We start from the raw sequence: 115343 nt of genomic DNA, 5'->3' as shown, positions 1-115343 counted from the left end.
AGGTCGCTGCCAGCCCAGCATCGACCCCGACCTCGACGCGCAACCACCCGTGCTGCTGCGCCGCCGCGTCGACCCGCTCGCGCAGCGCTCCGCCGGTCCCGCCGCGCCCCGGCCCGGCCATCACGAGCAGCCCGGTGCTCCGCCCACGCAAGCTGTGCACCAGCCACTCGGCGAGCACCGGCCCCGGCAGCTGATCCGCGCCGCGCATGCGCCTCGTCTACCACGCCGCCTGTTACAGTGCGCCCGTGCGAACCGCGGAGCTGGCCCCGAAGATCGCCACGCGAGCCGCGGAGCTGGCCCCGAAGATCGCCACGCTCGTGCGAACCGCGGAGCTGGCCCCGAAGATCGCCACGCTCGTCCGCCTGGCCGCCGCCGGCTTACCGGTCCCCGAGGGCGTCGCACTCGCCAGCCCCGACGAACCGGACTCCGCCACCTGGACCCGCATCGAATCCTTATTACAGACCGGCCCGGTCATCGTCCGCGCCGCCCTGCTCGACGAGGACGGCCCCGAGCACGCCGGCGCAGGCCTCGGCAGCTCGATCGCCGACTGCCACGACCGCGACGCCGTGCGCGACGCCCTCCGCCACATCGCCGACGCCCTCCGCGACCCCTGGCTCACCGCCTACTTCCCCGCCCCGCCCCGCGCCCAGGTCCTGGTCCAGCGCGAGGTCGTCGGTCCCTGGCTCGCCGTCGTCGCCCAGACCCAGCTCCGCCACCTCGAGCTCCACCGCCGCGACAGCTCCACCACCAGCGACCACGAACCCCTCGCCGCCGGACTCACCCCAACCCTCGCCGGCCCGCTCGCGCTGTTCCCCGCCGCGCTGCGCACCGCCATCGACGCCCTCTGCGACCAGGTCACCGCCGCCCTCCCACACGCCCCGCACGGCCTCGACCTCGAGCTCGTCGCCGACCACGACGAGCGCGTCTGGCTCGTCCAGGCCCGCCCCCTCACCCGGCCGCTGCACCCCGGCTGGCCCGCCTTCGCCGCCGCCGCACGCCACGACCTCCACAGCCTCGACGACCCGCCGCTCACCGCCTCCACACCGCCTGCCCCTACCTCCACACCCGACCGCGACCCGCCCGACCTCGGGAAGCACCGCGACGACCCGCCAAGCACCCCTACCTCCACACCCGACCGTGACCCGGCCAGCATCGGGGAGCACCGCAACGACCCGCCAAGCACCGACGAGGACGCGAACCAGCCGCTCCCCTTGCCCGGCCTGTGGCGCCTCGACGGCGAGCACAACCCCGCCGCACTCTCGCCGGCCCACGCGGGCCTCGTCCGCCGCCTCGCGCGTGAGCGGCCCGCCCTGGTGCGAGCCCGCGTCATCGCCGGCTGGTTGTACGAACCCGACCAGCTCACCCGCGCAGACCGTGTATCCGACCCCGCCGCCCTGCGCCGCGCCCTCCACGAGCTCCGCACCCGCCACATCCCGGAGGCCCGCGCCGCCCTCACCGCCCTCGAGCACCAGCTCCGATCCGCCGACCGCCCCGCCCTCGCCACCCTCGTCGACCACGCCTGCGAGCTCCTGCGCGACGTCCTCGAGCGCCACGCCGCCCTGCCCGCCCGCCCGAGCTCCCTCGTCGCGCGCACCGACCACCCGCTCTGCCTCGACGCCCGCGTCGCCCACCTCGACGTCCTCCCCGCCACCTGGGACATCGCCAGCCCGACCTTGCTCGACCTGTCCCATGGGACAGCCCTCGCCGAACTCCGCGACCTGCCCACCAGCCCCACCGACGAGCTCGCCCTCGCAACCCTCATCGGCGAGCTCGACGACCACCTCTTCGCGCTCGGCCTGGCCCCGCTGCGCCGCTGCTACCTCCGCGCCGCCGCTGCCCTCGACATCGCCGACGACGACATCTTCCTGCTCCCACCCGACACGCTCCAGGCCGTTCTGCGCGGCGCATCGCCCGAGCTCGCGCCGCGCCGCGCCGAGCACCGCGCCCGCGCCCGCCTGTTCCCCCCGCTGCAGCTCTTCGCCGGCCTGCCCGTGCCAGGCCGCAGCGACGACCTCCTCCACGGCGTGGCGATCGGCCCGGTCGTCGAGGGCCCGCTGACCCAGCGCCGCGACCTCGCCGCGCTGCTCGCCGAGCCCCCTCCACCCGGCGCCGTGTTGGCGATCCCCGCCCTCACCGCCCAGGCCGCGGTCGTCCTGCGCGCCCTCGGCGTCCGCGCCGTCTGCTGCGAGCACGGCGGCGCGATGAGCCACGCCGCGCTCATGGCCCGCGAGCTCGGCCTGTCCGCCCTGATCGGCTGCCGCGGCTGCACCACCGTCCCGACCGGCACCTGGGTCCGCCTCGACACCCGCACCGGCCGGCTCCGCGTCCGTCCGAGCTGACTCCACCTGCCCCAAAGACCAGCTCCATCAACCTGTCCCACGAGGCAGACCCACCTGCCCCAAAGACCAGCTCCATCAACCTGTCCCGAAGGCCACCCCTACTAACCTGTCCCACGAGACAGGCCACTTGCCCCGAAGGCCAGCCGCTCCAGGCCCCCTCAGAGGCCGCTCAGATGCTGTCCTCGGACAGATTCTCATCGCGCGCCCGCGCGGCGCGGGGCCTTGGCGCCGGGGCCGGCGCGGCGGCTCGATCCGCCGGGCTCACACGACGGGCCGGCGCATCAGCGGCGGCCTGGGCGATCTCGGCCGCGGCGATCGCCGCGTTGACGCGCGCCCTCAGCTCCTTGCCGACCTTGAAGAACGGCAGGCGCTTGGGCGCGACATGCACTGCGTCGCCGGTCCGCGGGTTGCGACCCTCGTAGCTCTTGTACTGCCGGACCGTGAAGCTCCCGAAGCCGCGGATCTCGATGCCATCACCGCGTCGCAGCGCGTCGACCATCGCGTCGAAGATGGTGGTGACCACCAGCTCCGCCCGGCCCTTGGTCAACTTCGCCGAATCGGCCACACGTTCGATGAGTTCGGATTTGGTCACGAGAGGCTCCGGGGGCCCTCGGATGGTAGGCCAAAAAATCCAGGGATATCAAGCACTCCCCGGCGGGTCATCGCCAGGCCTGCGATCCCAGGGCCCCGGACGGCCAAACAGCGCCCGGTTCAGCGCCACCAGCGTCAGCCCGGCGCGGGCCGCCAGCCAGCGATACGCCTGCCGCGGCCGCACCTGCGGCCCCGCGACCTCGACCAGCAGACCCGCCGTCGGCCAGCGCACAGCCGCCTCCCCGGCGAGCTGACCCACAAAACCCTCGACCCCACCGACCCCACCGGCCCCTCGCCATCGCAGCTGATCCGCCAACAAGAGATGCAGGTCGGCCCACAGCGGCAGCGCCGGCAGCTCCACCAGCCAGACCCCCCGCGCCCGCTCGGGCTCACAAGCCCCGGCCTCGGCCCCGACCCGCCGCTCGCCGCAGCGTTCGGGCCCGGCGAGCTGCGCCTCCCGCAACGAGCCAGGCCAGCGCCGGGCCGCCTCCCGCAGCGCCGCGTCCTGTACAGCCCCCTCCGGCAAGGCGACCAGCGCCGCGACCGCGGCGTACTTCTCGGCCATGGCCGCGCAGGCGCTTCGGGCCAGCGGCCACCGCGTGTAGGCGGTCTGCCAGGCATCGAGGGTCACGATGAAGGTGAGTGTAACCCTCGCCAGCGGCGCAGAGATCGGTATGCTGGTCCGACTCGGGTCGACCCGAGGCCACGCAGAAAGGTTGACGAACACGGTGGAACGCCCGCCAAATCGCGGCATGACCGGAGCAGTCCAGGTCTTCGACGAGCTCATCGCCCCCGCGGCGAGCCCAGAGGCCGCGCACGTCGACTACCTCAGCGCCGAGGAGCAGATCCTCCTGGCCCAGGCCCGCGCCGGCAACGCCCGCGCCCTGCGTCACTTCTACGACACCCACCAGGCCCAGGTCCGCGGCCACCTCTACCGCCTGCTCGGCCCCGACTCGGAGATCGACGACCTCGTCCAAACGATCTTCGCCCGCGCCTTCGCGGCCCTCGCCACCTTCAAGGGCGGCTCGACCCTCAGCACCTGGCTTTATCGCATCACCACCAACACCACCCACAACCTGCTGCGCCACCGCTTCCGCCGCAACCGCGTCAAGGCGGCCTTCCAGTGGTGGGTCGGCGGCCGCGGCCCGCAGTCCAGCCACGCCGACGTGCGCGACGAGGCCACCCGCCTGCTGCAACACCTCGCCCCCGACCTCCGCGAGGTCTTCGTCTTCTATCACTACGAGGGCCTCACCCTGCAGGAGATCAGCCAGATCCTCGACAAGCCGCTCTCCACCATCGGCGACCGCCTCACCCGCGCACGCAAGCGCCTGCTCGAGCTCGTCGCCGCCACCTGACCCCCTGACTCGATGCTCCACCACGACGACATGCCCGGCGAGATGCCCCCGCGCTACGGCTGCCTCGAGTGCCACGAGGACGCCGAGCTCGCCGTCGCCGACCGCCTGCACCCCGTCGCCGCCGATCGCTACCGGGCCCACCTGCGCAGCTGCAACGACTGTCGCCGCATGAACCAGCTGCTCGAGGCGGTCTACCGCGGCCCCGACCCCGCCGCCTCCGGCGTGGCCCCGCTGCGCCTCACCTCCCGCGACCGCGAGTTCGCCGAGATCCTCCGCCGCGTCCCCGCCGAGCGGCCGCTGCCCTGGTACCACCGCGCCCTCCACACCGCCGGCGTCGTCACCCTCGCCACCACCGCCGCCGCACTCGCCGTCGCCCTCGTCGTCCGCCCCGGCGACCCCGTCCTCGAGGACGCACCACTCGGCGGCATCTCGGCCGCACTCACCCGCGTCAACGACCAGGACACCGCCGCCACCAGCGACGACGAGCCCGCCAGCGTCGCCCCGCACCAGGCCCAGGTCGACTACGGCCGCGTCATCGCCGGCCGCGGCTACCTCTCGGCCCGCGGCGACGGCCCACCTGTCCTCACGGACACGTTCACCGTCGGCACCCGCTTCTCGGTCGAGCCCACCCGCCCCGCGGAGCAAGGCCAGTCGCTGCAGGTCGGCCTGCTCGGGCGCATCCTCGCCAACTTCGAGCCGGGCACCGAGATCGAGTGGACGCAGGCCAGCCCCAGCGCCCTCGACCTCACCCTCGAGCGCGGCCACATCGCCGTCCGCTACGAGCGTCAGGCCGGCGACCCCGTGCTCAACATCCACACCCCCTCGGCGCTGGTCCGCGTCGTCGGCACCGTGTTCACCGTCGAGGTCGACGCCGAGGGCAGCACCAACGTCGCCGTGCTCCGCGGCAAGGTCGAGGTCCTGAACCCCGAGGACCAGGCCTTCGTCGCCGACGTGCAGGCCGGCTACCGCTTCGAGCTCGCGCGGGCGACCTACGCCGACGTCGGCCGCAACGACGTCCGCGTCGCCATGCCGCTGTCCGACGAGATGCCGAGCTCCGGCGAGGTCGTCAGCGGCATGGCCCACTCGGCCGCCGACGGAACGATCCCCACCAGCTGGGTCGTCCCCGGCCTGCCCGCCGCCGCCCCGCTGCGTCGCCTCGAGAACATCCTCGCCCACCCCGCGCCGCCCGAGCCCCAGCGAGCGGGCGAACGGACCCTCCAGGCCGATCGCAAGGGCCCACGCCGCTACACTGGCCTGCTCGCCGCCCGCTCTTCGGCCCACGCCGACGACGGCGAGGCCCTGATCGACAAGCTCGTCCGCGACACCCACGAGGCCCGACGCGAGGCCGGCCGCGCCGCGCTCGAGCGCTGCAAGAACCTCTACCAGTCGGCCCAGACCCGCTACCTCTCGGCCCGCTGCCTGACCCGCTTCATGGCCGAACACGGCGACGACGACGACCTCGTCGAGGGCCACCTGCTGGTCGGCATCCTGCGCATGGACTTCGCCAACGACTACACGGCGGCCACGCTGGCCTTCGAGCGCTTCCTCGAGCGAGCCCCCACCCACCCTGAGGCCGAGCTGGCGCGCTACCGACTGTGGCTGGCCGGCATCGAGGACGGTGACATCCACGCCGCGATCGACCGCGGCCGCGAGTACCTGCGCCGCTACCCCAACGGCAAGTACGCCGGCAAGATCCTCCAGCGCTTCCCCAAGCTGGTCTCCGAGCTCTGACGGGCCTTTTCGCCCGCCGCCCGTCCGCCAGGTCGTCTGGGTCGTCGTCGGGCCGGAGAACCACCACCAGAGCGGCACGAAGCCGCCGCGGTTTTTGTATAGTCAGCCTCCCGCGTCCGCATGGGCTTCTTCCGCGCCATCATCGACTTCTTCCGACGCTTGCTGGGGCTCTCGCGAGAGCCCGTGCTGTCTCTCGGGACAGGTGCCCACCCGGCGCTGGCCGCCCAGGCCGGCGACGACGATGATGACGACGACGAGGTCGCCAGCGACGGCAACAACGACGCGACCCGCGACGGCCAGCTCAACATCGAGGACGAGTGGGCCGACCTCCAGGTGCTCATCGCCCGCTGCGAGGCCGAGACCATCGACCTCGCCGGCCTCGACATCCGCGACCCCGCGACCTTCTGGGCCCGCCAGGTGCGCATCGAGGACGGCCAGCGCGACGGCAAGGGCCGCCTGCACGCGGTCGTCGCCGCCGGCTTCCGCAGCCTCGAGCACTGGGACGAGGTGAGCCGCTACTACCAGGCCAAGTGGTCGCTGCTCGCCCGCCGCGACAGCGGCGAGCTGGAGATCCGTCCACGCGAAGAATTTACAGGCGCAGCCCTGCGCGCACGCAACTCCGCCCGACCCCGCTAGAACATCGTCCCCGAGACGCCCAGCTGATCGTCGCGAGCGAAGCTGTCCCAAGGGCCATATCGCACCGCGAACCACCTCGCGGGCCTCCGCGAGGGCAGGCGCCTTCGCGCGTGGGCCCGTGCTACCTACGTGGACCGCAGCACCTCGCTGCGACGGCGCCACCAGCCAGAAACGAGCTCCCAATGCCAAAGCGTATCTTCATCGGCGGCCTCTCGGTCACCACCACCAACGCCACCCTCAACACCAACTTCTCACCCTACGGCACCCTCGTGTCGATGGCCGTGAACCTCGACGCCGCGGGCGGCTCGCTCGGCAACGCCAACGGCGAGTACACCACCGACCAGGCCGGCACAGACGCCATCGCCGCGAAGAACGGCACCGTGATCGACGGCTCCACCATCTCCGTCAGCGAAGCCCGCTGATCCACGCCGCTCCGCGAGCGTCCCGGCCCGCCCGCGCGGGCCGCTCGCAATTGGCCCTGCGGGCAGCTTCGACCGTCTGTCCCAAGGGACATGTGATCGACCACGCGGGTCCACCGCCGCGGGCCACCTTGATATACTCCGACCCCCCTGGTGGGAAGGTCGTGGAGCATGGCACTGGTCCCCGTAAAAGTAGACCTATCGACGAAGACCTGTGTGGTCACTGGAGCGAGCAGCGGCGTCGGCAAGGAGGTCGCGCGCAACCTCGCGGCGATGGGCGCGACCGTCATCGTCACCTCGCCGGGCCTCGACCGCGCCGACGCGGCGCGGGCCGAGATCGTCGCCTCGACGCAGAGCCGGCGGGTGCTGGCGATGAAGCTCGACTACAGCAACCGCCTGTCCCTCCGCGAGTTCGCCGAGACCTTCGCCGAGCGCCATGAGCACCTGCACGTGCTGGTCCACAGCGCCGCCACCTGGTCGCCGACCCGCGAGCAGACCGAGGACGCGATCGAGCGGACCTGGATGGTCAACGTGCTCGGCCCACACATCCTGAACCGCCTGCTCACCGACCGCCTCAAGGCCAGCACCCCCTCGCGCATCATCCACCTCGCGTGCAACCACGCCGGCGACCTCGACATCGAGGACACCGACTTCGACCAGCGGCGCTACGACGGCTGGGCCGCGTTTCGCCAGAGCCAGCAGGCGGTGCGCATGCTCAGCGCCTCGCTCGCGCCGCGCATGTCGATCCACGGCGTCCAGGTCCACCTGTGCGTCCCGGGCAGCACCGTGCGCACCGGCCTGCACCGCAACGCCCGTGGCCTCAAGCGCCTGCGCCTCGCCCTCGCCGCCCGCCTGTTCGGCGTCAGCCCGGCGGCCGCCGCCGACGGCCCCACCTGGCTCGCCGCGAGCCCGGACGTCATCCCTGGCGGCAAGCTGTGGCTCGGTCGCAAGGAGAGCCAGCGCCGCTTCCGCGACGCCGCCAAGATGCAGCTGCTGTGGGACAGCGTCGAGCGCCAGGCCAACGGCCTGATGTCCAAGCCGGGCATCGGCCAGTCGGGCCTGTTCCGCCTGCCGACCTGAGCGCTATCCTCGCGCGGGTGATCGTCGACCTCGACCCCGCGAAGCCCGAGCTGCTCGAGCAGGCCGCCGCCCTGCTCGTCGATCGCATGCCCGAGGGCTGGCCCACCCGCGAGCTCGCCCGCGAGCACGTGCGCGAGATGCTCGACCCGGCCCGCATCGCCCGCGGCTTCGTCCGCGGGCGCCAGCTGCTCGGCTGGGTCGGCGGCCAAGAGCACTACACCAACCACGTCTGGGAGCTCCACCCACTGGTCGTCCGCGCCGACCACGAGCGCCGCGGCGTCGGCCGGGCCCTCGTCCTCGACCTCGAGCAACGCGTCCGCGACCTCGGCATCCACACCATGTTCGTCGGCTCGGACGACGAGACCGGCCTCACCAGCCTCGCCGGCGTCGACCTCTACCCCGACGTCGTCGCCCACCTCGCCCGCCTCCGCGACCTCGCCGGCCACCCCTTCGGCTTCTACCAGCGCCTCGGTTACAGCGTCATCGGCGTGATGCCCGACGCCAACGGCTTCGGCAAGCCCGACATCTACCTCGCCAAGCGCCTCACGCCCCCCTGACAGCTCACCGCTTGCCGCGTCCGCGCGGCCGCTGCTTCGCTGGCGCGCGGAAGCCCGGCGCACCGCCGACCTGCTGCTGCATCTGCCGCAGCTCGGCGCTCCGCGGGTCGTGGCGCAGGCCCTCGTCGACGACCCGCGCCGCCTCGATGCGCCGTCCGAGGCGCAGCAGCGTGTACGCGACGTAGAGCCGCGAGCGCGTGGTCGCCGGGTCGGCCTCGCCGAGCAGCGCGCGCTGGGCCGTCAACGCCCGCTGCTGCCACACCAGCGACTGCTCCGCGTCGCCGAGGTTGCGCGAGATCGTGGCCAGGTTGGTCAGCGACTCGAGCACCGCCCGCGCCTCGCCGAGCGCCTCGCGGATCGCCAGCGCCGCCTGCTCCTGCTCCGCCGCCGCCGCGTGCTCGCCCGCCGCCGCCAGCAGCGAGCCGAGCGTGCTGCGGGCGACCGCGGTGTCGAGCTGCCTGTCCCCGAGGACAGCCTCGCGGATCCGCAGCAGCTCGCGCCCGCAGGCGATCGCCTGGACGTGCTCCCCGCGGGCCCGATGGACCGCCGCCAGGTTGCCCCACGCCAGCGCCGTGCGCAGATCGTCGGGCCCGCACGCGGCGCGCAGCCCCGCCAGCGCCCGCTCGCCCAGCGTCAGCGCCGCGTCGTGCTCGCCGCGCGCGCGTCGGGTCGCGCTCAGGTTGCCGGCCGCCGTAGCGGTCTCGGCGTGGCTGTCCCCGAGGACATGTTCGTAGATCTCCAGCGCCCGCTGGTCAGCAGCCAGCGCCGCGTCGAGCTCCCCCCGCCGCCGCCGCGCCGCGCCGATCAACCCCAGCGCGGCCGCCACCTCCGCGTGCTGCTCGCCGTGGCTCGCAACCCGCAGCTCGTGGCAGCGCTCGGCGCAGCTCAGGGCGCGCCCCAGGTCCCCGCCGCTCCGCGCCGCCACGCTCGCGGCGGCCAGCGTCGCCGCCTCCTGCAACGAATCCTCGTCGTCCCCGGCGTTGCGCGCCGCCTCCTGCGATGAAGCCTCGTCGTCCCCGGACACGAGCGCCGTGATAACACGGCGCTCACTTCATCGTCTTGTACGCCTTCGCCTTGCTGAACTTCTTGAACATCTTGTCCTCCTCGACGCTGGTGCGAGCGCGGTCTACGCCCTTCGACGCGTCCTTGAGGTCCTCGATCTGCTGGGCCAGCTTCGGGCTCGGGGTCGCCTTCTGCTGCATCTCGAGCGCCTGCAGGCCGGCGCTCAGGACCCGCTGCGCGCCATCGTAGTCGCTGCTCTCGACCGCCTTCGCGGCCAGCTGCAGCTGCTCGGCGCTCTCGACCTCGGCGACGCGGACCGTTACTTCGGTGCGCTCCGAGCGGCGAATCTCGTCGTCGTCGCGGCTGCTGCGGAGCGCCAGCGCCAGCTCGGTCTGGCCGCGCTTCCCGTTCTGCCCGAGGTCGGTGAAGGTCATGCCGAGCACTCCGAGCGCGACCTCCTCACCGGCCACAGCCTCGACGTGCAGGCGCACCACGACCTCGCGCAGCTGGGTCGCGCCGATCGATCCGATCGCCACCTCGGTCGCGCCCTGCTGCAGCTGCGCCGGATAACCGAACACCCGCACAACCTGGACCCCCGGCGCCGGGCGCAGCGCCAGCTGGATGCCCGTCGCCGCCGTCGACACCAGCCCGGCCAGCTCATCGGCGAGCACCCGCGGCACCTCGTCGGCGCCCTTGATGAAGTGATAGCGACCGCCGCCCTGGTCGGCGATCTTGGTCATCAGGTCCTCGTTGTAGTCGAGCCCGACGCCGAGGGTCGACACGCTCACGCCGCGCTTGAAGCCGTCCGACGCGCGAGCGCCGAGCACATCCGGGTTCTGCTCGCCGACGTTGGCCTGCCCGTCCGAGAACAGCAGCAAGTGGCCGATCTCCCGCTCGGGCCGCTTCGCCCCCTCGAGCAGCTCGAGCCCGCGGATCAGCCCCGGTCCGAGCGCCGTCCCGCCGTCGGGCTGGATCGGAAGGATCGCCTGCCGGACGACGTCGGCCCCCGCCGCGTCGACGGCGAGACGTTGCACGTGCACGTCGACCCCGTCGCTGTACGAGATCAACGTGATGCGGTCGCTCGGGCGCAGCTCCTTGAGCAGGTCGAGCGCCGCCTGCTTGACCGCGAGGATCTTGTCGCCGCTCATGCTCCCCGACCGGTCGAGCACCACCGCCAGGTCGAGCGGCGGGCGCTCGCTCGCCTGCTTGCCCTCGCCGCGCAGACGCACCAGCAAGTTCAGATCCTGCGCGCCCCTGCGGAGGTCGATGCGCTCGAACTGCGGCACCACCTCGAGCGCCACGGCCCCCGTCGATCGACTAAGCGGACGCTCCGGCGCCGGCGCTGCGGCGACCGCCTCGGCCGGCTTCTCGCCGTTACCGGCCGGGCCCGGGCCCCGCGGAGTACAGGCCGCCAGCGGCAGCGAGAGGGCCAACAACGAGGCCAACAACGAGGCCAACAACGGGGTGGGCAGAGACGGCGTCGACGACATCGCCGGCGGTCAACGCACCGCCACGTCCGTCGATCTCACACGCGCTGGGGTTCGCGGCCCTCGGCCAGCGCCCGCAGGAAGGACCACGAGAAGATGCCGCTGTCGTGCCCATCCGAGAAGCGCAGGCCGAGCGCGTAGGCGCCGACCTCCTCCGCGTGGCCAAGCGTGATCGCGTCGCCATGGTCGTGGAAACGGAGCCCGGGCGCGTGGCCCTGGCAGGTCGCGCACGGGCACCAGCCGCGCAGCAGCGGCACGGGCAGGCGCACCCGCAGGCCGTCGGCCCAGGCGATCTCGAGCGCGTTGTCGCGGACGTGGTGCGCGAGGTCGACGGGGACGGTCATCAGTTCGGCACGCAGTAGGGGCCCTGGCCGACATCCATGCACAGGCCGATGCACAGCCCCTTCACGCGGATCTGCTTGTCGCCGTCGTCGGTGCAGAGGGTGATGTTCACGTTGCCGTCGCAGCCGACATCCGCCGGCACGCAGTCCATCGCCGGCTCATCGCGGCAAGCGCAGCTGAAGCCGTCCACGCCCTCGTTGGTGCAGCCGATCGGCACGGCGTCGGTCAGCATCATCGTCGGGCAGTAGTCCGAGAGCGGCTTGCACAGGTTGATCAGGTCGGCCGGCTGCCAGGTGCCGCCCATGCAGTACAGCGCGTTGCCCAGCTTGCCGGGCCCCGCGTTCTCGCAGAACAGGCTGTCGTTCTGGTCGTCGCAGGGGTCGCCGAGCATGCTCGGCTCGCCGGTGCTCGAGCCGCCGCCGCTGCTGTCGCTGCCCGTGCTCGTGCTCGTGTCCCCGCCCGTGCTCGTGCTGCTGCTGCCGCCGCTCGTGCTCGCGTCGCCCGTCTGCCCGCCGCTGCTGCTCCCGCCGCTGCTCGTGCTCGCGTCGCTGTCGCCCGTGCTCGTGCCGGTGCTACCACCGACCGGCGTGCAGCTGTCAGCCCCGAGCTCGAGCACCTCGCCGGCCGCCGGCAGCGGACGGCGCGGCAGCTCGACCTGCGCCGCGACCGACTGCGGGAAGGTCCACGTCAGGGTGAACGCGGCCTCGACCATCCCGTCCGGCTTGTGCAGCCCGACCGTGGCGTAGCCGTCGGCGAGCACGCCAGGATCCGGGATGTCGAAGCTGCGGGTGAGCGGCGGCATCGCGGCCCCGCTCGCGTCGTAGCCGACGACCTCGAGGTCCACGCGCAGCGGCGGCCCCTCACCGAGCTCGCAGGGGTAGAGGCGCAGCTCGACCTCCGTCGGCTGAGCGCACGCGCCAACCCCCAGGAAGGCGACGACGCCGAAGAGAATCGCGGCACGCGCGACGGAGCGGAGTGCACTCACCGCGCGCGATGCTACCAGAAAAGCTCGTACTCGGCCGTATCCGCGCGTGCGCAACGAAACCTGAACATCAGGCCAGGCCCATGGTGGGCCCACGGCGGGCCCACGAACAGGCTCCAGGTCGCTACGAACCACTGGCGGCGAGCGAGCGCAGGCGAGGCGCGAGCCCAGCGAGCGAACGCTCGACGCGGGCCACCAGCTCGCGCTCGGTGCACAGCGAGCAGCGCTGGCGCCGGAACGCGAGCGAGCGGCCCTCATGCAGCACAGCCACCGTCGAGCTGTAGCCGATCGCCGCGCCCGGCAGCGGACGCACCGTCACCGCCACGACCGGGTCGTGCGGTCCGCCGTCCTCGGCGATGAGGGCGGCCCGCAGCATCGCCGCGGCGGAGCTGCGGACCCGCAGGGCGATCGCCGGCCCGGCACCGGCTTCGCGCAGGGTCGAGGTCTCGACCACCACGCTCGCCCGCACGACCGGCGCGGGCTCGCTGGACAACAACTGCGTGGCGGCGGCAAGCATGGCGAGAACGGCGTGGAGCATCGCTGACCTCCGAACCATCGAGATCGCAGGGATCTCCAGCGCAGGCAAAATTCTCGCCAATCACCGCGTCCTGACGTCCAGCTGCGCGCGGAAGAAGGCGTCGGCCGCCGCGAAGCTGCGCTCGAGCGCCACCACCTCCGCCTCGCCAGGCGCCGCCGCTCCGGGCGTGCGACAGGCCTCCTCGATCGCCCGCAGTCGCTGCGCCAGATCTTGCGCCCCGAGGTTCCCGGCCGATCCACACAGCCGGTGCGCGAGCACCCCGACCCCGCGCAGGTCCGCCGCCGCGAGGCGCCCGCGGATCTCCGCGAAGGTCGTCGCCGCCTGCTGACGCAGCAGCGCCAGCAGCTCGCGCAGCTCGTCGGCGTCGAGCTCCGCCCGCAGCTCGTGCCACAGCGCCAGCGACACCGGCGGCGCCGCGGCCCCTGCCGGCTCCACCCGCGCCGCCTCCACGGCCCCACCGATCCACCGCGCGAGCACCTCGGCCAGCAGCGCCAGCGGCATCGGCTTGGCGAGGTAGTCGTCCATCCCCGCCGCGAGGCAGCGCTCGCGGTCGCCTTTCATCGCGAACGCCGTCATCGCCACGATCGGCACGCGACAGCCCGGCGCCTCCTCCCCGCGGATCGCCCGCGTCGCCGCGAAGCCGTCCATCTCGGGCATCTGACAGTCCATCAGCACGATGTCGAAGCGACCCGTCCGCCACCGCTCGACCGCCTCCCGCCCGTGCTGCGCGACCTCCACCTCCTGCCCGAGCTTGGCCAGCATCGCCGCCGCCACGCGCTGATTGACGAGGTTGTCCTCCGCCACCAGCACCCGCGCACGCGGCAGCCTCGGCAGCTGCGCCGTGGTCGTCGGCGCTGACGCCATCGGCCCCGAGGGCGCGCGCAGCGGGGCGCTCGCGTGGGCCAGCCGGGCCGTGAACCAGAAGGTCGAGCCCTTGCCCGGCGCGCTCGCGAGGCCGAGCTCGCCGCCCATCATCGTCACCAGACGGCGGCAGATCGCCAGGCCGAGCCCGGTGCCGCCGAAGCGCCGGGTCGTCGAGCTGTCGGACTGCGTGAACGACTCGAACACGCTCGCGTGCGCCTCCGGGGCGATGCCCACCCCGGTGTCCTCGACCTCGCAGCGCAGCGTGATCGCCTCGCCCACACCCCCGACCAGCCCGAGCCGCAGCGCCACCTTGCCGCGCTCGGTGAACTTCACCGCGTTGCCGAGCAGGTTGACCAGGACCTGGCGCAGCCGCACCGGGTCACCGCGCAGGCCCGCAGGCACCGCCGCGTCGACCTTGGACGTGAACGCGAGGCCCTTCTCCTGCGCCCGCAGGGCCACCACCGCCGTCGCCTCGCGGACCAGCACCCGCGGGTCGAAGTCGATCGCCTCGAGCGTCAGCTTGCCGGCGTCGATCTTCGAGAAGTCGAGGATGTCGTTGATGATGTCGAGCAGGGCCACGCCCGAGCCGTGGATCGTCTGCAGCTGCTCGCGTTGACCCGGCGACAGCGAGGTGTCGAGCAGCAGCGCCGCCATCCCCAGCACCCCGTGCAGCGGCGTGCGGATCTCGTGGCTCATGTTGGCGAGGAACTCCGACTTGGCGCGGCTGGCCGCGTCCGCCGCCGCGCGGGCCGCCTCGAGCGTCGCCTCCACCTGCTTGCGATCCGTGATGTCCTCGGCGATGCCGAGCAGGTTGCGGACCACCCCGTCCTCGTCGGGCATCGGCACCTTCTTCACCACGAAGGTGCGACGCCCGCGGTGCGAGGTCGGCAGCGTGATCTCGTTGACCGTCACCCCCCGGTGCGCCAGCGCGGCGCGGTCGGTCTCCGCCAGCTCCTCCGAGCGCCGGCCGCCGCGGAAGAAGTCATGGTCGTTGCGCCCCAACATCTCCTCGCGCCGCAGCCCCAGCATCTCCTCGCCCGCGCGGTTGACCCGCACGAAGCGCAACGTCTCCGCGTCCTTCAGATAGACCATGCTCGGGATGTTCTCGAGCACCGACTCGAGGTACCGCTCGCTCTTCGCCAGCGCCTCGAGCGAACGCTTGTAGGCCACCACGTCCGCCAGCCGCCGCTCCCGCTCCGCGCTGATGTCGTACAGCGCCAGCGTCCAGCCCGACGCCGACACCCGCGCCTCGTACGCGAGCCACACCGTCGCTCCGTCCGGCCGCTCCACCGCCAGCACCGCCAGCGACTCGCCCGGCCCGCGCCCTCGTAGCTGCACGCCCGGCAGCACCAGCTCCACCGACTGCCCGAGCAGCTCCGCCTCGGCCCGCCCGCACAGCGCCGCCGCCCCGGGGTTGACCAGCAGCACCACGCCCGCCGCGCCGACGACCAGCACACCCGCGGCCATCGCCGCGAGCGCCTCCTCCTGCAAGGCCGCGGTCGCCTCGGAGTCACCCATCCGTATGCCGCACGATACACCGCGACACGCGGCCCTCGAGCGGACCACCCGCGACCTCGCACGCGCACGCGCGCACCTGAGCGCCGCACAGGCGTATGCTCGCGCGCTCACGAGCCTCTCAATGTCCGCCCGCGAACTCATCACCCTCGGCACCGCCAGCCAGGTCCCGACCCGCTACCGCAACCACAACGGCTATCTGCTGCGCTGGGACGACGAGGGCTTCCTGTTCGACCCCGGCGAGGGCACCCAGCGCCAGATGATCTACGCCGGTGTCACGACCGCCGCGATCACGCGGATCTGCATCACCCACTTCCACGGCGACCACTGCCTCGGTCTCGCCGGCATCTCGCAGCGGATCTCCCTCGACCGCGTGCCCCACACGGTCCACGTCTACTACCCGGGCTCCGGACAGGTCTACTACGAGCGGCTGCGCCAGGCCTCGATCTTCCACGACGTCGCGCTGGTCGAGCCGCACCCGATCTCCAGCCCCGGTGAGATCCACGCCGACGCGAAGCTCACGCTCTCCACCCTCCCGCTCGAGCACGGCGTCGAAGCGTGGGGCTACCGCCTGCAGGAGCGCGACAGCCGGACCATGCTGCCCGACCGCCTCGCCGCCGCCGGCGTCCGCGGCCCCGCGGTCCGCCGCCTCATGCAAGACGGACAGATCGTCGTCGACGGCCGCACCGTCCGGCTCGACGAAGTCAGCCTACACCGCCGCGGCCAGAGCGTCGCCTTCGTCATGGACACGCGCGTCTGCGACAACGCCGTCGCGCTCGCCCGCGACGTCGACCTCCTGATCTGCGAGTCGACCTACCTCGACTGCGACGCCGACAAGGCCCACGACCACGGCCACCTCACCGCCGCCGAGGCCGCCCGCATCGCCGCCGCCGCCGGCGCCCGCAAGCTGGTCCTGACCCACTTCTCGCAGCGCTACACCTCGGTCCTGCCCTTCGTCGCCGAGGCCCAGCAGTACTTCGAGAACGTCGTCGCCGCCAACGACGGCGACACCATCGCCGTCCCCCCGCGCGCCTAGAGCTGTCCCAAAAGACAGCGAGCCTCAGCGCTGCGCAGCATCTGTCCTAACAGACAGCGAGCCTCAGCGCTGCCCGGCATCTGTCCCAAAAGACAGCGAGCCTCAGCTCTTCTCGGGCGCCGGCTTGGCGTCCACCGCCTTGGCATCCCCGGCCTTGGCGTCCCCGGCCTTGGCGTCTCCGGCCTTGGTCGCGTCGACGGGGATCGCCTTGCCATCGCCCTCCGTCTTGCTGCCGCCGCACTTGCCCTCGCCGCACTTGCCCTCGCCGCAGGCCATCTCCTTCTTGGCCTCGGCCTTGGCGTCGGGCGCCGCCGGCGTCACCTCCTTCACATCCGCCTTGGTCTCGGTCTTCGTCTCGGTCTTGACCTCCGTCTTGACCTCCGTCTTCTTGGTCTCGCCGCCGCACGCTTGCGTGGCGCCGAGCAGCGCGAGGGTGGTGGTGATCGTCTTCAGGTCCATGCAGCGGCCTCCAGGGGGCGCGAGCATATCAAGCGGCGCCGGGCCAGGCCACGGCCGCAACGGCTTCCTCAGGCCTCCGCGTCGGTCAGCCCCGGCGGCGCGTCGGAGGCCAGCGCCTCGCCCGGCAGCAGCGCCCAGGCGGGCAAACTGGCGCGCACGGCCACCGCAGCGCCGCTGTGCGGCTGCGTGAACGCGAGCGCCTCGGCCAGCAGGCACAGCGTCGACGAGGAGACGCGGGCGGTGGTCGACGGCTCGTCCTCGCCGACGATCGCCAGCCCCAGCGCCCGCGCGTGCAGGCGGATCGCGTCGGCGCTCGAGCCATCGACCACCGCCAGCGTCTCCTCGCCGAGCTCGCCCAGCTTGTGGAACTCGCTGCGCGCCGCGAGCTTCTCACGGTCACCCGCGCGAGCCAGACGCCAGCTGCCCGCCGCGCCTCCGGTGAGCAGGTGACAGAGCGGCACCTCGCAGACCACCCGCTCGCCGGAAAAGCTGCCGCGCAGACGCACGCGATAGCGACGGCGCATCGGCAGCCCCGCGAACAGCTGATAGAAGCTCTCGGTGGCCTGCCCTCGGATGGTAAACAGGGCCAGCCCCGCCGCCGCCACCGGCAGGTTGTGGACCAGGCCGACGTAGGGTCGCAGCACGCCCTCGGCCTCGAGCCGCTGCACGAGCGCCTGGGCCAGCGTCCCGCGGTTCGCCGCGCGGGTCGCCGCCGCCGGCACCCCGTGCGGCTTCTCGACGATCACGCACTGCTCGTCGCGGTGGAGCAGGCTCAGCGCGCCGGGATCGATCGCCGCGATCTCGGCCGCCCGCGGGTACACCGTGACGCGCTCGCCCTCGGTGACCCGCACCGTCGGCACGCACATACGCACGATGCCGACGTATGCCCCGCCCGCACGAACGATCTCCGCCGCGACCGTCGGTGACACCTTGAGCCGCTTGCCGAGCAGCTGACGCAGCATCATCCCGTCCTCGACCGAGACGACGCGGAAGCGGACCGGGCCGCTCGCGTGCGGAGCAGTGGCCTGCGAGCTCATGAGCGGCCGCGCCGGATCTCCGCTGCGAGCGCGCGCAGGGCCGCCGAGTCGAGCGCATACACGGCGCCGCAGTACTCGCAGCGCACCTCCGTCTGCGGCTGCTCGTCGGCGAGGGCCTCGATGTCCGCGGCGCCGAGCGTGGAGACGATCTGGCGCGCGCGCTCCGGCCCGCAGCCGCAGCGGAAGTACAGCGGCGACGCGCCCATGTCGTCGAAGGCCTCGCCGCCGAGCGAGAAGCCGATGATCTCGCGGCAGCTGCGGTCGTGACGCAGCAGGTCCGCCAGGTTGCCGGCCGCGAGCACGCCGCGCAGCTGCTCGAGCTCCGCGGTGTCGCCATCCGGAAAGGTCTGGCACAGCAAGCCGGCCGCGCGCAGCACCTTGCCCTCGCGATCGAGGATCACCTCGCAGGCCAGCACGCTCGGCAGCTGCTCGCTCGCGTTGAGATAGTGCTCGAGGTCGACATCCACCTCGCCCGACGCCACCTCCACGCTCCCCTGGTAGCGCTGGTCGAGGCCCAGGTCGCGCGTCACCGTCACCGTCCCGTGCTGACCCACCGCCGGCGCCACCGCGACCCGACCCGCGCCCACCCCCGCCAACGACCCCGCCAGCGCGGCCGCTGGCCCTGATGCTGACCCTGATGCTGACCCTGATGCTGACCCTGATGCTGACCCTCCAGCAGGCCCTGATGCCGACCCTGTGCGCGCCACCAGTTGTGCGTGCTCGTCGCTGCTCAGGTGCCGCTGCAAGCAGCCGCGCACCGACCCGTCGCCACGCGCGTCGACCAGCAGCCCGCGCAGCGGCCCCGAGCTGCGCAGCTCCACGCGCACCCGCTCCGACGCGTGCTTTGTCAGCGTCGTCAGCAGGCAGCCCGCGGTGAGGGCCCGGCCGAGCGCGACGACCTCGACCCCGCGCAGGCCGTGGCGCTCGCTCGCCTCGGCGACCAGCCGCGTGGTGACTGCGGCGACGACCCGCAGCGAGAAGTCGGTCTTGATGGCGCGCCGGAGCTCGTCCACCGGTGGAGGATACCAGCCGTCGACGCGCGTGTCTTCATGGCTCATGGGACATGTCGAACGTCGATCATGGCACGTCGACCAGGCGCAGCTTGAGCGCCGCCGGCTGCCCCTCGCGGATCAGCTTCACGTTGACCTCGTCGCCGACCTTAAAGCGGTCGAAGGCGTTGTAGAGGTCGTCGAAGTCCTTGACCACGAAGTCCTCGATCCCGACGATGATGTCGCCGAGCAACACCTCCCCGCGGCGGTCCTGCTGGAGGCCGCGGATGCCGCCCTGCTGCGCCGGCGAGCCCGGGAACACCCGCGTCACCACCACGCCCGAGATGCCCGCCCGCGCCGCGTAGTGATCGGGGAGCGGCTCGACGCCGATGCCCGGGTGCTGCACGCGCCCGGTCTGGATCACCTGCGGCACCACGCGGCGGACCGCGCTCGCCGGCACCGCGAAGCCGATGCCGGCCGAGCTCCCGGTCTTGCTGAAGATCATCGTGTTCATGCCGATCAGGTAGCCGCCCGAGTCGAGCAGCGGCCCGCCCGAGTTGCCCGGGTTGATCGACGCGTCGGTCTGGATCATGTCGCGGATCGTGACCCCGCCGTAGCCCTGCACCTCGCGCCCGAGCGCCGAGATCACCCCGGTCGTGAGCGTGTGGTCGAGGCCGAAGGGGTTGCCGATCGCTACCGCCGTCTGCCCGACCTCCAGCTTCACGTCGGGCGGCAGCAGCGGCAGCGGCGTCAGCGGCTCGTCGCAGCCGATCAGCTTCAGCACCGCGACGTCCTTGTTGGGGTCGCCGCCCAGCAGCTCCGCGTCGTAGGTCTTCTGGCTGTGCAACGTCACCGCGAAGCGACCCTGCCCGCGACCGCTGTCGACCACGTGATAGTTGGTCACCACGTGCCCCTGCGCGTCCCAGAGGAAGCCCGTGCCCGTGCCCGCGGGGATCTCGAGCGCGCGCATCGACAGGTCGCGCACCAGCTGCTTCTTGGTCACGAACACCGTCGCTGGCGCCGCCGCCCGAAACACGTCGATCACGTTCTGTTCGGCCTCCAGCCGCGCCCCAGGCGTCGGCGCCCGCACCGGCGACGTCGGCGTCGCCGCGGCTGTCACCGGGCTCGCCGGCACCACCGGCACCGCCTGCGCCGTAGGACCAGGCTGCGCCACCTGGGCGATCTCCGGCGGCCCCGGCAACGGGGCGGCGGTCGAACACTCGGTCGCGCCCGGGAGCACCAGCACGCAGCCCACGAGGGCCAGCACGACCGACGGCTTGATACGGCGAAGGTGTCTCATGTGGCCACCTTTGTGCGTCGTCCCCTCGGCCCTCGCAAGCAGCGAGCGCGAGCACCTCGCGCGAACCTGCTTTTATGTACAGCGTGCGCCGCCGCGCCCGCACCAGGCCGGGAATCGGCCCCGGCATGATATATCTTGCCGACCATGAACGGTGGTCCAGCCGCGCCAACTCTCGGTCCGTGTCCTCACTGCCGGGAGATGCACGCCGAAGACGTGCTCGTGTGCCCCAAGGAGACCAAGGTCCTCCCGCTCGAGGGCCGCATCCTCGACGGCAAGTTCCGCTTCACCAAGCTGCTCGGCGCGGGCGGCATGGGTGCAGTGTGGCGGGCCCAGAACGTCCGCGTCCGCAAGGCCGTCGCGATCAAGCTGATGCACCCCGAGTTCGCCGGCAACCCCGGCATCCTCGACCGCTTCAAGAACGAGGCGACCGCCGCCGGCCAGATCGGCAGCCAGCACATCTGCGACATCTACGACTTCGGCGCCAGCGCCCTCGGGCCCTACATCGTCCTCGAGATGCTCAACGGCCGCTCGTTCGGCGAGCTGATCCAGCAGTACGGCCGCGTCGACCCTGGCCTCGCCGCCATCGTCATGCGTCAGGCCCTCATCGGCCTCGAGGCCGCGCACCAGGTCGGCATCATCCACCGCGACCTCAAGCCCGAGAACATCTTCCTGCACGAGCCCTCGCCCGGCCACCTGCTGGTCAAGCTGATGGACTTCGGCATCTCCAAGTTCTCCCAGGGCGGCAACGACGGCAAGACCGGCGTCGGCGTGCTCATGGGCACCCCCGAGTACATGTCGCCCGAGCAGGCCGAGGGGGCCGCCAGCGCCGACCAGCGCACCGACATCTGGGCCATGGGCGCGATCCTCTACAAGGCGCTCACCGGCATCGAGGCCTTCGGCGGCCCCACCATGGCGGCCACCCTCGTCGCCCTCTCCACCAAGGAGCCCAAGCCGATCGACAGCATCGTCCCCGGCATCCCGCCCGAGCTCATCGCCGTGGTCCGCCGCTGCCTCGTCAAGGACCCTGCCGGCCGCTATCAATCGGCGCGCGAGCTGGCCGACGCCCTCACCCCCTTCGAGCAATTCGCCGGCGCCCTCCCGTCCGCGCCCCAGCCCACGATCGGCGGCGGCGCCCTCTCGACCACCAGCCCGCAGGGCCAGGTGGGCAACCAGCAGCCCGCAGGCGGCACCCACATCTCCGCTCCGCCCGCGCCGCAGGCCACGATGATCACCGGCCACGGCCCGCCCGGCCCCACCACCACGCCAGTCGCCAACCCGGCCACCTTCGTCGGCGGCAACCTCGGCGCCGCCGGTGGAGCCGATGACAGCTGGTCGATCGGCCAACACAACGACACCCGTCCGCCCACCCTCACCGCCCCGCCCTCGGGCGGCAGCAAGCTCCCGATCATCATCATCGTCGTCCTGCTGCTCGCCGCGGCCGGCGGCGCCGCCTACTTCATGACCGCGAAGGGCCCGCGCGACCACGACATCGCCACCAACGACGGCAAGTCCGTCGCGACCGTGGGCGCCACCGCCGGCACGCCCACCGACACCAAGATCGATCCCAGCGCCACCGCCGGCACCACCCCGCCGATCGGCACCACGGCTGGCACCACCGCCGGCACCACCCCGCCGCCCGACACCACCGCTGGCGCCACCGCTGGCACCACTCCCCCGCCCGACACCACCGCCGGCGCCACTGCTGGCACCACCGCTCCGCCCGACCCCACCGCTGGCGACACCGCCGGCGCCACCACACACACCAACGACACCGCCGGCGACGACGACGGCGACGAGAAGCACACCAAGCTCCCCCCGCCCAAGCCCGACCTCGCCGTCATCGCCCAACAGGGCGCGCTGTTCACCACCAAGGCCCCCGCCAACGTCGTCGCCTCGGTCGACGACGCCAAGGCCCACTGCGCCACCCTGAAGAAGTCCAAGTTCGGCAAGCTCGGCGCCTGGAAGCTCGCCAGCTCCGGCGAGATCCTCAAGTTCAAGGACAACAAGGACGTGCAGAAGCTCGCCTACTGGGTCAGCGACCCCGGCAGCGCCGGTCGAGTCAAGCGCGTCAACCTCATCAACGGCAGCATCAGCGAGGCCGACGCCAAGAGCTTCTCGCGCACCCGCCCCTTCTGCGTCGCCAAGCGCTGACAAGCCCCGCGGTCGGCCCGCAGTCGGCCCGCAGTCGGCCCGCAGTCGGCCCGCAGTCGGCCCGCGGTCGCATGGCCACGCGGTCGCCCCCTCTGCGTCGCCGACCAGCACCAGCGCGCGCACCGACCATGTTAGCGTGGGCGCATGAACCACCCCATGCGTGACCTCTCCTTGCGTGCGTGCTCCCTCGCCGCCGCCGCCCTGCTCGCCGCCTGCGGTGACAGCGGCAAGAACGACACCGAGGCCTCGAGCGGCGCCTCCACCGGCGGCTCTGGCAGCGCCACCGAGCCCGGCCCGACCACCACCGACCCGGCCACCACCGACCCGGCCACCACCGACACCCCGACGAGCAACGGCCCGACCTCGGGCCCCACCTCGGACCCGACCACCGATGCCACCACCGTCGACCCGACGGCCACCACCACGGATCCGACCACAGACACCACCACCGGCGCCCCGGTCTGCCCGTACACCCCCGTGGACGGCATGCCGAGCATCGCCCTCGAGCTGATCGCCAACGGCTTCGACCGCCCGGTGCTGACCCTCCCGCACCCCAAGCAGCCGGACCGCCTCTTCATCGTCGAGCAGGGCGGCCACATCAAGATCCTCGAGCCCGGCGAGACCACCGCGCCGCCCGACGCCGACGACTTCCTCTACGTCAAGGTCAAGGGCGAGAACAACACCGATATCGGCTCCGAACAGGGCCTGCTCGGCTTCGCCTTCCACCCCGACTTCCCCGACGACCCCCGCGTCTACATCAACTATCAGTCGCAGCCCGGCGACGGCCGCACCCTCGTCGACGAGTACAAGCTCGACGCCAACAACCCCGACAAGGTCGACCCGAACTCTCGCCGCCTCGTGTACTCCGTCGGTCAACCCGCCGGCAATCACAACGGCGGCATGATCTTGTTCGACTCCACCGGCATGCTCATGATCGGCATGGGCGACGGCGGCGGCTCCAACGGCCAGTTCGGCACCAGCCGCGACCCCAAGTCCCCGCTCGCCAAGATCCTCCGCATCGACGTCGAGCCCGACGGCAAGGCCGACAGCAACACCGCCTGCGGCAGCTGCCCGATGGTCGACGGCTTCGACTTCACGGTCCCGCCCGACAACCCCCACGTCGGCGACAACGCCTACGCCCCCGAGGTCTGGGCCTCCGGCGTGCGCAACCCGTGGCGCTTCAGCATCGACCCCGCCACCGACACCATGTACATCGCCGACGTCGGCCAGGGCACCTACGAGGAGGTCTCGATCGGCAAGGCCGGCGCCGACTTCGGCTGGAACATCATGGAGGGCAACAACTGCTTCAAGGGCGCCCCCTGCGACACCTCGGCCCCGGTCAACGGCGTCAACAAGGACGGCATGACCGCCCCGATCACCGAGTACTCGCACAACGACAACGGCCGCTGCTCGATCACCGGCGCCTTCGTCTACCACTCGTGCGAGGTCCCGGCCTGGGACGGCGTCTACTTCTACTCCGACTACTGCTCGGCCGAGGTCTTCGCCCTCAAGTGGGACGGCAACGCCGTCGCCGAGATGGGCGTCGTCGTCGACACCGGCGGCGAGCCGATCATCGGCTCCGGCTACACCGGCTACGGCGATGTCATCATCAACACCGTCGTCGTCGACGGCATGAACACCCTCCAGGACGGCAAGATCTACCGCGTCGTCCCCGGGGCGTGACGACCAACGCCGCCGCACGACACCCACGAGCTGCGCAGCCAGCGTGACGACCAACGCCGCCCGCATCCTCGACACCCTAGCGTGAAGACCAACGCCGCCCGCATCCTCGACAACCTCGGGGTCACCTACGAGCTGCGCAGCTACGAGGTCGACCCCGACGACCTCGCCGCCGTCAGCGTCGCCGCCAAGCTCGGCCTCCCCCCCGAGCAAGTGTTCAAGACCCTCGTCGCCCGCGGCGATCGCCACGGCATCTGCCTCGCCATCGTCCCCGGCGACCTCCAGCTCGACCTCAAGGCCCTCGCCCGCGCCACCGGCGACCGCCGCTGCGAGCTCGTCGCCCTGCGCGAGGTCCTCCCGCTCACCGGCTACATCCGCGGCGGCGTCACGGCCCTCGCCTGCAAGAAGGACTACCCGGTGCTCCTCGACGAGAGCGCCCAGCTCTTCGACCACATCTCCGTCTCGGCCGGCGCCCGCGGCCTGCAGATCGTCCTCCACCCCGACGACTACGCCCGGGCCACCCGCGCCCGCCTGGTCCCCCTCACCCTCGCACCCTGACGCCGACCGAGCAGCCACGCGCCTGCGCCCCGCGCCGCGACCGACGACCGAGCAACAACAGCGGCCCCCACAGCAGCCCCGCAGCCCCGCTCCCACCGCGACAACCACAACCACCCTCGCCCGCCTCCCCGCCCGTGCTCTCCCCGCTGGACGTCGACGCGGCCCCGCCCGTGCTCCCGCCCCCACCCGTCGTCGGCACCTCCCCCGTCGTCGTCACCCCGCTCGTCCCGGGCCCGCTCTCATCGCCCGTCGACCCGCTCGCCGCCGGCACCAGCCCCGTCAGCGGCACCGTCTGCGACCAGCTCGCCAGCTCGAGCGGCACCACCGACCCGAGCCCCTCGTACAGCTCGAACGCCGTCATCCCGGCCATGTTGCTCTGGTTCTCATCGACCAGGAACTGCAGATACTCCGGCGTGTTGATCACGTAGAGCAGGCGCACCGACAGCGTCATCATGTCGTCGCCCACATCGTCCGGCGTCGCGTCGACCACCTCCGCCGCCGCGAAGTCGTAGCTCACGTCGTCATAATTCGCCCAGGTCTTGTCCGGCAAGATCGCATAGCGCTCACCGACTGGATCTGTCTCGAGATCCTGCTTCAACCCCTTCGGGGGGATCCGCGTGTCGACCAGCCACGCGTCGTTGCGCAGCAGATGAAACCGCGTCTGACTCGCCAGCTCGACCGCGTCGCCGATGTACGTCCGCTGCTGCGCGTCGCCCTCGAGCCCCATCCCGTCGAGCCACCGCCCCGAGCTGTACACCACCGCGTCGGCGTACACCCCCGTCACCTCGAGCCACATCACCCGGCCCTCCGAGTAGCCGCTCGGCAGCTTGTGCCCGGTGTTGTTCGTCACCCTCACGGCCCATCCAGAGATCCCCTGCGCCAGGTCGACCGCCGCCGGCCCCGTCACCTCGAGCGTCGCCGCGGCCGCCAGCGTGCGGTCGATGTTCTCGGCCGCGAGATCGAAGAACACATCGTCCAGATCGCCCGCCCCCGCGTCGCCGTACACCCCCTTCAAGATCTCCACCATCCGCCGGTTCGCCCCCGCCAGATCGTGCCGCCGCCCCCCCGTCGCGTGCACCAGCCCCTGCGTCTTGAACTCGGCGCAGCCCGCGACGTTCTCCATCGCCGGCATGTGACAGTCCTGACAGCTCTTGAAGTCCGGCCCCACCACTGCGTACGCGCTGTTCTTCCACTCGCTGTAGGTGCGCTGTTCGTTGAACAGCACCCCCAGCGGCTGGCCCTCCGCGTCGACCCGCATCTGCCCGGTCGTCACGTCGTGGCAGGTCCCGCAGGCCCGCGACTCGCCGAGGTAGCTGTCCTGCAAGTAGCCATGCTTCGGCGGCTCGCCCTCGTACTCCCACGGCCCGCGCTTGGGCACGTCCCCGTCGAGCCCGAGCACGTCGTCGACCTGATACAGCGCGTTGCCAGCCGGCGTCCCGTCGTCCTTGAGCAGGCGATGACACAGCTCGCAGTCGACCCCCGTCAGGTCGTCCGCCACCAGCTCGTCGATCGCTATCACGTCCTGCCGACCCGAGAGGAAGGCCCGCGGCACGTGGCAGCGCACACAGTCGGCGGTCCCCGCCGGGTCGTCCTGGTGGGCGATCGCCACGCCCGCCCAGAACACCGGGTCGCGCGCCGCGTTGCCCATCATCGACGCCTGCCACGCCGCCGGCGTGATGTACGGCTGCCCCGCCAGCTCCGGTGGATTGGTGAACGCGTGACACTTCACGCACTCCCCCGCGCCCTGCATCTTGTTGGTCAAGCTGCCCGGCTCGGTCGGCGCCGCCACGACGGGCCTCGCGACTCCCGCCGCCCCTGCCAGCAGGACCAGACCCACGCACCATCCCCCGCTCCCCGTCGATCGCGTCCGAGGCATCATGTGCGCTATCGTAGCCCCGATGCGCGCCGCCAAGGCCACCCCGCAACTCCGCCGCACCGCGATGCACCGCACGCCTCTCCACGTCTCGCCACCGCTGCACCTCATCGGCCCCTCCCTGCCCGCGCCACCGCGCGTCCGCGCCTTCATCTTCCTCGCCCTCGCATCCGCCTGCGCCACCCCGCCCGAGAGCAACGCCCCGCCCTCACAGCCCGCCACGCCGGCCCCCGTGGCCACCCGCACCGCCAACAACGACGCCCGCGGCGCGGGCATGCAGCCTGACTACAACGGCGAGGCCGAGGCCCTCCGCCAGCAGATCACGCCCCGCCTCCCCGAGCCCCTCCCCGGCGATCGCCGGGCCGCCTGCGCGGCCATGCTCGACGCCGTCGTCGCCTTCTACAGCGACATCGAGCCCGACCCCGCCGCCCGCGCCCAGCTCCTCGCCGACCTCCAGACCACCCGCGCCGCCGACCTCGGCCACTGCGAGCAGACCACCAGCGTCCGCGCCGCGACCTGCGTGCAGCTCCGCCTCGCCGACCACGACGCCGAGTTCCCCTGGCTCCTCGACCAGTGCACCCGCGCCTTCCCCGAAGCGCCTGTCTCCAAGGACATGTCCCGGCCCTTCGGCGTCGTCAACTGACCTGTCCCTCAGGACATGTCCCAGGCGCCTCACCCATGCCGCGTGAGGCTCTCCTCGAGCACCCGCTCCGCCAGCCGCTCCGCCAGCCCGCGCACCATCTCGCCGCGCACCAGCCCTGCCAGCCACGCCGCGGGGATCGCCCGCGTCCCGGCCATCGCCCCGCAGATCGCCCCCGTCACCGCCGCCGTCGTGTCCGTGTCATCGCCGAGGTTCACCGCCAGCAGCACCGCCTCGCGGTAGCTGCCCGCGCGGGCCGCCGCCCACAGGCTCGCCTCGAGGCAGTGCAGCACATAGCCGCTGCCCTGGATCTCCTCACGCGACGCCGCCAGCACCGAGCCATCGAGCACGCGGCCCAGCGCCGTCGCCTCCGCCGCCGGCACGAAGGGCCGCAGGTCCGCCGCCGCCGCCCGCATCGCCCCCGGTAGATCTTGCCCACCCAGCAGCCCGCGCAGCAGCAGCGAGAAGTACGCGCAGCACAGCGTCGAGCGCGGGTGGGCGTGGGTCAGCGCGCTCACCTCGACGCTGCGCGCGACGATCGTCGCCACGTCGAGTCGATGCACCGCGCACGCCAGCGGCGCGATCCGCATCAGCGAGCCGTTGCCGTTGTCTCGCTCGCTGCGACCGCCCCACGCCTCCATCGGCTCGCCCCGCGCATAGCGGGCGATCGCCGCCCGCGTCGCGATCCCCACGTCGAACACCTCCCCGTGCGGCGTCATCGCCCCGGTCGTCAACCACGCGTGGAAGCGCCGCATCATGTCGCCCGGGTCGTAGCCGCCGAGCAGGCTCTCCGCGGTCGACAGCGCCAGCGAGCTGTCGTCCGACCACGTCCCCGCCGGCTGGTTGTAGGTCCCGAAGCCCGTCATGTCGGTCACCGGCGCCGCGTCGAGCTGCGCCCGCGACTTGAACTCCACCGGCACCCCGACCGCGTCCCCGACCACCAGCCCGAGCACGCACCCGACGATCTGCTCGCGCAGCCCCAGCGGCTCCCGCCGCGCCCCCTCGCCCGTCTCCGCGGTGATCACCGCACTGGTCCCGCCGAGCAGCGCCGCGTAGCTAGCGAACACATCCTCGCCGAAGCACACCAGCTCGACACACTCGACGCACGACCCCTCGGCCACGTGCGCCCGGATCTCCGCCAGCGCCGTCGCGCACGCCCGATCGATCGGGTACCCGTACACCCCGCACGAGATCGCCGGGAACGCGATCGACCGCAGCCCCTGCTGCGCCGCCAGCCGCAGGCTGTTGCGGTAGCAGCTCGCCAGCAGCCCCGGCTCGCCTTGCCCGCCGCCTCGCCACACCGGCCCGACCGTGTGGATCACGTGCCGCGCCCGCAGGCCGTGTCCCCCCGTGATCTTCGCCTGTCCCGTCGGACAGCCTCGCAGCGGCCGACACTCCGCCAGCAGCCCCGGCCCCGCCGCGCGATGGATCGCCCCGTCGACCCCGCCGCCGCCCAGCAGGCTGCTGTTCGCCGCGTTGACGATCGCGTCGACGTCGCGGATCGTGATGTCGCCACGGAGGAGCACGATGCGGGCTGCCATCCTTTGATCCTGCCACGCTCGCGGCCCCAGCTTGCAAATTTTTCGACCCCGGGTCAGCGTTTTCGCCATGCTTCAGCAGCTCGCGCCTGCTCTGTGGATCGCCGACCACCGGCTCAAGATCATGGGCGCCGAGTTCGGCGCCCGCATGACCGTGATCCGCCTCGGCCGCGGCGGCCTCTTCGTCCACTCGCCGGTCACCCTCACGCCCGAACTCCACGCGGAGATCCCCAAGCTCGAGGCGGTCGCCTGATGCCCCGCAGCTCGGTCCATTCGCTCAGCCCACTCGCGGCCGGGCTGCAGCAGCGCCCCCGGGCCCGGCGCCGCGCCGACGCGAGCACCCGCGCGCCACCTGTCCTTTCGGTCAGCGAGCCCGAGCCTGACCCAAAGGCCAGGCGGATCGCCCGCAAGAGCAAGCGCCAGGACAACCGCCGCCAGGTCCTGCTCGCCTGCGCCCGCGAGGTCCTGCTCGCCCACGGCCCGGTCGCCTTCACCATGGAGCGCCTCGCCGTCGCCGCCGCCACCAGCAAGGCCGCCCTCTACTACTACTTTCGTTCGCGCGAGGAGCTGGTCGCCGCCCTCGCGCTCCCGATCCTCGCCCGCGAGGTCGAGGTCCTGAGCCGCGTGGTCGTCCGCGCCGACACCGGCCTCGCCGGCCTCGCCGCCCTCCTGCGCGCCCGCGTCGAGCACCACCTCGCCGACCGCGACGGCTTTCGCATCCTCTACCTCTGGGCCCCCGTGATCGGCGACCCGCGCCTGCTCGCCGAGGTCCACCTCCTCAGCGCCGTCGTCCACACCAGCCTCGCCGCGCGCCTGCAACGCGACCACAAGGCCGGCCTCCTGCGACCCGACGCCGACCCGCGCCGCCTCCCCGACCTCGCCTGGTCGCTCGCCCAGGGCCTGCTCATCCGCATCATCAGCGACCCCGGCCTGGCCTGGCGCGAGCTCCTCACAGATGCCTGCACCGCCCTCATCCGCGGAGCCCAGGACCCCTCCGCGATCCGACATTCGTGAAAAATCTACCCATCTCAAAACGAAACTTCCTACCGTTCCGTTTGTCATTCACCAGACAAACCGGAGGAAGTTCATGTTCGAGCACTACTTGCAGCACCAGGCCCCGGACAGCAAGCGTCGCGTCCGCATCGCCCTCGCCGTCAACGTCGCCGGCTTCGCCACTGCGGGGCTCGTCGGCTTCATGTGGCTGATGGACAAGATGATGATCGCCCAGGTCGCCCCGCCGACCACCAACTACGTCATGGTCCAGATGGCGATCGAGTCGTTCCCGCCGCCACCCGCACCACCCGCGGCGCCCGCGGTGAAGCCCGAGGAGGAGGTCAAGCCGGAGCCCGACGAGGATCCCCTGATCCCGCCCGAGACCTTCGCCGAGGAGCTGCCCACACCCAAGGCCCGGCCCAGTCGGATCGTCGGCAACGGCCTGCCGAACAGCACGGGAACGATCCCCTTCGGCGGTCCTCCGGGCGTCCCGGGCATCAAGGGCGGCATCCCCGGCCTCCCGCCGCCCGGCACCGGCATCGCCCAGCGCAGCGACAAGCCGCCAGCGGAGACCCGCACCCCGGTCCCGATCGCGACCGTGCGCGCCCAGGCGATCTACGCCCCACACCCCGACCAGAACAAGCTCGCGGCCACCAGGGCCGCCACCTTCGACCACCGCCCCGGCGCGAACGAGACCGCCTTCTGTGTCGACCCCCAGGGCCGCACGGTCGACGTGCGCACCGTCAAGAAATTCCCCAACGACCCCAAGATCGACGAGATCTGCCGCGACACGATCAAGACCTGGCGCTTCAAGCCCTTCCTCGTCGCCGGCAAGCCGACCCGCACCTGCAGCGTGCAGGTCTTCAACATCAGCTTCAAGTGACCCTCACTGCACGCTGACGATCGCCGCCCCCGGGAACTCGACCGTCACCGCGCAGCCCTCACTGCACGCTGACGATCGCCGCCCCCGGGAACTCGACCGTCACCGCGTACACGTCGCCCGGGTTGCCCGCGAGGTAGATCGTGTGGTCGTCGAAGCCCTCGCCGACGCCAAACTGCGCGTTGGCCACGTTGCTCGCGAACACCGCCAGCACGCTCGCCTCCGCCGTCGCCTCGCCGAGCTCGTCGAGCAGCACGCGATACAGCGTGCTGTTGCCCTGATCGACGACATACAGGTAGCCGCAGGCGTCGAGCGTGAGCCCGTCCGGGCTCGCGCCCGCGATCTCCGTCACCAGCTCCGGCGCCGCCGGCTCGCCCTGACCATCGATCGCCACCCGGCGGATCTGCCCGCTCTGGTAGTTCGTGTAGAAGAGCAGCGAGCGCTGCGGGTCGAACACCACCCCGTTCGCGCTGCTGGCGTCCTGACCCATCGCGATCACCTTCGGCTGCGGGTCGGCCCCGACGCGCAGCACCCGGTCGCCGCCGAACTCGGTGATCCACACGTCGCCCGCGAGGTCCGGGAAGATCCCATTCGGCCCCTGCACCATCGTCAAGAAGTCGCTGACCTGCCCGCGCGGATCGACCGCGATCACCTTGCCCGCCTGCGGCAACGCGACCAGCAGGCGACCGTCGCTCATGAAGCGCGTCCCGTACGCCGGCGGCACCGCCATCGCCAGCACCGTCTCACTCATGTCGGCCCGCACGACCACCACGTTGCCGTCCTTCTTGAGCGCCAGCCCCCCGTGCCCGTCGAACGCCAGGTCCTCGCTGCCCTCATAGCCGACGAACAGCTTCTGCGGCGCCACCTGCCCGTCCACCACGGCCTCGCAGTCGAGCGCATCACCGGTCGTGCCCGGCTCTCCGCTGCTGCCCGTCTCGCCGCCGGTCGCGAGCCCGCCCGTGCTGCCGCCGCTGCTGGCCTCGGCTCCCGTGGTCGGCACATCGCCGCTGCTCGTCCCGCCCCCGGTCGGCACATCGCCGCTGCTCGCCCCGCTCGAGCTGCTCGAGCCGCTCGTCGTCGCATCGCCACCATTGTCGCCGCAGCCGATCGCCAGCGCGGCGCACAGGGTCATGAAGGTCAAGCGCATCGCCGCAAGCTACGTCAGGCGCCGCGCCAACACAACGTCGCGAGCGCCGCGGACGTCGACAGTCAACACCCCGACTCACTGCGCCTGCACGACCCCGCGGATCAGCACCAGCGTCGGGCTCGCCAGCGTCAACGGATCGACCAGCGGATCGGCCGCGAGCAGCAGCACGCTCGCGTCCTTGCCCACCGCCACTGCTCCCAGCGGAGCGCCCAGGCCCGGCCAGCGACTCGCCGGCGCGCTGGTCCCCGCCGTCACGATCTCCTGCGGCGTCAGCCCGGCCGCCTGCAGCAGCATCAGCTCGCCGCCGTCGATCCCCGGCGTCGTCGTGTTGCCGAAGTCCGTCCCGTACAGCACCGTCACCCCCGCGGCCCGCAGCGCCGTCAGGTTGGCCAGCGTCGTCGGCGACCCGCCGAACGCCCGCAGCGTCGAGATCACCGTGCGCCCCGACCACGCCTGCACCGTCTTCGCCGACAGCGCCTCGGTCGGCGTGTGGGCCAGCACGTCCACGCCCGCGGCTGCCGCACGACGGGCCTGGTCGTCCGACAGCGCGTGGCTCACCACCGTCAACCCGAGCTCATGCGCCTGCGCGGCCGCGGCCGCGAGCGCCGCGTCATCGAGCTGCGGCCCGTCAGTGATCGGCAGCTTGATCACCCCGGCCCCGAGCGCGTGCAGCTGCTTCACCGCCGCCACCGCCGCGGCCGCGTCGGCGCACTCGCGGCCGTAGCCGCCTGCGCCCCAGCTCTGGGTCGGGTAGCCCTGGACCGCCGTGATCATCGGCCCGGCCGCCACCAGCCGCAGCGGCGCCAGCGAGGTCGTGAAGATCTCCGTCGGCGCCGCCAGGTCGACCACCGCAGCGACGCCGCCGGCCGCCATCTCGCTCGCCTCCGGCAGGTAGAGCAGGTGCACGTGACTGTCGATGAATGCCGCCGAGATCCACTTGCCCGTCGCGTCGATCACCTTCTCGCCCGCGATCGGCGTCAGCTCGCCGATCGCCGTGATCGTCCCGTCCTCCACCCGCACGTCCGCCGCGCCCAGTCCCACCACCGTCCCGCCGTCGAGCAACAAACCCCCCGCCGCCGCGCCGCCGCTCGAGCTCCCACCACTCGACTCCACCGCCTCGCCGCTGGTCGTCGGCGGCCCGCTGCTCACCATCTCCGTGCTCGCCTCGCTGACCCCGCCCGCGGGCTGCGAGGTGGCACACCCCGTCAACACCAACGCCAACAACCAGCGACCCTGCATGCGCCAGACTACGCCGTCATCGCGGCCGCAGATCACCGCCGCGGCTCGTCGCGGGTCATCCACCACGCGAGGGCGATGAGCGGCACCTGCAGAGGCAGCCGCGCCCACCAGATCCACGGCGCGATCGGCTCGGGCGTGAACTGCACCTGGTTCACCGCCATGTGGATGTTCGCCGGGAACACCGCCACCAGCAGCGCCACCAGCCCCCACGCCGCCACCCGGCGCAGGCGCGGGATCAGCAGCCCGACCCCGCCCGCGAGCTCGCAGACCCCGCTCACGTACACCAGCTCGCGGTGCCACGGCAGATACGGCGGCATCGCCAGCACAAAGAAGTTCGTGATCACGAAGTGCAGCACCCCCATGGCGATCATGAACAGGGCCAACAGCCCCCAGGCGACCCGCTTCCCCGGGGCTCGCGGGGCCCAGCCCGGGCTCCCTGCGCTCATCAATAACCTGTCCGAAAGGTCAGGTGACACGCGCCCATCTTACGCCGTCTTTCGCGCCGGGCGAAACTCGCCGGCAAATTCCGCGGGAAGCACACCTACGGGCCCGTGCGCAAGCTTTTGCACGCTTTCGTCTGTGATCCCCAGCACCACGAAGAGTCGCCGTTTCTTGGACTTTTGGCGCACGCTATCAGCACAAGAGCACCGACATGCTGACCGTACCCGAACGCATCGCCCGTCGAGTATTGAACGCCCAGGGTCTTCGCAGCCGCTTCCTGTCCACCCGCGTCGGACGCATGCACGTGCTCGACAGCGCGGGCACGGGGAGCCTGCCACCGATCGTCGTGCTGCACGGACTCAGCGCCAACGCGATCTGCTACGCCGGCCTGATCCGCCGCTTCGCCCCGCACTGTCGGCGAGTGATCGCCCCGGACATGCCGGCCCACGGCTTCAGCGAGGTCCCGGTCGGCGGCCTCAGCGATCAATCGATGGTCACTGCGCTCGGCGAAGTGCTCGACCGGGTCCTCAGCGAGACCAACGAGCCCGCGATCCTCGTCGGCAACTCGATGGGCGGCCTGGCCGCGGTCCGCTACGCCTGCGCCCGCCCCGAGCGGGTCGCCGGCCTCGCCCTCGTCTCGCCCGGTGGCGCCCCGATGCCCCCGGCCCAGTTCGCCCAGTTCCTCCGCACCTTCGAGATCTCCACCCACCGCGAGGCCCTCCGCTTCGTCGACGCCGTGTTCGCCAACGGCGCCGGCATCCTCCGCCACGCCCTCGCCCACGGCATCCGCCAGCGCTTCACCCACCCCCAGCTGCGCCAGCTCCTCACCAGCATCACCCCGGAGCACATGCTCAGCCCCGCCGAGCTGAGCGGCCTGCGCATGCCCACCCTCCTGATCTGGGGCCGTGAGGAACGTGTGCTCCCCCGCAGCCACCTCGAGTTCTTCCGCCGCCACCTCCCGGCCCGCTCCGAGATCGAAGAATGGCCGAATTTCGGCCACATCGGCTTCCTTGAGCAGCCCGAGGCCCTCGCGAACCGGGTCCTGGGCTTCGCCCGGGCCGCCACCGTCGGCGCGAAAAATCTTTCGCGGCGGTCGACGGGGTGTGGTGATTATGCAACACTCCGGGCATCCGCCTAGCCAAACCATATCCCCGGGGTGTGGAAGCCCCGATCCGCAAGCCGGTCGCCGTGGCGACGCCGGTCGCGTCCATCGTCCCCGGGCCTGAGGCCCGCGAGCACGGTGCCACGCTCCGCGCCGTCCCCAACCCGACGCCGGCCCTTCCCACCTTCAGCCCGGCCCTCACGCCAGCGCGGGCTCCTGTGCCGGCTTCCGCGCCGGCTCCCGCGCCCGCCGCAGCGCCCGAGTGGGCCCGCGTGCGCCCCTCGGCGCTGGCCGCCGCCGTGTCCGCCTTCGACAAGCTGGCCCGCTATCACCGCCTCGATGTGCGCGGCCTCGAGCACATCCCGGTCGACGGCCCGGCGCTCCTGGTCGGCAACCACAACGGCGGCCTGAACCCGGTCGACGGCCTTTTCCTCGTCCACTACTACCGCAGCTGCGGCTACGAGCGGCCGATCTACATCCTGGCGCACGACATCCTGTTCCGCGTCAAGAAGATGGCCGACGTGCTCGAGTCGGTCGGCATCATCCGCGCCCGCAAGGGCCAGGCGCGCGAGCTCCTGGCCTCGGGGCACAAGGTGCTCGTGTTCCCGGGCGGCGACATCGAGTCGATGCGCCCGTTCCACCAGCGCAAGAAGATCGTGCTCGCCGAGCGTCAGGGCTTCATCCACCTGGCCCTTCGGACAGGCGCGCCGATCGTCCCGATCGTCAGCGCCGGCTCGCACGAGACGATGATGGTGCTCTCGCAAGGCACACGCATCGCCCGCCTGATGAACCTGCCGCGCTTCGCCCGCATCAGCTCGCTGCCGCTGCAGCTGGCGGCCCCCTGGGGCCTGATGTGGGGCCCCACCTGCGCCCTGCCGTATCTCCCGCTCCCGGCCAAGATCACCGTGCAGATCGGCCAAGCGATCGCCATCCCCCAGTGCGACGAGCCGGAGATCGGCGAGCGCTCCCCCGCGATCTACAACCAGGTCCAGGGCACCATGCAGGCGATCCTCGACCAGCTGTACAGCGAGCGCCTGTTCCCGATCCTCGGCTGACCGAACCCCGGCGCGAGCTACCTGTCCCTTCGGACACCCGCGCTCGCTGACGACGCGCCCCATCACCTGTCCCTTCGAACACCCGTCGCTGCGCTGCGCCTCGGTTTGCGCGCGCGCGATCTTGCGATAGCCTGCCGTCAACACCATGGCAGGCCAGAATCAGCTCGACCTCTTCGGCGCCCCGCCGCCCGCCGCCCCGCGCCCCACGCGTGGCAGCGTGGCCGTGCCAGTCGCGCCCGCCGAGCACCCGCCCGAGCTCGCCGCGCTCGCCCAGGTGATGCCGCCGCAGCTGCGCCTCGGCACCTCCTCGTGGGCCTATCCCGGCTGGGCCGACCTCGTCTACGACCGGCCGCACCCGCTGCCGCGGCTGTCACGGGAGGGCCTCCCCGCCTACGCCGCGCACCCGCTGCTGCGCGCCGTCGGCATCGACCGCAGCTACTACGCCCCGCTCAAGGAGGAGGAGTTCGCCACCTACGCCGCCCAGGTCCCGGCCGACTTCCGCTTCCTCATCAAGGCCCACGACGCCTGCACGATCGCCGTGTACCCGCGGCACGCCCGCTACGGCGCGATGCGAGGCCAGCCGAACCCTCGCTTCCTCGATCCGGTCTACGCGAGCGAGCAGGTCGTCGGCCCCACCCTCGCCGGCCTCGGCGAGCGCGCCGGTCCCTTGCTGTTCCAATTCTCGCCGACCGATGTCGACCACTTCGGCGGCCCGCGCTGGTTCGCCGAGCGCCTGCAACGCTTCCTCTCCGGCCTGCCCCGCGGCCCGCTCTACGCGGTGGAGCTCCGCAACCGCGAGCTGCTCACCGGCGCCTACGCCGACGCCCTCGCCAGCTGCGGCGCCTCGCACTGCATCAACGTCTACCCCGGCATGCCCGCGCCGACCCTGCAGTTCGAGCGCACCCGCCAGGAGCACGCCCCCGCGATCGTGTGCCGCTGGATGCTGCACCCGCTGATGAAGTGGGACCAGGCCGAACTGGCCTACGCCCCCTTCGACCACATCGTCGACGCCGACGAGGACCGCCGCCGCGAGCTCGCGCGCATCATCCTGCGCGCCGAGACGCTCGGCCTCCCGCACCACTGCATCGTCAACAACAACGCCGAGGGCTGCGCCCCGCGGACCATCGCCGAGCTCGCGCGCCACGTCGCCGTCGCCCGCGCACACGCGACGACCACACCATGAGCTCGCGCCCGGCACGCATCACGAGCCCCACGAGCCAGTGAGCCGGCGCAGCGCGAGGTCGCGGGCTTGCGCGCTGCGGGCCAGGCGGGCAGAGTACGAGCTCGAGGGTGCGATGAGCGAGGGACCTGTGACCAAGGGCCGGCGGTTCTTCAGGCTCGCCACCATGACCGCCCAGGTCGCGGGCAGCTACGCGACCACGCGGCTCAAGTCGATCTTCCAGTCGGAGGAGGCCGCCGAGGTCGACCGCAAGGCCGCCCACGAGCGCAACGGCAGCCGCATCGCCCGCACGCTCGGCGAGCTCAAGGGCGCCGTGATGAAGGTCGGCCAGATGGCCTCGATCGCCAGCGACATCCTGCCGCGCGAGCTGGCCGAGGCCCTGCGCGGCCTCCAGCGCGAGGCCCCGCCGGTCGACTACGAGGTCATCGCCGGGCAGATCGAGCGCGAGCTCGGGGCCCCGCCCGAGGCCCTGTTCCGCAGCTTCGACCGCACCCCCTTCGCCTCCGCGTCGATCGGCCAGGTCCACCGCGCCGTCAGCGATGACGGCCGCGAGGTCGTCGTCAAGGTCCAGTACCCCGGGGTCGACACCGCCGTCAGCTCCGACCTCTCGCAGCTCAAGCTGGTGCTCAAGGCCAGCGGCCTCATCAAGGTGCGCAAGCAGGCGCTCGACGAGGTCTTCCGCGAGGTCAAGGCCCGCCTCCACGAGGAGCTCGACTACTGCAACGAGGCCGACAACGTCCGCCGCTTCCGCGAGTTCCACCGCCAGCACCCCTTCGTGTGCATCCCCGAGGTCGTCGGCGAGCGCTCAGCACAGCGGGTGCTCACCCTCACCTACGAGCCGGGGGACCACATCTCCGAGCTCGACGCCCGCGGCTACTCGCAGGCCACGCGCGACCTCCTGGGCCAGCACCTGTTTCAGATGCTCGTCAGCCAGCTGTTCGAGTTTCGCAACCTCCACGCCGACCCGAACCCCGGCAACCTCGCCTTCCGCCCCGACGGCACGATCGTCCTCTACGACTTCGGCTGCGTGAAGCAGATCCCCGACGCCATCATCGACGCCTACGGCGCGACGATCCGCTGCGGCCTCGAGGAGGACTACGTCGGCGTCGAGGCCGGCCTGCGGGCGCTCGGCGTGCTGAACCCCGACGGCCCGCGCGTCGAGCCCTTGTACTACAAGGCCTGGCGCGACATCTTCGCCCTCCCCTTCCTCGGCGACCAGACCTTCGACTTCGCCGCCTCCACGATCCACGACGACGTGATCAAGCAGGTGCCCGGCGCCCTCAAGCGCATGGAGTCGTTCCAGCCGCCCTCCGAGCTCGTCTTCATCGATCGGGCGATCGCCGGCCACTACGGCAACCTGCGCAAGGTCGGCGCCCGCGGCCGCTTCCTCGCCATGCTCCGCCCCTATCTTTACGCCCAGCCGGCCTGACGCCGCCCGCGAGCGCCAGCTCAGCGCCCGCGCACCAGCGCCGCCAGGCTGTGGCCGTCGAGGTCGTCCGGTCGCATCACGCCGAGCAGCTCCGCCACAGTCGGCGCCACGTCCACGGTGCCCACCGGTTGCTCGTGCATCCCCGGCCGCACCCCCGCGCCGAAGAACAGCACCGGCACGTGCGTGTCGTACGCATAGGGCGAGCCGTGGCTGGTCCCGTGGGCCTCCGCGTCGACCAGCTGCCACTGCTTGAAGCGCAGCTGCACGTCGGGGCTGCGCGGCGCGAAGTAGCTGCGCTGATAACGACCGAGGAAGGGCCGCTGCTCATCGTTCGCGGGGCCGGCGAGCTCATCCGCAGTGAAGGCGTCGGCCACGAAGTCGAGCTTGCGCAGCGCCGCGGCCACCTCGGCGCGCAGCGAGACCACGTCGACCTTGCCCGCCTCCGCCGCGGCGCGGTCGAGCCACACGCCGTCCTCACCGAGGTACTTGAGCGTCCGCGTCGGCAGCCCGAGGCGAGCCAGCGCCCCGGTGACCGCCGCCCGCGCCTGACTCTGATAGTCCGCCGTGACGATCCGCCGCGCCGAGTGATGCCCACGCAGCTGCGCCTCCTCGGGCAGCGGCAGCGCCCCGTGGTCGGCCGTGAGCGCCACCACGTAGCTGTCCTTTCCGACATGTTCGTCGAGGTACGCGAGCAGCTCGCCGAGGTAGCCGTCGAGGCGCAGGTAGTAGTCCTCGACCTCGTGGCTGAAGGGGCCGTAGGCGTGGCCCACATAGTCGGCGCTCGAGCAGCTGATCATCAACAGGTCGGGCACATCGTCGACACCGAGCCGCTCGGCCTCGATCAGCGCCTGCGCGAACTTCAGGGTCATCTCGTCGCCGAAGGGCGTCTTGAGCAGCCCCTTGGCGAAGGCCGCCCGCGCCGCCGGCGTGCCGTCGTCGAACATGTGCGGGAACTCGGTGTGCACCCCGTCGGCCTCCGCCTCCACCCGGTCGGGCCCCGAGCGCAGGTAGGCCGACGAGTCGCGCACCCGCGTCCAGCCGTCGACGAAGCGCAGCAGCGCCGCCCCGCTGGCGTTGAAGGCCCCCACCCAGGCCGGCAGCGGCGCCCCGTCGGCGTACCAGCTCGACGACACGTAGCCGGCCATCTCGGGGCTGTACCAGTAGGCGCGGTCCGGCAGCTTGCCGCCCATCAGCACCGCCGCCCGATCCTTGAGCGCCACCGAGAACACCCGCGCCGCCGGCTCATGCGCCTTCAGCCAGTCACCGAGCGCGCGCCGCTGCAGCAGCCGCGGCGAGCGACCGGGCACTGTGCCGGTGACGTCGGCCGCGGTCAGCACCGGCTGGACCTTGTCGTCCTCGACCGAGATCACCGCGGCACCGGTCGCGCGGTCGTACCACTCGTTGGCGACGATGCCGTGGCGCGACGGGTGCGTGCCGGTGGCCGCCGACGCGTGCCCCGGCGCCGTGTACGTCAGCGCGTGCTGCACGTGCCCCTGCGTGAACCAGGCCCCTTCGCGGCGAAATCGGGCCAGGCCGCCGCGGTACAGGTCGCCGTAGCGCATCAAATAATCCGCACGCATCTGGTCGACCACCACCACGACCGCCAAGCGCGGCCGGTGGACCGCGGTCGGCGGCGCCGGCACGCTGCCCGTATCACACCCGCCGAGCCCCACCGCGAGCGCGACCGCGAGAGCCAACAGACAGCAGGTGTTGCGAGGACGCGACGGCACGGGCCGCTTGTTGTACGACTCGCGCCCCCGCAAGACCAGCGCTGTGAGCCAGGGCGCGCCCCCTGACCCCTGGCTCGCGTTGACAGCCCTGCGAGCCCCCCCGCACACTCCGGGCGAGGAACTGTCGATGCGTATCACCTGCCTGAATCCCCTCGCCCTCGCCCTGGTCCTCGCCGCCGGCTGCAACAACGCCCCCGCACCCGCCGCCGCTGCCAAACCCGTCGAGGCCAAGGTCGTCGCCGCGGAGCCAGCCAAGCCCGCCGAGGTCAAGGTCGCCGCTGCCGAGCCCGCCAAGTCCGCCGAGGACGAGGAAGAGGGCTGCATCTACAAGGACGCCGCCAAGGAGAAGCACGAAGAGGCCGGCTGCCCGCACGGCGGCGGCGGCGAGGCGGCCCCCGGCAGCACCACCCCCGGCCACTTCGGCGCCGTGTTCGCCCTCAAGGACAACAAGCCGCTCTCGCAGGTGCTGGCCAGCGCCAAGGCCGGCCTCACGGACCCCGTGCAGGTCACCGGCGAGGTCGAGTCCGTGTGCCAGAAGAAGGGCTGCTGGCTGGTCGTGAAGGACGGCGAGGCCCAGGCCCGCGTGCTCATGAAGGACCACGCCTTCACCATCCCGATGGACACCAAGGGCAAGCCCGTCGTCGTCGAGGGCACGATCGAGGCCCGCACCTTCAACGAGGCCCAGGTCAAGCACCTCGAGAAGGACGCCGGCAAGGACCCCGCCGCGGTCTCCGGCGAGCGCACCGAGTACGTGCTCACCGCCACCGCCATCGAGCTCAAGAACAGCTAGCCGCCGTCCTGGCAGCTCAGCTTGCCCATCCCGTCGTCGACACAGGCGGCGGGGCAGAACTCGTCCATGTACGGGGCGGCGCAGTCGCAGCTCGCCACCCCGCCGCACTCGAGCGGCACCGGCACGCACTGCGTGCCGCTGGCCTGGTGCTCGACACAGGTCCAGCCGTCCCCGCAGCCGTCCAGCGGACAGCCCCGGCCGATGCAGTAGCGCGACTCGACGCAGGGCCCCCAGCACTCGTCCTTCACCGACACCGTCGTGCCCTTCGGACAGTCCGGCAGCAGCGTGTCGCAGGTCACCGCCCCCTCGCACTCGACCTCCGCGAACACGCAGCGCCCCATCCGGCAGGCCACACCGATCCCATCGCGCAGCTGTGCGTCGCAGGTCGACTGCAAGCACATGCCCTCGCACGGCGCCACCTCGGCGTCCGCCGGCTTCGCGCTGCACTCGCAGCAGTTGTTGACCAGCACGCAGTCGGCCGCGACCTCGCACTCGGCCACCAGCGCCGGCCCCCCGGTGGTCCCGGTGGTCGGCGCCTCGCCAGTCGACCCCGTCGACCCGCCGCCGGTGCTCGTACCCTCGCTGCCATCGGACCCCGGCCCGCACGCGACGAGCACAACCAACACACTACCCAGCGCAGTGGCAAAACGACGAAGACCCGGACGCATCATGCGCCCGAGTCTACGCCACCCGCCCCCCCCACGCGCTAGCCCGAAGGCGTGCCCCCTGGCCAGGTCGCGGCCAGAGCCCGTGCCGACCCTAGCCCGAGGGCGTGCCCACGTTGCTGAGGGCGAAGCCAGTCATGTCGCTGTAGGTGTAGGCGCCGACCAGCCCCTCGAAGGTCTGCAGGGTGCCGTCCTTCGGGTCGACCCGGTACGCCTGCGAGCCCATCGATACGCCCCACACGTAGCCATAGAAGTCGATGCTGATCCCGTGCACGTACTGCGGCACCGGGAAGTTCTGCTTGACCGCCATGGTCACCGTGTCGAGCGCGACGATGTCGCCGCCGCCACCGCTCATGTAGAGCGTGCCGGCCCCGTCCTCCATGCAGCCGCCGCTGCCGCCCGCGGGCACGACCTGCCACTGCTCGGTCATCGGGTCGAAGCGCGCCGCGTTGCTCGAGCAGGTCCACACATAGCCCTTCGAGTCGACCGTCATGCCGTAGCCCGAGGTCGCCATCGGCCACTGCTTCGACTGCTTGGTCTGCAGGTCGATGAACACCAGCCAACCCTGGCTCAGCTGCGAGCCCCAGAAGTTGCCGTTCTTGTCGACCGCCGCGCCGTAGATCCCGTAGAAGTCGGGGTTGATCCCGTTGATCGGGATCGTCGCCTCGATCGCCCCAGTGTCGCCGTTGACCAGCAGCACGTCGACCGAGCCGTCCTCCGGGACGTTGTTGCCCGAGGTCCACACCTTCTGGTTGGTGTAGGTGCAGGTCCCCTGATTGAAGGTGCCCTGCGTCCACGCGGCCGGGCGCTGGCTGGCATACGCCATCGGCGTGTGCCAGGCGCGACACTCCTCCTGGTCCCACGGCAGGAAGTTGGCGTCGACCGCGGTCTGGATCCCCGGGATGCCGTTGCTCTCGACGCAGTCCTCGATGCGCGCGTGGAACTTGGTGAAGCCGCCCTCACGGCTGGCGGTGACCACGTCGCCGGACAGGTTCACCGAGGTGCGCGACGGGTTACCCGCGCCGTCCGGGCGCACCATGTAGCGCCCGAGCTCGACCAACGTCTGCGTGTCGATCTTGCTGATCGTGTTCTGCGCGCTGTTGGCGATCCAGATGTACGAGAAGTCCGGATCGTCGCCGCCCATGCCGCCGCCGCAGGTCGGCACGCCGAAGTCCGGCTGCTTGCCCACGTCCGTCTTCGGCGTGCTGTCGTTCGAGTCCGACACCGGCGAGGTCGCGGTAATGTCGTCCGTCCCCTGACTGTCGCTGTTGCTGTTGCTGCCGACGGTCACGCCGCTCGTGGCGCTGCCCTCCGTCGGCGCCGGCTCGGTCGGCGACGAGTCGCTCACGGTGACAAGGCTCGCCGCCGTTGGACTGGTGCTGGTGCTCTCGGCGCCGCTATCGCGACCCCCGCTGTCACCGCAACCAACCACCACCGACGCGAAAATCAAGGTCTTAAGCTCGTTGCGCATCGCTCTCGCCTCCGACCTGGGGACGCCCCAGTTCCACTCGGACCCTACCCCCAAAACACCCGGTCGTACACCCGTATACAGTGTTATCACGCGAGTAATTTCTGAACTCGCCGCTTGTGGTCCGCAGGCCCCTCACCGACCGGGCTATCTGCACCCTCCCCACAATCACGGCAGCGACCGAAGTACGTAGAAAGACGCCGCCTCGCCTCGCCGTCAGGGGCGCGCCCAGCGGACATCGATCCACGCCCGCATGCGAGCCACCGCCTCCCGCCTCCCGTTGGCCGCCTCGCCGCCGTAGCAGCGCGCATCAGCGACCAACCCGACCGCGGCGATCCCCGCCGCCTGGGCCAGGAACAACGACCGCGGCAGGTGAAATCGTTGCGTGCAGATCACCGCCCGCCGCACCCCCAGCTGCGCCGCCCGCACCATCGTCGCCCACGTGCGCAGACCCGCCGGGTCGACCACCAGCGCCGGCCTCACAACCCCGCGCCGCTCGAGCCACGCGGCCATCGCCGCCGCCTCCTCCGGCCCGCCCGACACCAGCACCCGCGTCACCGCGCCGGCCCGCAGCAGCGCCAGCCCGGCGACCAGGCGGTCGGCCAACATATCCGAGGGCGTCCCGTCGGGAAACACATACGCCCCCGGCACGATCGCCGCGTCACACGACATGACCTCCGCGACATGTTCGAAGAGACAGCCATCACTCGCCGCCGCGATCGCCCGGTCAGCCCGGCCCGCGAGGCCCGTCGCCGCGCCGATCGCCGCCAGCAGCCGCAGCGGCGCCGCCCGCAGCTCGCGCCGCAACCGCCGCGCCGCGCCCACGCTCCGCCGCTCGTCGCCCACGTCGTTCACCTGCGCCGATCGTCGCTCATGTCGTTTACCTGCGCCGCTCGTCGCTCACATCGTTCACCTGCGCCGACGTCGACGCCCGACGCCGACACAGGCGAGCAGCGCCAGGGCCCACGGCGCACCTGGCCCGCCTGGCCTGCCTGCCACGCTACAGTTGAAGGCCGCGTCGTTGGAGGTGTAGACCTCGGCGTCGGCCGCCTGCAGCCACACCTCGGCCGCGTGCCCGGCCGCCTGCGCGTGCACCCGCTTCTGCTTCGACGGGTCCGGGTCGTGCTCGTAGAACAGCAGGTCGCCGATCTGCTCGAAGGCCCGGCCCGGGAACTCCCACTCGAAGCCGACGCCGTAGATCGGCCGGCGCCACTCGTCGTGGGCCTGCGCGACCACCAGCCACTCGCCCTCGGCCTCGCCCTCGGCCTCGGCGGTGACCCCGCGCTTGCGCTGGATGAGGTCGATCGCCGCCACCTGCGTCGGGAACACCACGTCGACGTCGACCGTGTCGAGCAGCCGCTCGCCGAGCCACAGCTCGATCGTGTCGCGGCCCGGGTCGCCGACCGTGATCTGCAGGACGTCGCGGCTGTCCATCAGCGGCGACTCGAGCATCTCGGCCACGATCGTCGGCTGCATCACCAGCTTGAGCGGCGTCGAGCCCTGCAGCACCAGGTCGTCGTCGATGTACTGCACGAGGAACGACGCCGTCCCGCCCGCGAGGATCTGCGGCCGCGGCGTCTCGCCGGCGAAGTCCGCGTCCTCCAGCGCCGTGATCGCCGTGGCGAACAGCTTGACCCGCGTCGGCATGCGCACCTCCGCCGCCGCGCTGCCCTTGACCTCGCCCTTGGCGTCGAGCAGCAGCAGGTCCGCGCTCCCGACCCCCGCCGCGATCACGTCGATCGCCAGGGTGTGCGAGTCGAGCCAGCGCGGCTCGCCGTCCCGCAGCTTGATCACCGCCGGGTCGCTGACCCGCACCGTCCAGCCGACCATGCTCTCGTCGCGCCCGCGGTCCTCCACGAACACCGTGAACTCGGTCCCGATCACGTACGGCGTCGACAGCTCGTCGCCGAACTCGGCCCGCGGCATCAGCTCGCGCGCCCGGCTGCTCACCGAGTCCGTGAACGCGTACTCGCTGGTACACCCACCCAACAGCACCGCGGCGAACAACGACAGCGTGGCGATCCGCATACTCTCCACGCTACGCCTCGCTCGCCCCCCGCTCAAGACTCACTGCCACTGGCCACCGATCAAGATCCATAAAAAGATCACGGTCGGACGCGCCGCGGTCCGGCCGCCGCGCGACCGCGCGACGACGTGGGCCCGGTCACTCCGCCTCGGGGTCCCGAAGCCCCTCCGCGGCCGCATGGCGCCGAATTGCGGTAGGGTGCCGCCGCCATGGACTCGCCCAGCACGCCCCTCACGCTCGCCCCGCCGCCGCAAGAGCGCACCACGATCCGCTGCACGGACCCCGCCACCGGGGAGCTGCTCGGCGAGGTCCCGGTCATGGACGGCGCCGAGGTCCAGGCCCGGCTCGAGCGGGCCCGCGCGGCCCAGCTCGCCTGGCGCGAGACCAGCTTCGCCCAGCGTCGCCGCGTGGTCCGGCGGATCCTCGACCACGTGCTCGAGCACAGCGACGAGCTGTGCCGCATGATCGCCCGCGACGCCGGCAAGACCCTCGAGAACGCCGCCGTCGAGCTGTGGCCGGTCTGCGAGGCCATGCGCTGGAACCTGGCCCACGCCGAGAAGGCCCTCCGGCCGCAGAAGGTCAGCTCCGGCCTGCTGGTCCACAAGTCGGCCCGCGTCGAGTACCACCCGCTCGGCGTCATCGGCGTCATCTGCCCGTGGAACTTCCCGCTGCAGAACGTCCTCGCCCCGGCGATCCCCGCGATCATGGCCGGCAACGCCGCGCTGGTGAAGGTCAGCGAGTGGACCTCGTGGTCAGCCGCCCGCATCCAGCAGATCTTCGACGAGGCCCTGCGCGCCGAGGGCCACAGCGTCGACCTCGTCCAGCTCATCACCGGCTACGGCCCGACCGGCGCCGCCCTCGTCACCAGCGGCGTCGACAAGATCGTGTTCACCGGATCGATCGGCAACGGCAAGCGCGTCCTCCAGGCCAGCGTCGACAACCTCACCCCCGTCATCCTCGAGCTCGGCGGCAAGGACCCGATGATCGTCTGCGACGACGCCGACCTCGAGCAGGCCGTACACAACGCCCTCGTCGGCACCCTCACCTCCGCCGGCCAGCTGTGCATGGCCGCCGAGCGCATCTACGTGTTCGCCGCCGTCCACGACGAGTTCGTGGCCATGGCCGCCCGCATCGTCGGTCAGCTGCGCCAGGGCGCCCCCCTCGGCGACCAGCGCGTCGACGTCGGCGCGATGACCATGCCCGGCCAGGTCGACATCGTCGAGCGCCTGGTCGACGACGCCGTCGCCCGCGGCGCCCGGGCGATCGTCGGCGGCAAGCGCAGCCCGACGGGCCAGTTCTTCCAGCCCACGATCCTGGTCGACGTCGACCACTCGATGGCGATCATGCGCGAGGAGACCTTCGGCCCGGTCATGGCGATCATGCGGGTCCGCGACGAGCACGAGGCCATCGCCCTCGCCAACGACTGCGCCTACGGCCTCAGCTCCTCGGTCTTCACCCGCGACCACGCCCGCGGCGAGCGCATCGCCCGGCAGATCGTCGCCGGCTCCACCGTCATCAACGACTTCGCCATGCACTACATGGCCCAGGACCTCCCCTTCGGCGGCGTCCGCGGCTCCGGCTTCGGCCGCCTCAACGGCCCCGAGGGCCTGCGCGGCATGTGCAACGTCAAGGCCGTCGTCAGCGACCGCCTCCCCTTCCACAACGCCCTCAAGATGTACCCCGTGCAGCCCGCCGCCTACGACACCGCCCGCGGCGTGTTCAAGCTGCTCTACAGCGGCAGCCTCGTCGGCCGCGCCCGCGGCCTCGTCGACATCGGCCGCGCCCTGCTCCGCCGCCGCCGCTGAGCCCGGTGCACGGTCGGCCGCGCCCGCGGCTCAACCAGTGCACAGCTTGTCCTGGCAGCCCGTCCCTCGCAGTCGCAGAAGCGCGTCCCGCACGTGTCGTCGTTCGCGCACTCGAGCGAGTCCGGGCACTTCTTGCCGAACGAGCAGTCGAGCACGCACACCTTCACCTGATTCGGCCCCTTGGGCACGCACAGCGGCTTGGCCGTCCCGCCCATCGGCCCGCTCACGCAGTCCGCGTCGACGTCGCACTCGCGTGTGCAGTAGCTCCACGTCACGAAGAACGATCCATTCGGGTCAACGCCGCCGGGCCCGTCAACCACCAGACACGCCGGGTCCTCGGCCGGGCACATGCTGTTGTCGCCGCCCTTGCACTCATCGAACGAGATCGGCACCACCGGCTCGCCCGTGCTCGCATCGCCCGTGCTCGACGCGTCCCCCGTGCTCCCGGTCTCCTCGACCGTGCCCGTGCTCGCGCCGCTGCTCGACCCCTCGCCCGTGCTCCCGGTCGCCGAATCGCTGGCCCCGCTGGTCGTCGGCGCGACCGTCGCCTCACCCGTGCTCCCGCTCGTCGTCACCTCCACGGTGCCCCCGCTGCTCGCCCCACTCGTGCTGGCGTCGCTGGTGCTCGCATCGCTGGTGCCGGGGTCGCCCGGCTTACACGCGGAGCTCACCGCGAAGGACATGAACAGAGTGCCGAGCGTGCCGAGGGTTCTTGAGTGCATGGGCCGCGCCCCAAGCAACCCGCGTGCCACGCCCCGAAGGCCGCCCCAGGCCTCTCCCTGACCAACCACCCTGACACTCACGCCACGGCCCGCTGACACCCGCGCCCGATCGCCACCCACACCGCCAGCTTCTTGCATATAAGAACGCATGCCCGCCGGGCCCGCCGCACCTCACACTCTCGGCGACCAAGGCCCCACCGCGCCGACCACGACCCCGGACCGCGAGCACCGCAGCCGCGCCTGGCTCGCCCTCCTCCTCCTCGCAGCCGGCCACGCCGCCCTCCGCCTGGCGATGAATCACGAGTTCGAGGGCGCCCCCTGGGACGAGCTCCTCGACTTCAGCGCCGCCAAACCCTTCGGCCTGCGCGTGCTCGTCCCCCTGCTCGCCTGGCCCCTGCACGCCCTCCTGCGCGTCCCGACCCTGTGGGTCTTCGGCCTCTTCGAGCTGCTCGCCACCGCCGCCCTCGTCCTCGCCACCGCCGCCGCCCTGCGCCCCTTCGTCCCCCCGCGCTGGCCCGCCGCCCTCGGCGTGCTGCTGGTGCTGCTCCTCCCGGTCGCCTTCCTCCTGCAGCACCGCTGGCCGATCTTCTACCCCTACGACACCCCCGCGATGGCCTTCACCGCCGGCGGCGTGGCCCTGCTGCTCCATCGCCGCTGGCGCGCCGCCGCCTGCCTCGGCTTCCTCGCCGCCCTCAACCGCGAGAGCGCGATCCTCCTGCCCGCCTGCGCCCTCGCCCTCCACCTGTCCCTCCGGACATCCCAACCTGTCCCCGCGGACCTGTCCCTCCAGCCATCCCAACCTGTCCCTCCAGACCTGTCCCTCCAGCCATCCCAACCTGTCCCTCCAGACCTGTCCCTCCAGCCACCCCAACCCCTCCAGCTCCAGCCATCCCCGCTGCGCCAGCTGCTCCCGCCCGTGCTCGCGCTCCTCGCCGCCGTGCTCGCCGCCCGCGGCCTCGTCAGCCTGGCCCTGCGCGACAACCCCGGCGCGCCCATGCAGCTGCTCGTCGACGGCACCCCGCGCCTGCTCGCCAACCTCGCCTGGCTCGAGGAGCCCGCCCACTGGCTGCGCCTGCCCGCCTACCTCGGCTACCTCCCGCTCGCCTGGCCGCTGCTGCGCGCGTGGATGCCCGCCCCCCTGCGCCGCCTCGGCTGGGTCGCCGCGGCCTACCTCGGCGCCCTCATGTTCGTCGCCAACATCGACGAGCCCCGCGTCTACGGCGAGGCGATCGTCCTGCTGTTCCTTCCGACCGCCGTCGCCCTCGCCCGCTGGCTGCGCGGCGACCCGCCCGCGGTGTAGACTCGCCCGCGATGGTCGCCGGTCCCCTCAGCGACGCGCAGAAGCACCAGCTCTTCGCCGAGTTCCAGCGACGCCTGCGCAGCTGCGTCCCGTGGTCGCCAGCCATGCCCTACGCGACTGAGCTCAACATCATCGGCGACAGCTACCACACCCTCAACGTCTTCCCCGAGCTCGCCCCCTCCGACGCCCCCGTCGCCGAGCTGAACCCGGCCGAGCGCGCCGACTCCCCCGGCAAACAGTTCCGCTACTGCATCCGCCTCCACCGCGCCGGCCGCCAGCTCATGACCTGGTACGGCGACAAGACCGGCAGCGTGATCTTCGACAGCGACGTCCTGATCCCCGCGATCTACCAATGCCGTGACGGCGAGCCCGGCGTGTGGAACGAGCACCCGTGGATGTCGATCACCCCCGCGGAGATCCTCACCCTGCGCGAGGGCTCGCGCCTGGCGAAGGGCCGCGTCGTGATCGCCGGCCTCGGCCTCGGCCACCAGCTCATCGAGGTCAGCAAGCGCCTCGGCGTCAAGGAGATCGTGCTCGTCGAGCTCAGCCAGGAGCTGGTCGACTTCTACCTCCCGCGCGTCCGCCCCCACATCAAGAAGCGCCTCACCGTGCTCGTCGGCGACGCCTACCAGATCGTCCCCACCCTCAGCGCCGACGTCGCCCTCATCGACATCTTCCCCAACTACGGCGGCAACGAGGCCGCCACCCAGGAGCTCGCCCGCCGCAGCCCGAAGATCAAGAAGATGTGGGGCTGGGGCACCGCGGCCCTCTACCTCTGACGCCTCACCACGACCTCACCACGGCAAAATCTCAAAGCAGCTGCACATCTCCCAGGCCCCGAAGCACAGGTCGCCCGGCGCCTGGTCGAGCTGGGCCACGAAGGCGTCGAGCGCCGCCTGCGTCAGCTTGTCGTTCTCCACCACAGTCAGGCTGTTCACCTGATGCAGCAGCGGCGCCCCGGCGAGCGCCACCAGCCCGTCGTTGTTGGCGATCCCGAAGTCGGAGACCTTGGTCAGCGCATCGAGCCCCTTGAGGTCCACGAGCCCGTCCATCCCGTCGACCTCTGGCCCGACCTTGAGGCAGTCCCCGAGCACGAACAACCCCGCCACGTCCTCAAGCTTGTGCAGCCCGTGCAACGTGGTGAGCAAGGGCAGCCCGCTCAGCGTCAGCGAGCCCGCGTGCTTGTACTGCGCCAGCGGCTCCAGCTCCGTGACCAGCGGCAACCCGCTCAGCGTCAGGTGCCCGTGCGTCAGCATCTCCAGCCCCGCGAGGCTCGTCAGCGCCGGTGAGTCGAGGATCTGCACCGCGACATCCACCGCCCCGTCCGCCTGCGCCAGCAACCCCTCGGCCCCGACAAGACTGGCCAGCGCCGCGTTGCCCGCGATCGTCAGCGAGAAGTAGTCACTCGCGATCGTCCACCCAGCCAGCTCGCCCAGGTCGACCAGCTCTGGATTGTCGAACAGCGCGATCGCCTCCACCCCCGTCAGCGCCGGCAAGCCCGGCAGCGCAGCGACACCGGTCGCACGCACCACGATCTGGCGCAGGTCCACCAGCCCCGCCAGCGCCGACAGGTCCGTCAACGCCGGCATCGCGTTCAGCTGCAAACTCGTGCTCACCCCGCGCAGACACGCCAGCGGCGCCAGATCTGCGAGCACCTGATTGTCGCTGATCGTCAGCCCGCCGGCGATGGTGTGCAGGTCGGCCAGCCCCGCCAGCCCCGCCGCGTCGACGTCGCCAGCGATGAACACGTCCCCCACCACCAGGGTCACGCACTTCAACCAGCCCGTGTCGTCGCCCGGCCCGATGTTGATGTTGCCGACAAACATCGAGGTCCGGTCGCACGCGCTCGCGCACCCCTCCAGCGGCGCCCCCGTGCTCGCGCCGGACTCACCGCTACCGGTGCTCATCGCGTCCGTGCCGGTCCCCGGCAGCTGCGCCCCGCTGCTCCCCTCACCCGTCGATCCGCCGCTCGCGTCGCTCGTCGGCACCTCGCTCGTCGGCGCCTCGCTCGTCGGCGCCGCACTCGTCGGCGCCTCGCCAGTCGCAGCCACCCCGGTGTCCGTGGCGCTCGCCTCGCCGGTGCTCGTCTCACTCAGCGCGACCCGATCGCTGCACCCGACCACCAGCACGAGCCCGATCTTCCACGTCCGCATCCCGCGAGCATCCACCCACCCCGACCTCCACGCCAGACACCTGTCCCAAGAGACAGTCCATCGACATGTCCCCAAGGACATGGCCGATCCGCCACGCACGGCGCTGCCCCCCGGCTTTACAATCCCCCTAAACCGCGCTAACCGGGTCCTCTCGCGGCCCATGTTCTATTTCGCGCTGCTCTGGCTACGCCTGCTCACGCTGCCTCCTGAGCCCGCTTCCCGGGCCGGCGCCGCCATGGTCGGACGCCCCGACCTCGCCGACGAGCTCGTCTCCATCTGTCGCCGCGAGTCCCCCGGCAGCGGCTGCGACGAGCTCGTCGGCCTCCACCCGCCCACCAGGAACCCGGTCCAGGCGATGTACCGCAAGGCCGTCGCCAGGGGCTGGCTCGCCACCTGCCCGCTCAACACGGCCCGCGACTACCACGACCGCGAGCGCTTCGGCGTCCGCGGCGTGCACGGCCTCTCGGCCGCCTACTCGCTGTGGCACCTCGGCCCCTGCCTCGCCCCCGAGCTGCTCGACCTGCCCTTCCTGTCCGCCGTGGTCGCCGCCCGGCGCGCGACCTACCAGTGCGAGGCGCCCCACCTGCGCGCGTGCACCCGCCAGGCCCGCCACCGCCTGTGGGTCGGCGCCGCCAAGTACGACCGCCAACGCGCCCACGGCCAGCGCTGACCCGCGACCTCGCCTGTTACCCTGGCCCGATGTCGCCGCCGCGCCCGACGATCTGCCTGGTCCTCGCGATGTTCGTCGCCACCTGCGGCCCCGGCGATCCGCCCGCCGACGACACCAGCCCCGGCACAACAAGCACCACCGTCGCCACCACCGTCACGACCACCAGCGAAACCACCACCACCACCGAGCTCCCGACCTCGAGCTCCACCTCATCGACGTCCACCTCGGCCAGCGATTCCTGCGTCACCTTCGACCCCAACAGCTGCGGCGAGTCCATCGTCACCATCGACATCTCCCCCGCCCTCTTCGTCTTCGCGCTCGAGAAATCAGTCTCGATGGTCAGCGACCCGAAGGGCCTGTGGGACCACGACGCCGACGACCTCGACGACGACGGCCAGAGCGACCTCGACCCGCAGCAACCCGCAACCCCGAAGACGACCCGCTGGGCCAGCCTGCACCACGCCGTCGACGCCACCCTCACCAGCTTCGACGCCTCGCTCATCACCGGCCTGTCCCTGTTCCCGAGCGACGCAGCGACCCTGGACTACACGCCCGCCGCCTGCCCCGTCGATGACCCGCTCACCGTCCCCCTCGCCGCGAAGAATTCGATCTCGATCCTCGCCGCGCTGCCGCCCGCCGACGCCACCGACCTCAAGGGCGCGTCGCCCGGCGCCGCCGCGATCGCCGTCGCCACCGCCGAGCTCGCTGCCGCCGACCCCGCCTTCACCCGCCACATCGTCTACGTCAGCGACGGCGCCGCCAACTGTCGCGCCGGCAGCGACCCGCCCGACCTGTTCGAAAAGTTCGACGACTCCCTCCTCGATCAGATCGCCGCCGCCACCGCCCAGGAGATCACGACCCACGTCGTCGGCATCGCGATCCCCGACCTCGTGAGCCCGGCCGTCAAGGACGGCGAGCCCGACAGCGTCAACAACCACGACCTCCTGAACCAGCTCGCCACCCTCGGCGGCGCCCCGCTGCCCGGCCCCGACCAGTTCCACGCCGCCACCCGCGAGTCCGACCTGCTCGCCGCCCTCGACGCGATCGCCCGCGCCTCGCTGTCCTGCGTCGTGACCCTCGACCCACCGCCACAATTCCCCGACACCACCGAGATCAACGTCAACGACATCCATTACGGCCGGGCCAAGGTCACCGACTGCGCCAGCGAGGACGGCTGGCACTTCCTCGACGACGGCGTCACCGCCGAGCTCTGCGGCCTCGCCTGCCGCGACTTCCAGCAGGCCGGCACCCTCGACGCCAACTACCGCTGCCACGACACCCCCTGCTGACCCCTCGCAGCCTTCCACCCGATCGCTTGGCGCGCCCGCCTCGCCCGGGCATCCTCGCCGCCATGCTCCGCCGCTCGCTCCTCGCCGCCGCCCTCGCCTCCTGCGCCCCGGCGACCTCGACCACCCCGCCGCAAGAGCCCGCCGCGCTGTGCCCGGTCGCGCCGCTCCCCGCCACCGTACCTGCCCCTTCGAACATGTCCCTCGCGCCAGCCTCCGCCATTGCAGCGCCGCTGCTGCTGCGCAACGCCCGGGTCATCGACGGCAGCGGCGCCGCCCCGCGCCCCGGCCTCGACATCCTCCTCAGCGACGGCCGCATCGCCCAGATCGGCCGCGACAACGAGCGCCTCACCGCGCCCGCCGGCGCCCGCACCCTCGATCTCGCCGGCCGCACCCTCCTGCCCGGCCTCATCGACGCCCACACCCACCTCGGCGCCGAGCCGCAGCAGAGCCACGCCGAGGGCGTCGCCCTCGCGGTCAGCAGCAGCGACGCCGACGCCGCCCTGCGCGGGGCCGCCAACGCCCGCGCCACCCTGCTCGCCGGCTTCACCACCGTGCGCAACGTCGGCGGCACCCTGGCCGAACGCAGCCTGCGCGACGCGATCGCCCACGGCGTCGTCCCCGGCCCGCGCATCCTGGTCGCCAACTACTCGATCGGCATGACCGGCGGCCACTGCGACGACACCAACGGCCTGCGCCCCGATGTCTTCGGCGGCCCGCCCGACTTCCGCGTCGGCATCGCCGACGGCCCCGACGAGCTCCGCAAGGCCGTCCGCCACCAGATCAAGCTCGGCGCCGATGTCATCAAGATCTGCGCCACCGGCGGCGTGCTCTCGCAGGGCGACGGCGTCGGCGCGCCGCAGCTCAGCCGCGCCGAGATGCAGGCCGTCGTCGACGAGGCCACCCGCGCCGGCCGCAAGGTCGCCGCCCACGCCCACGGCACCCTCGGCATCCACGAGGCCGTCCTCGCCGGCGTCCACAGCATCGAACACGGCAGCGTCCTCGACGACGCCACCATCGCCCTCATGAAGCGCCGCGGCACCTACCTCGTGCCGACCGTCGCCGTCGGCCAGTACGTCGAGGCCGCCGCCACCGCCGGCAAGCTCTCCCCCGACTCCGCCGCCAAGGCGCGAGAGATCGCCCCACGCATGCGCGAGAGCGTCGTCAAGGCCCACAAAGCCGGCGTCAAGCTGGCCTACGGCACCGACGCCGGCGTGTTCGAACACGGCAGCAACGCCCGCGAATTCGTCAGCCTCACCGCCCTCGGCATCCCCGCAATGGACGTCATCGTCGCCGCCACCCGCAACGCCGCCGACCTCCTCGGCCTCCGCGACCTCGGCCAGATCAAGGTCGGCTTCATCGCCGACCTCGTCGTCGTCGACGGCGACCCCCTCCTCGACGCCCACGCCCTCGAGCGCCCGCTCCTCGTCATCCAGTCCGGCACGATCGTCCGCGACGACCTCACCCCGTGACCCGGCACGATCGACCTGCCCCGCACACGACCCGCGACAACCTCACCCCGTGACCCCGCGCCCACCATTCGCGTGTGCCATCATCCCGCCGTGCAGATCCCCCGCGACCTGAGCCTGCGCCTCGACGCGGTCGACGGCCCGCTCGCGGACCCCACCCCGCTGCGCCACGCCGCCGTCCTCGCGGCCCTGCTCCCCGGCGAGCACACGCGCATCCTCCTGATCGAGCGCGCCAGCCACCTGCGCAGCCACGCCGGCCAGCTCGCCTTCCCCGGCGGCAAGCCCGAGCCCGACGACCGCGACCTCCTCGACACCGCCCTGCGCGAGGCCGAGGAGGAGGTCGGCCTGCCGCGCGACCAGGTCCAGATCCTCGGCCGCCTCGCCCCCGTCCCGGTCCCCAGCGGCTACCTCATCATCCCCTTCGTCGGCCTCGTCGCCGGCGACTTCACCCCGCGCAGCAACGACGCCGAGGTCAAGGCCGTGATCACCCCCACCCTGCAACAGCTCGCCGACCCCCAGCTCTATCGCTTCGTCGGCACCCGCGAGTGGCAAGGCCAGCTCTACTCCTTGCACGAGTTCAACATCCACGACCCACCTCTGTGGGGCGCGACAGCCCGCATGGTCCACGACCTCCTGCGCCGCATGGAGCTGATCCCCCACAACCCCGACGCCGCCCTGTGAGCGATGCCCGAGCCCACGCCCACGCCGATCCTCACCCCCGCGCTGCTCGCCGAGCTCGCCATCCACGCCGAGTCCGTCGGCCTCTTGCGCCTCGGCGCCGTCGACCTCCACCACCCCGGCTTCGCCCCCGCGCACGCCGCCCTCGACCGCTTCCTCGCCGCCGGCAAGGCCGGTGAGATGGACTTCCTGGTCCGCACCGGCGAGGTCCGCAAGCACCCCGAGCAGATGCTCCCCGGCGCGCGCACGCTGCTGGTCGCCGCCGTGCCCTACACCGGCGAACCCGGCCCCGTCGCCCGCTACGCCCGAACCCGCGACTACCACACCGTCATCCACCAGCGCCTCATCGCCCTCGAGCGCCAGCTCCACGCGCTGCTCCCCGGCGTCGCCACCCTGATCTGCGTCGACACCAAGCCCGTGCTCGAGCGCAGCGCCGCCGCCCTCGCCGGCCTCGGCTTCCTCGGCAAGCACGGCTGCCTGATCGTCCCCGGCCTCGGCAGCTACGTCCTGCTCGGTGAGATCCTCTGCACCGCCGAATACCAGACCACCACGCCCGGCCACCGCACCGCCGAATACCAGACCACCACCGCCACCACGCCTGGCCTCCCGTGGGACGCCTGCGGCGCCTGCACCCGCTGCCTCGACGCCTGTCCGACCGCCGCCTTCGACGGCCCCGGCGACCTCGACCCGCGACGCTGCATCAGCTACCTGACGATCGAACACCGCGGCCCTGTCCCGGACCACCTCGCCGATCGCCTCGGCGAACGCGTCGCCGGCTGCGACGTGTGCCAGGAGGTCTGCCCCTACAACGCCAGCAGCACCCGCGACCGCCGCGTCCCCGCGATCGCCTGGATCGACCCCGCCCCGCGCCCGCTCGCCGACGTCGACGAGCTCGCCGCGATCAGCCCCTCCCAGTATCGCGCGCAAGTGCGCCACCTCGCCGTGCGACGGATCCCCCGCAAGCAGATGCGGCGAAACGCCCTGCTCGCGCTCGGCAACCGCAGCGCCGAGGTCAGCCCGCGGGAGCTCCACGCCGTCGCCCTCGGCCTCCTCGACCCCGACCCGCAGATCGCCGCCGCGGCCCGCCGCGCTGGCGAGCGCCGCCACATCAGCGAACCCGCCGAGGCCCTCGCCCGCGAGCTCCAGGCCCGCCTGGTCGCAGCGGCTCCAGATGAAGACGCCGCCCGGGACAGTGCGATCACGCTGCGCCGCGAGGACACCGACTAACCCGCGATCTCCCGGCCGCCCTCCTCGGATATCATGCGAGACGATGCACGCTCGCGTACCGATCGCCGCGCTCGCAGTCGTTACAACAGTCGCGGTGGCCGCGTGTCGACCGAACCCGGGCTTCATGCTGACCAGCGGGGGCGACGACAGCGACGCCAGCGACGCCAGCGAAACGATCAGCGACACCGGCGACACCGAAGCCAGCACCGGCGAACCGCTGTGCGAGCCCGTCAACCAGCCCGGTGACATCTGCGCCCCGGAGTTCCCGCTGCTCCCGATCACGAAGGCTGTCGTCAATTTCTCGGACCGCCCGATCCTCGGCGCCGACAAGGACGTGTGCGGCGCCTTCAGCTCCTTCGTCGTCAAGCGCGTCGACGACCAGCTGCAGCGCTGCGACGACGGCTGCGATCTCCCCTGCGACGCCACCACCGCGATGAACATCGCCGGCCTCGCCATGCTCACGGACTTCGCCGAGCTGCTCCCCGTCCCTGAAGCGTGCGCCATCCTGTGGCACACCAGCCGCGACAACCCCGATCCCAAGCCCGACCCCGACGACCCCAAGTTCGACGAGTGGACCCCCTGCGTCACCAGCGGCTTCCTGCTGATGGACGAGGCCGATCGCAAGCTCCGCGTCGCCGTCGCCTTCGACAGCGAGACCCCGGACCCCTTCGCCAGCCAGGCCAAGCCGCCGCTGGCGATGAAGAAGGACACCGACACCGTCCACGAGCTCTGCACGGCCCCGATCGGCGCCTGCCTCAACGGCTTCACACCCCAGGCCCTGTCGTTCACCCTCGACCGCTGCACGGTCGACACCTTCGAGAGCGTGACGACCACCGCGCTCCGCAGCCGCGGCTCCGACTACACCCTCGAGCTGCACAACGCCTACCGCTGCATCGACGGCTTCGAGTCCTACCGCTGGTGGATCCGCCGCGAGTTCTGACCGCTCAGGCCGGCGCGTCGAGCCAGCGCAGCGTCGCCTCGCGCGCCGTCGCCAGCGCCCGCGGCCCCCACTCGAGGCGAAACGGCGACACCCGCGGCAACGCGTCGATCTGCATCACCTTGCGACCTGACCTTTCGGACATGTTCGAAACGACCTGCGCGCGCCCGGTCAGCCGCCGCCACGGCGAGCGCGACACCAGGCGGTGATGCAGCACCCGCTCATCGTCCGCCAGCGCCGTCTGACCGTCGCGGTCCGCGACCCCGCCGTCGACCAGCAATCGACCCTCGTGGCGGACCGGCCGGAACATCAGCGGCACCGTGCACGAGGCCTGGATCGCCGACGCCAGCCGACCCCGCTCGAGCACCCGCGCGCGCCGACCCGCCAGCTCGTACACCACCGTGGCGAACGGCGTCGGGCACTGCTCCAGCATGCTCACCCCCCGCGCGTCGAGCAGCTCGTGCAGCCGCGCCGCGAACTTGTCCCCGCGCAGGAGCCCCCCGAGCGGCCAGCCCGGGTCCCAGAAGTCCGGCCGCCGCAGCGCCACCAGCGTCGCCTCGATCTCCTCCGCCCCGAGCCCGCTCGCCCACAACCCACCCGCCAGCGCCCCCGCGCTCACCCCCACGACCCGCCGCGGCCGCGCAGCACCCGACTCCTCCAGCGCCCGCAGCACCCCCGTGTGCGCGAAGAAGCCGAAGAAGCCCGCCCCCAGCGCCAGAGTGTACGGCGCCGCCGCGAGCCAGTCGTGATGCGTGGTCGACATGCGCCGCGCAGTCTACACGCCCACCTCGCAGCACGAGCACGGCCCACCGTGAGCCCGCGCCGCAGCCCGAGCACGGCCCACCGCGAGCCCGCGCCACGCGTCACGGCGCGTGCGCGTACACCAGCGCGAGCAGGCGATAGTCCGCCACCCACTCGTCGACCAGCCCGGCGTCCCGCGCCTTGCCCCCGCGCGCCGCCGAGTACAGCGCCGCGATCGCCAGCGCCGCCGCGATCGCAGGGTCCTCCGGTCCAGGCGTCTCGGCGAGCGCCCGCTGCACGAAGCCGTTGCGCTTGCCGAGCTCGACCTCCCAGCCCGCGTCGGCCACCCGCGCCAGCGTCGCGACCTGCCACGACAAGATCGCCGAGCCGAAGCCCAGCGGTCGCGCCAGCGCCTGCCGCAGCAGCGACTCGAGCCGACGCGGCCCCGGCGGCGGCAGGCGTTGCAGCGGGTGACGCTGCAGCGACGCGGCCAGCCGCGCACCGACCCGCACCTCATCCGCACCTGTCCTCGGGGACAGCAGGTCGGAGATCGCCGCCGCCGCCCCGGCCGCCGCCGCCGCCTCGCAGTGGGCGATGAACTCCCCGAGCCCGCGCTCCTGCGGACCACCCGGCCGCTGCAGTCGCCGCTGCTCGAGCGCCTGCGCCACCACCACGCGACCCATGCCCCGCAGCTCCCCGCCCAGGTGGTCACCCGAGCTCCGCGCCCCCTGCCGCGTCAACACCAGCCGCCCGCCCACGCACTCGAGCGGCGCCGGCATCTGCACGTCGCCCTGATGCAGGCCCCCGCTCCATAGCGCCACCTTGCTCGCCACCAGCCCCTCGACCCGCAGCACCCCCACCGCGACCGCCGTAGCCACCGGCACCACCAACAGCGCGCTCCCGGGCCCCGCCCGCCGCTGCGGCCGCACCTGCGTCGGCCCGTCGCTCGTCACAGCCCCCGCGCCGCTGACCCCGCCCGCCGCCGCGAAGCCCTCCGCGTGCAGCAGCCACGCCTCGCCCGGCGTCACCAGCAGCGCCGGCCCGGCCAGCCCCCGCGTCACCGCCCCGCTCGGCAGCAAGCCCGGCCGCGGCGCCTCACCGAGGGCCTGCATCAAGCTGACCTTTCGGACAGGTGTAAGCGCCCGCGGATCGAAGCGGCGCAGCAGCGGCAGCTCGGCCAAGGTCCCGCCCCCGTCCTCACCGCGCCCCAGCGCCCGCGCGCACAGCAGGTGGCCGAGCAGCGCCGCCCGACGCGTCTCATCATCGGGACGCTCGGACAGCCGAGTCACCTCATCGGCCGCGAGCAGCAGCCCGGCCCGCGCCGACCCCGGCCGCGCGTGCATCTCGGGCAGCGTCGGCATGTCCCAGAGGACATCCTTGCCGATCACCCGCTCGAGCAGCGCCCGACCCTCCGGCGCCAGCGACCACGGCCCCGGCCCCGGCTCGCGCGAGTCCCATCCCGGCCACTTCTGCTGCAGGTTCGCGACCACGATCCCGCCGGCGTCGCGGCAGCGCAGCAGCGCGTCTTGCAAGGTCACCGACCGCGTCTCGTCGCGCCCGACCGCCAGCCCCAGCAGCGGCGACTCCTCCCACGCCAGCCGCGGCCCGTCATCATCCTCGCGGTAGCGCAGCCCGAGCCCCGCGCCGCGCAGCGCCTCCGCCTGCGCGCGCACCAGCGGCACCTCCCATGGCGTCGCGTGGGCCATCCCCTGCGCCAGCAGCGTCGGCATCGCCCGCTCGCCCGCCTCGCGACAGCGCCCGGCCAGCGCCTGCAACAGCGCCGCCTCGCCGCGCAGCCCGTCGATGTCCGCCCCGAGCAGATCGCAGACCAGCGTGACCCCCGGCAGCACCCGCCCCGACTCGCGCACGTGCGCGACCCGCCGCCCGTACGCCAGCAGCACCGTCGCCCCCTGCGTCGCCGTCGGGTAGCGGTGCACGAAGGCCCGCAGCTGCAGCTCCACGCGCACCCCGGCCTGCGTCGTCGCCGTCGCCGCGGCCGCGAGATCGACCGCCACCTCCGGCAGCGAGCCCTGCACCAGGCTCGTCAGATCGACCCGCTCGACCTGCGGCGTGTCCCCCAGCGCCCGCACCGGCACCGGCCGCAGCTCGGGCACGCTGGCCCGCAGCAGCGCCAGCTCCGACGGCCACAGCACGTGCGCCCGGGCCTGCATCGCCGGCGGCACCAGCCGCTCCTGATGTCGCCACACATACAAAAAATCGCGACCCGCCCGCGCCTGCTGGCTCACCACATCGCGACCCAGCGCCCGCCCCGACGCCACCCGCACCTGTTCGACCTGCGTCGGCCACTGCACCCCCGCCGGACCCCGGTGCGCCCGCGCGTCGAGCAGCCACGCGACCAGCAGCTCGAACGCCGCGTCCTGCACGACCCCCGCCTCGTCCGCAGTCAGCCGCAGCGACGGACACTCGATCCACCCCGCCAGCTCCCCCGCCTCCAACCCCACAACCGCCAACGCCGGCCCCAGCGACAGCGTCCGCACGCCCGCGCGCACCAGCCAAGGCCCCCCCATCGCCGGCACCGACGCCCACACCGCGTGCTCACCGAGCGCCACCCGCGGCCCCACCAGCGCGTCCGCCAGCTCCACCGCGCCGGTCTGCCCTGCCGGCAAGAACAACGCCTCGCGCCACAGCGCCTCGATCTGCGCCGCCGCCCCGGTCTGCCCCGCCACCCAGGCCGCCAGCCGCCGCCCCGCGCCCGGCCTCGCCTCGCGCAGCACGACCTCGAAGGCCTGCCGCGGGCACCGCTCGCCGTCCGGCTGCTCACCGTACGGATCTTGCCCCGCGATCTCGCTGTCACGTCGGACGTACACCCGAGCATCCGCCGAGGTGCGCACGGCGATCGATCGCGGCCCGCTCGCGAGCCCGGCGTTGATCGCCGCGCCCACCTCGGCCCGCCAGCGCTTGCCCGTCTCGCCCAGCCACGACTCAGCCCGCTCCTCCTCACCCGCGACCGCCGCGTGGACGATCGCCCGCAGCTCCGCCCCCGTCATGTCGCAGCCACCGACCCCGAAGCGCAGCGTCACCACCCGCGCGTCGCCCTCCTCCCGCGCCAAGGCCACCGCCCGCCCGCTCGTCGACAGCAGCCGCGCCGCCCGCAGCAAGCCCAGCGTCCACGCCCACGGCGCCCGCGGCACGTCCCGCAGCCGCAGCAGCGCCTCCGTCCGCGCCACCGTGAACCCGTGCCGCGCCGCCTGCCCGTCCGCCGTCCCCCGCCGCACCCGCAGCAGCGCCGCCGCCACCGCCCCGCTCAGCACCGCATCACCTGTCCCTCGGAGCATGTCCCCACGACCACGCCCACCTGTCCCTCGGGACACCCCCGCCCACGACCCGCCGCACCGCGCCCGGCCCCGATCACCTGTCTCTCAGGACACCTCCGCACGCCGACCACCGCACCATAACACGCCGCACCGCGCCCGGGCGCTTGCCAGCCGCGCGCGGGCGCTTGCCAGCATCGCCGCCACGGGCGAAGCTCCCGGCCATGGCGGCCTCGCGCGCCATGAGCGGGCCGCAAAAGCTCACATCCACCGTCATGATCGAAACCCCGCACCTCGTTACTCGGCCTCACATGCGCCTCTCGCCCGCGTTCCTCGCCCTCGCCACGGCCCTCGGCGCCTGCAACCCGGGCGACGACGACGGCTTCGCCGACCAAATCACCAACGGCCGCGACGACAGCGACTCCGGCGACGCCAGCACCACCGACGCTCCGCTCCCCGGCAGCACCACCGACGACACCCCGACCACCGGCGCCCCCGACGACAGCACCACGGACGTCCCCGACTTCACGACCACCAGCGACACCTCCACCGGCCTCACCGACCCAGGCACCAGCGACAGCACCACGGACGCCACCACCACGGACACCACCGGCGCCCCCGTCGACGACTGCCCGCGCGTCCGCGTCACCGTCGCCCCCGGCGACGTGCTCAACGTCCGCCCCACCCCTTCCACCGCGGAAGCTCCGCTCGGCACCCTCTCCCCCGGGGCGATCGTCGACGTCCTCGAGCTCGTGCAGGGCGAGGTGCTCGAGGGCAACGGCGGCTGGTACCACATCCACAGCCCCGGCCTCGACGGCTACGTCTGGAGCGGCCTCGTCGAGTGCACCCTCGACGAGCCCAGCATGGACGGCTTCTTCCTCCCGCTCGAGTGCGGCAAAATGGCCAAGATCTCCCAGGGCAACTTCGGCGACTTCAGCCATCAGGGCCAGTCCGCCTACGCCTTCGACTTCTCCGTCCCGCTCGGCACCCCGCTGGTCGCCATCGCCGACGGCACCGTCGCGCACATGTACAACGGCACCAAGCCCGGCGACCCCTGCTACAACGGCGGCGGCATGGAGTGTAACAACGCCGCCAACTACGTGTCCGTCCTCCACAACGACGGCACCCGTTCGATCTACGCCCACCTCAGCGAGACCCTCGTCAGCGTCGGCGAGAAGGTCCCGCGCGGCGTCGCCGTCGGCCACTCCGGCTCCACCGGCTGGTCCACCGGCCCCCACGCCCACGTCGCCCGCACCGAGAACTGCAACAGCTCGTGGTGCCAGTCGATCGCCGTCAGCTTCACCGACGTCCCCGGCGACGGGGTCCCCGACACCGACGACGTCGTCACCTCGATGAACTGCCCCTGAGCCCGACCCGCGCCTGTCCCTCAGGAGGGCTCCACGAATCTGTCCCTTTGGACAGCTCCACGAAATTCCCCTCCGGACAGCCCTACGAACCTGTCCCCACGGACAGGTCCTTCAGCCCCTCCGCGATCGCCCCCGCCTCGCTCCCTGCCCGCCCGAGCCCCGCCGCCACCGCGCAGGCCAGCGTCAGCGCGGCCGTCCGCGGCGCCGACACAAACGCCTTGAGCGCCGCCCGCTGCAGCATCCCGTCCTCGACCCACAACGTCCCCGCCTTCCACGCCGACTCCGGCCACGGCCCCGCCGCGTAGACCACCAGCGCCCCCTCCTTGTCGCTCGCGACCTCGACCCCCACGAGCCCCGGCCGCGCCGCCGTCGAGCCCGGGGCCGCCGCCGCGAGGCGCAGCTGCACCACCACCCCCGCCGCCAGCAGCCCACGCTCCACCGCCGCCCGCAGCCCCTCGCTCGCCGCATCACCGCGCTCACGAAACAGCGCCCGTTGCAGCGGCAGCACCCGCCCCGCATCGATCGCCAGCAACGCCATCAGCCACCCGAGGTCGCTGGCCTCCGCCGCCAGCACCGGGTAGCCCGCGCGCCCCGCCGCCGCCAACAACCCCGTGTCGACCTCATCGGGATCGAAGGTCAACACCGACCGCCCGCGCAGCCGCGTCATCAGCTCGGCCGGTGACAGCCCCGCCTCACTCGCCGCGTCGCGCAGCAGCGGCCGCTCGCGCAGCCCGGCGCCCAGCGCCTCGAGCTCGCGGCCCAGGTGCGCATGCAGGTGTGCGTAGTGCTCGTGTCGCGCCCGCGTCCACGGCCCGGCCTCCGCCGCCGCCGCCTCGATCGCCGCCACCAGGCGCGCGCGCAGGCCCGTCACCGCCGCGGCCGCCCGCGCCAGCACGCCGCGCTGGCCCGCGTCATCCACCACCTTGTCGCGCGCGATCGTCGTCCGCAGCAGCGGCGAGTCGATCCACACCTGCAGGTGCTCCGCCGTGCGCCCGAGCCCCGGCAGCAGCGGCCCCAGCAGCTCCGCCGCGCCGCCCTCCGCCAGCACCAGCCCGCGCCGCAGCAGCGTCGCCGACGGCGGCACCGCGAAGGCCACGTGCACCGTGGTGTCGCCCTGCACCTCGGAGATCGTCAGCGGCGTGTCAGCCGGCGCCGGGCTGTCCTGGATCAGCTCCACCGGCTCGCCGCTCGCGATGTCCTCGAAGCTCAGCTCGAGCCGACAGTAACGACACCAGCGCCACAGGCTGTCGCGCACCGCCTCGGCGATCGCCGGCCGCTCGCTCGCTCGCCCGCGCCGCAGCAGCGTCACCGTGGTCCCCTCGACCGGCTCGCCCAGCCGCAGCTTCTCGAAGCGCCGGTCCGGATAGAACACCAGCTCCCACGCCTCGCCCGCCCGCCCCGTGTGCACCACCACCGCCTCCGGCTCCCACGCGAACACGCTGACGAAGCCCACCCCGTAGCCGCCCGCCATCGTCCGGTCGTCCGCCTTCGTCGACGCGAACAGCCGCGTCAACCCGCCGTCGATCACCGCCTCGTCCATCCCCCCGCCCGCGTCGCTCACCCGCAGCTCGTACACCACCTCGTCCGCCTCGCCGCCGACCTCGGTGTGCGTCTCCAGCACCACCTCCGCCCGGTCGCTCCCCGCGTCCAGCGCGTTCTGGACCAGCTCGCGCAGGAAGTCGTAGGGCCCCGCGAACTGCGCGACCAGCCGCTCGAGCAGCGCGTCGACCTCACTCACGTCAGCTGGCCCTCGGGACAGGTCGCTTCGAACATGTCCGAAAGCTCAGGGAGCCGCTACCCCTGCCGGCGGAGTGGACGGCGCGCCGTCCACCCCGGCCACGGCCAGCTCCGCCAGCGCGGTCGCCAGCTCGCCGTCCTCGGCCGCCAGCGCTTGCAGCTCGCCGGCCAGATCGAAGCCGAGCAGCTTGGCCTTCGGGCGGCCGAGGCCCCAGCGCTTGCGCGACTGGTAGCGCACCGTCCCCTGCGGGTCGCCGTGCAGCTGCACACAGTAGTGGAAGCCCGCGGAGGGCTCGCAGGTCTCGACGCGAATTTTGTGCACCCTGCCGTCCTGCACGGTCGTCAGCTTGGCCCGCTCGTCGCCGTCCGGGGCCCAGTGGAAGGTGTCGTAGCTGCCCCGCAGCAGCGAGCCCTTGAACAGGAAGCCGTACTGTGTCGACTCGGACGCGCGCAGGATGAGGAAGGCGCTGACCTCGTCCTTCGCCGTCTTCGGCACCGCCGTCAGCCACAGGCGATCGTGGATCGGCACCGATGCTCCCGAATCGCCGCAGGCCCCCGCCAGGAGCGTGAGCAGACCGATGAGCGCAGGACTGGAAATGCGGACGAGATGGTTCACGGTGGGGTATCGTCGCTCGCGGATCGCAGCCGCGCAAGCGCGCCCTGCTCAAGCACAGCCTCGATCACGCCAGTTCACGCCCAGATCAAGCCCGGATCAAGCCATGCCACGCAGCACCCCACGCTCCCAGGTTTCGCGCGCCCGCCTCCTCGCCCTCACCGTCGCCGCCACGCTCCCGCTCGCCTGCAGCGGCGGCGACGCCCCCCCCGCCGACGCCAACAAGTCGGCCGCCGCCACGCCGGACGCCGCCAAGCCCGCGAAGAAGAAGCCGAGCAGGCCGGCCCCGTCCGCCGCGCAGGTGCTCGACGCCGCCAAGAAGTACTTCTCCCCGCTGCCCGCCCGCGCCGAGTCGGCCGCCAACCCCACCACCCCGGAGAAGATCGCCCTCGGCCGTCAGCTCTACTACGACACCCGCCTGTCGAAGGGCCACGACGTCTCGTGCAACAGCTGCCACCTGCTCGACAAATTCGGCGTCGACAACGAGCTCACCTCCAAGGGGCACAAGGGCCAGCGAGGCGAGCGAAACAGCCCGACCGTCTACAACGCCGCCACCCACTTCGCCCAGTTCTGGGACGGCCGCGCCGCCACCGTCGAGGACCAGGCGCAGATGCCGATCACCAACCCGGTCGAGATGGCGATGCCCGACCCCGGCTTCGTCGTCCGCAGCATCAAGTCGATCCCCGGCTACGTCGACGCCTTCAAGGCCGCGTTCCCCGGCGACGCCGACCCGGTCACGATGGAGAACCTCGGCCGCGCGATCGGCTCCTTCGAGCGCGGCCTCATGACCCCCGGCCCCTTCGACGAGTTCCTCGCCGGCAAGATGACCGCCCTGAACGGGGACGCCCTCCGCGGCCTCGAGCTCTTCATCGAGTTCAACTGCATCAGCTGCCACACCGGCCCGGCGATCGGCGGCACCATGTACCAGAAGCTCGGCTCCGTGAAGTCCTACGAGACCAAGGACGAGGGCCGCTTCAAGATCACCAAGAACCCCGAGGACAAGTTCGTCTTCAAGGTCCCCTCCCTGCGCAACATCACCAAGACGGCCCCGTACCTGCACGACGGCTCCGCGGCCACCCTCGACGACGTGCTCAACATCATGGCCACCTACCAGCTCGCCAAGGGCAGCCTCGACGACGACGAGCGCAAGTACCTCACCGCCTTCCTCACCAGCCTCGAGGGCACGATCGACCCGGCCTACATCGCCAAGCCCGATCTCCCGCCGAGCGGCCCCGAGACCCCCGCGCCCGACCCCTCCTGAGCCCGGCGCCTCCAACCCCAGTAGCCCACGTGCACTACGGGCTGCTGGCCGATCTTCGCCTCGAGCGCGAGCAGCTCGCGTTGCCGGGTGGCGCTGCGCTTACCGCCGCGTTTCTCGGCGCGCCGCAACGCGATCCATTGCTTGCGCGCCGCGAGCCGCCGCTCATGCGCCGCCAGCAGCCGCGCCGCCGCGATCTTGATCGTCGCCATGTCGGGCCGCGAGCCGAGCGGCACCTCGCGCTCGAGCGCCGCGCGCAGCTCGCGAAACGACACGCCCCAGCCGCGCGCGCAGCCCTCGATCATCCGCAGCAGCGCGATCCACCCGTGTGACGCCGACCCGCCCCGGGCGATCCCCCGCGCCAGGTTGTGCACGCAGCCCACCCTCAGCCCGCCTTCCGCGGCGCGACTGGCTTGCCCGCCTTCCGCGGCTCGCCTGCCTTGCCCGCCTTGTCCGACTTCCCGGCCTTGCCCGGCTTGCGCTGCGCCTCGGCCAGCAGCACATCGAGCCCCGGCGCTGGCAGGAACAGCCACACCGTCGTGGCCAGCGCGTTGCGGATCTCGAAGCCCTGGGTCGCCGAGTAGAAGAAGCTCACCTGGAAGCTCCCGCTGCTCAGCAGCCCCCAGCGCCCGAGCGGCAGGTTGCCGCGAAACTCCGACTTGCGCTCCTTCGCCAGCGCCGCGACGAAGTCGGCCCGCGTCTGCTCGACGTCGCCGGCCCCGCGCTGCGCCTGCACGTGCCGCCACGCCTCCGCCTGCACGCGCAGCGTCGCCGTCATCCCGTCGCGCGCCACGATCGCGAACGCATCGTTCAGCTCCGTCCGCTGCCCGCCCTCCACGCTCAGCACCAGCGCCGCCAGGTTCAGCAGCGCCGTCTTCGCCTTGTCATCCTGCGCCAGCGCCTCGCTCAGGTGTTCGATCGCCTTCTGCGGGTCACCGAGCTCCGCCCGCAGCACCCCCAGGTTGTTGAGCGCCGCGGCCCGCAGCTCGGTCGGCCCCTCGCGCGCCAGCTTGGCGTACAGCTCCGCAGCCTGCTCCCCCGCGGCCTTGTCGCTCTGCCCGTTGAAGCGCAGCGCCAGCGCGGCCGCCTGCAACGCCGTCAGCGCGTGGTCACCCGCGACCGGCCGCAGGTCGGCGATCGCCGTGACCATCGCCGGCATCTCCTCCGCCTTCTCCCACGCCAGCGCGAGGTCCAGCCACGCGCTCGCGCGCGCGAGCTGCAGCGCCGCGTCCTTCGCCAGCGCCGGTGACAGCGGCGCGCGCACGGCCGCCAGCGCCGTCTCGGCGTCGGTCGCGAAGTTGGCCGCCAGCAGCACCAGACGCCGCACGTCGGGCGAGTCGGGGAATTTCACCCCCATGGGTCCCACCTGCGCCGGCAGGGTCCGGAGCGTCTGCAGGGCCTCGGTCCCGTCGCCGCTGACCAGCGCCGGCATCGCCGTCTGCACCTCGCGAACGATCAGCTCCACCACCGCCGCGCGGGCCGGGTCGAACGCGCGGAGGCCCTCCGCGTAGCCACGCAGGTCGGTCAGCATCAGCGTCGCCATCGCCTGCACGTCCTGCTTGCCCTCGGCGATCTGCGGCAGCGCCTCATAGAAGAAGTTCACGCCGACCGTGCCGAGCGCCACCTCGTAGAACTCGCGGTCCTTGTTCGCCAGCGGCTTGCCGAGCGCCACCTGCTGGGCCGCCGCCTTGAAGTCGCCCCCGCGCTGGACCGCCAGCTTGGCCAGCCCGCCGTACGGCCGCGCGTCCTCCGGGTACTTCGCCTTCAGCCCCGCGAACAGCGCCTCCGCGTCGGCGTTGCGATCGAGGTCGATCATCAAGTGCCCGCGCTCGAGCCCCGTCGTCAGCGACGGCTGCGACTCGCCCGCGAGGGCCACCGCGCGGCGCGCCTGCTTCGCGGTCTTCTCGGTCCAGGTCAGCTTCTTCTCGTGCTCCGCCTTCGCCTTCTCGTCGCCGGTGAAGTCGCGTCCGCGGGCCAGCGCCGCGTCGCCGCAGGCCAGCTCGAGGGCGCGGTAGCAGGTGCGCGCCAGCTCCAGCTGCTCGCTCGCCGTGACCTTCGCCCCCAGCCGCGCCACCGCCATCTGCCGCCACGCCACCGCCTGCGCGTACTGGTCGCGGCGCAGCGCGTCGTCGGCCAGGCGCCCCAGGACCCGCGGCACCTCCGGGTGATCGCCGTGCTTGCGCAGCAGCTCGGCGGCGGTGCGGCGGTGCAGCGGGCCTGCCCGTTCGAACATGTCCTTGAGGGCAGCCATCAGCGCGACCAGGTCGATCTCGCCGGGCTTCGAGGCCCCGCTCTGGGCCAGCTTCGCCGCCGTCTGCAGCACCTGCTGGAAGATCCCCTGCTGCATCGTGAAGATCGGCAGGTCGAGGATCGAGTACACCTGCGACAGCGCCAGCAGCAGCTCCGCGTCGCTGTCACCGGCGGCCACCGCCCGCTCGGCCAGGACCAGCCCGCGCCCGAGCGCGAGCAACCGCAGCGGCAACTGGTCGCCGCTGGTCCCGAGCTTGTCCCAGTTCATCAGCGCCTCGCGGATCTCCCGGGTCGCGACCTCGCGGTCCGTCGTGGCGCCGAGCGCCGCCTCGAGCATCCCGCGCAGCGGCCCCGGCAGCGCCGTCAGCAGCGGCTTCTGCGGCCCCGGGTCGACCGCGTCGGCGACCGCCAGCAGCTGCGGGTCGGGCTTCGCTGGTGGCTTCGTCGGCGCCGTCTCGGGCCCGGGCGCTCGCGTCGTCGTCGTCCGCGTGCAACTCGCCGCGACCATCGCCCACAGCAGCCACGCCAGCGGTCGTCCAACCATGCTGGCATCTTATCCCAGGAGCGCGGCCCGACGGAACGCGGCCGACTCGCTCCGGCTCAGCCGCGGATCCGGCTGATGAACTGCGCCGCCCCGCGGCGGATCTCCACCCCTTGCGCGCGCGTGAAGACCTGCTGCGGCCCCTCGCGACACGAGCACATCAGGTTCTGCCGCCCGAGGTCGTGCTCGAGCCCGAACAGGTGCCCGATCTCGTGGACCAGCGTCGTCGCCGGGGCGTCGTTGCCGAGCACCACGTACTCGCGGTTGCGCAGCTTGCGGCTCAGGCCGCGGTAGCGCCAGTGCAGCCCACGCACCCCGCGATCGGCCCGCAGCAGGCTGCCGAGCTCGACCGTGTCGACCAGGAACACGTGCACGGTCCCGTCGCTCGGGGCGAAGCCCGCGAGCGCCCGACGATGACGGCGGTGCTTGATCTCCGCGAAGCCCTCCGGCATCAGCGCGACGCGGGCCACGAACACCTCGATCCCGAACTGCCGCAGCGCCTCGTTGGCCCGCCGCATCGCTCGCTCGAGTCGACGGGGGTCGAGCGCAGGTCGGTCGCCCATGGTCGCCACGTGCAGCGTCACGGCGATCCGCATCCGCACCGCCGCGCGCCGGCCCGGCGCCTGCGGGTCATTGCGCAGGTCCGGCACCACCCGCTCGCCCGAGGCCTGCGCCTGGGTCCCCGTCAGCCACAGCGAGCCCGCGATCAGGCCCATGAGAAAGCCATGCGCCAGCCAGCGGCGCGCCCGCGTCACGAAGCCCCTGTCGCCGCCACGAACCACCATGCGCCCCACTTCACAGTGTGACCAAGGACCTCGCTCGAGGAAAGCCTGCGCGTCACGCACCGCCTCGCAGCGCCACATCGCGCCAGGCTTCGACCCCATCCAGCGGCGAACGACCGTGCGCGCCGCCAGGTCTGCGCGAGCAAGCTCGGCCACGCCGGCCCACCCGTCGCCCGCACCGGACACATGCACCCGCCATGCACCGTCACTTCGCCGTCGGAGACCCGCCCGCCCTTGCTATCCTGTCCGTCGCTTATGTACCTGTTCGGCACCAACGCGACCGCGCCCACCTTCATCCCCGACGAGGAGACCCGCCGCTGGCTCGCGACGTCCCTCCAGGCCGTCATCTCGCAGCTCGGCGCGCCCGCCCTGCGCCCGCAGTGGTTCACCGACACCCCCGCGAAAGGCGTCCGGGCCCCCCGCGACCTCGACAGCCTGTTCGAGTTCATCTGCGCCGCCCAGGAGCAGGTCGGCCAGAGCGACCTCGAGTTCACCCTCGTCGACCTCCAGCCCGGACAGCCCCCGGTGCCGCACGGCTTCACCCCGCTGGGCGACGCCACCGGTCACCTCCTCCACAGCTTCGCGCGCGCCCAGGAGCTGGTCCTGGTCGTCGCCCCGCAGCTGTTTCGCGTGCCCTCCCTGTTGCTCGGCCACGTCGCCCGCGAGCTCGGTCGCCTCGGCTTGTGGCAACAGCCCAGCACCCCGGCGGTCGCCGAGCTGGACAGCGAGGCCGCCGCCGAGCTCGCCGGCATCGCTCTCGGCATGGGCACCTGGGTGGCCAACGGCGCCTACATGTTCAACAACGCCTGCTGCGGCGGAGGTTGTGGCATCGACCTCGGCAGCGTGCGCGCCGCCCTGTCGATGCCCGAGGCCATCTACGCGCTCGGCCTCGACGCCCAGCGCAAGGGCCTCGGCCGCCGCCAGGCTGGCAAGATCCTCGAGAGCACCCAGGCCGCCGCGCTCAAGGCCAGCTGGGACGCCTGCGCCCCGCACCTGGCCGCCCTCCCGGCCGCCCGCAGCGGCGGCGCCCTGCGAGCCTGAAGCCTCCCCCGCAGAACTGGCCCACTGACGTCGACCCACTGGTATCGACCCTGGCGTTGACCGACTTCAAGGCACCGGCACGCGCAGCAGCATGTAGTGGGCGTTCTCGTAGACCGTCTCGATGCGCGTGCGAAGGTCGCCCGGCAGCGTCGTGCGGGCCCGCTTCCCGTGGCCCACGGTCGTGATCAGCCACAGCGTGCGCCCCTGCCCGCGCTGGGTGTCGACGAAGTCCTCGAGCTCCTGGCGGTCGACCTCCTTCTGCACCCACACGTTGGCCTTGGAGAAGAAGCTCTCTCCGCGGTAGTAAAACCACCAGCTGAGCAGCGGGTCCTGCGGTCCGCGGCCGTCGAAGTACACCCGCATCGCCGTCCGCTGCGACCAGTGCTCCGACGCCGCCGGCAGGTACACGTTGAGGGTCCACCCGAGCAGCAACAGCGCCGACAGCAGCATGCTCGCCGCCGCCGCCCGCCCGCGCCGCGCCGCCCACAGCAGCAGCCCGAGCGCGAAGGGCAGCGCCAGCACGGCCATCCGATCGGTCGGCGGCGCCCCGCTGCGCCACATCTGATCATAAAGGTAGGTCGTCAGGTGGGCGATCCACGCCGGCTCCACGATCACGTCGCGCAGCACCAGCCCCAACACCCCGACCCCGACCCCCGCGGCCACCCACGAGGTCTTACGCGCCCCCGCCGGCTCGCCAAGCCACAGCCCGATCAGCACCGCCAGCGGCGGCAGCACCGGCAGCAGGTAATGGTAGTACTTGGTCACGCTGTAGCTCAGCAGCGCCAGGGTCACCGCCGCCCACAGCAGCGCCAGCCGACGCAGCGCCGCCGCCCGCACCTGGCTCGAAGCACCTGGCGCATCGGGCATGTCCTCCGCGCCAGGTGAGCCGCGCCCACCCAGCGCCGCCGGCCCACGCAACTGCCGGGCTGCCCCCCACAGCGCCGCCGGCAGCGCCCCCGACCACGGGAACGCCGCCAGCCCGAGCGTGCGCACGTAGAAGGTGAAGCTCCCGACCGCCTGCTCCTGCTCGCCGGAGCCGAAGCGGGCCAGGTTGTTGATGATGATGAGCTCGTTCACCCAGCGCTCGCCGCGGTACAGCGCCATCGCGTGGTGCCACGGGAACGAGGCCAGCGCGAACAGCAGCGCCCCGGTGCCGAGGCCCGAGCGGCGCAGCAGGTCGAGGCGCCCGCGGACCAGCATGTCGGCGAGCACCAGCAGCCCGACGATCCCCGGGCCGATCATCCCCTTCCCGATCAGCGACACGCCCGCGGCCACGTAGAGCACGCCCATCCACACCTGCGAGCGCCGGGCCCAGCGCAGGCTCAGCAGCAGCACCGCCACGGCCGCCGCCCAGTAGATGAAGAAGTGCAGGTGGATCTGGCGCAGCGTGTCGACGCTCGGGACCCCCGGCTTCTTGGTGAACTTGGCCACCCGCGCCACCGTGTCCGCGCTGATCACGTGCATGTGCAGCACCGTCAGCGGGACGATCGCCGCCGCGATCGTCCCGACCAGGAACACCGCGTAGGCGCGGTCCCACGGCAGCGTCCAGCGGCGCACCCGGCCGCTCCAGCCGCCCCCCTCGGCCGGCGCCGGACGGCGCAACAGCTCGCCGATCGCCCGCCGCCGCAGCGGTCGGTCCGGCTGCGACCACGCCAGCGCCCACGCCCCCATGGCGACCACCACCGGCGCCACGAAGAACATGTCCGTCAGCGCCTGCCGGCCGACCAGCGCCCACTGCGGCATCGTCGACAGCACCACCGCCGTGAAGATCCCCGCCCGCGCCGCCGGGCTCGGGCCGCGGCTGGCCGCCGTCGACTCGTCACGCAGCAGTCGCCACACCACGTACCCGAGGAACGCCGCGCACAGCAGCCCCGCGAGCAGGCTCGGCAGCCGCAGCGCCAGCTCCGGCAGCGGCGAGCGCACCAGCTCGTCGGCGGCCGGCCGCGTGCCCACCCCGAAGATCGCCATGCTCAGCGCCATCAGCCAAAACGGCAGCGCCGGCTTCGACCAAAACGTGTTCTCCGCGTTGCCGTCAGGCCCGTAGCCCGGCCGCCACCACAGGTCGAGCGGGTCGTCGCGGACCAGGATCTGCCGCGCCACCTCGCCGTAGTGGGTCTCCCACGGGTCCCACGGCCCGCACAGCGCGATCGTCGTGGTGTTGAGCGCGACGATCAGCAGCGTGGCGAGGGCGATCCACAGCCAGGTCGGGAGCGTCGGCAGGCGCACGGCCCCCGAGGTGTACCAAAGCCCCGCGCCCGCCGTGTAGCCTTCTCGTCCGCACCCTCGCTGGCGCCCCAAGCCCTGCTCCCGGCAGCCTTCTCGTCCGCCCTCGCTGGCGCCCCAAGCCCTGCTCCCGGCAGCCGTCTTGTCCGCCCTCGCTGGCGCAGCCAAGCCCTGCTCCCGGCAGCCTTCTCGTCCGCACCCTCGCTGGCGCACCCGGCCCCGCGCGCTCGGTGTAGCCTGCTCACGATGTCCGAGGAGCTCTCGCTCGAGCACGTCCGCGACGCCGCCCGCCTCCTGGCCGGCCGCATCTGGACCACCCCCGTGATCCGCTGCCCCGCGCTCGACGCCCGCGCCGGACGCCAGCTGTTCCTCAAGGCCGAGAACCTGCAGAAGATCGGCGCCTTCAAGGCCCGCGGGGCCATCCACGCCCTCCTTCGCCTGCCCGCCGAACGTCGCGCCCGCGGCGTCGTCACCTACAGCTCCGGCAACCACGCCCAGGCCGTCGCCCTGGCCGCCCGCGAGTTCGCCGTGCCCGCGTGGATCGCCATGCCGGTCGACGCCCCCGCGATCAAGGTCGCCGGCGTGCGCAGCCTCGGCGCGGAGATCGTGTTCGCCGGCACCACCTCCGACGACCGCCACCGCGCCGCCCTCGCCCTGGCCCTGCAACACGGCGCCACGATGATCGAGCCCTTCGACGACCCGCACATCATCGCCGGCCAGGGCACCGCCACCCTCGAGCTCTGCGAACAAGTCGTACGCGACACCGGCGAGCCGCTCGACGCGATCGTCGTCCCCGTCGGCGGCGGCGGCCTGATCGCCGGCGCCGGCCTGGTCGCCGCGGCCCTCGGCATCCCCCTCTTCTCCGCCGAGCCCGCCACCTGCAACGCGATGGCCCGGTCGATCGCCGCCGGCGAGCGCGTCGCCGTCCCGCCCGGCCCGACCCTCGCCGACGGCCTCAAGCCCACCCGCGTCGGCGTCCTCAACTTCGCCGTCGCCCGCCGCACCCTCGCCGCCTGCTTCGAGGTCGACGACGACGAGCTCGGCCGCGCCCTCGTCGACCTCCTCGTCTCCGCCAAGATCCTCGTCGAACCCTCCGGCGCCGCCGCCCTCGCCGTCGCCCTCCGCGGCCCCGCCGACACCACAACCGGCCCCCGCGGCGGCTTCCCCGGCCGCCGCGTCGGCGTCCTCCTCTCCGGCGGCAACGTCAGCCCCGCCCTCGTCGCCGAGCTGCTCACCCGCCACGCCTGAGCGCCCCATGCCGAATCACCTGTCCCCAAAGACAGCCTCGCAGCACGACGCGCGAACGCATCACATGTCCCCAAAGACAGCCTCGCATCACGGCTCGGCGCAGCCACGCTACCTGTCCTTTCAGACAGCCGCCCTCGCCGCCCTGCTCGCCTGCGGCCCGACCCCGACCACCCCCTCCCCGACCCCGACCACCCCCTCACAGACCACCGCACCGACCACCGCGCCGCGGCCGGACGACGACGACGCCCGCCGCCTCGCCGAGCTGCCGCACCGGGTCGTGTTCGCCGACCGCATCACCTACAGCTACGTCCTGCTGCTGCCCGGCGAGCCAAGGCCCGCCCCGACCCGCCCCGAGCTCGACGCGGCCGTGCGCGCGGCCTTCGCCAGCAACCTGGACGACGAGGAGGTCTCGCTGCTGCTCGGCCTCATCGCCCGCCCGGAGCGCGAGTTCGGCGTCCCCGCGGCGCCCGCCGACCCCGAGCAAGACGCCCCCGACCTGCTCGGCCTCGCGATCGAGGCCCACCCGCGGACCCCAACCACCGGCCCGAGCCTGATCGAGGACAAGGTCCTCGCCGACCCCGACCTCACCCGCGACCTGACCCCGGACGAGCGCGCCTCGCTGACCACCCGCCGCGGCCTGCTCGTCCTGCGCGCCCAGTACCGCAACCAGCACGGCGTCCGCGGCCTGCGTCTGCTGCAGACCCTGGTGCGCGTGGTCGCCGCCCAGCAAGGCGCGCTGATCCACGACCCCGACACCCTCGAGACGATCGGCCCGGCCGGCTTCGCCGCGCGGCGTCTGCAGACCAGCCTCGGCAACGTCGCCGACCAGATCCCCGTCGTGCCCTTCCCGGACCCGCGCTACCCGGGCCGCTTCCGCCTGGCCAGCCGAGGCATGCGGCGCTTCGGCAGCGTCGACCTCGAGCTCGGCGGGCTCCCGGGAGATCTCTCGATCCTCCAGCAGGCGACCTACTTCATGCACGGCCTCGCCTTCGAGATGATCGAGCTCGGCGAGTTCGACAGCGCCGGCTTCGCGGTCGAGCTCCCGCCGATCGTCACCGTCCACTTCAGCGACTGCACCGCCGCCTACAGCGGACGACCGGGGAGCCTCCCGCGCTGCGCCGGCTGCCCCGAGAGCGCCGAGATCCACCTGGTCGAGCGCGCTGCCGAGCCGCAGGACGCCATCTCGCACGTCGTCGCCCGCATCGTCGCCCCGCGCTCGCGCAGCGACCGACCCGAGTACGACCACCTGGTCTGGGCCCAGGAGGCCCTCGATCGCGTACTCGGTCGGCCACCCTCCATGTGAAAGCACTTGAAAGCACTTGAAAGCACTCGAACGCGTGGGGCGCCACGGACAGCGGCTCGTCGTCCCCGACGATCTGCGCCGGCCCGTGGCGTCCGCGGCGACGCCTCGATATACTGGCCTCTACTTCTTATCTTTGGTCCTCTGGACCTGTCCGCTTCTCTTGGCTTTCTGAGGCACTTCCCATGGCATCTCGGCGCAGCCCCCTCGGCGCCCCCACCTCGCTCTCGGCCCTGGTCGCCCTGCTCTGCGGCCCCCTGCTCGCGTGCTCGAGCGCCGGCGACCCCGGCGAGCTCGAGTCCAGCTCGGGCGCCACTCTCGGCGGCGCCGACGACAGCACCGGCGCGCTCAGCAGCGACAGCAACTCCGGCGACAGCAGCCCGGCCACCGGCGCTGGCAACGAAGACACCGGCGCCGGCACCAGCGGCGGCGACAGCGGCGACCCGACGAGCCCACCGTCAGACCTCCCCCCCGTCGAACCTGTCCCCGAGGACATCCTCGACACCGACAAGCAGAGCCCCGAGAGCTGCGACCTCGTCACCCCCGTGAGCGTCACGCTGCGCACGGTCGACGCCAGCGCGACCGTCTCGCCGACCCAGGCGCGGGACGCCGCGCTGAGCGACTGGGTGTCGCTGACCGGCATCCGCATTCGCCCGTGGGAGTTCTTCAACTACTACACCTTCGGCTACCCCGCCGCCGAGCCCGGCCTGGTCGTGATCACGCCGCAGCTGCGCGCGACGCCCGGGGTCGGCAGCGACCCGGAGTTCATCCTCCAGATCGGCGTCAGCACCCACAACCTGCCCGCCGAGCAGCGCCCGCCGGTGCGCCTCACCCTCGCCCTCGACAACTCCAACTCGATGGCCGGCAAGGCGCAGGACCTGCTCCGCGCCACCGGCAAGGCGATCGCCGGCAACCTCCGCCAGGGCGATGTCCTCTCCATCGTCACCTGGAACGCCAAGAACTCGACGATCCTCGAGCTCCACGACGTCTCCGGCCCCGATGACCCCGTCATCATCGACAAGCTCGACCAGCTCACCGTCGGCGGCAGCGCGGAGCTCTACAGCGGCCTCATGACCGCCTACAAGCTCGCCGACGCCGCCTACGATCCCGGCGCCTGGAACCGCGTGCTCCTCGTCAGCGACGGCGGCGCCACGGCCAACGAGACCGACCTCGCCGTCATCCGCGACCACGCGCAAAAGCCTGGCATCTACCTCAGCGGCGTCGGCGTCGGCGATGCCGGCATCTACCGCAGCGACATGATGGACGCCGTCGCCCACGCCGGCCGCGGCGCCTCGCTCTTCGTCGGCAGCGAGGCCGAGGCCAGCAAGCGCTTCGACGAGCAGTTCGTGCGCACCCTCGGCGCCGCGGTCCGCGAGCTCCACGTCCACGTCGACCTCCCCGGCGGCTTCGATGTCATCCGCGACCCCAGCCAGGACGGCCTCAACAACCCCGACATCGGCACCGACGGCGTCCGCCTCGGCCCGAGCAGCAGCCTGGTCCTGCACCGTCGCCTGCGCAGCTGCGACCCCGCGGCCGGCAAGGAGGGCAAGCTCCTGGTCGAGGTCAGCTACGTCGACGAGGCCACCGGCGAGCTCCGCTCGGCCAAGGCCGCGGCGGCGCTGCCGGAGCTGCTCGCCGAGGCGCCGGTCTCGCAGTCGAGCCTGTTCAAGGGCATCGCGGTGCAGAGCTACGCCGCGGCGCTCGAGCAGTGGCAGGCCCGCCCCACCGACCTCGCGGCGATCCTCGACGACACCGCGGCGCAGCTGAAGTCCGCCCTCGAGCTGCTGCCCAACGACAGCGAGCTGGCCGAGATGGCCCAGATCGTCGAGATCCTCAGCAACGACTAGCGAGTCGGCGCCCGCCTCACGCAGTCTCGCTAGAACCAGGTCGTCATGCCGGCGAGCACGGTGGCCTGGCGATTCGCGTTGGGGACGAAGCTGCGCGGGTCGGTCTTGTCGGCCAACGGGACGAGGCCCTTGTAGAACAGCGGGAAGCTGGCGCTGTCGTAGCGGCCCTCGAGGCGCAGCGAGATGTTGGTGTGCGGGTGAAAGTCGAGGGTGAGGGTGCCGGAGCCGAGCGCGGTGGTGGTGTTCGGGTCGGCGAGCACGTCGGTGTGGAACAGGTTCTCGGTCTTCGAGCGGGTGTACACATAATCACCGCGGCCGGTGATGCTAAACCACCACAGCGGGTCGACGCGCATGAAGCCGGCGAGGCCGAGCCAGCCGTCGGTGGCGCCGGGGCGGCGCTCGAAGCCGGAGAAGGTCCAGGCGCGGATGAACAGCGGCTTGCGGACGTGCCATTGGGCGTAGAGATCGAAGGTGTGACGCGGCGTGCGGCCGCGCTCGTCGTCGGTGTCGCGCTCGTTGCCCATCATGTAATTGAAAAAGACGTAGGTCTCCTCGTCCTCCTCGTCGGTCCACTCGAGCGAGAGCATCATCGCCTTCTGCTTGTTGTTGTCCTTGACGATGCGATCCCAGCCGTTATAGACGCCGATGCGGGCCATGACGCCGCGGCCGAGGTCGAGGTTGGCCCGCGCCCCGGTGATCTGGTACGGCATCAGCGCGAACAGGTTGCTGGTCGACCAGTTCCAGTTCTTCGACGCGAGGTTCCACTCCGGACCGAACGGCACGTTGAAGATGCCGCCCTCGATCGAGAGCCGCTTCCACGGGGTCTGCCAGGCCATCGTGGCCTCCTGCAGCAGCCGCCACAGCAGGTCCTCCTCGACCGAGCGCTCGCTGTACCAGAACAGCTCGGCCAGCACCCCGAGCTGCAGCTGAAAGTGCCCGCTCACCGGACCAATGAGATACTCCGGCGCGAACCACAGACCCTGTAAACCGAGCTGATTGTGGCGATGGTCGTACCAGCGCCAATTGGTGATGTCGTTGCTCGGCTTGTTGGTGTTATAGGCGTAGTAGAATTCCATCGCGCCGTGGAAGCCGAGCGCGAGCGGGACGTCGCCGACCTTGCCCGCCGCCTCCTCGCCAGCGGCCGTCGGCGCGGCAGCAGCGGGGCCGACCGGGACATCGGGGGTCGGCGCAGCGGCGTGCGTGCCAGGCGGGTTCGCCTCGGAGGATGTCGCGGGCGCCGTCGCTGGCGCCGTCGCCGGCGCGGCCGCTGCAGGGCTGACGGGCGTCGTGGGCGCGGGCGCTGCCGGGTGGGTGCCAGGCGGCGTGCCCACGGGAGTCGCCGCGGGCGTGACAGGCGTCGTTGCCGGCGTGTTCGCGGGAGTGACTGCGGGAGTCACAACCGGGGCTGCCGTCGTGGCCGGCGTCGCTGCCGTCGCTGCAATGGCCGGCGTCGTCGTGGTGGCTGGCGCCGGTGTCCCCGGCGTGGTCGTCGCTGGCGCTGCGCCGAGCGGCGGAGCAGCGAGGGGCCAGGCGAGGGCCGACGCGGGCGTGAGCCCGATGAGCCCGATGAGCCCGACCATGCCGACACCGACTCCGACCCCAGCGCTTCGCAGATACCTCAGGAGACGCATGGTGTTTGGAACATGCTCGGGCATCGTGTCGCCGACATAACACGCGAAGCTCCACGCAATCAACACGAGACCGCGACGGAGCGACGCGGGCGTGACGAACAACTGCCTCGCTACCTCGACACTGCCTCACCACTGCCTCACCACTGCCTCACCACTGGCGAGCGAACCACTGGCGAGCGAGGGGATGGCAAGCCGAACGCGAACACGAAGCAAGGCAAACACGATCTCGCTTGCGTCGACGCTCGCCCGGATGGTAGGGGATAAAGCACCTTGGATCATGCCCGGCCTCTCCCGCCTGTCCCGGCGCGTCCCCTGGCCTCCTTCGTCAGATTCGTCGTTCGGGCGGGTCTGAACCTGTGTTTGGCCGTGGTCGTGCTGCTCTCTGCGTGGGCCTGCGCCGGCTCGCCGGCGGCCGATGACTCGCTCCGGCGAATCAAGGAGGCCGGCGTACTGCGCTGGGGCGCGGATGTTCAGGGCGGCGCTCCCTACATTTATGAGGACCCCGATCACCCCGAGAAGCTCCGCGGCTTCGAGGTGGACCTCGCCGAGGCGCTGGCGAGCGAGCTCGGGGTCAAGGCCGAGTTCGTACAAAACGACTGGAGCGCGCTGGTCCCCTCGCTCGAGCGCGGCACCTTCGATATCGCCATGAACGGCCTCGAGGTGACCCCGGCCCGCACCGGCGTGGTGCTGTTCACCCGGCCATATTACGTGTTCGCCTCGCGGCTGATGGCCCGCCGCGACGACCCCAGCGTGGTCGCCGACCTCGACTCGCTGAAGGGCAAGCGGGTCGGCACCCTGACCAACAGCTATACCGCCGACCAGCTGCTCGCCAAGGGCATCGAGCCGGTCTACTACGAGGGCACCGACGAGCCCTACCAGGACCTGGTCGCGGGGCGCATCGACGCGGTGTTCCACGACGACATCATCGCCGGCATCTACGGCGAGCCGCGGCCGCAGCTGCGGGTGGTCGGCGACTTCGCCGACGGCTTCTATTCGATCGCCACCCCGAAGACCGACCACAGCCTGCGCGACGCGGTCGACGCGGCGCTGGAGAAGATCATCCAGTCGGGCAAGCTGGAGGAGATCCTGCGCAAGGAGAACATCTGGAACGACCGCCAGATCGGCCTCATCGCCTGGAGCGACGCCGACCAGCGGCGCCTGCTCGGCGAACCCGTGGTCAGCACCCTGCGCTGGTCCCACATGATCGCGTTCGTCCAGGCGGCCGGGGTCACCCTGGTCCTCAGCATCCTGGCGATGGCGATCGCGATCCCGCTGGGCCTCGGCCTCGCGGTGTGCCGGCTCTACGGCAACGCGGTGGTCTCGCGGGTGGCCGAGGCCTACGTCGAGCTCTACCGCGGCACCCCGGTGCTGCTGCAGCTCTACGTGCTTTATTACGGGCTCGCCGACGTGATCAAGCTCGACGCGTTCACGGCGGCGATCATCGGGCTCGGGATGAACTACGCGGCCTACGAGGCCGAGGTGTACCGCGCGGGCATCCAGGCGGTGCCGAAGGGCCAGATGGAGGCGGCCCTGTCGCTCGGGATGTCGACCCCGCTGGCGCTGCGCCGGGTCGTGCTGCCGCAGGGCTTCCGTCTGGCCCTGCCCTCGGTGACCAACGACTTCATCGCCCTGCTCAAGGACAGCTCGCTGGTCAGCGTGATCACGGTGGTCGAGCTGACCAAGCGCATGACGATCACCGCGGTCGACGTGCGCTCGTGGGCGATCCCCGGGCTGATGTGCGCGCTGCTCTACTTCGTGATGAGCTACCCGCTGTCGCTGTTCGCGCGGCGGCTGGAAGCGAGGCTGGCGAGGTCATGATCGAGGTCCACGCACTCTGCAAGGCCTACGGCCCGCGCAAGATCTTGAACGACATCTCGCTGAGCTTCGCGGCGGGTCAGGTGGTCAGCCTGATCGGGCCCTCGGGCGGCGGCAAGAGCACGCTGCTGCGCTGCCTCAACGGCCTCGAGAGCTTCGACGGCGGCTCGATCGAGATCGGCGGCCAGAAGCTGGTGCCCGGCGGGGCCAAGGTCAACGCGCGCGCCCTCGCGGCGGTGCGGCAGAAGGTCGGGATGGTGTTCCAGCAGTGGAACCTGTTCGCCCACCGCACCGCCCTCGGCAACATCATCGAGGCACCGATCCACGTGAAGGGGCTGTCGGTCGCCGAGGCCAGCGAGCGGGCGCACAGGCTGCTCAAGCAGGTCGGCCTCGGCCACCGCGCCGACGCCTACCCGCACGAGATGTCGGGCGGCGAACAGCAGCGGGTGGCGATCGCCCGGGCGCTGGCGATGGAGCCGGCGGCGCTGCTGCTCGACGAGCCGACCAGCGCGCTCGACCCGGAGCGCGTGGGCGAGGTGCTCGACGTGTTGACCGCGCTGGCCAGGGGCGGCTTGACCATGCTGGTGGTGACGCACGAGATGCGCTTCGCCCGGGAGGTCAGCGACCGCGTGCTGGTGCTGCACGGCGGCACGGTGATCGAGGACGGGCCGCCGGCCGAGGTGCTCGAGCGACCCCAGAACGAGCGCACGCGGGCCTTCCTCGGGCTCGACCGCGGCCCCCGCTGAGCCGGGCTGCCTCGTATCGGCCGCCTCGCGGGACGGCATCGGCCACCTCGCGGAATGGCCGCTGCACGGCGCGGCGCCGGCCGCCTCAGAGGCGGTGGCGCGCGAGCCAGGTGGTGACCTGCTTGGCCGGCAGCGTCGCGCCGCGCGACGCGTGATAGGCGAGCGACTCGCGGGCGAGCCTCGCGGCCTCGCCACGGTCGCCGCCGCTGTCGACCAACGCCATCGCGCGGGCGAAGTGGGCGACCGTCAGCGTCGCCGCTTCAAGCGGGGTCTTTTCGGCGATGCGATCGATGCGATCGAGCTCGACGAGGACGCCGGGCTCACGGCGCAGGGCGGCGACGCCGGCGAGGACGACGCGCGCGGGGAGGGCCTGATGCGCGTCAGCGCCGAAGGTGCTGTCGGCGATGGCGATGGCTCGGCGCGCGAGCAGCTCGGCCCGCTCGAGCGCGCCGCGCAGCAGCTCGACGTGGGCGAGGTTGCTGAGCGACGCCACGAGGTCCGAGTGGTCCGGGCCGCTGCGTCGCTCGACGATGGCGATGGCGCGGGTGAGCATCTCGGCGGCCTCGTCCAGCCGACCTCGCTCGTCGGCGAGCGACGCGAGGTTGGCGAAGGCGCTGGCGACATCGGGGTGGTCAGGGCCGAGGACCCGGAGACGAACCTCGTAGACGGTGCGCAGGAGGACCTCGCCGCGCTCGAGGTCACCGCGCGCGACGGCGATGGCGCCGGCGTTGCTGTAGGCCTTGAGCGTCATCGGGTGGTCGAGCGAGAGGAGGCGCTCGGACAGCGCGATGGCCCGCTCCGCGATGTCGGCGGCCCGCCCGAGCTCGCCGCGCTGGTAGTAGGTGCTGGCGAGGTTGACGTCGGCGTTGGCCACGTTCGGGTTGTCCGGGCCGAGCGCGCGGGTCCAGATGTCGCGCGCGCGCGTGAGGGCGGCGATGGCGTCGCCGTAGCGGCCGGCGTTCTTGTCGATGACGGCGATGTTGTTGAGCGAGGCGGCGACGTCGACGTGGTCGCGGCCGAGGCTGGCCTCGCGCAAGGCGAGGGCCTCGCGCGCGATGGCGAGGGCCTCGGCGTTGCGGTCGAGGCCGAGGAGAGCGTTGCCGAGGTTGGCCAGCGAGGCGGCGACGTCGATGTGATCGGGGCCGAGGGCGGCGCGGCGCAGCTCGAGCGCCCGGCGATAGTGGTGTTCGGCCTCGACGTGGTCCTCGGCCTGGTACGCGAGGTTGCCGAGCTCGTTCTCGAGGCGGGCCTCGGCGATCGGCGGGGCACCGATGCGCGCCAGCGCGGCCCCGGCACGCTCGGCCCAGCGTTGGCCCTCGGCGAGCTTGCCCTGCTTGCCGGCGAGGCGCACCAGCTCGGTCCAGGCCGCGGCGGCGACCTCGTCGTGGCGACTGGCCTCGGCGGCCCACAGCGCGGCCCACAGCGCTGGCTCGGCGGCCGCGAACTCGCTGGCGCGGCTGTGCAGCTCACCGAGGCGCAGCCTCGCCTCGGCGATCGCGGGGCGATGACCGCTGGCGTCGGCGGCGTCGGCGATGCTGGTCGCGAGGGCGATGCCCTCCTTGAGCTTGCCGGCGTCCTGCAGGGCCCGCGCGCGGTCGAGGTCGACGCGAAGACGGGCGACCTCGGCGGCCAATGCGGGGTCCTCCGGCGGCTTCACGCGCGCGAGCAGGGCGGCCCGGTCGGCGCAGACGGTCACCGGCGGGAGGGCCATGACGGCGCCGACGGCCCGGTCGACGACCTCGGCGTCGGCGCGCGCCAGCAGATCGACGAGCTCGTGGGTCTCGCTGCGACGACGCTCGAGGCAGGCGAGCTCGAGGTCGTAGAGCTCGGCCGAGGCCTCGCCGCGGGCGTGGGCCTCGCAGGCGGCGACGTGCAGTCCGGCCCAGGCGGCGGCGCGAGCGTCGAGGAGGACGCGCACGCGCTGGCCGGTGGCGACGGCGTAGGGGCGAGCCGTCGCCGCGAAGGCGGCGCTCAGCTGGTCGGCGCGGGCGCTGTCCCAGGTGCCCGCGAGCTGGACGGCGCCGCCGCGGCAGCGCTGGCCCGCGGCGCCCGCAGCGGCGACGAAGCCCCAGCCGACGGCGAGGACGAGGACGAGGGCAGCGGCGGCGAGCAGGCCGCGGCGGCGCGGGGCGTCGTGGTCGCGGGCGAGCTCGGCGAGGAGCGGGAGGAGGCCGGGGTAGCGGTCCTCCGGCGCGGCCGAGAGGCCGCGGAGGACGGCGCGGCGCAGCCAGGCCGGGACCTTGTGGTCGCGCGGCGGCTCGCGGACCAGGCCCCGCAGCACGTTGCTGGCGAGGCTGCGCAGGTCGTCACCGTCGAAGGGGCGCTGCCTGTAGAGCGCCTCGTAGAGGGCGACGCAGAAGGCGAACTCGTCGGTGCGGGCGTCGGTGCTGCCGCCGAGGTGCTGCTCGGGGGCCATGTAGAGCGGCGTGCCCATGACGGCGCCGGTGACCGTGAGGTTGACCTCGAGGCTGGAGTGGGTGGCGGTGACCGGGATGTCCTTTTGGACAGGTTGCATCGTGCCGGTCGCGCGAGCCAGGCCGAAGTCCATGACGCGGGCGCGGCCGCTGCGGTCGACGAGCACGTTCTCGGGCTTGAAGTCGCGGTGGACGACGCCGGCCTCGTGCGCGGCCTGCAGGCCACGCCCGGCTTGCAGGAAGATCTCGAGGACCGCCCGCCAGTCGCGCGGAGCGGCGAGCAGCCAGTCCGCGAGGGTGCTGCCCTCGACGAACTCGAGGGCGAGGAAGACCTGACCCGCGTGGGTGCCGACCTCGTAGACCTGCAGCACGTTGGCGTGGGAGATCTTGGCCATGGCCTGGGCCTCGCGGAGCAGGCGGCTGTGGCCCATGGTGTTGGGGCCGCTGGTGATGCCTGCTCGTGCAGCAGCTTGATGGCGATCTTGCGGTCGAGGTCGGTGTCGTAGGCGGCATAGACGACGCCCATGCCGCCGGCGCCGATCGCCTTGAGCACCGTATAGCGGCCGATCTGAGCCGGCGCCTCGCCCTCCCGGGGCGCGGGGGCTGCTCCGGTCGCGGCCAGCGTGGTCGAGCCCAGGCTCGCGGCGTCTTGGAGCGCCATGCCGGCCGACGATAGCGCAGGGCGGAGCAGCTGTGGTCTGTGCAGAAGCGCGCGGGTCAGCGGACCGGAGCACCGGCGCGGGTGTCCGACGAGACAGGCTGGGCGGAGCCCCCGCTATCATGAGATGTCCCGAAGGACATGTAATACCAAAGCGAATCGACGAGCTCGAGCGACGCGGTGAGGCGATGACATGCACTAACAAAGCGGATCGACGAGCTCGAGCGGCGCGGTGAAGGGACGGCGGGCGTCGGCGGTGAGGACGGCGAGCGGGCGGCCGCCGCGGTGCCAGTAGAGGGCGGGCGAGACGGGGCGCTCCAGGCGGGCGTGGGCGCTGGCCGTCCAGCTGGCGAGGAAGCGCAGCGAGGCGCGCAGCTGCAGCGGGGCGTCGTCGCCGTCGCTGCACCAGAACTGACGCACGCGCCCGAGACCGGTGAGCGCCCGCGCCAGGCCGCGAGCGTGCGGCGCGAGGAAGAGGGCGGTGCCGCGGGCGGGGATCGCTAGCACGGCGCCGGCGCGTCCGAGCTCGAGACGCGCGAGCAGCTCGAGCGCGGCGACGGCGGTGTCGGGGCCGCCCGGACCGCCGAGGATGTAGGCGTGGACACCCGGGAGCGGACCAGCACGACCAAACTCCAGCGGCTCCTCGCAGGTGCCGCGGCGGGCGCTGGCGAAGGCCGCGGCGGCGTCCAGGCCGTGGCCGCGGAGGAGGTCGCGAGCGACGACCTTGACCTCGAGCTCGCGGCGCTGGCCGACGAGCTCGTGCAACCCCGGGGCGAGCTCACGGGCCTCGGCGTGCGGGTGGCGGGCGCGCTCGGCGGCGCCGACGAGCAAGGAGCGCAGCCGCGAGGCTGGAGACGGAGGACAGCGCGGCGGAGCGGCCTCACGAGGGAGGGTGTGCGCGAGGGCAGAGGACATGTCGGCAGCGGTCGGCACGTCGGGCGCTTTCGTTGCGCGCCGCACGGTGGTTTTCACCGCGTCGAGATCGCGGGATGCGGCACCCGCCGAGGCCTCGACGAGGCCGGTGGTTTTTTCCGGTGCGAGGGGCGACGGCGGGTATGCTGGGCGGGCGATGTCCCGCGACCTGCTGCTCCTGCTCGGCCTCGTGGTGCTGCCCGGCTGCGCCGCGGAGTTCACGGCGATCGCGGCGGTGGTGTTCAGCATGAGCCTGGGGGCGTGGCTGGTGGGTCGCGGGCACCAGCGGCGCGCGCTGCTCGAGGCGGCGGCGCTGCGGCGGGCGATCGCCACCGGCAGGCACCGGCAGATCGAACAACACCTGCGCCAGGAGCTGGCGCTGGCGGCCGCGGGCGAGGCCGTGAGCGTCGAGCGGCAGTGGCTGGCGCGGGCCCAGCTCGGCGGACTCCTGGTGGCCGAGTGGCGGCTCGACGAGGCGCGCGAGGTCTATGCCAGCACCACGGCGAAGCTCTCGCCGCACCTGCAGGCGCTCGCGGCCTTCGGTCGCCACGAGCTCGACGTCCTGACCCGCGAGCCCGACGCGGTGATCCTCGGCTGCATCCGCGGCGACCGGGACGCCTGCCTGCGCCACATCCCGGAGCCGTATCAGCCGACCGTCGCCTGCACCTGGGCGGCGCTCGAGGGCCTGTGCCTGGCCCGCATGGGCCGGCCGCGCGAGGCGGTGCCGCTGCTCGAGCGCGGGCTCGAGTGCCTGGGCTTCAACCCGGCGCGCGTGGTTTACCTGTTCCACCTGGCGCAGGCGCACGAGCAGATCGGTGACCGTGCGCTCGCGGCGTCCCGCTACGAGCAGGCGATGCACGCGTTCCCGGGGACGCGGCTGGCGAGCGAGGCCCGGGCCCGCTGCCACGCGCTCGACACGGGCCGCAGCGACGAGCTGTTCCGCGGCATGCTGCCCGAGGCGCCCCTGGCGGCGCGTGAGCGCGGCTAGCAGCGGTGGCCGTGGTGCCGAGACCCAGGGAGGCGCTGCGTCGACTGGGGTCCACGCGAGACCGGGGAGCTCGGGGCAGCGTGGCCTGTCCGATGGGACAGGTCGTGCGGACGGCTGTCCAGCAGCCCGGGCCCGCATACTGCGGCTCATTCTTGAAATTACCGCGGCCGACAAGTGCTGGTAGAATGGCGATCCGTGAGCGGAGGCTTCCTGCGCAAACGACTGCACAGCGCGGCGGAGACGGTGTCTCACAGCCTCGGTTACGCGCGGCATTTGTTGCGCGGCAACCGGGTCGCGGGCGACCTGTCGTGGGTGCAACCGGGGACGCGTCCGGTGGTGCTGCTGCACGGCTTCCTCGGCACGCGGGGGACGATGCAGCCGCTGACGCGGCGCTTCCAGGCCGACGGTCGGGTGGTGTTCAGCTACCACCACGGCACCTTCCAGCTCGGCTCGCTGCGCAGCTCGTCGGAGGAGCTGATCCATCGCCTGCGCGACCTGGTGGAGAACCTCGAGCTCGACCGCGTCGACGTGCTCGGCTTCAGCATGGGCGGGCTGGTCGCGCTGCACGCGGTGAAGTTCATGCAAGGTGCGCGGTGGATCCGTCGCCTGGTGCTGCTGGGCACCCCGCTCGCGGGCTCGTGGATGTCGCTGGCCGGCATCGCCACCGTCGGGCTGGTCAGCCCCTCGGTGTGGCAGGTGCGACCGGGCTGCCAGTTCCTCGACGAGCTGCGCGCCGCTCCGCTGCCGCCCGGCGTGCGCGTGCGCCAGATCCACGCCGATGCTGACGCCTTTTGTCGCGATCCGGGGCCGGTCGAGGGCGTCGACCGCGAGCACGACTATCTCGTGCTGCCGGGCGGACACTCGTCGCTGGTGATCGCGCAGCACTTCTACTCGGCGGCCCGCGAGTTCCTCGACGAGACCGATGAGGCAGAGCTCGAGCTGTCGCCGTAGCGCGGGCCTCGGCTGACTCGGCGCGAGTTCCTCGACGAGACCGATGAGGCAGAGCTCGAGCTGTCGCCGTAGCGCGGGCCTCGGCTGACTCGGCGCGAGTTCCTCGACGAGACGGATGAGGCCGAGCTGTCGCCGTAGCGCGGGCCTCGATCAGCCGTTGCCGATCCGCGTCTTGACCTTGTCGATGCGGCCCTGCGCGCTGGCCTCGCCGAGCTCGAGCGCCTTCTCGTAGTGCTTGAGGGCATCGCGGTAGCGCAGCACGTTGTAGTAGGCGTCGCCGAGCTTGAGGTTGGAGACGCGACTCTTGGGCGCGGCCTCGACGGCGAGCTCGGCGAACTGCACGGCCTTCACCTTGGCGCCGTTGTCGAAGTAGACGTCGCTGAGGCCCATGAGCGCCTTGACGTTGCGGTTGTCGTAGGCGATCGCCTGGTGGAACAGGCTCTCGGCGTCGCTCCGGCGGCCGGCGCCGAGCGCCGTCATGCCCTCGTCGGCCAGCTCGCGCGCGCGGGCCGGGTCGCGCTTGTTGCTGGCCAGGACCGGCTTGCTCGGCTTGCCCGGACGCTCGACCTCGTCGCCAGGCCCGGGGCTGTCCGTCGGGACAGGTGGAGGTGTAGCGGGCGGCGGCTCGGGCGGCGGCGGCGGCTCGACGCGCTGGCGATCGGGCGGGCGCAGGCCGGCGCCGCGCAGGCCCTCGTCGACCGCGAGCAGGCTGCTGAGCGAGAGGTCGGCGCCGGCGAGCAGGCCGTCGACGCGGGCCTGACGGCGCTGCTCGTCCTCGTCAGCGAGGGCGCCGACCAGGCCCATGGCCTGCATCTCGGCGAGGCTGAAGCCGCCGGTCGCGGCCTTCTCCTGGAAGCGCACGAAGCCGCCGAGCGCGAGGCCCGAGCGGTCGATCGCCCGCTGGTTCTCGGGGTCGAAGGTGCGGGCCCAGATGTAGTACTCGACGGCAAACGGGCGGGCGCCCTTGACGTCCCAGTACTTGTCGCCGAGGGCGATCAGGCCGGTGGAGAAGCGCTGGCGGAGATCGGCGCCACGCTGGTCGGCGAGCAGCTCGGCGTCGCCAGGCAGGGCCTCGAGCTCGAGGACCTTCTTGTAAGCGGTGGGGGCCGCGGGGTCGTCGCTGGGGGCGGCGACGTAGTTGGTCAGCGAGGCGGCGAGCAGGGCCTCCTCGGCGACGCGGTCGACGGCGGCGCGGGCCTCGTCGGGCGGCTCGCGACCCATCAGCGCGACGGTGATCCCGACGCCGACGACCAGCGAGGCCGCGACGGCGACGGGGAGCAACCAGCGGCGCCGCTGCGGCTCGCTGTGCGGGCTGGGCATGCGGGCGCGCAGGCGGGCGACGCGTTCGGGCTCGACCTCGGGGAGCGGGAGGTCGTCCCACGCGGTGCGCAGGCCGGCGGCGATCTGGGCCTCGCAGACGGCGGCCTCGAGGTCGTTCATGTCGGCGTAGCGATCTTCACGGCGCTTGGCGAGGCAGCGCAGGACCACGGCCTCGAGCGCGGGCGGGGTGGCGCCGCCGCGAGGGGTCTGGGTCGGCGGCGTGGGCTGCTTGTCGAGCTGGGCGATGAGCACATCCTCGACGAGCTCGCCGGGGAAGGGCGGCGCGCCGGTGAGGAGCTCGTAGGCGACGCAGCCGACGGCGTACATGTCGAGGCGGCCGTCGAAGGGCTCGCCCTCGACCTGCTCGGGGGCCATGTAATGCGGGGTGCCGGAGATCCGCGAGCTGTCGGCGACGGTGCCGGCGGCGAGCATCGCGGAGATGCCGAAGTCGACCAACTTGACCACGCCGTCGCGACCGCCGCGCTGGACGAGGATGATGTTCTCGGGCTTGATGTCGCGGTGGACGATGCCGTGCTTGTGCGCGGCGGCGAGGCCCTTGCACAGCTGGCGGACGATCGCTATCACCTCCTCGGGCGGACGCGGGGCGCCGTCGACGGGGACCAGGTCCTTGCCGTCGAGCAGCTCCATGCAGAAGAACAGGCGGCCGTCGGGGAGCTCGCCAAAGTCGAAGATCTCGACGACGTTGGCGTGGCCCATGCGGCTGGCGGCGCGCGCCTCGTCGCGGAACACCTGGGCCATCTCGGGCTGCTGGCTGAGGTCGAAGCGCAAGATCTTGAGCGCGACGCGGCGCTCGATGTCGATGTGCTCGGCCTCGTAGACGACGCCCATGCCGCCCTCGCCGAGCCAGCGCCGCAGGCGGTAACGGGTGCCCGGGACGATCTTGCCGGCGACGAGGCGAAGGCGGGTGCGCTCGGGGGTGGAGGACGGCGTGGCAGTCGGGGTGCGCTCGGCTGCTGCTGCGCCGCCGAGTCGCGGGCTGGCCGGTTTGCCGAGGCTGGCGGGCTGGCGATCGAGGTTGGGCCGTGTGTCGGACTGCTTGCCTGCGATCACGTCGCGTGACGCGGCAAGGCCAGCACCGATCAGCGCGGCGCCGAAGCCGACGCGTGTGAGCTTGGCGGCGTCGATGTCGCTTGCGGCGAGCGGGTCGTCGTCTCGATCGTCGGCCATGCCACAGTGTAGTGAGCGGGAAAATCCGGCGACAGGGGCCAAGTGCACGCGGAGGCGTCGCGCAGGCGCCGCGGCGCCGCGAAACGAGATCTGCGGTCAGCGCGGGCTGAACGGCGTTGCAGCGGGATCTGGCGCGGGTGCGGCCGGTTGTTTCGCGGCCGCATCACCGACCGGCGGGGCGTCGCTCGGCCAGATCAGGAGCGGGGCGAGGTCGCGGGAGACCAGGACCTCGCCGGAGCGAGTAACGATCACAGCCTCGAGCGGCGGGTGGGCCTCGACGTAGGCGAGGCCCTTCTCCGGGCCCATGACGGCGACGGCGGTCGCGTAGGCGTCGGCGTCGGTGGCGTCGTCGGCGAGGACGGTGATGCTCTGGGCGCTGCTACTTTCATCGAGCGGCCAGCCGGTGCGGGGATCGATGATATGGGCGTAGCGCTTGCCGTCGACCTCGATGAAGCGCTGATAGCCGCCGGAGGTGACGATCGCCCGGTCGCTGGCCGGGATCGCGGCGATGGAGCCGGGGCCGTCGGGGCGCTGGATGCCGACCCGCCACGGGGCGCCGGCCTTGGTACCGGAGACATAGGTGTCGCCGCCGCCCTCGACGATGTGGTGCATAAAGCCGTGCTCCTTGAGCACCTGCGAGGCGCGGTCGACCCCGTAGCCCTTGGCGATCGCGCCGAGGCCGACCTTCATGCCGGGGCGGGCGAGGCGGCCGCGGAGGGTGTTGGGGTCGAGCTCGATGGCTCGCCAGTCGACCAGGGAGAGCTTGGCGGCGACGGCCTCGCGGGTGGGCGGCACGGCGCCGGGCTCGAAGTGCCACAGCTGACCCACGCCGTAGAAGGTCGGGTCGAAGGCGCCGTCGGTGGCGTCGCAGATCATCTTGCTGCGCTGGAGCACCTCGAAGAGCTCGGGGCTGAGGAGACGCGAGGCCTGGCCGGCGGCGTTGTTGAGCTGCGAGAGTTCGCTGCTCGGGCGCCACTCGCTCATGATCTGCTCGATGCGCTCGATCTCCGCGAGGGCGGCCTCGATGGCGACGCCGGCGGCGGCGGGCGACTGCTCGCCGACCCACAGGTTGATCGAGAAGCGCGTGCCCATCTGATAGGCCTCGGCGTAGATCGTGCCGTCCTTGCGCACCGGCGGGGGCGGTGGTTCGGGGGCGACGGGGTCGGCATTGGCTGTCGGCGTGGCTGTCGGCGTGGCTGTCGGCGCGGGGGTCGGCGCGGGGGTCGGGCCACAGGCGACGAGCAGCAGGGCCCACCTGGCCTTGAGGACATGCGACACGACGCTCACTTCTTCTTCGGCGGAACGATCGGGAGCAGCGCGCGCGGCTTGAAGACGCCGCTCGGCGGCGGTGGCGGGGCCTTCGGGCGCGGCGGCGGGGCAGCGGCGGGGCGGGCGGCCACGGGCTCGTCGTCCTCGAGCGCCTCGGCGTCCTCGAGCTCGTCGAGCTCCTCGGCGTCCGCGGCGGGCACATCGGCCGGGACTGTGAGGTCGGCCAGCGCGGCGCTGAGGCTCGGCGCCGACGTGGGCTCGGGAGCCGACGTGAGCCCGGGCTCGGGAACCAACGCGGGCGTGGGCTCGCTGCCCGCGATCACTTCCGCGGCGATGGGCTCAGCCTCGCCGTCCTTCTCGGCTGTCTCTTCGGACAGGCGAGGCTTGGGCGGGGCGAAGACGTTGAAAGAGCCGGTGGTCGTCACTGCGTCGCCGGACCGGGACGGACGCAGGAAGCTGGGGCGCGGGGTGAGGCCGCTCGACTCCGAGGACGGCGGCCGCGGGGTGAAGCCGCTCGACTCCGAGGACGGCGGCCGCGGGGTCAGGCCGCTCGACTCCGAGGACGGCGGCCGTGGGGTCAGGCCACTCGACTCCGAGGGGCGACGCGCGGGCTCTGCGGCCGTGGCTTCGGCCGTGGGCGGCTGGAACTTGCCGCTCTCGCTCGTGGGCGGCCGGAAGGTCGGCAGCGCCGCGGGTTCGGCGGTCGTCGGCGGCTGAAACTTGCCGCTCTCGCTCGTGGGCGGCGGCCGGAAGGTCGGCAGCGTCGCGGGTTCGGCGGTCATCGGCGGCTGAAACTTGCCGCTCTCGCTCGTGGGCGGCGGCCGGAAGGTTGGCGGCGCCGCGGGTTCGGCGGCCGTCGGCGGCTGGAACTTGCCGCTCTCGTTGTTTGGTGGCCGCGCCGCGGGTTCGGCGGCCGTCGGCGGCTGGAACTTGCCGCTCTCACTGGTCGGCGGCCGGAAGGCGGGCAGGGGCGAGGGTTCGGGGGCCCGGCGGAGCGTGCCCCCGTCTTGGAGAGGCGAGCGGACGGGAAGGCGGGGGAGCTCGCTGTTGGCTTCGGGTGTGGGCTCCGACTCGTCCGGCGCCGGCGGTGTTGTCGGCCCCATCGCTGCGAGCTCTGTTGTCTCAGGCCCCGTCGCTTCCGGCTGTGTTGTCTCGGACTCGGTCGCTTCCGGCTCCGCCGCCGCCGCGATCGGGGTTGGCTCGTCGGGCTCCGGCGAGGTGCGGGCGGCGAGGTGCGGCTGCGACAGGCGAGCCGCGCGTAGGTCGTCGGCATTGAAGGTGGAGGTCGGGTCCGTGGCGTCCTCGGGCTCGTCGGGCTCGTCGGGCGGAGCGGGCGGAGCGGGCGGAGCGGGCGGAGCGGCCTGAACGTCCTTCACGCGGAAGGTTGCGGTCGGGTCGGGCAGGTCGTTGATGTCGGAGAAGTCGTCCTCGGCGACGGGCGGGCGGGGCTGCGGCGCGGGTGGCTTCTTGAGGGCGCTCAGGGCCCGCGCCGGCTCGGCGCTGCGGCGAGCGCTGCCGGCCTCGGCGCGGATCGGCTTGACCGGGGTCGCCACGATCGCCGGCGCGGTCGAGGTCGGCTCGGGGTCGTAGAGATCGTCGGTGATGATCGGGATCGAGGTGGTGACGGGCTTCTGGGCGCCGGTGCGACGGGCCTCGCCCTCGTCGATCTGGATGTCGAAGTCGAACTCGACGTCGCCGAATGGCGGGAGGCTCGGCTCGGAGACCCGCACGTAGCCGGCCGCGAGCCCGCCCCACAGCGCGTCGAGGCCGGGGTAGTGCCGCCAGTAGCGGGCCGCCAGGCGCGGGCCGGGGCTCTCGGTGCCCTTGGCCACGTGGATGTTCATCAGGCCGGCGATCACGTTCACGGCCAGGACGTGGCCGGTGTAGTAGGTGTCGATCGCCTCCTTGAGGCGCCAGAACAGCTCCTGGGGGCTGCCGTCCTTGCCGATCACGGCCTTCCACAGGCGCAGCGGACCGTGCTCGACCACCGGGGCGAACAGGAACTCGCGGCCGCTGGGGAAGAGCATCTGGAAGCGCTCTTGTTCGATGACGAAGTCGTCCTCGGCGACGCCTAGGCGGCGGACGATCTGCGCGAGCTGGGCGCCGGTCGGACGCAGCTCTCGCAGGCGCTCGAGCCGGCGCACCGCGGCGGTGAGGCCCGCGTCGCGCAGGACCTCGGCGAAGATATCCTCGACCTCGTGCCACGACTCTGCCAGCGGCAGGGTGGCGAGGATCCTTCCGCCGATCCGGTTGACGCGGACCATCTCGGCGAGCGCGGTGCCGATGTCGCCGGTGTCGCCGAGCACGAGGTTGGCGACGACCAGGTTGTAGCTGTCATCGGCCATCGCCGCGACGTCGTCGAAGTTTCCGGGCTTGAGGTAGACCCGGTTCTTCCACTCGGGACGCATCCGCGTCTTCGCCATCTCGATGAGCGTGTCATCAGGTTCGATGGCGAGGACGCGGGCGGCGGGGCCCAGCCGCGCGAGCAGCTCGGCGGTGGTGCGCCCGACGCCGCAGTGGATGTCGAGGGCGATGACATCGCTGGCGCCCGGGAGGTTGCGGACGATGAGTCGCGCGAAGCGGTCGTGCCAGATCGGTGCGATCTCGCGGTCGATCACCCGGGCGACCCGGCGGTCTCTCAGGCTGGCGGCTCCTCCTCCGCGGCTGTCTTGATTGCTCAAGCTGCGATGCTTCGCTGGCGACGGAGGAGGGGTGGATCGGGATTGCGGAGGGGACGTCTCAGTTGGCCGGCAGGGCGACCAGGCTGAAGTAGTAGTTGCTGCCGCCGCCGTTCTTGCGGACCAGATCGGCGCGCTTGGCCGAGTCCATCTCGTTGTTGCCGCAGTCGTCGCCGTTCGAGGCGATGCAGTAGTCGAACTGGATGTTGGCGACGAAGGCGCGGCCGCGGAAGCTATCGATGGCGACGTCGGTGATGCGGAGCGCGTGGGTGAAGCCGTCGAAGCCTTGGGCCGGGAACTTGCTGTTCGGGCTGGCGCTCACCGAGGCCATCTGCGACAGCGTGTTGTAGGCGAACACGAAGGCGTAGAAGCAGGTGTTGCCGGGGCAGGCGTTGACGGTGTCGGTGACGGTGACCTTGGGGTCCGGGACGTCGCTGCCGTAGGTGATGCCCTGGCCAGGATTGAGGACGACGACGCCAGGCTTGAAGCTGGCGAGGTTGCCGGTGTCCTCGCGCATGACGTCGTAGGCGGTGGGGGCCTGGACGTCCTGCGGGGCGCAGTAGGGCACGTAGGCCTTGAGGCTGGTCTGCGTGAAGGTGGTGATCCAGGCGTAGATGCCGAAGGGCAGGTTGGTGCTGACCTTGCCGCCCCAGGCGCAGCTGGCGGCGTCGAGGGTGAGGCCTGGGGGCTGCGAGTCGGTGACGCCGTCCCACTTCTTGTTGCCGTTGCCGCGGCCGGGGACGAAGGCGCAGGCGATCGGGCTGCCGTCGCCGCCGAAGATGATCTTGTCGTCCTGCAGCTGCTTGAGGGTGATGCCGAGGGGCACGCAGCCGTCGGGGAAGACCTTGAGCAGCTCGTCGGTGTCGACGGAGAGCGGGTCGCTGATGATGAGGTCGCCGCAGCTCACGGTGGTCTCGACGCCGCTGCCGTCGACGATCGTGATCTCGAGGGCGTAGGTGCCCTTGGTGGTGGGCGTGCCGCTGATGGTGGCCGAGGTGCCGTTGGCGGCGTCGGGCGTGAACACGAGGCCGGGCGGGAGGTTCTTGTAGGACCAGGCGTAGGGCACGACGCCGCCGGGCGCGGTGACCTGGAAGTCGGCGTAGGTGATGCCGACGAAGCCGTCCGGGGCGCTGCCCGAGTCGTCGACGCAGTCGATCATCGGCTGGTCCGGCGGGTTGACGGTGAGCTCGCCGCAGGTCTCGAAGACGCGGACGTTGCCGTCGCCATCGGTGACCGTGATCGTGAACTTGAACATGCCCTCTTCGGTGGGCGTGCCGGTGATGACGCCGTTGTCGTCGATCGTGAGGCCCATCGGCAGGCCCGTCGCCTCGAACATGAGCGGCGCCACGCCGCCGGTGACTTTCAGGTCGAAGGTGTAGGGCTGGCCGAGGACCGCCGACGGGACGTCCTTGCAGACGATCTGGATATCCTGCGGGAACCAGGGTGCCAGCTCTTCGCGGCTACAGCCGCCCAGCACGGTGCCGGTGAGGAGCCCAGAGGTCAGGAGCATGAGGCGGAAGTTCATCGTCGACTCCAAGCGGCGTCTGGCCTCCTGGCCATCACGCCTGGTCATGTTGAAGGTCATGCCACCCGCCAGGGCAGGTCGCGGGGCCAGGGTACCATGAGCGTCCGGCGCTTTACCAGGAAGCCGCGGGGTCTGGCCGGGGTCTGGCCGGGGCCGGGCGGGGCCGCTCGGGGCCGCCAATGGCAACCGCTCGGGCGAGCCGCCGCTCAGGCACTCACGCAATCCATCACGGCCTGGGCGGCCTTCGGGATCTCGGCGCTCAGGACCTCGGGGGCGCCGGAGGTGCAGCGTACGTCGTCCTCGATGCGGATGCCCCGCACGTCCGCGAAGGCGGCGAGGCGCTCGCGCTGGAGGGTCCCGTCGCGATCGAAGGGCCCGCACAGGGACGGGTCCTGCAAGATCGCGGGCACGAGGTAAAAGCCCGGCTCGATCGTGACGACCATGTCGACCGCGAGGTCGCGGTCGAGGCGCAGGTAGCCGAGGCCGAACTGCTGGCTGCGCACCCGTCCAGGCCCATAGCCGGCCCGGTCGCCGAGATCTTCCATGTCGTGCACGTCGAGCCCGAGCAGGTGGCCGACGCCGTGCGGGAAGAACAGGGCGTGGGCACCCCGCTCGACCAGGTTGTCGATGTCGCCCCGCAGGATGCCCTCGTCGACCAGGCCCCGCGTGAGCGTGCGGCAAGCTTGCAGATGCACGTCGCGGTAGCGCACCCCGGGCCGGACCTGGTCGATGGCGTCGATGTTGGCTTGTAGGACAATGTCGTACATGGCACGTTGGGTCGGGCTGAACTTGCCGGAGACGGGCCAGGTGCGGGTCACGTCGCTGGCCCAGCCGTGCAGCTCGGCGCCGGCGTCGACGAGCAGGAGATCTCCGGCGCGCATGTGCTGGTGGCTGTGCTCGTTGTGCAGGATCTCGCCGGCGACCGAGACGATGCTGCCGTAGGCCGGGACGGCGCCGTGGGCCGTGAACTCGCGCTCGATCGCGGCCCGGACCTCGCACTCGCGGCGGCCAGGGGAGGTGAGCGCCATGCCAGCGAGGTGGCCGCGGTGTGTGATCTGGATGGCGCCGCGGATGTGCGCGAGGGCGGCGGCGTCGTGGCTCAGGCGCACGCTGATCATGGCCTCGGCGAGCGCGCTGTCCGGCTCGCTCAGCGGGACGGCGCCGTGCAGCGACTCGTCGTGCAGGCCCCAGGGGCGGGCGAACAGGGCGGCCTGCTGGGCCCGGCTGCGCGGGTGGATGGCGGGGAGAGTGGCGAGCGCCGCGGCGCCGCCGTGGGCGACGATCGCGTCGGCCAGCTCGGCGAGCGGGCGGATCGCCTGGACGCCGATCGCCGCGGCGAGGGTGTCCCAGGTCGCGGAGGCGCCGAGCCACAGGGCGTCGTCGGGGGCCGGCGGGGTGGCGAAGATCTCCCACTCGTCGCCCTCGCCCAGCAGCACCGCGCCCGGCCAGGCGGTGCCCGTGAGGTACAGGAAGTGGCTGTGCGCGCGGTAGGGGTGGACGTTGGCGGCGTAGTTGCGCGGGCTCGGGTCACCAGCGAACAGGGCCACCGGCAGCTCGCCGAGCGCCGCCATCAGGCGTCGCCGACGCGCGATGAAGACCTCGGACCCCTCGATCGGCGGGTACACGGACATGCGGCATTTCTACCCCGCCGCGAGAGAAACCAGGAGCCCCTCCCCGGCGCGGCGCGGGTCGTCTACCCTCCCGGCCCGTGTCGACCCCGGACCCCTCCTCGAGCGTGCCCGCCGTGGCGGTGCCGCGTCCCGGCGTCGTGCCCTCGCGCCGCTGGCTGCTGTGGCTGACGGCGCTCGCGCTGCTGACCCGCCTGGTCTGGGTGCTCGTGGTCCACCCGCCGGGCAACTACGTGTTCAGCGACATGAACATGTATGTGAAACGGGCCACCGACCTCGCGGTGCACGGCCCGCGCAGCGGCGTCCGCGACCTGGCGTGGCAGGCCTTCGGCACGCACTACCTGCTCGCGGGGGTGTTCAAGATCTTCGGGCCGGGCGCGCCGTACCGGGCGGCCGCGGTGGTGTGGGGTCTGCTCGGGGCGGCGGCGGTGCCACTGACCTACCTGCTCGCCTGCCGTGTGCTGCCGACGGCGCGCCTCGCCGCGATCGCCGGGGTGCTCGCGCTGGTCTGGTATCCGAACCTGTCGACCACCGGCTTCTTCCTGTCGGAGACGCCCTTCCTGTGCGCGCAGCTGCTGTCGGCGTACTGGCTGGTGCGGGTGGTACAGGAGGGCAAGATGGCGTGGGCGGCGGGGGTCGCCTCGGCGCTGTGCTTCATGCTGCGCCCGCAGTCGGCGCTGTTCTTCGTGCTGGTGTTCGGGCTGTGGCTGGTGAACGTGCGCGGGCTGCCGTGGGTGCGCCTGCGTCAGCTGGTCGGCGTCGGGCTGCCGTTGATCGCAGCGCTGGCGTTCAGCGTGTGGCGCTACCACAGCCACACCGGGCGCTGGGACGGCATCGCCGAGAACGCCAACATGAACCTCACCGCCGGGCGCTGTCACAACATCGTGACCCAGGCGTTCAAGAAGAAGGCGGACCTCGACCGCAGCGCGCGGGCCAACAACACCAACGACGGTCGACGCGTGAGCTTGCCGAGCTACCGCACCCTGCAGGTCACCTTCCCGCCGGGCCACCCGCTCGCGCTCAATCCGGCGATGGAGGGCGAGACGATCCGCTTCGTCGGTTACATCGGCGACCCGTGGATCCACCGCGATCTGCGGCGCGAGTGCTACCGCCGCACCGGCCTGATCGGGCAGCTGCAGTACTCGGTCGTCAACCTGCTGCTGCAGTGGTTCATCTCGCGGCAGTGGCCCGACAACGCCAAGAACCGGCAGTACTTCTTGCCGCCCTCGGAGGTGTTTCGCTACGGTTTCCAGATCTTCGTGCTGGTGCCCTCGCTGCTCGGCGTCGGGCTCGGGCTGGCGCGCCTGCGCCGCACGCCGGCGACGGCCGTGCTGGCGCTATGCCTGTTCAACTCGATGCTGCTCGCGGCGGTGTTCTTCGGCGACGTCCGCCTGCGCACGCCGTACGACCCCTACGCGATCATCCTGGCCCTGCTCGCGGTGCACTGGCTGCTGACCCGCTGGCGCGCCCGACGTGCCCAACGTGCCTCACTGGGCGCGCCCGGCCCCGCGTGACCTCGCGTCGCGCCTGTGATACCCCTTGCCGCGCCAGGGGGACCCTCGATGCCCGTCGCCGACCACGCAACGTACTGCAACATGCTCGCCCACGCCCGGACGCACAAGTTCGCGTACCCGGCGATCAACATCACCTCGTCCAGCACGATCAACGCGGCGCTGGCGGCCTTCGCCGAGGCGAAGTGCGACGGCATCCTGCAGGTCAGCACCGGCGGCGGCGAGTTCGCGTCGGGCCAGTTCGTGAAGGATATGGCCCTCGGCGCGATCGCCCTCGCGGAGTACATCCACCGCGTCGCCGCTCGCTACCCGATCAACGTGGCGATCCACACCGATCATTGCCCGGCTGACAAGCTCGACAAGTTCATGCGCCCGCTGCTGGCCGAGACCAGGCGCCGCCGGGCCGCCGGTCAGCCGAACCTGTTTTCGTCGCACATGTTCGACGGCTCCGAGCTGCCGCTGGCTGAGAACATGAAGCTCGCCCGCCAGCTGCTGGCCGAGTGCGCCGAGCTGGAGCTCATCCTCGAGGTCGAGGCCGGGGTCGTCGGCGGCGAGGAGGACGGCGTCAACCACGAGGGCGCGCCGGCCGAGAAGCTTTATACAACGCCCGAGGACATGGTCGCGGTGGCCCGCGCGCTCGGCGAGGTCAAGGGCGGGCGCTACATGTTCGCCGCCACCTTCGGCAACGTGCACGGGGTGTACAAGCCCGGCAACGTCAAGCTCAAGCCGACGATCTTGCGCGACGGGCAGCGCGCGGTCGAGCAGGCGCTCGGCGCCGGCGCCCGCTTCGACCTCGTGTTCCACGGCGGCTCCGGCTCGGAGCTCGCCGACATCCACGAGACCCTCGAGTACGGCGTCATCAAGATGAACGTCGACACCGACACGCAATATGCGTACACCCGCCCGATCGCCGATCATATGTACAAGAACTACGACGGCGTGCTGCGCATCGACGGCGAGGTCGGCAACAAGAAGCACTACGACCCGCGCGGCTACCTCAAGGCGGCCGAGAAGGGCATGCAGGCCCGCGTGAAGCAGGCCTGCGTCGACCTCCGCGCGACCGGCACCACCCTGCATCGGTAGCGCCCACCAATCGCCAGTAGAGCCGCGAGAGCTGAGATCATGCGCGTCCACGTCGAGCCCGAGCGGCCCAATCCCCGCAAGCTGCAACCCGCGCTCGACGCCCTCCAGCGCGGTCAGGTGATCGTCTACCCGACGGACACCGGCTACGCATTCGGCTGCGCGCTGTCCAGCGTCAAGGGCATCGCCGCGATCCGCAAGCTCAAGGGCCTCGACGAGCGCTCGCACAAACCACTGACGATGATCGTGACGGCGCTGGCCGAGGTCGGTCGCTACGGGGTGATGAGCAACTCGCACTTTCGCCTGATCCGCCGCCTGCTGCCCGGGCCCTACACGCTGATCCTGAAGGCCGCGTCCGACGTGCCGCGCAGCATGTACAACCGCCACCACGAGGTCGGCATCCGCATGCCCGACCACCCGATCTGCAACCTGCTGGTCGGCGAGCTCGGCGAGCCGCTGCTGACCGGCTCGGTCACCCCATACGACGACGGCGTCCCGGAGCTCGAGGAGCCCGAGCTCTACGAGCAACGCTATGCTCGCGAGGTCGCGGTGCTCGTCGACGCCGGTCCGCTGTGGCCCGACCCCTCGACCGTGCTGCGCTTCGTCGACGGCGAGGTCGAGCTGGTCCGCCAGGGCAAGGGTGAGTACAGCCCATGAGCTCTGGGTGTCTTTCCCCCCCCCACGGGGATTCGCCCGGGGTGGGCCTCCTGGGGTCGCCCCCCCCCCCCGCCGCACCCCCGCTCTACCGGCTGGCCCGCGGCTGGCACAGCGCCGCCGCCGGCAGATCTCGTTGCGGGCGGCACCCGCGGGTCCGCGCGCAGCTTCGTCAGCGTGGTGATCCGCCCCCCCCCGCGGTGGGCCCCACTTCTGCCCATCTCGTAGCGGCGCCGCCTGCACGCGATCCGCGGCACCTGCTGCCACCGCCGCCGCTGCCTCGACAGGCGCGGCGATCCGCGGCACCTTGCGGTCATGCACACCGCCGCCGCTGCCTCGACAGGCGCGGCGATCCGCGGCACCTTGCGGTCATGCACGGCACCACTGCCCCGACCATCCTCGTCACCGGCGCCACCGATGGCATCGGCCGCGAGACCGCCCGCGAGCTGACCCGCCGCGGGGCTTCCGTGATTGTCCACGGCCGCAACGCCGAGCGTGTGGCGGCCACCGTCGCCGAGCTGCGTACGCTCGGCGGCGCGGTGCCCGAGCCCGTGATCGCCGACCTCGCCAGCCTGGCCGCCGTCCGCGACATGGCGGCCGAGCTCGCCGCCCGCGACGTTCACCTCGACGTGCTGCTGCATAACGCCGGCGTGTACATGAAGCGGCGCGAGCTCAGCGTCGACGGCTTCGAGATGACCCTCGCCGTCAATCACCTCGCGCCCTTCCTGCTCACGCACCTCGTGCTCGCCAGCAGCGTCGGCGCGCAGCTGCGGCGGGTCGTCAATGTCAGCTCGATGGCCCACAACCGCGGCCGCATCGACCTCGCGGACGTCCAGCTGCTGCGCGGGCCCTTCAACAGCTACGCCTCGTATGCGATGTCCAAGCTGGCCAATGTGCTGTTCACGGTGGAGCTCGCGCGCCGCCTGCACGCTCGCGGCGTCACCGTCAACGCGCTGCACCCGGGGGTCAGCTCGACCAAGCTGCTGACCGAGGGCTTCGAGATGGAGGGCAGTGATTCGCTGGCCGACGCGGCCGCGACCTCGGTGGCGCTGTGCCTGGACCCGGCGCTGGCCAGCGCGACCGGTGGATATTATGTGCGCAGCAAGCCCGCGCCGATGCACGCGGCGGCGCGTGACGGCGAGCTGGCGCGGAGGTTCTACGAGCTGAGCGCGCAGTGGACCGGGGCGACGCCGCTGCCCGGGTGAGGCACGGCGGAGATCCGGAGGATCCGCGGTTCGCGGCTGGCGTTCAGGCGCCCAGCCCTTGCGTCCCAGAAAAGCCCCTGACTGGGGGGGGTTGGTCGGGTCGAAAAAATCATCCGGGCCCTGTTCATATTCACTGTATCTCGTCTTCGTGCCCGCCACCGCCGCGAGGTCGGAGGCGCCTTGAACACAAGCTCGGTGCCGGCTGCACCGGCGACGTGGACCTGAGGCGCTGCGGCATGGGAGATCCCCGGGGCGCAGGGGCTGCCTGTGCGGCCGCAGGGCAAGCTCGGCCAGGCCCTGACGCAGCACGAAGCCGTGCCGTCGGGGTCCTGACCCTAGCGGCCCCCGGTTCCTGCTTCATCTCCCCCCCCGTCAGTTCGGTCGCTATCGATGTCGCGGGTGTTGATCAGCAGGCCCTGCACGCCGCCGGGGCGCATGGTGTCGAACCAGGTGACCAGGGTCAGGGTCGTCTGGGCGCCGGGCGGGCCCACGTTGATCCACCGCATGTCGGGGCCCATCGGGGTGTCGCGGTGGACCTCGAAGCCGAGCACGTCGCGGTAGAAGGCCAGCGCGCGCGACTGGTCGGCGACCGGGACGGAGACAATGCCAATGTGGTCGATCTGCATGACGCATGCATCGCGCGATCTCGCGCGCCATGTCCAGCGTCGATACCCGCGTACACGCCCATCCAAGGGCTCTGCGGGCTTAGATGGTTGGATAAATATGGCGATGTCTGGCGCAGAAAATCCCTCGCACGGCCGCCAGCCTCATTTCCAAGTCGTTGAAATTATGGTGCATCGTCGCCTGAGTTCTCGACGGCCCGCGATCTGCTCTCCAGACCTGGCATCGGCGCCGCGATGGTCGCGGCCCGCCTCGCTGGAGCGCCCGTCATGGCCAACGTCGACCTCTTCTCCAACCTGTTCAAGCGCAAGCGGCCCGCGCTGGCGACGGACGCCGTCAACGCGGCCGGCGGCGCGGCCTACCAGCGCAGCGACGCCCAGGCGCTGGCGCAGTACGTGGCGACCGGCTGTCTCAGCAACACCTTCTACGCCTCGGCGAAGGATCAGCTGGCGGAGCTGCAGCGGCTGGCGCTGCTGGCCCCGGCGCCCTTCGTGGCGCGCGCGGCGGTCTACGCCCGCGAGCAGGGCTTCATGAAGGACACGCCGGCGCTGCTGCTGGCGGTGCTGGCGTCCCGCGACGGCGCGCTGTTCGAGGCCGTGTTTCATCGCATCTGCGACAACGGCAAGATGCTGCGCAACTTCGTGCAGATCGTCCGCTCCGGCGCGACCGGCCGGCGATCGCTGGGCTCGCGGCCCAAGCGGGCGGTGCAGCGCTGGCTCAAGAATCGCAGCGACGCGCAGCTGCTTGCGGCGAGCGTGGGCGACTCGCCCTCGCTGGCCGACATCGTCAAGATGGTGCACCCGCTGCCGGACACGCCGGCTCGCCGGGCGCTGTACGCCTGGTTGCTGGGCCGCGACCACGCGACGGACGAGCTGCCGGCGGCCGTCCGCGAGTTCGAGGACTTCAAGGCTGGCCGCACGCGCACGCCGCCGGACCTGCCGTTTCAGCTGCTGACCGCGCGGCCGCTCGACAAGCACCAGTGGCGAACGATCGCCGAGCGGGCGCCGTGGCAGATGACGCGGATGAATCTCAACACTTTCCTGCGCCACGAGGTCTTCGACGATCCCAAGCTGACCCGCAAGATCGCCCAGCGCCTCGCGTCGCCGGAGCAGATCCAGCGCGCCCGCGCCTTCCCCTACCAGCTGCTCATGGCCTACAAGCAGGCCGACCCCAAGCTCCCGCGGATCGTCCGCGAGGCGCTGCAGGACGCCATGGAGGCGGCGATCGCCAACGTGCCGGCGATCGACGGCAAGGTCTATCTGCTGCCCGATGTCTCGGGCTCGATGCACTCGCCCGTGACGGGCCGCCGCAAGGGCGCGACCACGCAGGTCCGCTGCATCGATGTCGCGGCGCTGGTCGCCGCGGCGTTCCTGCGCCGCAACCGCGACGCCGAGCTGCTGCCCTTCCACGACCGCGTGCTCCGCTGCGAGCTCAAGGCGGCGGAGGGCGTCATGAAGAACGCGGCCACGCTGGCCGGCCTGCCCTCGGGCGGCACCGACTGTTCGGTGCCGCTGCGCACCCTCAACGAGCGCAGGGCGCGGGGCGACCTGGTGATCTTCATCTCGGACAACGAGTCGTGGATCGACGCGAAGGGTCGCGGCCGGGCCACGGGCGTGATGCGCGAGTGGGAGGCCTTCCGCGCCCGCAACCCGCGGGCCAAGCTGGTGTGCATCGATGTCCAGCCGTCGGCGACCGTGCAGGCGCCGGACCGGCCCGACATCCTCAACGTGGGCGGCTTCTCCGACGCCGTCTTCGAGCTGGTCGCCGCGTTCGCCCGCGGCGGCCTCGGCCCCGACCACTGGGTCGGGGTGATCGACGCCCTCGCCCTGTAAACTAGCACTGGGCGAGGGCCCTGATTTGGGCCGCGAATGCTCGCCGGGACTACATCCTTTCACGATACCGCGTCCCGGTGAAATCTCGTCGCGACCCGCCACGAATGCGCGGGTGACTACAAGGTTCATGTCACCCGCAATCCTCGTCGTGGCACCTTTCGACTTTGACCGCGAATGCGGGCGAAACTACATCTTTAAGCAGACGGGATCCCGGTTCGACCCCGGGCCGCTCCATTCCCACGATCGACTTGTGGGGCGGTAGCTCAACGGTAGAGCACGAATGTTTCGCCCACCCTCGTCGCGGTCACCTTTTCCCGGCGCCGTCACGTGTGCACGGCCTCGACATCGCGCGGCAGGGCTCGCCGCGGGGCCTTCGCCCAACAGCGATGGCCCCACGGCGAGCGCGAGCTCTCGTGGTCCTGGCCCAAGTGAGTTATCCTGCCGCGGCCATGGAGCTCGTCGACATCGGGGTGAATCTCGGCCATCGATCGTTCGCGGCCGACCGCGAGGCGGTGATCGAGCGCGCCCTCAAGTCCGGCGTGCGCACGATGATCTGCACCGGCACCAACGTGCGCGGCAGCCAGGAGGCGCTGGCCCTGAGCGGCCGGCGACCGGGCGTCCTGTTCGCCACGGCGGGCGTCCACCCGCACGACGCGGCCCGCTGCGACAACACGACGATCGCCGCGCTGCGCTCGCTGGCGGCGCGCCCGGCGGTGGTGGCGATCGGCGAGTGCGGCCTCGACTTCAACCGCGACTTCTCGCCGCGGCCGGTCCAGGTCGAGTGGTTTCGTCGCCAGGTCGCGCTGGCGAAGGAGCTGGAGCTGCCGCTGTTCCTGCACGAGCGCGACGCGGCCGCGGCCTTCCTCGAGGTGCTCGACGCGGAGCGACCGGCGCCCGAGACGGTCGTGGTGCACTGCTTCACCGGCGACGCGCCGACGCTGCAACAGTACCTGCGCCGCGGCTACAACATCGGCATCACCGGGTGGATCTGCGACGAGCGCCGCGGACAACACCTGCGCGCGCTGGTCAAGCAGATCGACCGCACGCGCCTGCTGGTCGAGACCGACGCGCCCTTCCTGACCCCACGCGACCTCCGACCCAAGCCCGCCGACGGGCGCAACGAGCCGGCCTTCCTGCCGCACGTGGTCCACGCGATCGCGGCCTGCCGCGGCGAGGCGGCGGTAGAGCTGGCCGCGGCGACCACCGCCAACGCGCGCCGCGTGTTCCCGCGGCTCGGCAGCGGCTGAGATCAGTTGGGCGCGCTGGGAGCAGCGGCCTTGAGCTCCTGCACGACCGCCGTGACGCCGGCTGCGTCGGGGGCGGCGCGCAGGCGGGCGAGCGCGTCGCGGTTGCGCTGCTGGGCGGCGTCGTTCAGGCCGAGCTTGGCGGCGTATTCGGGGGCATAGACGCCGAGCCACCAGAAGCCGGCGTTGCGGACCGTCGGCACCGCAGGCAGCGTGGCGGACTCGAGGTCGGCGAGGGCGAGGTCGGCCTCACTGATGTCGGCGCTGGTCAGGTCGGCCTGGGCCAGGTTGGCGCCGTGAAGCAACGCGCCGGCGAGCTGGGTCTGCTTGAACACGGCCTTCTTGAGGACCGCGCCGCTGAGGTCGGCGTTGGTGAGGTTGGCCTCGGCGAGCACGGCGTCGGTGAGGTTGGCCCGGTGGAGCACGGCGCTCGCCATGTTGGCGGCCGTGAAGTCGCTGCGCGCGAGCAGGCTGAGCGACAGGTCGGTGCCGACGAGGTTGGCGCCGGGCAGGCGAGCGTCGTACATGGTGGCGCTGGGCATGCGCACCCGCGGGAGCTGGATCCGCGAGAGGTCGGCGCCGGAGATCTGGATGTGCGCGAGGTAAGCGGGCGAGAGGTCGATGTCGCTGAAGTCGACGTTGGCGGCGGCGAGGTAGCGGACCAGCTGCTCCTGCTCGGGGCTGCGGAGCTCGGCGGAGAGGGTGTTCTCGCCGGTGACGAAGTCGGCGTTGACGCCCCGGTACGGCGCCAGCTGGGAGATCGCGATCGTGATGAGGTTGGCGGTCGTCGTGCTGAGCCCGCGCTTGCCGTCCTGCGCGGGCGAGCGGTCGCTGTTGATGACGCCGAGGATCTCGCGGGCGGTGGCCTGGCGGCGCTCGGCGATGCTGAGGGCGACGGCGATCTTCTGCTGCTGATCGTCGAGCGCCATCTGTCGGTCGGTCTGCTGGAGCTGGCGCTCGATGAGCTGGTTCTGCGCGTCCATCCGCTCGACCTGCATGTATGAGGTGAGGAACACGGCGAAGCTGATCGCGCCGCCGAGCACGGCGAAGAGGGTGCTCATGGCCATGACGCGGAACACCGCGGCGACCGAGAGGCCGGCGATCTCCTCGGCGGCGGGGCGGAGCCGTCGCAGGTGCTCCCACACCTCCGGCAGGGCCGCGAGGTCGCGGCTCCACAGCATCGCCATGAGCCGCTGGCTGAGCCCGGGCAGCTCGCTGCCGGCCTCGCGCAGCATCGCCATGCCGTGGGCCTGCAGGCGCTTGCGCCGGCGCTCGAACACGTAGTTGCCGATGAGAATGCCGAGCAGGCAGGTCAGGACCAGCGTGACCATGCTGCTGACCACGAACCACATCGACTCGAGCTTGAAGGCGACCGAGATCACCAGCGCGAACACGACGCCGAGCGCCATGCCCTTGAGCATCGAGGGCTCGGTGAACCACAAGATCAGGCGGACGATCGGGTTGCGCGAGGGACGAAACGGCTTGCTGGCCGAAGGGACAGGTGCTGGCGGGCGCGGCTCGGGCGGCGAGTAGGCCGGCTGCGGCGGATACACGGGCTGCGGCGGGTACACGGGCTGCGGAGCGGCGTGCACGACGTTGCCGGGTTGCACGACGTTGCCGGGTTGCACGAAACCGCCGGGCGGCACGAAGGCTCCCGGCTGCGCTGGACCGCCACCCGCGGGCACGAAGCTGCCCGGCGGCGGATGCCCCGACGCGGGCACGAAGCCCGGCTGCGGCGGATGACCGACCACCGTGGCTTGCGGCGGCCGACCGTCGGGCGAGGGAGGCGTGGAGGAGGGCGGCGTGGGTTCGTTGGTCATGGCCCGGCGGGGCCGCACTATAGCTGCATCGCCGGGGCCGGCGTATCATCGCGGCGCCGTGAACCCTGACGCTTCCATCATCGCGAGTGTGCCCGAGTCGGCCGCGCGCGCGCAGGCGCTGGAGGCCTGGCGCGCGCAGGCCTTGAAGGAGCTGCAGGGGGCGCCGCTCGAGCGCCTGACCACGCGCAGCGCCGAGGGCCTACGCATCGAGCCGCTGTACTCCGCCGAGCCGACGGCGCTGCCGGGGCGCGAGCTGCTGCTGGCGCGCGCGAGCTGGGCGGTGTGCCCGGAGTATCGCCAGCCGGCGGTCGCGGACGCGGCGGCGGCGATCGCCGCCGACCGTGGACGCGGGGCACAGGCGACGTGGATCGAGATCGACGAGCGACTGGCGGCCGGGGTCAGCGGGGCCCCGCCGCCGGTCGGCCGCCACGGGGTCGTGCTGCGCGACGCGGACGAGCTCGGCATGCTGCGGGCGGCGATCGAGCCGGGCACGCCGCTGACTCTGGCGATCGGCGCCGCGGGGCGAACGATCGCGGGCTGGCTCGCGGGCTCATCCAAGCCGTTCACGGGGCTCCTGGGCTGCGACCCGCTCGGGGCGCTGGCGCGGCGCGGCGCGCTGGGCTGGTCGATCGAACATGCCCTGCAGGACATGTCGCATGTGACAGGTTGGGCCCTGGCAGCGGCGCCGGGGCTGCGCACGGCGCTGGTCGACGTCGGCGCGTATCAGGAGGCCGGGGCGACCTGCGCCGACCAGATCGCGGCGTTGCTGGCGACCGGGGCGGCGTATCTGCGCGCGCTGGTCGCGGGGGGTCTGGGTGTGGCGGCGGCGGCCGGGCAGCTCGGCTTCGCGGTGGCGGTGGGGCGCGACCTGTTCCTCGAGATCGCCAAGCTGCGCGCGATCCGGCTGACGTGGGCGCGGCTCGTCGCGGCCTGTGGCGGCGACGCGGCGGCCCAGCGCATGCACCTGCACGTCCGCGGCTCGTGGCGCGAGCGGACGACCATCGATCCATGGGTGGGGTTGTTGCGCGGCACCGGCGAGACTTTTGCGGCGGCGATCGGCGGGGCCGACTCGATCGCCACGACGGCGATGGACGCGGCGTTCGGCGAGCCGGGCGAGCTCGGTCGGCGCATGGCCGTCAACACCCAGCTCGTGCTCGCCGAGGAGGCGCACCTCGGTCGCGTGGCCGACCCGGCCGGCGGCTCCGGCTACGTCGAGGCGCTGAGCGACCAGCTGGCGCGCGCCGGCTGGGCCCGCTTCCAGGCGATCGAGGCCGCGGGCGGGATGGCGGCGGCGCTACGCGCCGGGCTGGTGCAGGGCTGGGCCGCCGAGACGGCGAAGGTCCAGGCCCAGGCGGTCGCGAGCGTGCGCTTGCCGATCGTCGGGGTCAGCCGCTTCGCGGCGGCGCACGAGCGCAGCACCGGGGCGACGGCGATCGTGGATCGACTCACCGACGATCTGTCTGAAGGGACAGGTGCTGACATTCTCGATGCAGCTCGTGAGCTGTCCGAAGGGACAGGTGTTCGGGTGCGGCTGGGGCCGGCGCGCGAGCAGGTGACGGCGCTGGCGCGCGCGCGGCTGTCGGAGCCCTTCGAGCGGCTGCGGGCGCGGGCGACGGGCGAGACGGTGGCGCTGGTGGCCGTGGGCGAGCCGGCGCAGTGGCGCGGGCGGGTCGAGTTCTGTCGCGCCTACTTCGCGGTCGGCGGACTCGTGGCGGTCGAGACGGCGGGGGCGCTCGGCGTGGACGAGGTGGCGCGGCAGTTCGCGGCGAGCGGGTCGCGGGTCGCGGTGATCTGCTCGGCCGACGCGGTGTATGCCGACGCGGTGCCGCGGCTGGTGCCGGCGCTGCGGGCCGCCGGGGCCGCGGTGGTGCTGCTCGCGGGGCGGCCGAAGGAACTGGTGGAGGCGATGCAGGCCGCGGGCGTCGACCTGTTCGTGCAGCTCGGCGGCGACGCGGTCGCGCTGCTCGGCGAGCTGCAGGCTCGGCTGGAGGTGCGCACATGATCGACTTCCCCGACTTTGCGAAGCTGGACTACGACGCCACGCCGACCCCGAGCGCGAGCGCCTGCGAGGCGCCTCCCGTGTGGCATACGCCCGAGGGTATCGAGCTGGCGTCGCGACGCGGACCCGAGCTGCTGGCGGCGATCGACCCGGCGTTCTTGCGGACGCAGCCGGGCCTGCCGCCGTACACGCGCGGGCCCTACGCGACCATGTACACCCAGCGGCCGTGGACGATCCGTCAATATGCGGGGTTCTCCACGGCCGAGGAGAGCAACGCGTTTTATCGCCGCAACCTGGCGGCCGGGCAGAAGGGCCTGTCGATCGCGTTCGACCTGGCGACGCACCGCGGCTACGACTCGGACCACCCGCGCGTGGTCGGCGACGTCGGCATGGCCGGCGTGGCGATCGACTCGATCCTCGACATGCGCGTGCTGTTCGCCGGCATCCCGCTCGACCAGATGAGCGTGTCGATGACGATGAACGGCGCGGTGCTGCCGATCCTAGCGCTCTACATCGTCGCGGCGGAGGAGCAGGGCGTGGCGCCGGCGCAGCTCAGCGGGACCATCCAGAACGACATCCTCAAGGAGTTCATGGTCCGCAACACGTACATCTATCCGCCGGCGCCGTCGATGCGGATCGTCGCGGACATCTTCTCGTTCACGGCGCAGCACATGCCGCGCTTCAACAGCATCAGCATCTCCGGCTATCACATGCAGGAGGCCGGGGCGACGGCGGACCTCGAGCTGGCCTACACGCTCGCCGACGGCGTGGAGTACATGCGCACGGGGGTCGCCGCGGGGCTGGCGATCGACGCGTTCGCGCCGCGGCTCAGCTTCTTCTGGGGCGTCGGCATGAACTACTTCATGGAGGTCGCCAAGCTGCGAGCGGCGCGGCTGCTGTGGTCGCGGCTGGTGGCGAGCTTCGGCGCGAAGAACCCGAAGAGCCTGGCGCTGCGCACCCACTGCCAGACCTCGGGGTGGAGCCTGGCGGCGCAGGACCCGTACAACAACGTCGCGCGGACCTGCGTGGAGGCGATGGCGGCGACGCTCGGCGGGACGCAGTCGCTGCACACCAACGCGTTCGACGAGGCGCTGGCGCTGCCGACCGACTTCTCGGCCCGCGTCGCCCGCAACACGCAGATCTACTTGCAAGAGGAGACGGGCATCGGCCGGACGATCGACCCGTGGGGCGGCAGCTACCACGTCGAGCGCCTGACCTGGGACCTGGCAGCGAAGGCGTGGGCGCTGATCGAGGAGGTCGAGGCGCTCGGCGGGATGGCGCGGGCGATCGAGCAGGGGCTGCCCAAGCTGCGCATCGAGGAGGCCGCCGCGCGGACCCAGGGGCGCATCGACAGCAAGGCGCAGACGGTGGTCGGCGTGAACCGCTACCAGCGGACGCACGAGGATCCGATCGAGGTGCTCAAGGTCGACAACACGGCGGTGCGCGCGGCCCAGCTGGCGCGGCTCGAGCAACTCCGCCGCGAACGCGACAACACGGCGGTGGAGGTGACGCTGGCCGCGTTGACGCGCTGCGCCGCGGGCGAGCCGGGCAACCTGCTGGCGCTGGCGATCGCCGCGGCCCGGGCCCGGGCGACCGTCGGCGAGATCAGCCTCGCGCTCGAGCAGGTGTGGGGCCGACACCAGGCGCTGACCCGCAGCGTGCACGGCGTGTACAGTTCGGCGGTGAGCGACGCGCACACGATCGAGGCCGTGCAGGAGCTGACGGCCAGGTTCGCGGCCGACGAGGGCCGACGCCCGCGCCTGCTGGTCGCCAAGATGGGCCAGGACGGCCACGACCGCGGGGCCAAGGTGATCGCCACAGCGTTCGCCGACATGGGCTTCGATGTCGACATCGGCCCGCTGTTCCAGACGCCGGAGGAGACGGCGCTGCAGGCGGTGGAGAACGACGTGCACGTGGTCGGAGTGTCGTCGCTGGCGGCGGGGCACCTCACGCTGGTGCCGCAGCTGCAGGCCGCGCTGGCGCGGCTCGGCCGCGGCGACATCATGCTCGTGGTCGGCGGCGTGATCCCTCCGCAGGACCACGAGACGCTGCGAGCGATGGGCGTGGCCGCGGTGTTCGGACCAGGCACCGTGCTGACGACCGCGGCGGAGCAGATCGTTCTGGCGCTGGCGCGACAGCTCGAGCTGCCGCTGGCCGACGCGAAGACGTGAGGCCAAGAGGGTTGTGACAGCGGTCGCTATTCACGCCCCCACGAACAGCGGGTGCCAGGGCGAGCCACGTGAGACCCGGAGCGTGTTGACAGCGATCGCGGTTCGCGTACCCTGCCGCGCACGATGAGCCTGCCTGTCGGGATCGATCTGGGGACGACGCGCTGTGTGGTGGGGGTGCTCGAGGCCGGCAAGGCCGTGGCGCTGCTGATCGGGCGCGAGGTCTATCGCGAGGTCTCGGCGATCGGCCACGAGGACGCTGGGGTTATCGTCGGTGAGCGCGCGCGCCGGCTGTGCCTGACGCGGCCGCGACAGATGCTGCTCGCGCCGCTGCGCCTGCTCGGGCGCCGCTTCGACGAGCTCGACCTCGAGGCGTGGCGTCCGCAGCCGCTGCTGCGCGCTGCGGATGGCGAGCTGCGCGTGCGCTTGGTGCCGGCGAGCGGCGCGGGTGAGGGCGAGCTGGTCGCGCCGCCCGTGCTGCTGGCGCCGCTGCTGCGGCAGCTGCGACACACGACGGAGCGGCAGCTCGGCGAGCCGCTGCACACGGCGGTGGTCGCGGTGCGCGGGCAGCTGCGCGACGCGCAGCGACGGGCCACGATCGCGGCGTGTCGGCTCGGCGGGGTCGAGGTCCGGCGCCTCGTGCACGCGACGACGGCGGTGGCGCTGGCCTATCACGCCGGTCGCACCGCGGTGGAGGACGAGACGATCGCGGTGATCGACTTCGGCGGCGGCGGCTTCGACGTGGCGATCTTCGCGGTCGGTGAGCGCAGCATCGAGGTGCTGGCGCAGCGCGGGGTCGAGGTCGGCGGCGAGGATCTCGACGCGCGGGTGGTCGAGTGGCTGCTGGCCGAGTTCCGCGAGCAGACCGGTGTCGATGGCGCGGCCGACCCGGTGGTGCGGGCGCGCATGCGCGACGCGTCGGAGAAGGCGCGCGTCGTGCTGTCGGGCCAGAAGGATGTGGTCATTCACCTGCCCTACCTCGCGGCCGACGAGGCCGGGCCGAAGCACCTACAGGTCAAGCTGACGCAGGCGCGGCTGGAGAAGCTGGTCGCCGACCTGATCGATCGCTGCGCGGCGACGGTGCAGCGGACCCTCGACGACTCGGGGCGGGCCGCGGACAGCGTGACGCAGGTGCTGCTGGTCGGTGGATGCAGTCGGATGCCGGCGGTGCACGAGCGCGTCGAGGCGGTGTTTCGCCGGATCCCCGTCGACGCGCTCAATAGCGAGGATGTGGTCGCGCGCGGGGCGGCGATCTTCGCCGGCTTGCTGGCGTCGCGCAGCCCGGAGTTGGTCGTGCACGAGGCGCTCGGGCGGCCGCTGTGGCTGCAGGTCGGCGCGGGCGAGGCGACCCCGCTGTTCCCGCGGCGCGCCGCGGTGCCGGCCGAGCACAGCGAGCCGATGACGACGCCGGGCGACGGGCGAGCCGGGCCGGAGTGCCGCGTGCTCGAGGGCGATCGCGGCGGCGCCGAGCCGCCGACGCTGCTGTCGTTCACGCTGTCGGGTCGGCCCGAGATCGAGGTCAAGTTCCAGCTCGACGCCAACCAGGTGCTAGAGCTGACGGTCCGCGAGCTGTTTCGCGGCAAGGAGGCGCAGCTCGTGGTCGAGCGGCCCGGGCTCGACGCCGCCACGCTGACGGCGATGGTTGAGGCGGCGCGCGCCGAGGAGGCCGAGGCTCGCGCGGCGCGGGAGCTCGCCGAGCGGCGGCAGCGGCTCGAGGGCATGGCCCAGCGCGCCGAACGGGCGCTCGCGGAGACGGAGAAGGTGAGCCCGGAGACCCGCGAGGCGGTGCTCTCGGGGGTACGCGACGCGCGGGCGGTGCTGCAGGCGCAGGACGACGAGCTGGTGGTCGCGGCGCTCGCGGCCTTCACGGCGCTGCTGCGGCCGTTGCCGGGCGAGCTGGGGGCGATCGCCGCCCCGCCGCCGCCGCCGACGCGGCTGCAGCCGGTCGTGGCGCCGCCGCCGCGGCGGATCGTCGCTGGCCCGGACGATCAGGTGCCCGACGGCGACGACGAGGGCTGAGGGACGTCTGTCCCGAGGGACAGGTCACTGCGTATGTCCTTGGAGACAGGTGTCTCGCGCGGGCGCAGGATCGCGTCGACCTCCGGGTCGTGGAAACGGAGCCACAGCCACAGCCACGCGAGGGCCGCGAGGGCCGCGGCGAGGGCGAAGGCGAGGGCGAGGGCGAGGTCCGCCGCGTAGCCGCCGATCACCGAGCCGAGCACGCGCGCGAGGCCGTAGCAGAGCATGACGTGCAGGCCCTGCACGTGGTTGCGCACGCCTGGTGAGGCCTTGAGGTTCAGGTACATCGGCGGGATCAGGTAGAGGGCGACGACGACGGGGCCGTGCAGCAGCTGCGAGGCGATCGTGACGATCGGGTCGGGCACGGCGGCGAGCAGGGCCATGCGCAGCGTCAGGCAGGCCGCGCCGAGCAGGGCCAGGCTGCGCAGCGAGAAGCGGCGCAGGAGCGGGCCGCCGGCCAGCATGAAGGGCAGCTCGGCGACCACGCCGAGGTTCATGACGAGGCCGACCCACTCGGCGTCGATGCCGACGGCGAGCACGAGCGGCGCGTAGAAGGCGTAGAAGATGGCGATCGCGGAGAACAGGAGGGTGAGCGGGATGACGAGGTCTCGCGTGGGCCGGGCGCGCAGCACCTGCCAGGTGGCGCCGCGCGGGACATCGCGCTCGCGGGCGGGGGGCGGCACGCGCGGGAGCAGGGGGACGCAGACGAGGCCGATGCCGGCGGCGACGGCCGCCGCGAGGATCGCCGCGCGTCCCGAGGCGGCGCCGGCCTTGAGCACGAAGAACAGGACGAAGGCCGGGAGCATGAAGCCGAGGCTGCCCCACACGCGCAGCTGCTCGTAGGCGGGGTGCTTGCGGCCAGCCTCCTGCTCGCGCGCCATGGCGGCGAAGGCGAGGCCGTCGATCAGGGCGAACAGGGGCGTGAAGACGGTGGCGAACGCGAACGAGACCAGCAGCACGGGTACGAAGCGCGAGGCCGAGGCGAGGCCGACGAGACCGACGGCGGAGAGCGCGAGACCGAGGCCGATCAAGGTGCGGCCGGTGAAGCGGCGGTCGGCGAGGTAGGTGACCAGGGGCGGGCTGAGCACGACCGAGAGCCCGTAGATGCCTGCGACCCAGCCGATCTGCGAGTCGGGCATGCCGAGGTCGCGGCCGAGGAACACCGGCAGATACGGCATGTACGCGCCGACGACCGCGTACACGAGGAGGTAGTGCAGGCGGATCGCTACGAAGGGCACGGGGTCGGGGTGCGAGCGCGCTGAGTTGGGCGGTCCAGTCAGCGGAAGATGTGCTGACGGTAGTGGCGGAGCTCGGCGATCGACTCGCGGATGTCGTCGAGGGCGCGGTGGGTCTCGCCCTTGGGGTGGACCGGCAGGTCGGGGTACCAGCGGCGCGCGAGCTCCTTCACCGAGCTCACGTCGACGCTGCGGTAGTGCAGGAAGCTGGCGAGCGCCGGCATGTAGCGGACGATGAAGCGGCGGTCGTGGCCGATCGAGTTGCCGCACAGCGGCGACTTGCCGGCGGGGCAGTGGACGCGGAGAAACTCGAGCGTGCGCGCCTCGGCCTCGGCGAGCGCGATGGTCGAGGCCTGGACCTGGGCGGTGAGGCCGCTGTGACCGTGCTGGCGGGTGCACCAGGCGTCCATGCGCGCGAGCACGGCGTCGGCCTGGTGGATGACGATGTCGGGGCCCTCGGCGACGATCTCGAGCTCGCCATCGGTGACGATGGTGGCGATCTCGAGGATCTCGCAGGTGTCCGGGTCGAGGCCGGACATCTCGAGGTCGATCCACACGAGCGGTGGGGCGGCGTCCATGGGCTGCGGATGGTAACAGAAGCGCCGCGCCGGCTGTCAGCCGCAGGTGACCGGCGCGTCGCTCTCCCACACGATCAGCGCCGACCATGAGTCGGTCGCCTCGTCCTTGAGGTAGTTCTCCAGCGCCGTCACCACGCGAAAGCCCTGGTGGAGCTGGAACGAGAGGGTCGGGTCGTAGAGCTCGCCGCGCGCGACCCGGTCGATGTACTCGGCCGCGCTCATGGCCCGCTTGTGCGCCGCGAAGCCGGGGATGTGCCCGCCGGCGAGGATGCCCCGCTTGCCGTGGCGGCGCACGAGCTCCTTGCGCAGGTCGTACAGCATGCGGCCGATCCCCCGACGGCGA

94 protein-coding genes (2 of these 94 cut by a window edge) are annotated in these 115343 nt (G+C 72.3%); 48 read left to right on the top strand and 46 right to left on the bottom strand.

Annotated elements, in window-relative coordinates:
• A protein-coding gene (locus IPJ59_RS06455) for a hypothetical protein (protein ID WP_293248797.1) crosses the window boundary here: on the bottom strand, positions 1-208 show its beginning. 344 nt of this gene lie to the left of the window's left edge; 208 of the gene's 552 nt are visible here — the first part of the coding sequence; it begins with the start codon at positions 206-208; its stop codon lies beyond the left edge, outside the window.
• 37 nt (positions 209-245) lie between these two features.
• Between IPJ59_RS06455 and IPJ59_RS06450 the strand changes: the two genes are divergently transcribed.
• Entirely contained in the window at positions 246-2339 is a 2094-nt protein-coding gene (locus IPJ59_RS06450) for a PEP-utilizing enzyme (RefSeq protein WP_293270231.1), read from the top strand.
• Between the two features lie 169 nt (positions 2340-2508).
• On the opposite strand, the gene IPJ59_RS06445 is transcribed toward IPJ59_RS06450, so the two are convergent.
• Together IPJ59_RS06445 and IPJ59_RS06440 are read right to left on the bottom strand one after the other, a co-directional pair.
• Positions 2509-2931 carry an HU family DNA-binding protein gene (locus IPJ59_RS06445; protein WP_293248806.1) on the bottom strand — a complete coding sequence of 141 codons (423 nt, stop codon included), beginning with the start codon at positions 2929-2931 and terminating at the stop codon, positions 2509-2511.
• Between the two features lie 48 nt (positions 2932-2979).
• Positions 2980-3561 (bottom strand): hypothetical protein, encoded by a 582-nt coding sequence (locus IPJ59_RS06440; protein WP_293270229.1) that lies wholly within the window; start codon positions 3559-3561, stop codon positions 2980-2982.
• A 121-nt stretch (positions 3562-3682) separates the two neighbouring features.
• Here IPJ59_RS06440 and IPJ59_RS06435 point away from each other — a divergent pair, with 121 nt between their 5' ends.
• From IPJ59_RS06435 to IPJ59_RS06410, 6 genes are all read left to right on the top strand, one after another.
• Positions 3683-4285, top strand: a complete 603-nt coding sequence (locus IPJ59_RS06435; RefSeq protein ID WP_293248812.1) for an RNA polymerase sigma factor — start codon at positions 3683-3685, stop codon at positions 4283-4285.
• Between the two features lie 12 nt (positions 4286-4297).
• On the top strand, positions 4298-6016 hold the full coding sequence (locus IPJ59_RS06430; RefSeq protein WP_293270227.1) for a FecR domain-containing protein: 1719 nt from the start codon (positions 4298-4300) through the stop codon (positions 6014-6016).
• A gap of 120 nt (positions 6017-6136) precedes the next feature.
• The gene (locus IPJ59_RS06425; protein WP_293248818.1) at positions 6137-6652 is read left to right on the top strand and encodes a hypothetical protein; all 516 of its coding nucleotides are present in this window, start codon (positions 6137-6139) and stop codon (positions 6650-6652) included.
• A 182-nt stretch (positions 6653-6834) separates the two neighbouring features.
• Entirely contained in the window at positions 6835-7074 is a 240-nt protein-coding gene (locus tag IPJ59_RS06420) for an RNA-binding protein (RefSeq protein WP_293248821.1), read from the top strand.
• 168 nt (positions 7075-7242) lie between these two features.
• Entirely contained in the window at positions 7243-8151 is a 909-nt protein-coding gene (locus tag IPJ59_RS06415; RefSeq protein WP_293248824.1) for an SDR family NAD(P)-dependent oxidoreductase, read from the top strand.
• Between the two features lie 17 nt (positions 8152-8168).
• On the top strand, positions 8169-8708 hold the full coding sequence (locus tag IPJ59_RS06410; RefSeq protein WP_293248827.1) for a GNAT family N-acetyltransferase: 540 nt from the start codon (positions 8169-8171) through the stop codon (positions 8706-8708).
• A gap of 4 nt (positions 8709-8712) precedes the next feature.
• On the opposite strand, the gene IPJ59_RS06405 is transcribed toward IPJ59_RS06410, so the two are convergent.
• The 6 genes from IPJ59_RS06405 to IPJ59_RS06380 all read right to left on the bottom strand — a co-directional run bounded on the left by IPJ59_RS06405 (position 8713) and on the right by IPJ59_RS06380 (position 15441).
• Positions 8713-9732, bottom strand: a complete 1020-nt coding sequence (locus tag IPJ59_RS06405; protein WP_293248830.1) for a tetratricopeptide repeat protein — start codon at positions 9730-9732, stop codon at positions 8713-8715.
• Between the two features lie 22 nt (positions 9733-9754).
• The gene (locus tag IPJ59_RS06400; RefSeq protein ID WP_293248833.1) at positions 9755-11200 is read right to left on the bottom strand and encodes a vWA domain-containing protein; all 1446 of its coding nucleotides are present in this window, start codon (positions 11198-11200) and stop codon (positions 9755-9757) included.
• 35 nt (positions 11201-11235) lie between these two features.
• Positions 11236-11541 (bottom strand): DUF971 domain-containing protein, encoded by a 306-nt coding sequence (locus IPJ59_RS06395; protein ID WP_293248836.1) that lies wholly within the window; start codon positions 11539-11541, stop codon positions 11236-11238.
• Positions 11541-12524 (bottom strand): hypothetical protein, encoded by a 984-nt coding sequence (locus tag IPJ59_RS06390; RefSeq protein ID WP_293270225.1) that lies wholly within the window; start codon positions 12522-12524, stop codon positions 11541-11543. Before IPJ59_RS06390 ends, IPJ59_RS06395 begins: the two co-directional genes overlap by 1 nt.
• Before the next feature lie 121 nt (positions 12525-12645).
• Positions 12646-13059, bottom strand: a complete 414-nt coding sequence (locus IPJ59_RS06385; protein WP_293248842.1) for a hypothetical protein — start codon at positions 13057-13059, stop codon at positions 12646-12648.
• Positions 13060-13119: 60 nt separating this feature from the next.
• On the bottom strand, positions 13120-15441 hold the full coding sequence (locus IPJ59_RS06380) for an ATP-binding protein (RefSeq protein ID WP_293270223.1): 2322 nt from the start codon (positions 15439-15441) through the stop codon (positions 13120-13122).
• A gap of 121 nt (positions 15442-15562) precedes the next feature.
• Between IPJ59_RS06380 and IPJ59_RS06375 the strand changes: the two genes are divergently transcribed.
• Positions 15563-16474 carry a ribonuclease Z gene (locus IPJ59_RS06375; RefSeq protein WP_293270221.1) on the top strand — a complete coding sequence of 304 codons (912 nt, stop codon included), beginning with the start codon at positions 15563-15565 and terminating at the stop codon, positions 16472-16474.
• Positions 16475-16576: 102 nt separating this feature from the next.
• Here IPJ59_RS06375 and IPJ59_RS06370 read toward each other — a convergent pair whose 3' ends face one another.
• The 4 genes from IPJ59_RS06370 to IPJ59_RS06355 form a co-directional block, all read right to left on the bottom strand.
• The gene (locus tag IPJ59_RS06370) at positions 16577-16933 is read right to left on the bottom strand and encodes a hypothetical protein (protein ID WP_293248851.1); all 357 of its coding nucleotides are present in this window, start codon (positions 16931-16933) and stop codon (positions 16577-16579) included.
• Positions 16934-17001: 68 nt separating this feature from the next.
• Positions 17002-17970, bottom strand: a complete 969-nt coding sequence (locus IPJ59_RS06365) for a pseudouridine synthase family protein (RefSeq protein ID WP_293270219.1) — start codon at positions 17968-17970, stop codon at positions 17002-17004.
• Positions 17967-18983, bottom strand: coding sequence for an Hsp33 family molecular chaperone HslO (locus IPJ59_RS06360; RefSeq protein ID WP_293270217.1), 1017 nt, complete (start codon positions 18981-18983; stop codon positions 17967-17969). The genes IPJ59_RS06365 and IPJ59_RS06360 overlap by 4 nt, the downstream gene beginning before the upstream one ends.
• A gap of 64 nt (positions 18984-19047) precedes the next feature.
• Entirely contained in the window at positions 19048-20259 is a 1212-nt protein-coding gene (locus IPJ59_RS06355; protein WP_293270215.1) for a S1C family serine protease, read from the bottom strand.
• Between the two features lie 198 nt (positions 20260-20457).
• Here IPJ59_RS06355 and IPJ59_RS06350 point away from each other — a divergent pair, with 198 nt between their 5' ends.
• From IPJ59_RS06350 to ybaK, 3 genes are all read left to right on the top strand, one after another.
• Positions 20458-22410 carry a serine/threonine-protein kinase gene (locus tag IPJ59_RS06350; protein WP_293248859.1) on the top strand — a complete coding sequence of 651 codons (1953 nt, stop codon included), beginning with the start codon at positions 20458-20460 and terminating at the stop codon, positions 22408-22410.
• Between the two features lie 144 nt (positions 22411-22554).
• Positions 22555-24093 carry a PQQ-dependent sugar dehydrogenase gene (locus IPJ59_RS06345; RefSeq protein ID WP_293270213.1) on the top strand — a complete coding sequence of 513 codons (1539 nt, stop codon included), beginning with the start codon at positions 22555-22557 and terminating at the stop codon, positions 24091-24093.
• Between the two features lie 81 nt (positions 24094-24174).
• The gene (gene ybaK / locus IPJ59_RS06340) at positions 24175-24648 is read left to right on the top strand and encodes a Cys-tRNA(Pro) deacylase (RefSeq protein ID WP_293270211.1); all 474 of its coding nucleotides are present in this window, start codon (positions 24175-24177) and stop codon (positions 24646-24648) included.
• Here ybaK and IPJ59_RS06335 read toward each other — a convergent pair.
• Positions 24632-26437 carry a multiheme c-type cytochrome gene (locus IPJ59_RS06335; RefSeq protein WP_293270209.1) on the bottom strand — a complete coding sequence of 602 codons (1806 nt, stop codon included), beginning with the start codon at positions 26435-26437 and terminating at the stop codon, positions 24632-24634. The genes ybaK and IPJ59_RS06335 overlap by 17 nt on opposite strands.
• A gap of 109 nt (positions 26438-26546) precedes the next feature.
• Here IPJ59_RS06335 and IPJ59_RS06330 point away from each other — a divergent pair, with 109 nt between their 5' ends.
• Positions 26547-27164 (top strand): hypothetical protein, encoded by a 618-nt coding sequence (locus IPJ59_RS06330; RefSeq protein ID WP_293270207.1) that lies wholly within the window; start codon positions 26547-26549, stop codon positions 27162-27164.
• A gap of 29 nt (positions 27165-27193) precedes the next feature.
• On the opposite strand, the gene IPJ59_RS06325 is transcribed toward IPJ59_RS06330, so the two are convergent.
• Positions 27194-28702, bottom strand: coding sequence for an O-acetyl-ADP-ribose deacetylase (locus IPJ59_RS06325; protein WP_293270205.1), 1509 nt, complete (start codon positions 28700-28702; stop codon positions 27194-27196).
• 67 nt (positions 28703-28769) lie between these two features.
• Between IPJ59_RS06325 and IPJ59_RS06320 the strand changes: the two genes are divergently transcribed.
• The 3 genes from IPJ59_RS06320 (at position 28770) to IPJ59_RS06310 (ending at position 30575) form a co-directional block, all read left to right on the top strand.
• Positions 28770-28952: a DUF4336 domain-containing protein gene (locus tag IPJ59_RS06320; protein WP_293270203.1), complete on the top strand. Its 183-nt coding sequence runs from the start codon at positions 28770-28772 to the stop codon at positions 28950-28952.
• Positions 28952-29713 carry a TetR/AcrR family transcriptional regulator gene (locus IPJ59_RS06315; RefSeq protein WP_293248880.1) on the top strand — a complete coding sequence of 254 codons (762 nt, stop codon included), beginning with the start codon at positions 28952-28954 and terminating at the stop codon, positions 29711-29713. The genes IPJ59_RS06320 and IPJ59_RS06315 overlap by 1 nt, the downstream gene beginning before the upstream one ends.
• 73 nt (positions 29714-29786) lie before the next feature.
• Positions 29787-30575 carry an energy transducer TonB gene (locus IPJ59_RS06310; protein ID WP_293248883.1) on the top strand — a complete coding sequence of 263 codons (789 nt, stop codon included), beginning with the start codon at positions 29787-29789 and terminating at the stop codon, positions 30573-30575.
• Between the two features lie 58 nt (positions 30576-30633).
• On the opposite strand, the gene IPJ59_RS06305 is transcribed toward IPJ59_RS06310, so the two are convergent.
• The 3 genes from IPJ59_RS06305 to IPJ59_RS06295 all read right to left on the bottom strand — a co-directional run bounded on the left by IPJ59_RS06305 (position 30634) and on the right by IPJ59_RS06295 (position 33434).
• On the bottom strand, positions 30634-31719 hold the full coding sequence (locus IPJ59_RS06305) for an SMP-30/gluconolactonase/LRE family protein (RefSeq protein ID WP_293270201.1): 1086 nt from the start codon (positions 31717-31719) through the stop codon (positions 30634-30636).
• Positions 31720-31794: 75 nt separating this feature from the next.
• Positions 31795-32958, bottom strand: coding sequence for an amidohydrolase family protein (locus IPJ59_RS06300; protein WP_293270199.1), 1164 nt, complete (start codon positions 32956-32958; stop codon positions 31795-31797).
• Between the two features lie 32 nt (positions 32959-32990).
• A complete protein-coding gene (locus tag IPJ59_RS06295) occupies positions 32991-33434 on the bottom strand; it encodes a DoxX family protein (RefSeq protein WP_293270197.1) in 444 nt (147 codons plus the stop codon).
• 176 nt (positions 33435-33610) lie between these two features.
• Here IPJ59_RS06295 and IPJ59_RS06290 point away from each other — a divergent pair, with 176 nt between their 5' ends.
• The 4 genes from IPJ59_RS06290 (at position 33611) to IPJ59_RS06275 (ending at position 38165) form a co-directional block, all read left to right on the top strand.
• Entirely contained in the window at positions 33611-34537 is a 927-nt protein-coding gene (locus IPJ59_RS06290) for an alpha/beta fold hydrolase (RefSeq protein ID WP_293248891.1), read from the top strand.
• Positions 34538-34557: 20 nt separating this feature from the next.
• The gene (locus tag IPJ59_RS06285; protein ID WP_293248893.1) at positions 34558-35556 is read left to right on the top strand and encodes a lysophospholipid acyltransferase family protein; all 999 of its coding nucleotides are present in this window, start codon (positions 34558-34560) and stop codon (positions 35554-35556) included.
• Positions 35557-35701: 145 nt separating this feature from the next.
• Positions 35702-36739, top strand: a complete 1038-nt coding sequence (locus IPJ59_RS06280; RefSeq protein ID WP_293270196.1) for a DUF72 domain-containing protein — start codon at positions 35702-35704, stop codon at positions 36737-36739.
• A 112-nt stretch (positions 36740-36851) separates the two neighbouring features.
• Positions 36852-38165, top strand: a complete 1314-nt coding sequence (locus IPJ59_RS06275; protein ID WP_293248897.1) for an ABC1 kinase family protein — start codon at positions 36852-36854, stop codon at positions 38163-38165.
• Positions 38166-38185: 20 nt separating this feature from the next.
• Here IPJ59_RS06275 and IPJ59_RS06270 read toward each other — a convergent pair whose 3' ends face one another.
• Complete coding sequence (locus IPJ59_RS06270) at positions 38186-39895, bottom strand: alkaline phosphatase family protein (RefSeq protein ID WP_293270195.1); 1710 nt, start codon at positions 39893-39895, stop codon at positions 38186-38188.
• A 127-nt stretch (positions 39896-40022) separates the two neighbouring features.
• Between IPJ59_RS06270 and IPJ59_RS06265 the strand changes: the two genes are divergently transcribed.
• Positions 40023-40685: a DUF4920 domain-containing protein gene (locus IPJ59_RS06265; protein ID WP_293248903.1), complete on the top strand. Its 663-nt coding sequence runs from the start codon at positions 40023-40025 to the stop codon at positions 40683-40685.
• Here the strand turns inward: IPJ59_RS06265 and IPJ59_RS06260 are convergent.
• The 4 genes from IPJ59_RS06260 to IPJ59_RS06245 form a co-directional block, all read right to left on the bottom strand.
• Positions 40682-41356 carry a hypothetical protein gene (locus tag IPJ59_RS06260; protein ID WP_293270193.1) on the bottom strand — a complete coding sequence of 225 codons (675 nt, stop codon included), beginning with the start codon at positions 41354-41356 and terminating at the stop codon, positions 40682-40684. The two genes, IPJ59_RS06265 and IPJ59_RS06260, sit on opposite strands and share 4 nt — an antisense overlap.
• A gap of 88 nt (positions 41357-41444) precedes the next feature.
• Positions 41445-42698 (bottom strand): NHL repeat-containing protein, encoded by a 1254-nt coding sequence (locus IPJ59_RS06255; RefSeq protein ID WP_293270191.1) that lies wholly within the window; start codon positions 42696-42698, stop codon positions 41445-41447.
• A gap of 336 nt (positions 42699-43034) precedes the next feature.
• Positions 43035-43673 (bottom strand): SanA/YdcF family protein, encoded by a 639-nt coding sequence (locus IPJ59_RS06250; RefSeq protein ID WP_293248912.1) that lies wholly within the window; start codon positions 43671-43673, stop codon positions 43035-43037.
• Positions 43674-43727: 54 nt separating this feature from the next.
• Positions 43728-44846, bottom strand: coding sequence for an MYXO-CTERM sorting domain-containing protein (locus tag IPJ59_RS06245; RefSeq protein ID WP_293248915.1), 1119 nt, complete (start codon positions 44844-44846; stop codon positions 43728-43730).
• Between the two features lie 207 nt (positions 44847-45053).
• Between IPJ59_RS06245 and IPJ59_RS06240 the strand changes: the two genes are divergently transcribed.
• A complete protein-coding gene (locus IPJ59_RS06240; protein ID WP_293270189.1) occupies positions 45054-46649 on the top strand; it encodes an aldehyde dehydrogenase family protein in 1596 nt (531 codons plus the stop codon).
• Here IPJ59_RS06240 and IPJ59_RS06235 read toward each other — a convergent pair.
• A complete protein-coding gene (locus IPJ59_RS06235; protein WP_293270187.1) occupies positions 46574-47371 on the bottom strand; it encodes a hypothetical protein in 798 nt (265 codons plus the stop codon). The two genes, IPJ59_RS06240 and IPJ59_RS06235, sit on opposite strands and share 76 nt — an antisense overlap.
• A 148-nt stretch (positions 47372-47519) precedes the next feature.
• Here IPJ59_RS06235 and IPJ59_RS06230 point away from each other — a divergent pair, with 148 nt between their 5' ends.
• Positions 47520-48671 carry a hypothetical protein gene (locus IPJ59_RS06230; protein ID WP_293270185.1) on the top strand — a complete coding sequence of 384 codons (1152 nt, stop codon included), beginning with the start codon at positions 47520-47522 and terminating at the stop codon, positions 48669-48671.
• 11 nt (positions 48672-48682) lie between these two features.
• Complete coding sequence (locus tag IPJ59_RS06225; protein WP_293270183.1) at positions 48683-49450, top strand: polyamine aminopropyltransferase; 768 nt, start codon at positions 48683-48685, stop codon at positions 49448-49450.
• 15 nt (positions 49451-49465) lie between these two features.
• Here IPJ59_RS06225 and IPJ59_RS06220 read toward each other — a convergent pair whose 3' ends face one another.
• A complete protein-coding gene (locus IPJ59_RS06220; RefSeq protein WP_293270182.1) occupies positions 49466-50578 on the bottom strand; it encodes a hypothetical protein in 1113 nt (370 codons plus the stop codon).
• Here IPJ59_RS06220 and IPJ59_RS06215 point away from each other — a divergent pair.
• From IPJ59_RS06215 to IPJ59_RS06190, 6 genes are all read left to right on the top strand, one after another.
• Positions 50571-51494 (top strand): hypothetical protein, encoded by a 924-nt coding sequence (locus tag IPJ59_RS06215; protein ID WP_293248934.1) that lies wholly within the window; start codon positions 50571-50573, stop codon positions 51492-51494. The genes IPJ59_RS06220 and IPJ59_RS06215 overlap by 8 nt on opposite strands.
• Before the next feature lie 29 nt (positions 51495-51523).
• Positions 51524-52783, top strand: a complete 1260-nt coding sequence (locus IPJ59_RS06210) for a vWA domain-containing protein (RefSeq protein ID WP_293270180.1) — start codon at positions 51524-51526, stop codon at positions 52781-52783.
• A 62-nt stretch (positions 52784-52845) separates the two neighbouring features.
• Positions 52846-54252, top strand: a complete 1407-nt coding sequence (locus IPJ59_RS06205) for an amidohydrolase family protein (RefSeq protein ID WP_293270178.1) — start codon at positions 52846-52848, stop codon at positions 54250-54252.
• Positions 54253-54342: 90 nt separating this feature from the next.
• On the top strand, positions 54343-54930 hold the full coding sequence (locus IPJ59_RS06200) for an NUDIX hydrolase (protein WP_293248946.1): 588 nt from the start codon (positions 54343-54345) through the stop codon (positions 54928-54930).
• 3 nt (positions 54931-54933) lie between these two features.
• Positions 54934-56154, top strand: coding sequence for a tRNA epoxyqueuosine(34) reductase QueG (gene queG / locus IPJ59_RS06195; RefSeq protein ID WP_293270176.1), 1221 nt, complete (start codon positions 54934-54936; stop codon positions 56152-56154).
• A gap of 43 nt (positions 56155-56197) precedes the next feature.
• Positions 56198-57094 (top strand): hypothetical protein, encoded by an 897-nt coding sequence (locus IPJ59_RS06190; RefSeq protein ID WP_293248952.1) that lies wholly within the window; start codon positions 56198-56200, stop codon positions 57092-57094.
• Positions 57095-57098: 4 nt separating this feature from the next.
• Here IPJ59_RS06190 and IPJ59_RS06185 read toward each other — a convergent pair whose 3' ends face one another.
• Both IPJ59_RS06185 and IPJ59_RS06180 read right to left on the bottom strand, forming a co-directional pair.
• Positions 57099-57854, bottom strand: a complete 756-nt coding sequence (locus IPJ59_RS06185; RefSeq protein WP_293270174.1) for a patatin-like phospholipase family protein — start codon at positions 57852-57854, stop codon at positions 57099-57101.
• 100 nt (positions 57855-57954) lie between these two features.
• Positions 57955-61128 (bottom strand): hypothetical protein, encoded by a 3174-nt coding sequence (locus IPJ59_RS06180; RefSeq protein ID WP_293270172.1) that lies wholly within the window; start codon positions 61126-61128, stop codon positions 57955-57957.
• Between the two features lie 287 nt (positions 61129-61415).
• Between IPJ59_RS06180 and IPJ59_RS06175 the strand changes: the two genes are divergently transcribed.
• A complete protein-coding gene (locus IPJ59_RS06175) occupies positions 61416-62471 on the top strand; it encodes a peptidoglycan DD-metalloendopeptidase family protein (RefSeq protein ID WP_293270170.1) in 1056 nt (351 codons plus the stop codon).
• 82 nt (positions 62472-62553) lie between these two features.
• Here the strand turns inward: IPJ59_RS06175 and IPJ59_RS06170 are convergent, their stop codons facing one another.
• Both IPJ59_RS06170 and IPJ59_RS06165 read right to left on the bottom strand, forming a co-directional pair.
• Entirely contained in the window at positions 62554-64209 is a 1656-nt protein-coding gene (locus tag IPJ59_RS06170; protein WP_293270168.1) for an ATP-binding protein, read from the bottom strand.
• A gap of 45 nt (positions 64210-64254) precedes the next feature.
• Positions 64255-64824 (bottom strand): hypothetical protein, encoded by a 570-nt coding sequence (locus IPJ59_RS06165; protein ID WP_293270166.1) that lies wholly within the window; start codon positions 64822-64824, stop codon positions 64255-64257.
• Between the two features lie 103 nt (positions 64825-64927).
• Between IPJ59_RS06165 and IPJ59_RS06160 the strand changes: the two genes are divergently transcribed.
• Positions 64928-66082: a cytochrome-c peroxidase gene (locus IPJ59_RS06160; RefSeq protein ID WP_293270165.1), complete on the top strand. Its 1155-nt coding sequence runs from the start codon at positions 64928-64930 to the stop codon at positions 66080-66082.
• On the opposite strand, the gene IPJ59_RS06155 is transcribed toward IPJ59_RS06160, so the two are convergent.
• Genes IPJ59_RS06155 through IPJ59_RS06145 form a run of 3 tightly spaced genes read right to left on the bottom strand, consistent with a single transcriptional unit; the run spans position 66019 to position 69655 of the window.
• Positions 66019-66453, bottom strand: coding sequence for a hypothetical protein (locus tag IPJ59_RS06155; RefSeq protein ID WP_293270164.1), 435 nt, complete (start codon positions 66451-66453; stop codon positions 66019-66021). The two genes, IPJ59_RS06160 and IPJ59_RS06155, sit on opposite strands and share 64 nt — an antisense overlap.
• Positions 66454-66464: 11 nt before the next feature.
• On the bottom strand, positions 66465-68873 hold the full coding sequence (locus IPJ59_RS06150; RefSeq protein WP_293270162.1) for a hypothetical protein: 2409 nt from the start codon (positions 68871-68873) through the stop codon (positions 66465-66467).
• Positions 68874-68929: 56 nt separating this feature from the next.
• Complete coding sequence (locus IPJ59_RS06145; RefSeq protein WP_293248976.1) at positions 68930-69655, bottom strand: M12 family metallo-peptidase; 726 nt, start codon at positions 69653-69655, stop codon at positions 68930-68932.
• A gap of 252 nt (positions 69656-69907) precedes the next feature.
• Here IPJ59_RS06145 and IPJ59_RS06140 point away from each other — a divergent pair, with 252 nt between their 5' ends.
• Entirely contained in the window at positions 69908-70693 is a 786-nt protein-coding gene (locus tag IPJ59_RS06140; protein ID WP_293270160.1) for a hypothetical protein, read from the top strand.
• 66 nt (positions 70694-70759) lie between these two features.
• On the opposite strand, the gene IPJ59_RS06135 is transcribed toward IPJ59_RS06140, so the two are convergent.
• A complete protein-coding gene (locus IPJ59_RS06135; protein ID WP_293270158.1) occupies positions 70760-72919 on the bottom strand; it encodes an ArnT family glycosyltransferase in 2160 nt (719 codons plus the stop codon).
• Between the two features lie 243 nt (positions 72920-73162).
• On the opposite strand from IPJ59_RS06135, the gene IPJ59_RS06130 reads away from it, so the two are divergent.
• The 3 genes from IPJ59_RS06130 (at position 73163) to IPJ59_RS06120 (ending at position 77311) form a co-directional block, all read left to right on the top strand.
• Positions 73163-74164, top strand: coding sequence for a threonine ammonia-lyase (locus IPJ59_RS06130; RefSeq protein WP_293270156.1), 1002 nt, complete (start codon positions 73163-73165; stop codon positions 74162-74164).
• Between the two features lie 64 nt (positions 74165-74228).
• Positions 74229-75467, top strand: a complete 1239-nt coding sequence (locus IPJ59_RS06125; RefSeq protein ID WP_293248988.1) for a hypothetical protein — start codon at positions 74229-74231, stop codon at positions 75465-75467.
• Positions 75468-75649: 182 nt separating this feature from the next.
• Positions 75650-77311 (top strand): vWA domain-containing protein, encoded by a 1662-nt coding sequence (locus tag IPJ59_RS06120; RefSeq protein WP_293248991.1) that lies wholly within the window; start codon positions 75650-75652, stop codon positions 77309-77311.
• 29 nt (positions 77312-77340) lie between these two features.
• Here IPJ59_RS06120 and IPJ59_RS06115 read toward each other — a convergent pair whose 3' ends face one another.
• The gene (locus IPJ59_RS06115) at positions 77341-78642 is read right to left on the bottom strand and encodes an outer membrane beta-barrel protein (protein ID WP_293270154.1); all 1302 of its coding nucleotides are present in this window, start codon (positions 78640-78642) and stop codon (positions 77341-77343) included.
• A gap of 666 nt (positions 78643-79308) precedes the next feature.
• Here IPJ59_RS06115 and IPJ59_RS06110 point away from each other — a divergent pair.
• Complete coding sequence (locus IPJ59_RS06110; protein WP_293270153.1) at positions 79309-80760, top strand: ABC transporter substrate-binding protein/permease; 1452 nt, start codon at positions 79309-79311, stop codon at positions 80758-80760.
• A complete protein-coding gene (locus tag IPJ59_RS06105) occupies positions 80757-81503 on the top strand; it encodes an amino acid ABC transporter ATP-binding protein (RefSeq protein ID WP_293270151.1) in 747 nt (248 codons plus the stop codon). Before IPJ59_RS06110 ends, IPJ59_RS06105 begins: the two co-directional genes overlap by 4 nt.
• An 85-nt stretch (positions 81504-81588) precedes the next feature.
• On the opposite strand, the gene IPJ59_RS06100 is transcribed toward IPJ59_RS06105, so the two are convergent.
• Complete coding sequence (locus IPJ59_RS06100) at positions 81589-84348, bottom strand: serine/threonine-protein kinase (protein ID WP_293270149.1); 2760 nt, start codon at positions 84346-84348, stop codon at positions 81589-81591.
• Between the two features lie 425 nt (positions 84349-84773).
• Positions 84774-85490: a hypothetical protein gene (locus IPJ59_RS06095; RefSeq protein ID WP_293270147.1), complete on the bottom strand. Its 717-nt coding sequence runs from the start codon at positions 85488-85490 to the stop codon at positions 84774-84776.
• A 154-nt stretch (positions 85491-85644) separates the two neighbouring features.
• On the opposite strand from IPJ59_RS06095, the gene IPJ59_RS06090 reads away from it, so the two are divergent.
• Positions 85645-86475: a tetratricopeptide repeat protein gene (locus tag IPJ59_RS06090; protein ID WP_293249007.1), complete on the top strand. Its 831-nt coding sequence runs from the start codon at positions 85645-85647 to the stop codon at positions 86473-86475.
• A gap of 195 nt (positions 86476-86670) precedes the next feature.
• Complete coding sequence (locus IPJ59_RS06085; RefSeq protein WP_293249010.1) at positions 86671-87426, top strand: alpha/beta fold hydrolase; 756 nt, start codon at positions 86671-86673, stop codon at positions 87424-87426.
• A gap of 150 nt (positions 87427-87576) precedes the next feature.
• On the opposite strand, the gene IPJ59_RS06080 is transcribed toward IPJ59_RS06085, so the two are convergent.
• The 5 genes from IPJ59_RS06080 to IPJ59_RS06060 all read right to left on the bottom strand — a co-directional run bounded on the left by IPJ59_RS06080 (position 87577) and on the right by IPJ59_RS06060 (position 97037).
• Positions 87577-89934, bottom strand: coding sequence for a serine/threonine-protein kinase (locus IPJ59_RS06080; protein WP_293249013.1), 2358 nt, complete (start codon positions 89932-89934; stop codon positions 87577-87579).
• 96 nt (positions 89935-90030) lie between these two features.
• On the bottom strand, positions 90031-91212 hold the full coding sequence (locus IPJ59_RS06075) for an FAD:protein FMN transferase (RefSeq protein ID WP_293249016.1): 1182 nt from the start codon (positions 91210-91212) through the stop codon (positions 90031-90033).
• Between the two features lie 5 nt (positions 91213-91217).
• On the bottom strand, positions 91218-93884 hold the full coding sequence (locus IPJ59_RS06070; RefSeq protein WP_293270145.1) for a methyltransferase domain-containing protein: 2667 nt from the start codon (positions 93882-93884) through the stop codon (positions 91218-91220).
• Positions 93885-93942: 58 nt separating this feature from the next.
• Positions 93943-95406, bottom strand: coding sequence for an Ig domain-containing protein (locus IPJ59_RS06065; RefSeq protein WP_293249022.1), 1464 nt, complete (start codon positions 95404-95406; stop codon positions 93943-93945).
• Between the two features lie 206 nt (positions 95407-95612).
• Entirely contained in the window at positions 95613-97037 is a 1425-nt protein-coding gene (locus tag IPJ59_RS06060; protein ID WP_293270143.1) for an aminopeptidase P family protein, read from the bottom strand.
• 77 nt (positions 97038-97114) lie between these two features.
• Between IPJ59_RS06060 and IPJ59_RS06055 the strand changes: the two genes are divergently transcribed.
• From IPJ59_RS06055 to IPJ59_RS06040, 4 genes are all read left to right on the top strand, one after another.
• A complete protein-coding gene (locus IPJ59_RS06055; RefSeq protein WP_293270141.1) occupies positions 97115-98548 on the top strand; it encodes a glycosyltransferase family protein in 1434 nt (477 codons plus the stop codon).
• A gap of 48 nt (positions 98549-98596) precedes the next feature.
• Positions 98597-99628: a class II fructose-bisphosphate aldolase gene (fbaA, locus tag IPJ59_RS06050; protein WP_293270139.1), complete on the top strand. Its 1032-nt coding sequence runs from the start codon at positions 98597-98599 to the stop codon at positions 99626-99628.
• A gap of 39 nt (positions 99629-99667) precedes the next feature.
• Positions 99668-100282, top strand: coding sequence for an L-threonylcarbamoyladenylate synthase (locus tag IPJ59_RS06045; protein ID WP_293249034.1), 615 nt, complete (start codon positions 99668-99670; stop codon positions 100280-100282).
• 368 nt (positions 100283-100650) lie between these two features.
• Positions 100651-101484 carry an SDR family NAD(P)-dependent oxidoreductase gene (locus tag IPJ59_RS06040; RefSeq protein WP_293270137.1) on the top strand — a complete coding sequence of 278 codons (834 nt, stop codon included), beginning with the start codon at positions 100651-100653 and terminating at the stop codon, positions 101482-101484.
• A gap of 335 nt (positions 101485-101819) precedes the next feature.
• On the opposite strand, the gene IPJ59_RS06035 is transcribed toward IPJ59_RS06040, so the two are convergent.
• Positions 101820-102110, bottom strand: coding sequence for a VOC family protein (locus IPJ59_RS06035; protein ID WP_293270135.1), 291 nt, complete (start codon positions 102108-102110; stop codon positions 101820-101822).
• A 264-nt stretch (positions 102111-102374) separates the two neighbouring features.
• On the opposite strand from IPJ59_RS06035, the gene IPJ59_RS06030 reads away from it, so the two are divergent.
• Together IPJ59_RS06030 and IPJ59_RS06025 are read left to right on the top strand one after the other, a co-directional pair.
• Positions 102375-103937 (top strand): TROVE domain-containing protein, encoded by a 1563-nt coding sequence (locus IPJ59_RS06030; protein ID WP_293270134.1) that lies wholly within the window; start codon positions 102375-102377, stop codon positions 103935-103937.
• A 449-nt stretch (positions 103938-104386) separates the two neighbouring features.
• Positions 104387-105184 (top strand): TatD family hydrolase, encoded by a 798-nt coding sequence (locus IPJ59_RS06025; RefSeq protein WP_293249054.1) that lies wholly within the window; start codon positions 104387-104389, stop codon positions 105182-105184.
• A gap of 2 nt (positions 105185-105186) precedes the next feature.
• Here IPJ59_RS06025 and IPJ59_RS06020 read toward each other — a convergent pair whose 3' ends face one another.
• Positions 105187-107001, bottom strand: a complete 1815-nt coding sequence (locus IPJ59_RS06020) for a pentapeptide repeat-containing protein (protein ID WP_293270132.1) — start codon at positions 106999-107001, stop codon at positions 105187-105189.
• A 58-nt stretch (positions 107002-107059) separates the two neighbouring features.
• On the opposite strand from IPJ59_RS06020, the gene IPJ59_RS06015 reads away from it, so the two are divergent.
• The 3 genes from IPJ59_RS06015 (at position 107060) to IPJ59_RS06005 (ending at position 113187) form a co-directional block, all read left to right on the top strand.
• Positions 107060-109003, top strand: coding sequence for a methylmalonyl-CoA mutase family protein (locus tag IPJ59_RS06015; RefSeq protein WP_293270130.1), 1944 nt, complete (start codon positions 107060-107062; stop codon positions 109001-109003).
• Positions 109000-111171: a methylmalonyl-CoA mutase gene (gene scpA / locus IPJ59_RS06010; RefSeq protein ID WP_293270128.1), complete on the top strand. Its 2172-nt coding sequence runs from the start codon at positions 109000-109002 to the stop codon at positions 111169-111171. The genes IPJ59_RS06015 and scpA overlap by 4 nt, the downstream gene beginning before the upstream one ends.
• Before the next feature lie 123 nt (positions 111172-111294).
• Positions 111295-113187 (top strand): Hsp70 family protein, encoded by a 1893-nt coding sequence (locus tag IPJ59_RS06005; RefSeq protein ID WP_293270126.1) that lies wholly within the window; start codon positions 111295-111297, stop codon positions 113185-113187.
• Here IPJ59_RS06005 and IPJ59_RS06000 read toward each other — a convergent pair.
• The 3 genes in view from IPJ59_RS06000 to IPJ59_RS05990 are tightly spaced (at most 38 nt apart) and all read right to left on the bottom strand, a layout consistent with a single transcriptional unit that may run on beyond the window.
• The gene (locus IPJ59_RS06000) at positions 113157-114425 is read right to left on the bottom strand and encodes an MFS transporter (protein WP_293249069.1); all 1269 of its coding nucleotides are present in this window, start codon (positions 114423-114425) and stop codon (positions 113157-113159) included. The two genes, IPJ59_RS06005 and IPJ59_RS06000, sit on opposite strands and share 31 nt — an antisense overlap.
• A gap of 38 nt (positions 114426-114463) precedes the next feature.
• Positions 114464-115000 carry an oligoribonuclease gene (gene orn / locus IPJ59_RS05995; RefSeq protein ID WP_293270124.1) on the bottom strand — a complete coding sequence of 179 codons (537 nt, stop codon included), beginning with the start codon at positions 114998-115000 and terminating at the stop codon, positions 114464-114466.
• A gap of 36 nt (positions 115001-115036) precedes the next feature.
• A protein-coding gene (locus IPJ59_RS05990; RefSeq protein WP_293249075.1) for a GNAT family N-acetyltransferase crosses the window boundary here: on the bottom strand, positions 115037-115343 show its 3' portion. 326 nt of this gene lie beyond the right edge of the window; only the last 307 of its 633 coding nucleotides appear in the window; its start codon lies beyond the right edge, outside the window; it ends in the stop codon at positions 115037-115039.

The organism is Nannocystis sp., assembly GCF_016714285.1.
Classification (GTDB): Bacteria; Myxococcota_A; Polyangia; order Nannocystales; family Nannocystaceae; genus Nannocystis.
This window is presented reverse-complemented; position numbering and strand designations above follow the sequence as displayed.

Coding starts and splice junctions, on each gene's coding strand:
- IPJ59_RS06120 (WP_293248991.1), top strand. CDS start 75,650: ATGGCATCTCGGCGCAGCCCCCTCGGCGCCCCCACCTCGCTCTCGGCC.
- IPJ59_RS06350 (WP_293248859.1), top strand. CDS start 20,458: ATGCACGCCGAAGACGTGCTCGTGTGCCCCAAGGAGACCAAGGTCCTC.
- IPJ59_RS06325 (WP_293270205.1), bottom strand. CDS start 28,702: ATGGCAGCCCGCATCGTGCTCCTCCGTGGCGACATCACGATCCGCGAC.
- IPJ59_RS06355 (WP_293270215.1), bottom strand. CDS start 20,259: ATGAGACACCTTCGCCGTATCAAGCCGTCGGTCGTGCTGGCCCTCGTG.
- IPJ59_RS06430 (WP_293270227.1), top strand. CDS start 4,298: ATGCTCCACCACGACGACATGCCCGGCGAGATGCCCCCGCGCTACGGC.
- IPJ59_RS06045 (WP_293249034.1), top strand. CDS start 99,668: ATGCGCGTCCACGTCGAGCCCGAGCGGCCCAATCCCCGCAAGCTGCAA.
- IPJ59_RS06280 (WP_293270196.1), top strand. CDS start 35,702: ATGGCAGGCCAGAATCAGCTCGACCTCTTCGGCGCCCCGCCGCCCGCC.
- scpA (WP_293270128.1), top strand. CDS start 109,000: ATGATCGACTTCCCCGACTTTGCGAAGCTGGACTACGACGCCACGCCG.
- IPJ59_RS06190 (WP_293248952.1), top strand. CDS start 56,198: ATGCACGCTCGCGTACCGATCGCCGCGCTCGCAGTCGTTACAACAGTC.
- IPJ59_RS06175 (WP_293270170.1), top strand. CDS start 61,416: ATGCGCCTCTCGCCCGCGTTCCTCGCCCTCGCCACGGCCCTCGGCGCC.
- IPJ59_RS06380 (WP_293270223.1), bottom strand. CDS start 15,441: ATGGGTGACTCCGAGGCGACCGCGGCCTTGCAGGAGGAGGCGCTCGCG.
- IPJ59_RS06425 (WP_293248818.1), top strand. CDS start 6,137: ATGGGCTTCTTCCGCGCCATCATCGACTTCTTCCGACGCTTGCTGGGG.
- IPJ59_RS06305 (WP_293270201.1), bottom strand. CDS start 31,719: ATGCGCTTGACCTTCATGACCCTGTGCGCCGCGCTGGCGATCGGCTGC.
- IPJ59_RS06065 (WP_293249022.1), bottom strand. CDS start 95,406: ATGAACTTCCGCCTCATGCTCCTGACCTCTGGGCTCCTCACCGGCACC.
- IPJ59_RS06300 (WP_293270199.1), bottom strand. CDS start 32,958: ATGCAGGGTCGCTGGTTGTTGGCGTTGGTGTTGACGGGGTGTGCCACC.
- orn (WP_293270124.1), bottom strand. CDS start 115,000: ATGGACGCCGCCCCACCGCTCGTGTGGATCGACCTCGAGATGTCCGGC.
- IPJ59_RS06035 (WP_293270135.1), bottom strand. CDS start 102,110: ATGCAGATCGACCACATTGGCATTGTCTCCGTCCCGGTCGCCGACCAG.
- IPJ59_RS06125 (WP_293248988.1), top strand. CDS start 74,229: ATGTCCCCAAAGACAGCCTCGCATCACGGCTCGGCGCAGCCACGCTAC.
- IPJ59_RS06080 (WP_293249013.1), bottom strand. CDS start 89,934: ATGGCCGACGATCGAGACGACGACCCGCTCGCCGCAAGCGACATCGAC.
- IPJ59_RS06150 (WP_293270162.1), bottom strand. CDS start 68,873: ATGGTTGGACGACCGCTGGCGTGGCTGCTGTGGGCGATGGTCGCGGCG.
- IPJ59_RS06210 (WP_293270180.1), top strand. CDS start 51,524: ATGTCGCCGCCGCGCCCGACGATCTGCCTGGTCCTCGCGATGTTCGTC.
- IPJ59_RS06385 (WP_293248842.1), bottom strand. CDS start 13,059: ATGCTCCACGCCGTTCTCGCCATGCTTGCCGCCGCCACGCAGTTGTTG.
- IPJ59_RS06400 (WP_293248833.1), bottom strand. CDS start 11,200: ATGTCGTCGACGCCGTCTCTGCCCACCCCGTTGTTGGCCTCGTTGTTG.
- IPJ59_RS06365 (WP_293270219.1), bottom strand. CDS start 17,970: ATGAGCTCGCAGGCCACTGCTCCGCACGCGAGCGGCCCGGTCCGCTTC.
- IPJ59_RS06105 (WP_293270151.1), top strand. CDS start 80,757: ATGATCGAGGTCCACGCACTCTGCAAGGCCTACGGCCCGCGCAAGATC.
- IPJ59_RS06420 (WP_293248821.1), top strand. CDS start 6,835: ATGCCAAAGCGTATCTTCATCGGCGGCCTCTCGGTCACCACCACCAAC.
- IPJ59_RS06060 (WP_293270143.1), bottom strand. CDS start 97,037: ATGTCCGTGTACCCGCCGATCGAGGGGTCCGAGGTCTTCATCGCGCGT.
- IPJ59_RS06310 (WP_293248883.1), top strand. CDS start 29,787: ATGTTCGAGCACTACTTGCAGCACCAGGCCCCGGACAGCAAGCGTCGC.
- IPJ59_RS06230 (WP_293270185.1), top strand. CDS start 47,520: ATGCCCGCCGGGCCCGCCGCACCTCACACTCTCGGCGACCAAGGCCCC.
- IPJ59_RS06260 (WP_293270193.1), bottom strand. CDS start 41,356: ATGATGCGTCCGGGTCTTCGTCGTTTTGCCACTGCGCTGGGTAGTGTG.
- IPJ59_RS06415 (WP_293248824.1), top strand. CDS start 7,243: ATGGCACTGGTCCCCGTAAAAGTAGACCTATCGACGAAGACCTGTGTG.
- IPJ59_RS06290 (WP_293248891.1), top strand. CDS start 33,611: ATGCTGACCGTACCCGAACGCATCGCCCGTCGAGTATTGAACGCCCAG.
- IPJ59_RS06375 (WP_293270221.1), top strand. CDS start 15,563: ATGTCCGCCCGCGAACTCATCACCCTCGGCACCGCCAGCCAGGTCCCG.
- IPJ59_RS06265 (WP_293248903.1), top strand. CDS start 40,023: ATGCGTATCACCTGCCTGAATCCCCTCGCCCTCGCCCTGGTCCTCGCC.
- IPJ59_RS06370 (WP_293248851.1), bottom strand. CDS start 16,933: ATGGACCTGAAGACGATCACCACCACCCTCGCGCTGCTCGGCGCCACG.
- IPJ59_RS06205 (WP_293270178.1), top strand. CDS start 52,846: ATGCTCCGCCGCTCGCTCCTCGCCGCCGCCCTCGCCTCCTGCGCCCCG.
- IPJ59_RS06275 (WP_293248897.1), top strand. CDS start 36,852: ATGAGCGAGGGACCTGTGACCAAGGGCCGGCGGTTCTTCAGGCTCGCC.
- IPJ59_RS06090 (WP_293249007.1), top strand. CDS start 85,645: ATGTCCCGCGACCTGCTGCTCCTGCTCGGCCTCGTGGTGCTGCCCGGC.
- IPJ59_RS06330 (WP_293270207.1), top strand. CDS start 26,547: ATGCGCGCCGCCAAGGCCACCCCGCAACTCCGCCGCACCGCGATGCAC.
- IPJ59_RS06345 (WP_293270213.1), top strand. CDS start 22,555: ATGAACCACCCCATGCGTGACCTCTCCTTGCGTGCGTGCTCCCTCGCC.
- IPJ59_RS06130 (WP_293270156.1), top strand. CDS start 73,163: ATGTCCGAGGAGCTCTCGCTCGAGCACGTCCGCGACGCCGCCCGCCTC.
- IPJ59_RS06025 (WP_293249054.1), top strand. CDS start 104,387: ATGGAGCTCGTCGACATCGGGGTGAATCTCGGCCATCGATCGTTCGCG.
- IPJ59_RS06220 (WP_293270182.1), bottom strand. CDS start 50,578: ATGAGCACCGGTAGCGGTGAGTCCGGCGCGAGCACGGGGGCGCCGCTG.
- queG (WP_293270176.1), top strand. CDS start 54,934: ATGCCCGAGCCCACGCCCACGCCGATCCTCACCCCCGCGCTGCTCGCC.
- IPJ59_RS06240 (WP_293270189.1), top strand. CDS start 45,054: ATGGACTCGCCCAGCACGCCCCTCACGCTCGCCCCGCCGCCGCAAGAG.
- IPJ59_RS06235 (WP_293270187.1), bottom strand. CDS start 47,371: ATGCACTCAAGAACCCTCGGCACGCTCGGCACTCTGTTCATGTCCTTC.
- IPJ59_RS06100 (WP_293270149.1), bottom strand. CDS start 84,348: ATGGGCCACAGCCGCCTGCTCCGCGAGGCCCAGGCCATGGCCAAGATC.
- IPJ59_RS06320 (WP_293270203.1), top strand. CDS start 28,770: ATGCTTCAGCAGCTCGCGCCTGCTCTGTGGATCGCCGACCACCGGCTC.
- IPJ59_RS06245 (WP_293248915.1), bottom strand. CDS start 44,846: ATGCGGATCGCCACGCTGTCGTTGTTCGCCGCGGTGCTGTTGGGTGGG.
- IPJ59_RS06095 (WP_293270147.1), bottom strand. CDS start 85,490: ATGTCCTCTGCCCTCGCGCACACCCTCCCTCGTGAGGCCGCTCCGCCG.
- fbaA (WP_293270139.1), top strand. CDS start 98,597: ATGCCCGTCGCCGACCACGCAACGTACTGCAACATGCTCGCCCACGCC.
- IPJ59_RS06225 (WP_293270183.1), top strand. CDS start 48,683: ATGGTCGCCGGTCCCCTCAGCGACGCGCAGAAGCACCAGCTCTTCGCC.
- IPJ59_RS06145 (WP_293248976.1), bottom strand. CDS start 69,655: ATGGTGGTTCGTGGCGGCGACAGGGGCTTCGTGACGCGGGCGCGCCGC.
- IPJ59_RS06140 (WP_293270160.1), top strand. CDS start 69,908: ATGTACCTGTTCGGCACCAACGCGACCGCGCCCACCTTCATCCCCGAC.
- IPJ59_RS06005 (WP_293270126.1), top strand. CDS start 111,295: ATGAGCCTGCCTGTCGGGATCGATCTGGGGACGACGCGCTGTGTGGTG.
- IPJ59_RS06040 (WP_293270137.1), top strand. CDS start 100,651: ATGCACGGCACCACTGCCCCGACCATCCTCGTCACCGGCGCCACCGAT.
- IPJ59_RS06185 (WP_293270174.1), bottom strand. CDS start 57,854: ATGTCGACCACGCATCACGACTGGCTCGCGGCGGCGCCGTACACTCTG.
- IPJ59_RS06020 (WP_293270132.1), bottom strand. CDS start 107,001: ATGACCAACGAACCCACGCCGCCCTCCTCCACGCCTCCCTCGCCCGAC.
- IPJ59_RS06180 (WP_293270172.1), bottom strand. CDS start 61,128: ATGCTCCGAGGGACAGGTGATGCGGTGCTGAGCGGGGCGGTGGCGGCG.
- IPJ59_RS06435 (WP_293248812.1), top strand. CDS start 3,683: ATGACCGGAGCAGTCCAGGTCTTCGACGAGCTCATCGCCCCCGCGGCG.
- IPJ59_RS06160 (WP_293270165.1), top strand. CDS start 64,928: ATGCCACGCAGCACCCCACGCTCCCAGGTTTCGCGCGCCCGCCTCCTC.
- IPJ59_RS06030 (WP_293270134.1), top strand. CDS start 102,375: ATGGCCAACGTCGACCTCTTCTCCAACCTGTTCAAGCGCAAGCGGCCC.
- IPJ59_RS06395 (WP_293248836.1), bottom strand. CDS start 11,541: ATGACCGTCCCCGTCGACCTCGCGCACCACGTCCGCGACAACGCGCTC.
- IPJ59_RS06315 (WP_293248880.1), top strand. CDS start 28,952: ATGCCCCGCAGCTCGGTCCATTCGCTCAGCCCACTCGCGGCCGGGCTG.